This window comes from Streptomyces sp. NPDC007872, from assembly GCF_042868165.1.
In the GTDB taxonomy this organism is placed as follows: Bacteria; Actinomycetota; Actinomycetes; order Streptomycetales; family Streptomycetaceae; genus Streptomyces.
In genome coordinates this window covers 269,249-383,748 of sequence record NZ_JBIAEA010000001.1, presented here as the reverse complement: position 1 = coordinate 383,748, position 114,500 = coordinate 269,249, and the positions used below count along the sequence as shown (strand labels likewise).

General features: G+C 74.2%; 96 protein-coding genes and 1 pseudogene (1 of these 97 cut by a window edge). 42 read left to right on the top strand and 55 right to left on the bottom strand.

The window, feature by feature from the left end; all coding sequences use genetic code 11:
• Positions 1-50: 50 nt before the first annotated feature.
• From ACFYNX_RS01655 to ACFYNX_RS01635, 5 genes are all read right to left on the bottom strand, one after another.
• Positions 51-932, bottom strand: coding sequence for a DUF4394 domain-containing protein (locus ACFYNX_RS01655; RefSeq protein ID WP_388656490.1), 882 nt, complete (start codon positions 930-932; stop codon positions 51-53).
• Between the two features lie 295 nt (positions 933-1,227).
• Positions 1,228-1,887 (bottom strand): carbonic anhydrase, encoded by a 660-nt coding sequence (locus tag ACFYNX_RS01650; protein WP_388656487.1) that lies wholly within the window; start codon positions 1,885-1,887, stop codon positions 1,228-1,230.
• Between the two features lie 118 nt (positions 1,888-2,005).
• A complete protein-coding gene (locus tag ACFYNX_RS01645; protein WP_388656484.1) occupies positions 2,006-2,755 on the bottom strand; it encodes an anti-sigma factor domain-containing protein in 750 nt (249 codons plus the stop codon).
• The gene (gene sigK / locus ACFYNX_RS01640) at positions 2,752-3,318 is read right to left on the bottom strand and encodes an ECF RNA polymerase sigma factor SigK (RefSeq protein ID WP_365540613.1); all 567 of its coding nucleotides are present in this window, start codon (positions 3,316-3,318) and stop codon (positions 2,752-2,754) included. The genes ACFYNX_RS01645 and sigK overlap by 4 nt, the downstream gene beginning before the upstream one ends.
• A 155-nt stretch (positions 3,319-3,473) precedes the next feature.
• Positions 3,474-3,908 (bottom strand): ATP-binding protein, encoded by a 435-nt coding sequence (locus ACFYNX_RS01635; RefSeq protein WP_388656481.1) that lies wholly within the window; start codon positions 3,906-3,908, stop codon positions 3,474-3,476.
• Between the two features lie 290 nt (positions 3,909-4,198).
• On the opposite strand from ACFYNX_RS01635, the gene ACFYNX_RS01630 reads away from it, so the two are divergent.
• A complete protein-coding gene (locus ACFYNX_RS01630; RefSeq protein WP_388656478.1) occupies positions 4,199-4,576 on the top strand; it encodes a hypothetical protein in 378 nt (125 codons plus the stop codon).
• A gap of 90 nt (positions 4,577-4,666) precedes the next feature.
• Here the strand turns inward: ACFYNX_RS01630 and ACFYNX_RS01625 are convergent, their stop codons facing one another.
• Positions 4,667-6,154, bottom strand: coding sequence for a glutamate synthase subunit beta (locus ACFYNX_RS01625; protein ID WP_388656475.1), 1,488 nt, complete (start codon positions 6,152-6,154; stop codon positions 4,667-4,669).
• Between the two features lie 179 nt (positions 6,155-6,333).
• Here ACFYNX_RS01625 and ACFYNX_RS01620 point away from each other — a divergent pair, with 179 nt between their 5' ends.
• Genes ACFYNX_RS01620 through sbnA form a run of 5 tightly spaced genes read left to right on the top strand, consistent with a single transcriptional unit; the run spans position 6,334 to position 14,523 of the window.
• Positions 6,334-8,838 (top strand): Pls/PosA family non-ribosomal peptide synthetase, encoded by a 2,505-nt coding sequence (locus ACFYNX_RS01620; protein WP_388656472.1) that lies wholly within the window; start codon positions 6,334-6,336, stop codon positions 8,836-8,838.
• The gene (locus ACFYNX_RS01615) at positions 8,835-11,402 is read left to right on the top strand and encodes an amino acid adenylation domain-containing protein (RefSeq protein ID WP_388656470.1); all 2,568 of its coding nucleotides are present in this window, start codon (positions 8,835-8,837) and stop codon (positions 11,400-11,402) included. Before ACFYNX_RS01620 ends, ACFYNX_RS01615 begins: the two co-directional genes overlap by 4 nt.
• Positions 11,403-11,428: 26 nt before the next feature.
• On the top strand, positions 11,429-12,430 hold the full coding sequence (locus ACFYNX_RS01610) for a TauD/TfdA family dioxygenase (RefSeq protein WP_388656467.1): 1,002 nt from the start codon (positions 11,429-11,431) through the stop codon (positions 12,428-12,430).
• Positions 12,427-13,473, top strand: coding sequence for a 2,3-diaminopropionate biosynthesis protein SbnB (gene sbnB / locus ACFYNX_RS01605; protein WP_365540620.1), 1,047 nt, complete (start codon positions 12,427-12,429; stop codon positions 13,471-13,473). The genes ACFYNX_RS01610 and sbnB overlap by 4 nt, the downstream gene beginning before the upstream one ends.
• Positions 13,474-13,533: 60 nt before the next feature.
• Positions 13,534-14,523 (top strand): 2,3-diaminopropionate biosynthesis protein SbnA, encoded by a 990-nt coding sequence (gene sbnA / locus ACFYNX_RS01600; protein ID WP_388656464.1) that lies wholly within the window; start codon positions 13,534-13,536, stop codon positions 14,521-14,523.
• A 9-nt stretch (positions 14,524-14,532) separates the two neighbouring features.
• Here sbnA and ACFYNX_RS01595 read toward each other — a convergent pair whose 3' ends face one another.
• The 5 genes from ACFYNX_RS01595 to ACFYNX_RS01575 form a co-directional block, all read right to left on the bottom strand.
• Positions 14,533-15,354 (bottom strand): DUF1295 domain-containing protein, encoded by an 822-nt coding sequence (locus tag ACFYNX_RS01595; protein WP_388656461.1) that lies wholly within the window; start codon positions 15,352-15,354, stop codon positions 14,533-14,535.
• Complete coding sequence (locus ACFYNX_RS01590) at positions 15,351-16,637, bottom strand: class I SAM-dependent methyltransferase (RefSeq protein WP_388656458.1); 1,287 nt, start codon at positions 16,635-16,637, stop codon at positions 15,351-15,353. The genes ACFYNX_RS01595 and ACFYNX_RS01590 overlap by 4 nt, the downstream gene beginning before the upstream one ends.
• Positions 16,634-17,905, bottom strand: a complete 1,272-nt coding sequence (locus ACFYNX_RS01585; protein ID WP_388656455.1) for a class I SAM-dependent methyltransferase — start codon at positions 17,903-17,905, stop codon at positions 16,634-16,636. The genes ACFYNX_RS01590 and ACFYNX_RS01585 overlap by 4 nt, the downstream gene beginning before the upstream one ends.
• Positions 17,906-18,009: 104 nt before the next feature.
• A complete protein-coding gene (locus tag ACFYNX_RS01580) occupies positions 18,010-18,819 on the bottom strand; it encodes a DUF1365 domain-containing protein (RefSeq protein ID WP_388656453.1) in 810 nt (269 codons plus the stop codon).
• Positions 18,816-20,075, bottom strand: coding sequence for an NAD(P)/FAD-dependent oxidoreductase (locus ACFYNX_RS01575; RefSeq protein ID WP_388656450.1), 1,260 nt, complete (start codon positions 20,073-20,075; stop codon positions 18,816-18,818). The genes ACFYNX_RS01580 and ACFYNX_RS01575 overlap by 4 nt, the downstream gene beginning before the upstream one ends.
• Before the next feature lie 245 nt (positions 20,076-20,320).
• Between ACFYNX_RS01575 and ACFYNX_RS01570 the strand changes: the two genes are divergently transcribed.
• Together ACFYNX_RS01570 and ACFYNX_RS01565 are read left to right on the top strand one after the other, a co-directional pair.
• Positions 20,321-21,988, top strand: coding sequence for a sodium:solute symporter family protein (locus ACFYNX_RS01570; protein WP_388656448.1), 1,668 nt, complete (start codon positions 20,321-20,323; stop codon positions 21,986-21,988).
• Positions 21,989-22,032: 44 nt separating this feature from the next.
• Positions 22,033-22,320, top strand: coding sequence for a hypothetical protein (locus ACFYNX_RS01565; protein ID WP_365540628.1), 288 nt, complete (start codon positions 22,033-22,035; stop codon positions 22,318-22,320).
• Between the two features lie 37 nt (positions 22,321-22,357).
• On the opposite strand, the gene ACFYNX_RS01560 is transcribed toward ACFYNX_RS01565, so the two are convergent.
• The 4 genes from ACFYNX_RS01560 to ACFYNX_RS01545 form a co-directional block, all read right to left on the bottom strand.
• Entirely contained in the window at positions 22,358-22,972 is a 615-nt protein-coding gene (locus ACFYNX_RS01560; protein ID WP_388656445.1) for a TetR/AcrR family transcriptional regulator, read from the bottom strand.
• A gap of 160 nt (positions 22,973-23,132) precedes the next feature.
• Positions 23,133-24,728: a succinic semialdehyde dehydrogenase gene (locus ACFYNX_RS01555; RefSeq protein ID WP_388656442.1), complete on the bottom strand. Its 1,596-nt coding sequence runs from the start codon at positions 24,726-24,728 to the stop codon at positions 23,133-23,135.
• An 18-nt stretch (positions 24,729-24,746) separates the two neighbouring features.
• Positions 24,747-25,667, bottom strand: a complete 921-nt coding sequence (locus tag ACFYNX_RS01550) for an acetoacetate decarboxylase family protein (protein WP_388656440.1) — start codon at positions 25,665-25,667, stop codon at positions 24,747-24,749.
• A 96-nt stretch (positions 25,668-25,763) separates the two neighbouring features.
• Positions 25,764-27,017: an NADH:flavin oxidoreductase/NADH oxidase family protein gene (locus ACFYNX_RS01545; protein ID WP_388656437.1), complete on the bottom strand. Its 1,254-nt coding sequence runs from the start codon at positions 27,015-27,017 to the stop codon at positions 25,764-25,766.
• A gap of 213 nt (positions 27,018-27,230) precedes the next feature.
• Between ACFYNX_RS01545 and ACFYNX_RS01540 the strand changes: the two genes are divergently transcribed.
• The 6 genes from ACFYNX_RS01540 (at position 27,231) to ACFYNX_RS01515 (ending at position 35,416) form a co-directional block, all read left to right on the top strand.
• Entirely contained in the window at positions 27,231-28,286 is a 1,056-nt protein-coding gene (locus tag ACFYNX_RS01540; protein WP_365540633.1) for a DUF3533 domain-containing protein, read from the top strand.
• On the top strand, positions 28,283-28,996 hold the full coding sequence (locus ACFYNX_RS01535) for a type 1 glutamine amidotransferase domain-containing protein (protein WP_388656434.1): 714 nt from the start codon (positions 28,283-28,285) through the stop codon (positions 28,994-28,996). The genes ACFYNX_RS01540 and ACFYNX_RS01535 overlap by 4 nt, the downstream gene beginning before the upstream one ends.
• Before the next feature lie 185 nt (positions 28,997-29,181).
• Positions 29,182-30,150 carry an NAD(P)H-quinone oxidoreductase gene (locus ACFYNX_RS01530; protein WP_365540635.1) on the top strand — a complete coding sequence of 323 codons (969 nt, stop codon included), beginning with the start codon at positions 29,182-29,184 and terminating at the stop codon, positions 30,148-30,150.
• A gap of 453 nt (positions 30,151-30,603) precedes the next feature.
• Complete coding sequence (locus ACFYNX_RS01525) at positions 30,604-31,575, top strand: alpha/beta hydrolase (protein ID WP_388656431.1); 972 nt, start codon at positions 30,604-30,606, stop codon at positions 31,573-31,575.
• 56 nt (positions 31,576-31,631) lie between these two features.
• Complete coding sequence (locus ACFYNX_RS01520) at positions 31,632-32,810, top strand: cytochrome P450 (protein ID WP_388656428.1); 1,179 nt, start codon at positions 31,632-31,634, stop codon at positions 32,808-32,810.
• A gap of 626 nt (positions 32,811-33,436) precedes the next feature.
• Positions 33,437-35,416, top strand: coding sequence for an amino acid transporter (locus ACFYNX_RS01515; RefSeq protein ID WP_388656425.1), 1,980 nt, complete (start codon positions 33,437-33,439; stop codon positions 35,414-35,416).
• Between the two features lie 18 nt (positions 35,417-35,434).
• Here ACFYNX_RS01515 and ACFYNX_RS01510 read toward each other — a convergent pair.
• Positions 35,435-35,644: pseudogene (locus tag ACFYNX_RS01510) on the bottom strand (hypothetical protein); the annotation flags it as partial.
• A gap of 76 nt (positions 35,645-35,720) precedes the next feature.
• Positions 35,721-38,837, bottom strand: coding sequence for a LuxR C-terminal-related transcriptional regulator (locus tag ACFYNX_RS01505; protein WP_388656422.1), 3,117 nt, complete (start codon positions 38,835-38,837; stop codon positions 35,721-35,723).
• Positions 38,838-39,400: 563 nt separating this feature from the next.
• Between ACFYNX_RS01505 and ACFYNX_RS01500 the strand changes: the two genes are divergently transcribed.
• Positions 39,401-41,008, top strand: a complete 1,608-nt coding sequence (locus tag ACFYNX_RS01500) for a S8 family peptidase (RefSeq protein WP_388656419.1) — start codon at positions 39,401-39,403, stop codon at positions 41,006-41,008.
• A 121-nt stretch (positions 41,009-41,129) separates the two neighbouring features.
• Complete coding sequence (locus tag ACFYNX_RS01495) at positions 41,130-41,477, top strand: STAS domain-containing protein (RefSeq protein ID WP_388656416.1); 348 nt, start codon at positions 41,130-41,132, stop codon at positions 41,475-41,477.
• A gap of 42 nt (positions 41,478-41,519) precedes the next feature.
• Here ACFYNX_RS01495 and ACFYNX_RS01490 read toward each other — a convergent pair whose 3' ends face one another.
• From ACFYNX_RS01490 to ACFYNX_RS01450, 9 genes are all read right to left on the bottom strand, one after another.
• Positions 41,520-41,864, bottom strand: coding sequence for an STAS domain-containing protein (locus ACFYNX_RS01490; protein WP_388656414.1), 345 nt, complete (start codon positions 41,862-41,864; stop codon positions 41,520-41,522).
• Entirely contained in the window at positions 41,861-42,940 is a 1,080-nt protein-coding gene (locus ACFYNX_RS01485; protein WP_388656411.1) for a B12-binding domain-containing protein, read from the bottom strand. The genes ACFYNX_RS01490 and ACFYNX_RS01485 overlap by 4 nt, the downstream gene beginning before the upstream one ends.
• Positions 42,937-44,601, bottom strand: a complete 1,665-nt coding sequence (locus tag ACFYNX_RS01480; protein WP_388656408.1) for a PP2C family protein-serine/threonine phosphatase — start codon at positions 44,599-44,601, stop codon at positions 42,937-42,939. The genes ACFYNX_RS01485 and ACFYNX_RS01480 overlap by 4 nt, the downstream gene beginning before the upstream one ends.
• Before the next feature lie 121 nt (positions 44,602-44,722).
• Entirely contained in the window at positions 44,723-46,363 is a 1,641-nt protein-coding gene (locus ACFYNX_RS01475) for a SpoIIE family protein phosphatase (RefSeq protein ID WP_388656405.1), read from the bottom strand.
• Entirely contained in the window at positions 46,360-48,189 is a 1,830-nt protein-coding gene (locus ACFYNX_RS01470) for an ATP-binding protein (protein ID WP_388656402.1), read from the bottom strand. Before ACFYNX_RS01470 ends, ACFYNX_RS01475 begins: the two co-directional genes overlap by 4 nt.
• Positions 48,186-49,241: an ATP-binding protein gene (locus tag ACFYNX_RS01465; protein WP_388657794.1), complete on the bottom strand. Its 1,056-nt coding sequence runs from the start codon at positions 49,239-49,241 to the stop codon at positions 48,186-48,188. The genes ACFYNX_RS01470 and ACFYNX_RS01465 overlap by 4 nt, the downstream gene beginning before the upstream one ends.
• Entirely contained in the window at positions 49,238-49,660 is a 423-nt protein-coding gene (locus ACFYNX_RS01460) for an anti-sigma regulatory factor (protein ID WP_388656399.1), read from the bottom strand. Before ACFYNX_RS01460 ends, ACFYNX_RS01465 begins: the two co-directional genes overlap by 4 nt.
• Complete coding sequence (locus tag ACFYNX_RS01455; protein WP_062757357.1) at positions 49,657-50,034, bottom strand: STAS domain-containing protein; 378 nt, start codon at positions 50,032-50,034, stop codon at positions 49,657-49,659. Before ACFYNX_RS01455 ends, ACFYNX_RS01460 begins: the two co-directional genes overlap by 4 nt.
• Positions 50,031-50,876, bottom strand: a complete 846-nt coding sequence (locus ACFYNX_RS01450) for an STAS domain-containing protein (protein WP_365540655.1) — start codon at positions 50,874-50,876, stop codon at positions 50,031-50,033. The genes ACFYNX_RS01455 and ACFYNX_RS01450 overlap by 4 nt, the downstream gene beginning before the upstream one ends.
• A gap of 314 nt (positions 50,877-51,190) precedes the next feature.
• Here ACFYNX_RS01450 and ACFYNX_RS01445 point away from each other — a divergent pair, with 314 nt between their 5' ends.
• The 6 genes from ACFYNX_RS01445 (at position 51,191) to ACFYNX_RS01420 (ending at position 55,093) form a co-directional block, all read left to right on the top strand.
• Positions 51,191-52,081 (top strand): SDR family oxidoreductase, encoded by an 891-nt coding sequence (locus ACFYNX_RS01445; protein ID WP_388656396.1) that lies wholly within the window; start codon positions 51,191-51,193, stop codon positions 52,079-52,081.
• 110 nt (positions 52,082-52,191) lie between these two features.
• Positions 52,192-52,641 (top strand): hypothetical protein, encoded by a 450-nt coding sequence (locus ACFYNX_RS01440; RefSeq protein ID WP_388656393.1) that lies wholly within the window; start codon positions 52,192-52,194, stop codon positions 52,639-52,641.
• A 96-nt stretch (positions 52,642-52,737) separates the two neighbouring features.
• Complete coding sequence (locus ACFYNX_RS01435) at positions 52,738-53,085, top strand: VOC family protein (protein ID WP_388656390.1); 348 nt, start codon at positions 52,738-52,740, stop codon at positions 53,083-53,085.
• Positions 53,086-53,094: 9 nt separating this feature from the next.
• Positions 53,095-53,577: an MSMEG_6728 family protein gene (locus tag ACFYNX_RS01430; protein ID WP_365540661.1), complete on the top strand. Its 483-nt coding sequence runs from the start codon at positions 53,095-53,097 to the stop codon at positions 53,575-53,577.
• A gap of 50 nt (positions 53,578-53,627) precedes the next feature.
• Positions 53,628-54,803 carry a spore photoproduct lyase family protein gene (locus tag ACFYNX_RS01425; RefSeq protein ID WP_388656387.1) on the top strand — a complete coding sequence of 392 codons (1,176 nt, stop codon included), beginning with the start codon at positions 53,628-53,630 and terminating at the stop codon, positions 54,801-54,803.
• A gap of 83 nt (positions 54,804-54,886) precedes the next feature.
• Positions 54,887-55,093, top strand: a complete 207-nt coding sequence (locus tag ACFYNX_RS01420) for a hypothetical protein (protein ID WP_125664614.1) — start codon at positions 54,887-54,889, stop codon at positions 55,091-55,093.
• A gap of 94 nt (positions 55,094-55,187) precedes the next feature.
• Here the strand turns inward: ACFYNX_RS01420 and ACFYNX_RS01415 are convergent, their stop codons facing one another.
• The 3 genes from ACFYNX_RS01415 to ACFYNX_RS01405 all read right to left on the bottom strand — a co-directional run bounded on the left by ACFYNX_RS01415 (position 55,188) and on the right by ACFYNX_RS01405 (position 58,572).
• Positions 55,188-55,628 (bottom strand): ATP-binding protein, encoded by a 441-nt coding sequence (locus ACFYNX_RS01415; protein WP_365540665.1) that lies wholly within the window; start codon positions 55,626-55,628, stop codon positions 55,188-55,190.
• A gap of 135 nt (positions 55,629-55,763) precedes the next feature.
• A complete protein-coding gene (katG, locus tag ACFYNX_RS01410; protein ID WP_365540667.1) occupies positions 55,764-57,953 on the bottom strand; it encodes a catalase/peroxidase HPI in 2,190 nt (729 codons plus the stop codon).
• 256 nt (positions 57,954-58,209) lie between these two features.
• Positions 58,210-58,572, bottom strand: coding sequence for a DUF952 domain-containing protein (locus tag ACFYNX_RS01405; protein ID WP_125664608.1), 363 nt, complete (start codon positions 58,570-58,572; stop codon positions 58,210-58,212).
• Between the two features lie 186 nt (positions 58,573-58,758).
• Here ACFYNX_RS01405 and ACFYNX_RS01400 point away from each other — a divergent pair, with 186 nt between their 5' ends.
• Complete coding sequence (locus tag ACFYNX_RS01400; protein ID WP_365540671.1) at positions 58,759-59,058, top strand: DUF1876 domain-containing protein; 300 nt, start codon at positions 58,759-58,761, stop codon at positions 59,056-59,058.
• Positions 59,059-59,092: 34 nt separating this feature from the next.
• On the opposite strand, the gene ACFYNX_RS01395 is transcribed toward ACFYNX_RS01400, so the two are convergent.
• The 8 genes from ACFYNX_RS01395 to ACFYNX_RS01360 form a co-directional block, all read right to left on the bottom strand.
• On the bottom strand, positions 59,093-59,692 hold the full coding sequence (locus ACFYNX_RS01395; protein ID WP_388656382.1) for a CBS domain-containing protein: 600 nt from the start codon (positions 59,690-59,692) through the stop codon (positions 59,093-59,095).
• Between the two features lie 141 nt (positions 59,693-59,833).
• Positions 59,834-61,897 (bottom strand): discoidin domain-containing protein, encoded by a 2,064-nt coding sequence (locus ACFYNX_RS01390; protein WP_388656379.1) that lies wholly within the window; start codon positions 61,895-61,897, stop codon positions 59,834-59,836.
• A gap of 121 nt (positions 61,898-62,018) precedes the next feature.
• Positions 62,019-62,612, bottom strand: a complete 594-nt coding sequence (locus tag ACFYNX_RS01385; protein ID WP_388656376.1) for a TetR/AcrR family transcriptional regulator — start codon at positions 62,610-62,612, stop codon at positions 62,019-62,021.
• Positions 62,613-62,736: 124 nt separating this feature from the next.
• The gene (locus tag ACFYNX_RS01380) at positions 62,737-63,876 is read right to left on the bottom strand and encodes an LLM class flavin-dependent oxidoreductase (protein ID WP_388656373.1); all 1,140 of its coding nucleotides are present in this window, start codon (positions 63,874-63,876) and stop codon (positions 62,737-62,739) included.
• A 176-nt stretch (positions 63,877-64,052) separates the two neighbouring features.
• The gene (locus ACFYNX_RS01375) at positions 64,053-64,151 is read right to left on the bottom strand and encodes a putative leader peptide (protein ID WP_365540679.1); all 99 of its coding nucleotides are present in this window, start codon (positions 64,149-64,151) and stop codon (positions 64,053-64,055) included.
• Positions 64,152-64,216: 65 nt separating this feature from the next.
• Complete coding sequence (locus ACFYNX_RS01370) at positions 64,217-64,792, bottom strand: 3'-5' exonuclease (protein WP_365540680.1); 576 nt, start codon at positions 64,790-64,792, stop codon at positions 64,217-64,219.
• Positions 64,793-64,845: 53 nt separating this feature from the next.
• Positions 64,846-65,517 (bottom strand): GntR family transcriptional regulator, encoded by a 672-nt coding sequence (locus ACFYNX_RS01365; RefSeq protein ID WP_388656369.1) that lies wholly within the window; start codon positions 65,515-65,517, stop codon positions 64,846-64,848.
• A 111-nt stretch (positions 65,518-65,628) separates the two neighbouring features.
• Positions 65,629-66,834, bottom strand: coding sequence for a CaiB/BaiF CoA transferase family protein (locus ACFYNX_RS01360; RefSeq protein WP_388656366.1), 1,206 nt, complete (start codon positions 66,832-66,834; stop codon positions 65,629-65,631).
• Positions 66,835-67,032: 198 nt separating this feature from the next.
• Between ACFYNX_RS01360 and ACFYNX_RS01355 the strand changes: the two genes are divergently transcribed.
• The gene (locus ACFYNX_RS01355; RefSeq protein ID WP_381403347.1) at positions 67,033-68,214 is read left to right on the top strand and encodes an acyl-CoA dehydrogenase family protein; all 1,182 of its coding nucleotides are present in this window, start codon (positions 67,033-67,035) and stop codon (positions 68,212-68,214) included.
• A gap of 43 nt (positions 68,215-68,257) precedes the next feature.
• On the opposite strand, the gene ACFYNX_RS01350 is transcribed toward ACFYNX_RS01355, so the two are convergent.
• The gene (locus ACFYNX_RS01350) at positions 68,258-68,761 is read right to left on the bottom strand and encodes an FBP domain-containing protein (RefSeq protein WP_388656363.1); all 504 of its coding nucleotides are present in this window, start codon (positions 68,759-68,761) and stop codon (positions 68,258-68,260) included.
• 95 nt (positions 68,762-68,856) lie between these two features.
• On the bottom strand, positions 68,857-70,248 hold the full coding sequence (locus tag ACFYNX_RS01345) for a DUF6777 domain-containing protein (protein ID WP_388656360.1): 1,392 nt from the start codon (positions 70,246-70,248) through the stop codon (positions 68,857-68,859).
• 163 nt (positions 70,249-70,411) lie between these two features.
• On the opposite strand from ACFYNX_RS01345, the gene ACFYNX_RS01340 reads away from it, so the two are divergent.
• A complete protein-coding gene (locus ACFYNX_RS01340; protein WP_388656357.1) occupies positions 70,412-71,785 on the top strand; it encodes a streptophobe family protein in 1,374 nt (457 codons plus the stop codon).
• 12 nt (positions 71,786-71,797) lie between these two features.
• Here ACFYNX_RS01340 and ACFYNX_RS01335 read toward each other — a convergent pair whose 3' ends face one another.
• Genes ACFYNX_RS01335 through ACFYNX_RS01325 form a run of 3 tightly spaced genes read right to left on the bottom strand, consistent with a single transcriptional unit; the run spans position 71,798 to position 76,399 of the window.
• Positions 71,798-72,790 carry a serine/threonine-protein kinase gene (locus ACFYNX_RS01335; protein WP_125667818.1) on the bottom strand — a complete coding sequence of 331 codons (993 nt, stop codon included), beginning with the start codon at positions 72,788-72,790 and terminating at the stop codon, positions 71,798-71,800.
• Positions 72,790-73,659, bottom strand: coding sequence for a hypothetical protein (locus ACFYNX_RS01330; protein ID WP_388656354.1), 870 nt, complete (start codon positions 73,657-73,659; stop codon positions 72,790-72,792). Before ACFYNX_RS01330 ends, ACFYNX_RS01335 begins: the two co-directional genes overlap by 1 nt.
• A 4-nt stretch (positions 73,660-73,663) precedes the next feature.
• Positions 73,664-76,399, bottom strand: a complete 2,736-nt coding sequence (locus ACFYNX_RS01325; RefSeq protein ID WP_388656351.1) for an FHA domain-containing protein — start codon at positions 76,397-76,399, stop codon at positions 73,664-73,666.
• Between the two features lie 104 nt (positions 76,400-76,503).
• Between ACFYNX_RS01325 and ACFYNX_RS01320 the strand changes: the two genes are divergently transcribed.
• Positions 76,504-77,169, top strand: a complete 666-nt coding sequence (locus tag ACFYNX_RS01320) for a TetR/AcrR family transcriptional regulator (protein ID WP_388656348.1) — start codon at positions 76,504-76,506, stop codon at positions 77,167-77,169.
• Here ACFYNX_RS01320 and ACFYNX_RS01315 read toward each other — a convergent pair.
• Entirely contained in the window at positions 77,133-77,939 is an 807-nt protein-coding gene (locus ACFYNX_RS01315) for a class II aldolase/adducin family protein (RefSeq protein WP_388656345.1), read from the bottom strand. The two genes, ACFYNX_RS01320 and ACFYNX_RS01315, sit on opposite strands and share 37 nt — an antisense overlap.
• Positions 77,940-78,161: 222 nt before the next feature.
• Between ACFYNX_RS01315 and ACFYNX_RS01310 the strand changes: the two genes are divergently transcribed.
• Together ACFYNX_RS01310 and ACFYNX_RS01305 are read left to right on the top strand one after the other, a co-directional pair.
• Positions 78,162-78,815 (top strand): ThuA domain-containing protein, encoded by a 654-nt coding sequence (locus ACFYNX_RS01310; protein WP_388656342.1) that lies wholly within the window; start codon positions 78,162-78,164, stop codon positions 78,813-78,815.
• Between the two features lie 123 nt (positions 78,816-78,938).
• Complete coding sequence (locus ACFYNX_RS01305) at positions 78,939-80,336, top strand: NADP-dependent succinic semialdehyde dehydrogenase (protein ID WP_388656339.1); 1,398 nt, start codon at positions 78,939-78,941, stop codon at positions 80,334-80,336.
• 30 nt (positions 80,337-80,366) lie between these two features.
• On the opposite strand, the gene ACFYNX_RS01300 is transcribed toward ACFYNX_RS01305, so the two are convergent.
• Positions 80,367-82,451: a SpoIIE family protein phosphatase gene (locus tag ACFYNX_RS01300; protein WP_388656336.1), complete on the bottom strand. Its 2,085-nt coding sequence runs from the start codon at positions 82,449-82,451 to the stop codon at positions 80,367-80,369.
• Between the two features lie 152 nt (positions 82,452-82,603).
• Between ACFYNX_RS01300 and ACFYNX_RS01295 the strand changes: the two genes are divergently transcribed.
• Positions 82,604-85,969: a BTAD domain-containing putative transcriptional regulator gene (locus ACFYNX_RS01295; protein ID WP_388656334.1), complete on the top strand. Its 3,366-nt coding sequence runs from the start codon at positions 82,604-82,606 to the stop codon at positions 85,967-85,969.
• Positions 85,970-86,039: 70 nt separating this feature from the next.
• Here ACFYNX_RS01295 and ACFYNX_RS01290 read toward each other — a convergent pair whose 3' ends face one another.
• Positions 86,040-86,900 carry a siderophore-interacting protein gene (locus tag ACFYNX_RS01290; RefSeq protein ID WP_388656331.1) on the bottom strand — a complete coding sequence of 287 codons (861 nt, stop codon included), beginning with the start codon at positions 86,898-86,900 and terminating at the stop codon, positions 86,040-86,042.
• Positions 86,901-87,071: 171 nt separating this feature from the next.
• Between ACFYNX_RS01290 and ACFYNX_RS01285 the strand changes: the two genes are divergently transcribed.
• Positions 87,072-87,272 (top strand): hypothetical protein, encoded by a 201-nt coding sequence (locus tag ACFYNX_RS01285; RefSeq protein ID WP_125666842.1) that lies wholly within the window; start codon positions 87,072-87,074, stop codon positions 87,270-87,272.
• 163 nt (positions 87,273-87,435) lie between these two features.
• Here ACFYNX_RS01285 and ACFYNX_RS01280 read toward each other — a convergent pair whose 3' ends face one another.
• From ACFYNX_RS01280 to ACFYNX_RS01255, 6 genes are all read right to left on the bottom strand, one after another.
• Positions 87,436-88,767 (bottom strand): nicotinate phosphoribosyltransferase, encoded by a 1,332-nt coding sequence (locus ACFYNX_RS01280; protein ID WP_388656328.1) that lies wholly within the window; start codon positions 88,765-88,767, stop codon positions 87,436-87,438.
• A gap of 68 nt (positions 88,768-88,835) precedes the next feature.
• On the bottom strand, positions 88,836-89,411 hold the full coding sequence (locus ACFYNX_RS01275) for a rhodanese-like domain-containing protein (RefSeq protein WP_365545306.1): 576 nt from the start codon (positions 89,409-89,411) through the stop codon (positions 88,836-88,838).
• Between the two features lie 197 nt (positions 89,412-89,608).
• On the bottom strand, positions 89,609-90,352 hold the full coding sequence (locus tag ACFYNX_RS01270; RefSeq protein ID WP_388656325.1) for a sulfite exporter TauE/SafE family protein: 744 nt from the start codon (positions 90,350-90,352) through the stop codon (positions 89,609-89,611).
• Between the two features lie 146 nt (positions 90,353-90,498).
• A complete protein-coding gene (locus ACFYNX_RS01265) occupies positions 90,499-91,857 on the bottom strand; it encodes a rhodanese-like domain-containing protein (RefSeq protein ID WP_388656322.1) in 1,359 nt (452 codons plus the stop codon).
• 158 nt (positions 91,858-92,015) lie between these two features.
• A complete protein-coding gene (locus ACFYNX_RS01260; RefSeq protein ID WP_388656320.1) occupies positions 92,016-94,427 on the bottom strand; it encodes a phosphoketolase in 2,412 nt (803 codons plus the stop codon).
• Positions 94,428-94,695: 268 nt separating this feature from the next.
• On the bottom strand, positions 94,696-95,964 hold the full coding sequence (locus ACFYNX_RS01255) for an MFS transporter (RefSeq protein WP_388656318.1): 1,269 nt from the start codon (positions 95,962-95,964) through the stop codon (positions 94,696-94,698).
• Between the two features lie 122 nt (positions 95,965-96,086).
• Between ACFYNX_RS01255 and ACFYNX_RS01250 the strand changes: the two genes are divergently transcribed.
• The 7 genes from ACFYNX_RS01250 to ACFYNX_RS01220 all read left to right on the top strand — a co-directional run bounded on the left by ACFYNX_RS01250 (position 96,087) and on the right by ACFYNX_RS01220 (position 105,153).
• Positions 96,087-96,626 (top strand): CGNR zinc finger domain-containing protein, encoded by a 540-nt coding sequence (locus tag ACFYNX_RS01250; RefSeq protein ID WP_365545316.1) that lies wholly within the window; start codon positions 96,087-96,089, stop codon positions 96,624-96,626.
• 229 nt (positions 96,627-96,855) lie between these two features.
• Positions 96,856-97,770, top strand: coding sequence for an oxygenase MpaB family protein (locus ACFYNX_RS01245; protein ID WP_388656316.1), 915 nt, complete (start codon positions 96,856-96,858; stop codon positions 97,768-97,770).
• Positions 97,752-100,067, top strand: coding sequence for a tetratricopeptide repeat protein (locus tag ACFYNX_RS01240; protein ID WP_388656314.1), 2,316 nt, complete (start codon positions 97,752-97,754; stop codon positions 100,065-100,067). Before ACFYNX_RS01245 ends, ACFYNX_RS01240 begins: the two co-directional genes overlap by 19 nt.
• A 93-nt stretch (positions 100,068-100,160) precedes the next feature.
• Positions 100,161-101,744, top strand: a complete 1,584-nt coding sequence (locus tag ACFYNX_RS01235; RefSeq protein ID WP_388656311.1) for a phytoene desaturase family protein — start codon at positions 100,161-100,163, stop codon at positions 101,742-101,744.
• A 203-nt stretch (positions 101,745-101,947) separates the two neighbouring features.
• Positions 101,948-102,982: an L-threonine 3-dehydrogenase gene (tdh, locus tag ACFYNX_RS01230; protein ID WP_125658712.1), complete on the top strand. Its 1,035-nt coding sequence runs from the start codon at positions 101,948-101,950 to the stop codon at positions 102,980-102,982.
• Between the two features lie 3 nt (positions 102,983-102,985).
• Positions 102,986-104,185 (top strand): glycine C-acetyltransferase, encoded by a 1,200-nt coding sequence (locus tag ACFYNX_RS01225; protein WP_388656308.1) that lies wholly within the window; start codon positions 102,986-102,988, stop codon positions 104,183-104,185.
• Positions 104,186-104,250: 65 nt separating this feature from the next.
• A complete protein-coding gene (locus ACFYNX_RS01220; RefSeq protein WP_365545332.1) occupies positions 104,251-105,153 on the top strand; it encodes a LysR family transcriptional regulator in 903 nt (300 codons plus the stop codon).
• 19 nt (positions 105,154-105,172) lie between these two features.
• On the opposite strand, the gene ACFYNX_RS01215 is transcribed toward ACFYNX_RS01220, so the two are convergent.
• Positions 105,173-106,999 (bottom strand): serine hydrolase, encoded by a 1,827-nt coding sequence (locus tag ACFYNX_RS01215; protein WP_388656305.1) that lies wholly within the window; start codon positions 106,997-106,999, stop codon positions 105,173-105,175.
• Between the two features lie 143 nt (positions 107,000-107,142).
• On the opposite strand from ACFYNX_RS01215, the gene ACFYNX_RS01210 reads away from it, so the two are divergent.
• The 3 genes from ACFYNX_RS01210 to ACFYNX_RS01200 all read left to right on the top strand — a co-directional run bounded on the left by ACFYNX_RS01210 (position 107,143) and on the right by ACFYNX_RS01200 (position 110,623).
• On the top strand, positions 107,143-107,622 hold the full coding sequence (locus ACFYNX_RS01210) for a MarR family winged helix-turn-helix transcriptional regulator (RefSeq protein ID WP_388656303.1): 480 nt from the start codon (positions 107,143-107,145) through the stop codon (positions 107,620-107,622).
• A 42-nt stretch (positions 107,623-107,664) separates the two neighbouring features.
• Positions 107,665-108,762: a calcium:proton antiporter gene (locus tag ACFYNX_RS01205; protein WP_388656300.1), complete on the top strand. Its 1,098-nt coding sequence runs from the start codon at positions 107,665-107,667 to the stop codon at positions 108,760-108,762.
• 352 nt (positions 108,763-109,114) lie between these two features.
• On the top strand, positions 109,115-110,623 hold the full coding sequence (locus tag ACFYNX_RS01200; RefSeq protein WP_388656297.1) for a fatty acyl-CoA synthetase: 1,509 nt from the start codon (positions 109,115-109,117) through the stop codon (positions 110,621-110,623).
• Between the two features lie 15 nt (positions 110,624-110,638).
• On the opposite strand, the gene ACFYNX_RS01195 is transcribed toward ACFYNX_RS01200, so the two are convergent.
• On the bottom strand, positions 110,639-111,076 hold the full coding sequence (locus ACFYNX_RS01195; RefSeq protein ID WP_388657791.1) for a MarR family winged helix-turn-helix transcriptional regulator: 438 nt from the start codon (positions 111,074-111,076) through the stop codon (positions 110,639-110,641).
• Between the two features lie 90 nt (positions 111,077-111,166).
• Here ACFYNX_RS01195 and ACFYNX_RS01190 point away from each other — a divergent pair, with 90 nt between their 5' ends.
• A complete protein-coding gene (locus tag ACFYNX_RS01190; protein WP_388656294.1) occupies positions 111,167-112,012 on the top strand; it encodes an alpha/beta fold hydrolase in 846 nt (281 codons plus the stop codon).
• A gap of 125 nt (positions 112,013-112,137) precedes the next feature.
• On the opposite strand, the gene paaK is transcribed toward ACFYNX_RS01190, so the two are convergent.
• Positions 112,138-113,430 carry a phenylacetate--CoA ligase PaaK gene (paaK, locus tag ACFYNX_RS01185; RefSeq protein ID WP_388656291.1) on the bottom strand — a complete coding sequence of 431 codons (1,293 nt, stop codon included), beginning with the start codon at positions 113,428-113,430 and terminating at the stop codon, positions 112,138-112,140.
• A 191-nt stretch (positions 113,431-113,621) separates the two neighbouring features.
• Here paaK and ACFYNX_RS01180 point away from each other — a divergent pair, with 191 nt between their 5' ends.
• Positions 113,622-114,425 carry a GNAT family N-acetyltransferase gene (locus tag ACFYNX_RS01180; protein WP_388656288.1) on the top strand — a complete coding sequence of 268 codons (804 nt, stop codon included), beginning with the start codon at positions 113,622-113,624 and terminating at the stop codon, positions 114,423-114,425.
• 15 nt (positions 114,426-114,440) lie between these two features.
• On the opposite strand, the gene ACFYNX_RS01175 is transcribed toward ACFYNX_RS01180, so the two are convergent.
• Positions 114,441-114,500 carry the end of a pentapeptide repeat-containing protein gene (locus tag ACFYNX_RS01175; RefSeq protein WP_365545355.1) on the bottom strand. Its footprint extends 756 nt past the window's final position, so only the last 60 of its 816 coding nucleotides appear in the window; the start codon falls outside the window, past its right edge; it ends in the stop codon at positions 114,441-114,443.

The following is a 114,500-nucleotide window of genomic DNA, read 5'->3' as shown; positions in this document are numbered from 1 at the left end:
ACGCCCACGGCCGGCGGGTCCGGACGGCCCTCCGACCGTGGGCGCCGGCGTCAGCGCTGGTTGAGCGGGAGGGCGATGTCGACGACCTGGCGGGCCGTCGGGAAGGCGCCGACGAGGGTGGCCTTCCCGGTGAGGAGATCGACCGCGTAGAAGCGCTGCTTGTTGTCGGTGTTCAGGGCCGCGAAGCCGTGGTTGGTGCCGTCGGAGGCCTTGTAGTAGATGTCGAAACCGGCCGAGGGGCCGGCGTTGACGCCGAGACCGCCGGTGGGGGCGAGGGTGCCGGCGTTGGCCGGGGACTGCAGCGAGACGCGGTCGTTGGTGGTGTCGACGTCGAACAGCGTGGTCGCGGTCGCCGCGTCGAGGTCGTTGTTGGTGTAGGCGGCACCGGTGACGCCGAGCGCCGTCGAGGGCGGGGTGGTGGGGTTGGTGAGGGTGCCGTCGGCGGTGGTGGTCCTCGGGGCGGCCGGGTCGTCGATGTTGTGGCGCAGGTTCTGGCCGGTGTCGCTGATGACCCGCAGACGGTTGGCGGCCGGGTTGAAGTCGACGCCGAAGTGCTTGCCCTGGAGGGCGACGGTCAGTTGCGAGACCTTCACCGCCACGGCCTTGTCGTCGACGGTGTAGACGCCGCCCTTGTCCCCGACGCCGTACAGCTTGCCGTTCTGGACGCGGAAGTCGATCCCGACGATCCTGCCGTCGCCCTTCAGGCCGCTGACCTTGCCCAGCGACCAGGTGTCGGACGGGTCGTGGACGTCGAAGCCGACCAGGCGCTGGTCGGTGGCCAGGCCGACGCCGATCAGGTCGTGGTGCGCGGCCCGGTCGTTCGGCGCGAAGGGGCCGGCGTCCCCTGTCCGCGCCGAGGCGAGTACGGGGGACACCAGGGAGGCGGCCACCGCGGCGGCGGCCACGGCGGTGGTGACGACTCGAGTACGCACGAGAGGACTCCGATCGGTCGGCGGCCCGCCGCGTCGGTGCGGCGGGTCCGGGAAGCCTTCGGAGACCTGCCGCGCCAAGGATCGGTCCAGAACGGAACAAAGACCCTGATGGGCTACAAAGTTCCTTTCGGTGTGCCGCTGTCACCGGCGCGCCACCGCCGAGGGCGCCCGGAGCCGGGCCCCCGCCGCCCGGTCCGGAAAAGCACGAGCGCTCCTCCCGGAGGTGCGGAAGACACCTCCGGGAGGAGCGCGGCGCGTCGATCGGTGCCCGGTCCGGATCAGGCGGGCCGGAGGGTCAGGAGGCGGGGGCCTTCTCGCCGGTCGGGGCGGCCAGGTCGGCCGGGACCTCGACGCCCCGGCTGGTCACGACGCGGGCGTTGCCCTCGGCGAGCGCGTAACCGAGGCCGACGACGGCGATGTCGCCCGCCGCGACCTGGTCGGAGAGGAGACGGGAACGGTCGAGCAGCAGGTCCACCGTGTGGCGGATGTGCTCGTCGATCACGTCGCTGTCCGAGGTGAGACCGGCGGTACGCGCGGCCAGGATGCTCGGCGTGACGCGCTCCACCACGTCGCGGACGAAGCCGCCCGCCGCGAAACCGTCCTCGACCGCCGCGCGGGCGGCGGCGACGGCGCCGCACGAGTCGTGGCCGAGCACGACGACGAGGCGGGCGCCGAGGACGCTGGTCGCGTACTCGATGCTCCCCAGCACCTCGGAGCCGAGCACGTGGCCCGCGGTCCGCACCATGAACAGGTCCCCGAGGCCCTGGTCGAAGATGATCTCGGCGGCGAGCCGCGAATCGGAGCAGCCGAGGACGACGGCGAACGGATCTTGTCCCGGGGCCAGCTCCGCACGGCGGGCCGCGTCCTGGTTCGGGTGCTCGGGCGCGCCCGAGACGAAACGCTTGTTGCCCGCCAGGAGGGCGTCGAGAGCGACGGAAGGAGAAGTTCTAGGCATGGCATCACCTTATGACCTGGCGTCGGCGTACCGGCACGTACGGCGGGTGACATGTGCCCGGTTGCGCGGACGGGACGGGGAGGGAGCGGCGGGCGGGGCGTCGCCCGGCTCATGCGTCTCACGCGTCGAGGGGGACGATGCCCAGGGGTTCGGTGGTGGGCTGCTGCGAACCGCCCGCGGGTTCGACGGTGATGCCGACGGCGACGGCGTCGCCGAGGGGGCCTTCGAGCAGGCGGGTCGCCGCCTCCCCGGTGCCGGGGAGCAGCCCGGCGGGCCGCAGATCGCCCGCCGCGACGGCGTACCAGAGCTCGTAGACCCGGTCGGAGGCCAGGGCCGGCAGGCCACGGGCGGTGAACGCCGCCCGGTTCTGGTCGCGGGAGACGACGACGGCGACGGCCGTCCCGTCGTCCAGCCTCTCCGAGTGGAGGACGGCGTCGGAGGCGGTGAGGACGTCGGCGAAGGCCGAACCGTAGCCGCGTGCCCGCTCCTCCGCCCGGGCGACCCCGGCGCGGGCGTCCTCGGCCCGGGAGTGCTGCCACACGGCGATGCCGCCGAGGGCGACGGCCGCGGCGAGCGACGCGGCCAGGACCATGTCCAGCACGCGCCTGCGGGGCCGTGGCGGGCGGGAGACGTGCTCCTGGCGGACGGTTCCGATGCGTTCGAGGATCCGCCGCCTGAGTTCGGGGGAGGGGGCGGCGCTCTCCGCGGACGCGAGCAGGGTCGTCGCCCGCCGGAGCTCCTCCACCTCGCCGCGACAGGCGTCGCAGCCCGCGAGGTGGTTCTCGAAGGCGGCCTCCTCGGCCGGGGAGAGGGCGTGGAGGACGTACGCCCCGACGTCGTCGTGCAGGTTCTCGTCGGCAGGCGTCATGACGTGCCCTCCAGACAGGCGCGGAGCCTGCGCAGGCCCGCGCGCATCCTCGACTTCACCGTTCCCGCCGGGGTCGACAGGGACCGGGCCACCTCCAGGCAGGTGAGTCCCTCGTAGTAGGCCAGCACGAGCGGGACCCGGTGGACGGGGGCGAGCCCGCCGAGGCAGCGGTACACGCGCCGGTACTCGTCCCGGCCCTCGACGGTCTCGGCGACCTCGTCGAAGGAGCGCGGGGAGGACAGCATCGCGGCGCGCCGCTCCCGGTCCGCGCTCGCCTGCGCGGCGCGCACCCGGTCGACGGCCCGGCGGTGGGCGAGGGTGAGGACCCACGTCCTGGCCGTGCCCCGTTCGGACCGGTAGCGGTCTGCGGTGCGCCAGACCTCGATCATGACGTCCTGCGTCACCTCCTCGGCCTGCGCGGCGTCCCGCAGGATCCGGCGGGTCAGACCCAGGACCGAACCGACGAGGGCGTCGTACACGCCGGCGAACGCCTCTTGGTCCCCGTCGGCCGAGCGGGTCAGCAGCTCCTCCACCTTCGCATCGGGCTCGTGTGCCTGCGGCACGCGCTGCTCACCGTCCTCCGTGTCGGTCGGCCGCTGTGCTGACGACGTGCCCCCGGTGCACGGGCGCCGTCCTTGCCCGACTCTGCCCGTGATCCCGTGCGGACGCCGTACGGCAGGGGCAATCGGGTGAGGGGCCCGGCGCCGGGCGGGGAGGGTCACGGCGGTCCGTCCGGTCCGACCCCGCCGGAGTCCAGATCGAGCGCGACGTGCAGGGACTTGCCCCCGAGGGCGGGGACCACCTTGATCCGGCCGCCGAGCCCGCGGATGAGGGGGAAGCCGAAACCGCCCCGCTCGTCTCCGGGCCCCTCCCACGACGTCCAGGGAAGTTCCTCGCTCCGGTCGGCGACGGCGATGTCGAGCAGCGCTCCGCGTACCGTCAGCGTCAGTACGCAGGGGCCGCGCGCGTGGCGGACGGCGTTCGTGACCAGCTCGGAGACGACCAGCACGGCTTCCGCCGTCCGGACCGGCCTCGTCCGGGAGTCCTCCAGCCAGCGCTCGGTGACGTGACGGGCGGTCGCCGGTGCCTTCGGGTCGTAGGGGAGGGCGACGCTGTGGCGTGTCGTGCCGGGTGACGGCATCGTGGTGATCATGACTGCCCCCTGAAGGGGATCGAGCCGGTGGGCACGGATGTGTACGGGGGATTCGGAGCCGCGCGGCCGCCGGATGTCGCGTCCGGTGTTTCGGGAGCGGTTCGCCCGCCGCGGTCGGGAAATTCTCCGGCGTCCGCTTCGTCCACGGTGCCTTCGGCTCCGAACCCCCCGTGTCCTGCACAGCGGGAACGGCGACCGGGGGCAGCCGTCACAGGACGGCTGCCCCCGGGTACGTCCGCCGGTTCCCGTACGTGTGCGCCGATGAGATTCGTTCGAAGGAGGTGGATCCGATGACCGCGTCCACCCGACTCCGCCGTCTGACGGCGGGCGCCGCGGCGTCCGGCCTGCTGGCCGGCGGTGCCGCGCTCGGCCTGTCGGGCACGGCGGCAGCCGTCCCGGCACCCGCGTCCGTCGCCACCGGCGTGGTGACGGTCGACCACCACGACCGGTGCGAGTGGAAGAAGGGCCACTGGGAGAAGAAGTGGGTCAAGGACCACTGGGAGAAGAAGGCCGTCTCCCACAAGACCTGGCACCCGGGCCATCACGACGCGCACGGGAAGTGGGTCAAGGGCTACTGGAGCCACGAGCACTCCTCCAAGTGGGTCTATGTTCCCGGCCACTGGGACCACACCTGGGTGAAGGGACACTGGGACTGCAGGCACCGCTGACGCGGAGCCCGGAGGTGGGGCCGGGAGCACGACTCCCGGCCCCACCTCCTCGTGGGGCGCGGCCGGTGCCGGGCCCGCGCGCCCGCTCGGCTACGCCAGCGGCCCGTCCGCGGCCGTGATCGGAGCGGGCAGGTCGCTGGAGCCCATCAGGTAGCGGTCCGCCGCGGTCGCGGCGGACCGGCCCTCCGCCAGGGCCCAGACCACGAGGGACTGCCCGCGCCCGGCGTCGCCCGCCACGAAGACCCCCTCCGGGACCGGGTCCGCCGCCCGCGCCGCGAACCCGGCGGTGCGGGCGAAGTTGCCGCGGTCGTCGGGGACGAGCCCGAGGGCCGCCGTGAGAGGCGTGCCGTGCCGGGGGCCGCGGAACCCCAGGGCGAGCAGGACCAGTTGGGCGGGCAGCGTCCGCTCGGTTCCCGGTCGCGGCGCCCTGTCCGAGGGGTCCACCTCCGTGAGGCGCACCGCCTCGACGCGACCGGCGGCGTCGCGCTCGAACCGTACGGCCGCCGCGCAGAACACCCTCGGATCGTCGCCGTCCCGGTCACGGGCCTCCTCGTGGGCGTGCGAGACGCGGTGGATCCTCGGGTGGACCAGCGGCCACGGCTCGTCCTCCCGACGGGACGCGCCCGCCATCGGTTTGACGTCCACGTGCACGACGGACGCGGCGCCCTGGCGCAGGGCGGTGCCGAGGCAGTCCGTTCCCGTGTCACCCCCTCCGATGATCACCACGCGTCTGCCCTCGGCCGTCACGGACGGCCGCGCGCGGTCGCCCTCGGCCACCCGGTTCGCCGCCGTCAGGTACTCCATGGCCTGGTGGACGCCTCCCGACTCCCTTCCGGGTACGGCGAGTTCGCGCGGCTCCGTCGCTCCGACGGCCACGATCACCGCGTCGTGCGCGCTCCTCATCGCGGTCGCGTCCAGATCGGTACCGACGTCGACGCCGGTGCGGAACCGCGTGCCCTCCTCCCGCATCTGCGCGATCCGCCGGTCCAGGTGCCGCTTCTCCAGCTTGAAGGCGGGGATGCCGTAGCGCAGCAGCCCGCCGACGCGGTCGGACCGCTCGAAGACCGTGACGAGGTGACCGGCTCGGGTGAGCTGCTGCGCCGCCGCGAGGCCCGCCGGACCCGAGCCCACCACCGCCACCGACCGGCCCGTCAGCCGCTCCGGCGGATGGGCGCGGACGTGACCCCGGGCCCAGGCCTCGTCGGCGATGGCCTGCTCGACGTTCTTGATGGTCACCGGTTCCCCGCCGAGCGCCAGGACACAGGCGTCCTCGCAGGGCGCCGGACAGACGCGCCCGGTGAACTCGGGGAAGTTGTTGGTCGCGTGCAGCCGTTCCGACGCGGTGCGCCAGTCGTCGTGGGCCGCGTACACGTTCCACTCGGGGATGAGGTTGCCGAGCGGACAGCCCCCGTGGCAGAACGGGACGCCGCAGTCCATGCAGCGACGGGCCTGCCCGGAGACCAGCGGCAGCAGGGCCTGGCCCGCGTACACCTCGTGCCAATCGCCGAGGCGTTCCCCGGAAGGCCGCGCGGGCACGGGCCGGCGGGGTGTGGTGAGGAAGCCGAAGGGGTCGGTCATGCCGCCCTCCGCAACGCTGCTCAGGGGTCCGGCAGGGGTCCTCCCAGCGTACGTCCGCGGCGCGGCACCGTCCGGGACGGGAGAAGTCCGGAGTGATCTTCGTCGATCCGGGAGACGGCAACGAATCACCCGTACGACATCCGACGCGGCTGCCAGGTCCCGATCCGGGGAGTTCTCCCATGACACAGAAGTCGCTCGACGCCGAGCCTCGCGAGAGCACCGGCACGCAGGAGGCACTGGCCCGGCTGCTCGCGGACGTCGCCCATCTGGACGACGTGCCCCTCGACAGCCACTTCTTCGACGAGCTGGGTACGGACTCCCTGGTCATGGCGCACTTCTGCGCCCGGGTGAGGAAGCAGGGCGGCCTTCCCGACGTGTCGATGAGGGACGTCTACCGGCATCCGACGATCAGAAGCCTGAGCACGGTCCTCGACGGCGACGGACCGGCTCCCGCCGTCGCCGCAACGGTCGCCGCCCCCGAGACCCGCCCGCCCGGCCCCGAGCCCCCGCCGGAGCGCCGGCGCCAGGTGCTGTGCGGTGCGCTGCAACTGCTGTGCTTCGTCGGCTACGCCTTCCTCCTCGCCCTCGTCACCGCCCGCGGCTACGACTGGATCTCCACCGGCGCCGGCCTCTGGAACGACTACCTGAGGTCGGTCGTGTTCGGCGCCGTGGCCCTGCTGGTCCTGTGCACCCTGCCGGTCGCCGCGAAGTGGGTCCTCATCGGCCGCTGGAAGCAGCGGCAGATTCCGGTCTGGAGCCTCGCGTACGTCCGCTTCTGGCTGGTCAGGACACTGATACGGGCGAATCCGATGGTCCTGACCGTCGGCTCCCCGCTCTACGTCCTCTACCTCAGGGCCCTCGGCGCGCGGATCGGACGCGGAGTGACCGTCCTCTCCCGCAGCGTGCCCGTGTGCACCGACCTCCTGACGGTCGGCGACCGCACGGTCATCCGCAAGGACGTCCTGTTCGGCTGCTACCGCGCCCACGACGCCGCGATCGAGACGGGCACGGTCACCCTCGGGCGCGACGTGGTCGTCAGCGAGGCGACGGTCCTCGACATCGGCACGTCGATGGGCGACGGGGCACAGCTCGGCCACGCGTCCTCGCTCCACCGGGGCCAGCACGTGCCCGACGGCGAGCACTGGCACGGGTCACCGGGCCAGCCGACGGACGCGGACTTCCTGGCGGTGGCTCCGGCCCGCTGCGGAGCGGTACGGCGTGCGGGCCACGGCGCCGCCCAGGTCGTCATGGCGCTGCTGGTGTTCGCACCGCTCGCCGTGGGATGCCTGGACGTACTCCTCGCGAAGGCCCCGCAGGTCACGACGGCCCTGGAACCGGGGCCCGCCGCACTCGCCGACTGGGTCTTCTACGCCGACCTGATGCTGGTGACGGGCGTCGTCTTCTTCGGCGGCGTCCCGATCGCCCTGATCACGCTGGCCGTCGTTCCCCGTGTCCTCGGCCGGTTCGTGACCCCGGGCCGGGTCTACCCCCTGTACGGCGTCCACCACGCGGCACACCGGGCGGCCACCCTGCTGACCAACAGAAGGTTCATGACGCGCCTCTTCGGCGACAGCTCCGCCGTGGTGCACTACCTGCGCTGGATCGGCTACGACCTGTCCGCCGCGGAACAGACCGGCTCGAACTTCGGCACCGCGGTCAAGCACGAGAGCCCCGTGCTGAGCTCCGTGGGCCGGGGGACCATGGTCGCGGACGGGCTGTCGCTGATGAACGCCGACTACTCCAGTACGTCCTTCCGCGTGACCCGTACCACCATCGGAGCGCACAACTTCCTCGGCAACAGGATCGCCTACCCCTCCCGGGGCAGGACCGGCGACAACTGCCTCCTGGCGACCAAGGTCATGGTTCCCGTCGACGGCCCGCTCCGGCACGACGTGGGCCTGCTCGGATCACCGAGCTTCGAGATCCCCCGCTCGGTGGCGCGGGACGGCACCTTCGACGCCCTCGCGCAGGGCGAGGGCCTGCACCGCCGCCTGCTCGCCAAGAACCGGCACAACGCCGCCACCATGGCGTGGTTCCTGTTCACCGCCTGGCTCTACTTCTTCGCGGTCACCCTCCTCTACGCGGGAGCGGCCGACCTGTACGCCCAGTGGGGCGTCACGGCCATCGCCCTTGCCAACACCGCGCTGCTGCCGTTCACCGTCCTGTACTACGTGCTGATCGAACGCCTGGTCACGGCGGCGCACCCGCTCGGACCGCTCTTCTGCTCGATCTACGACATCCGCTTCTGGCGGCGCGAACGGTACTGGAAGGTGCCGTCGGAGACGTACCTGCAGGTCCTGAACGGCACCCCGTTCAAGCCCCTCGTGTGGCGACTGCTCGGCGTGCGGATCGGCGCGTCGGTGTTCGACGACGGCTGCAGCCTGACCGAGCGGACCATGGTCACCCTCGGGGACGGCTGCACCCTCAACGCGGGCAGCGTCGTCCAGTGCCACTCGCAGGAGGACGGCACCTTCAAGTCCGACACCAGCCGGATCGGCGCCGGCTCCACGCTCGGGGTCGGCGCCCTCGTCCACTACGGCGCCACGGTCGGCGACGGTGCCCACCTGGCGGCGGACTGCTTCCTGATGAAGGGCGAGACGGTCCCCGACCACGGGCGGTGGTCGGGGAACCCCGCACGACCGACCGCCCCGGAGCACGACACCCAGGGAGACGAACGGCGATGACGGAACGACCGACCGCGGACGCACCGCCCGCGCGCACCTCTGCCGACCACCCGCACACCCCCGCCGACCACCCGCACACCCCCGCCGACCACCCGCACACCTCCGCCGGTCACACGTTCACGACCGTGCCGAGGTGGGCCCCCGACCCGGTGCCCGGCACCGCGGAGCACACCGCGACGCCCCTCCCCGGCCGGACGGCCGACGCGCTGCGCGCCCGCGCCGCCGCGTCCGGGGTGCCGGTCGCCGCCGTCCTCCTGGCCGCCCACGCGAAGGTGCTCTCCGCGCTGTCCGCCGACGCCGAGGTCACGACCGGCTACCTGCCCCCGGGCGCGCACCGCCCGACGGCCTGCCGACTGACGGTCGGGCCCGGCACCTGGCGCCACCTCGTCGAGGAGGCCCACCGCGCGCTTCCGCTCCCGCCCCCCGCGGAGCGGCGGGACGTCGACGGGTTCCCCGGCACGCCGCCGGACGTCGTGTTCGACCCGTCCGGGAACGGACACGCGCCGGACGGTACGGCGCTGTGCGTGAGCATCCCCGAGGACGACCCGGGCGTCCTGCGCCTGCGCTACCGCACCGACGTGCTCGACGGCGCCGCAGCCGCCCGCATCGGCGGCTACCACCTCCGCGCGCTCGAACGGATCGCCACCGCCCCCGAAGAGCACCACGAACGCCGCACCCTGCTGTCCGCCGAGGAGATCCGGTTCCAGACCGAGGAACTCGCCGGTCCCTCCCGGCCGCTCCCGGACCGCCGCTTCCACGAACTGTTCGAGGAACGGGCGCGCGAGCGGCCCGATGCCGTCGCGGCCGAGCACCGCGGCACGCGCTGGACCTACCGCGAACTGAACGAACGGGCCAACCGCCTGGCCCGGGCCCTGCTCTCCGGGGGACTGGAGCCCGAGGACGTCGTCGCCGTGGTCACCGGCCGCACGCTGCACTGGATGGCGGCGGTGATCGCCGTCCTCAAGGCGGGCGGCGCCTACCTGCCCATCGACCCCACCTATCCGCCCGGGCGCATCGCCGCGATGCTCACCCGCTCGGACTGCGCCCTCGTGCTCACGGAGCCCGACGCCTCCCGGAACCTCGACCGGGCCCTCGAAACCCGGCCCGGCACGCGCACGCTGCTCGTCCCCGCCGTCGCCGGGAGCACCGCCCGCGCCGACGACCCCGCCGTCCCGGTGGCGGCGGACCAACTGGCCTACGTCTACTTCACCTCCGGATCCACCGGTGAACCCAAGGGCGCCCTGTGCGAACACGCCGGCATGCTCAACCACCTCCTGGCGAAGATCGAGGACCTCGGCATCGACGAGGGCCACGTCGTGGCGCAGACCGCGTCGCAGTGCTTCGACATCTCGCTGTGGCAGCTCCTCGCCGGGCCCCTGGCCGGCGGGCGGACGCTCCTCGTCGAGCAGGAGGCCGTCCTCGACGCCGACAGGTTCCTCGACACCGTCGCCGACGGCCGGGTCACGGTCCTCCAGGTCGTCCCGTCGTACCTCGACGTCCTGCTGTCCGCGCTGGAGCGCACGCCCCGCCGACCGGCCGACCTGCGTTGTGCGTCGGTCACCGGAGAAGCGCTGCACAAGGGCCTCGTCCGGCGCTGGTTCGCCGCGCTGCCCGGGGTCCCCCTGGTCAACGCCTACGGGCTGACGGAGACGTCGGACGACACCAACCACGAGGTGATGACGGGCGTGCCGGACGGCGACCGGATCCCCCTGGGCCGGCCCGTGGCCAACGTACGGGTCTACGTGGTCGACGACGACCTGGTGCCGGTTCCCCTCGGGGCCCCCGGAGCCGTCGTCTTCTCCGGGGTCTGCGTGGGTCGCGGCTACGTGAACGACCCCGAACGCACCCGGGACTCCTACCTCCCCGATCCGTACCACCCCGGGCAGCGCCTCTACCGCGGAGGGGACTTCGGTCGCTGGCTGCCGGGAGGGAAGCTCGAGTACCACGGACGTCGCGACGCCCAGGTGAAGGTCCGCGGGTTCCGCGTCGAGATCGGCGAGGTCGAGAGCGCCCTGCTGCGGCTTCCCGGAGTCCGCGACGGCGCCGTCGTCGTCACCGGCGAGGAGGACCACGCACGGCAGTTGGTGGCGTTCTGCACCGGCCGGCGGCCACTCGCGGAGGGCGCGCTTCTCCGGCGACTCGGCGAACTGCTGCCCGCCTACATGGTCCCGGCCGCCGTGCACTGGCGGCAGGCGCTGCCGCTCACCGCCAACGGCAAGGTCGACCGCCGGGCCCTCGGCGCCCTCGCCCGGAGCCCCGGCCGGTCCGACGACGGACACCGCCCGACCCGTACGCCGACCGAGCGGCGGCTCGCCACGGCCTGGGCGCACGTCCTCGGCGTCCCGGGCGAAGGCATCGGCCGGCAGGACGACTTCTTCGACCTGGGCGGCACCTCCCTGTCCGCCGTGCGCCTGGCCGTCGCCCTGGACCGTGCCGTCTCCCCGCGCGATCTGACCGCGCATCCCGTCCTGGCCGACCTGGCCGCCCTGATCGACGAAAGGGCCCGCCGGTCCCCGGCGGGCTCCGAGACCGCTCGCGCCGCCGCACTGCCGGCGACCTCGTGAACCACGCACCGATGGAGAGGAACGACATGCTGTCCGCACTGTTCCGCAAGCCGCAGACACCGGAACCCACGGCGATCCACGAAAGCGCGGCGCCCCCGAACCCGGCCGCCTGGCCCGACTCCTACCGCAAGGAGCTGCTCGACCGAGTCGCCGAGCACGGCGCGGTCCTCGTCGGCGGACTGGACCTGCGAGGCGCGGCCGACGCCGAGACGGTCGTCCGCAAGCTGACCGACCGGCCCGTGCGGGAGACGGAGGGCTTCGCACCCCGCGAGACGCGCGGCGAAGGCCTCTACTCGTCGGCCACCTGGCCCGCCAACCAACCGATGTGCATGCACCACGAACTGAGCTACGCGCGCCGCTGCCCCCGACTGCTGCTCTTCGCCTGCCTGGAACCGCCGACCGGCGGCGGAGCCACGGCGCTCGCGGACGCCGCCGCCGTCCTGGAGGCCCTTCCCGCCGACCTGGTCGAGCGCTTCGAGGAGGAGGGCTGGCTGCTCGAACGCTCCTACAACGGCGAGATCGGCGCCACCCTGCCCCAGGCGTTCGGCACCGAGGACCGCGGAGCCGTCGACGCGTACTGCCGGACCCACGACATCGAGACCGCCTGGCAGCCCGACGGGACGCTGCGCACGCGCCAGCGGCGCGCCGCGGTCGTACGGCACCCGGTCAGCGGCCTGCGCTGCTGGTTCAACCAGATCGCCTTCCTGAACGAGTGGACCATGGCCCCCGAGGTACGGGAGTTCCTGATCGAGGAGTACGGCCCGAACGGCCTGCCCTTCACCACGCGCTACGGCGGCGGCGACCCGGTGCCCCGGGACGTGGTCGAACGGATCAACGAGGCGTACGAGGGGGCGACGGTCCGCCGGCCGTGGCGGGCCGGCGACCTGATGATCGTCGACAACCTGCGCACCGCCCACGGCCGGGAGGCGTACACGGGGCCGCGGGACGTCCTGGTGGCCATGGCCGAACCGATCGACCCGGTCGATCCGCCGTCCCCGGACCGGCCGTCGAGGAGGACCGAGTCATGACCGCTTCCGTCGCCGCACCCGTGGTGCCGCCGTTCGCCGTGGTCCCCGGACGCCAGGTCAAGGAAGTCCTCCGGGGCCGGGAGAGCGCCGTGACGCGGGTCGTCGAGGACACCTACCGGCTGCACGCCGCCGGACACACCGTCAACCCGCCCTCCTCCTTTCTCCGGTTCACCGACCGGCCCGCGTCGCGCATCATCGCCCTCGCGGCCTCCCTCGGAGGGGACGAGACCCGAGTGGACGGCCTCAAGTGGATCGCGAGCTTCCCCGGGAACGTGAGGTCGGGCATCCCCAGGGCCTCGGCCGTGCTCATCCTCAACGACCCCGCCACCGGCTACCCCTTCGCCTGCATGGAGAGCTCGGTCATCAGCGCCGCCAGGACCGCCGCGTCCGCGGCGTCGGCGGCCGACCGGCTCAGCCAGGGCCGGCCGCGGCCCACCCGCGTCGGGTTCGTCGGCACCGGCCTGATCGCCCGTTACATCCACACCTACCTCGCCGGCACCGGCTGGACGTTCGAGCACACCGGCGTCCACGACCTGTCGGCGGACAGCGCGGCCGGCTTCCGGCTCTACCTGGAGCAGGCGGGGAACACCGGACCCGTCACCGTGCACCGCGACGCCGAGACGCTCATCCGCACCAGCGACCTGGTGGTCTTCGCGACCGTCGCCGGCCGGCCGCACGTCACCGAGGCCTCGTGGTTCGACCACAACCCCCTCGTGCTGCACATCTCGCTGCGCGACCTCGCGCCCCAGGTCCTGCTGTCCGCGACCAACATCGTCGACGACGTCGAGCACGTCCTCAGGGAGTCGACCTCACCCCACCTCACGCAGCAGTTGACCGGCAACCGGGACTTCCTCCACGGCACGCTCGAGGACGTCATGGCCGGACGCGTGACGCCACCGCCGGACCGCCCCGTGATCTTCTCGCCCTTCGGGCTCGGAGTCCTCGACCTGGCCGTCGGCAAGTACGTCTACGACGAGGTGGCCCGGTCCGGCCGACTGCTGCTCGTCGACAGTTTCTTCGACGAACTGAACCGCTACGGATGAGGCGGTCCCGTCCTGCCGGACCCTTCGGCCGGACTGTCCGACCACGAGAAGGAGAGCACCGTGACCGTCATATCCGTCCCGCAGGACTTCAACGAGGAGGACCTGTACGTCGACCTCGGGCCGACGACCGGACACCCCCTGTTCCTCAAGTGCGAGGGGTTCAACTTCGCCGGTTCCGTCAAGCTGAAGGCGGCGACCGAGATGGTGGAAGCCGCCGAACGGAGCGGGATCCTCACCGAGGACTCGATCCTCGTCGAGTCGTCCTCGGGCAACCTCGGCGTCGCGCTGAGCATGATCGCGGCCGGCAGGGGCTACCGCTTCCTCTGCGTCACCGACTCCCACTGCAACCTGACCACCCGCCTGATGATGGAGGCCCTGGGGAGCGACGTGCACGTCGTCTCCGACGAGGCGGGCAGCGGCAGCCTCCTCGGAGCGCGGCTCGCCCTCGTCCGCGCCCTGTGCGCCGACGACGACCGGTGCGTGTGGCTCAGCCAGTACACCAACGCGAACAACTGGAAGGCCCACTACCGCAGGACGGCGCCCGCCATCGCCCGCGCGTTCCCGCAGCTCGACACCCTCTTCGTCGGGGTCGGCACCACGGGGACCCTGATGGGCTGCGCGCGGTTCTTCCGCGCCTGGAACCCGTCCGTGCGCATCGTCGCCGTGGACAGCGTCGGCTCCGCCATCTTCGGCGGCACGCCCGGACGCCGCATGATCCCCGGCCTCGGCATGAGCATGAAGCCGCCGCTGCTCGACGAGGCGTACGTGGACGAGGCGGTGTCCGTCGAGGAGGCGGACACCGTGCGCACCTGCCGCATGCTCGCCCGGCGCGGCTTCCTCTTCGGAGGGTCCACCGGCACGGTCGTCAGCGGCGCGACCGGCTGGCTCGCCCGCCGCGGCACCCCGGGGGCCACCGCCGTCGCGATCGCCCCGGACCTCGGCGAGCGCTACCTCGACACGATCTACCAGTCCAACTGGGCACAGGCGCTGTACGGCGACGACGTCCTCGTGCCGGACAGCAGGACCGTCGACCGGGTGCCGCCGAGGTGAGGGGCACCGTCACCTCCTGTGCCGCGACGGGGTACGGCGCGGCGGCCTGGGCAGGAAACCGCTGGTCCGGGCGGCGTACGCGGCGTAGCCGGGGCGGTCGGCCATGCGCCTCTCCAGCAGGCGCTTGCCGCTGCCGACGGTCAGCAGCAGGGTCATGACGACGGGGGAGACGAGCCCGGCCAGGGCCGTCTGCCAGGTGGTGCAGGCCAGGAGGTACAGGCCCCACCAGACGAGGGCGTCACCGAAGTAGTTCGGATGCCGGGTCCACGCCCACAGCCCCCGGTCCATGACGCGCCCGCGGTGCGCGGGATCGGCCTTGAACCGGGCCAGTTGGCGGTCGCCGACGGCCTCGAAGACCAGCCCGGCCGCCCACACGGCCGCCGCGACGGCGTCGAGCGGGCCCAGCGGCGAGGGGCTGTGGACGGCGAGCTGGACCGGCAGCGAGACCAGCCAGACGAGGCCCGCCTGCAAGAGGTACACGGTCCGCAGCGCGTACCGGGTGCGGTTGCCCGGCGCCTTGTCGAGGAGCTCGGTGTAGCGCGGGTCCTCGCCGTGGCCCCGGGAGCGGTGGGCGATGTGCAGCGAGAGCCGCAGCCCCCAGACGACGGTGGCCGCGGTGACCAGCAGCCGCCGCCCGTCGTCGCCGTGCCCGTCGGACAGGACGAAGGCGACGACGGCGACGGCGCAGAAGGCGAGGCCCCAGGCGATGTCCACGATCCGGTGCAGGCCCCGGCGGACGGCGACGGCGAACGTGACGAGCAGGACCCCCACCGCCACGGCGGCCGTGGCGAGGAGGCAGGGGACGAGCGCGCCCCAGTCGGGCGGGTTCACGGCCGGCCGTCCGGGCCGTACCAGGCGGCGGGAGCGGACGGTACGCCCGCACCGCCCCCACGGGCGGGGCGGACGGCGAGGATCTGGTCGACGCCCATGCGCCGCTCCGAGAACGCGAGCGAGGCACCGGCCAGATAGAGGCGCCAGACGCGGCAGGTCGTCGTGCCGACGAGCGCCTCGAACCGGGGCCACTCGGATTCGAGCCGGTCGCGCCAGGCGTCGATGGTCCGCGTGTAGTGCTCGCGGACGGACTCGACGTGCCGGGCCTCGAAACCGGCGGACTCCAGCACGTCCACGGTCCTGCCGACCGGACGCATGTGCATGTCGGGGGCGATGTAGGTCTCGATGAACGGCCCCCCGCCCGGCGCGTTCGCGCCCCGGGACATCTGCTGGACGAACAGCCGCCCGCCGGGGCGCAGCGCGCCGTACAGCTTCGCCGCGAACTCCGGGTACTCGGCGTCGCCGACGTGCTCGCCCATCTCCACGGTGGACACCGCGTCGAAGCCCGTCGCGTCGATGTGGCGCCAGTGGCCGAACTCGGCGTCCACGAGGTCGGCCACGCCCTCGCGCACGCACCGGTCGGCCACGAAGTGCCGCTGGGCCCGGGAGAGGGTGACGGCGGTGACGCGGACCTTGTGCTCGCGGGCGGCGTGCACGGCGAGCGAGCCCCAGCCGCAGCCGACGTCGAGGAGCCGGTCCCCGGCGCGCAGGCCGAGCTTGCGGCAGATCAGCTCCAGCTTGTCCCGCTGGGCGTCGGCCAGACCGTAGGAGGGGTCGTCGGGACGGGTCCAGTAGCCGCACGAGTACGCCATGGACTCGTCGAGCAGCAGGGCGTAGAAGTCGTTGGAGAGGTCGTAGTGGTGGCTGATCGCGGCCCGGTCGCGGCCCGTGGTGTGCAGCCGTCCGCCCAGGCGCGCGCGGCCGTCGGGGCGGCGCGGCGGCGGCCCGGCCGCGCCCAGGCCCACGGCCAGGGCGCCGGCCGCCGCCAGACCGGCCGGACCCGGCCGGACGGTCCCCTGGTCGCGGACGGCGCGGCCGGCCCGGGACAGGGCCCGGGCGAGGTCCCCCTCGACGTCGAGTTCCCCGGTGACGTACGCCTCCGCCAGGCCCAGTTCGCCCGGCTGCCACAGCAGGCGGCGCAGGGCCGCGGGGGAGCGGAGCGAGACGAGGGGCGCGTCGGCGGGGCCGGCCGTGCTGCCGTCCCAGGCGCGCAGCCGTACCGGCGGCGGACCGGTGACGAAGTGGCCGAGCAGTTCGGCGAGACGGTCGGCGGCGGGCCTCATCGGGGGGTCCCTTCGGTCAGGAGGATCTGGCGGACGTCGAGGTAGCCGGAGCGGAAGCCGGCTTCCGAATAGGCGAGGTACAGCTCCCACATGCGCCGGAAGACGGTGTCGAAGCCGAGGGCGGCGACGTCGTCCCGCCGGGCGGTGAACCGCTCCCGCCACAGGCGCAGGGTCTCCGCGTAGTGCGGGCCGTAGCCGTTGTCGGCGACGGTCCGCAGCCCGGCGGCGGTGGAGTGCGCGTCGATGGCCTCGCGGGAGGGGATCAGGCCGCCGGGGAAGACGTACTTGCTGATCCACGTGTGGGTGGCGGCGGTGTGCAGCATCCGCAGGTGGCCCATGGTGATGGCCTGGAGGGCGACCCTGCCGCCGGGGGCGAGCGCGCCGCGCAGGGTCCGGAAGTAGGAGGCCCAGTACTCGGCCCCGACCGCCTCGATCATCTCGACGCTGACGACGGCGTCGTAGCGGCCCTCGACATCACGGTAGTCGCGTAGTTGGACGTCGACCCGGTCGGCCAGACCGGCCTCCCGCACGCGCGCGCGTGCGAGGTCGGCCTGCTCGGAGGAGAGGGTGAGGGTGGTGACCCGCGCGCCCCGGGCCGCCGCCCGCAGGGCGAGTTCGCCCCAGCCGGTGCCGATCTCCAGGAGCCGCGTGTCCGCGCCGACCCGGGCGAGGTCGAGGAGCCGGTCGATCTTGCGGTGCTGGGCGTCCGTCAGGGACGCGAAGCGGGCGGGGAAGGCGGGGAACAGCGCGGAGGAGTAGGTGAGGGACGGGTCGAGGAAGGTGGCGAACAGCTCGTTCGACAGGTCGTAGTGGCGGTGGACGTTCTCCCGCGCCCCGTCGGGGGTGTTGCGGTCGCCGCCCGGCCGGGAGGGCACCCACAGGGAGCGCAGTCGGTGCAGCGGGGCGGGCACCAGCTCGTCGACGTGCGCGGCGAGGCGGGCCAGGACCCCGGGCAGGTCGTCGCCGTCCCACTCCCCGGCCATGTAGGACTCGCCGAAGCCGATCAGGCCGGCGCTGCCGATCCTGCGGTAGAAGGCGTCCGGGTCGTGGAGCACGAGCCGGGGCGGGGACGGCACGGCGGGGTCCGCGGCCCCGTCGGGCGCGAGGAGCGACAGGTCCTTCAGCGCCTTGCGCACCAGGTACCGGGCGAGGGCCGTCCGGCCGGGCGCCGCCTTCGGAGGCCGGGCCACGTCCGGCCAGCGGTCGGCGTCGACGGCTTCGACGACGTCCACGGCCCGGGCGGCTCCGGCGGCTTCGACGCGGTCCACGGCTTCTTCGGTGTGGACGGCCGCGGCCGGACCGGGCTGGACCGGCACGGACGCGGCACGCCGGGGAGCCCGGGCGCGATCGGGGAAGGCCGGGGAGGGAGGATTCAAAACGACGTGTCCTTCTGGGTGGTGTGCGATGGGGTCGGTGCGTGGGCACGGGCGGTCGGCCGCCCGCACGGCGGGGAGGGCGGCCCGGCCCCGGGGCGGGGACGTACGGGCAGGCCGCGCAGCCACAGGCGGATGCCGTGGTGGCGGATCCCGGCCCACACGGCGCCGGTCGACCACGGCCTGCGCACCGCGCACCCGAGGAGGGCGGCGACGGTGGCGGGGCGCCGCCGGCCCCGTACGGTCGCGGTGAACGGGCGGCCGTCCCCGGTCCGCAACTGCACCGCCAGGCGCAGCTCCTCGCCGGGCGGCGGCAGGCGCATCCGGTAGCGGCCCTCGACGCCGAAGAACGGGGAGACGTAGAAGGTCTTGTCCGCCTCGGCGGTCCCCTCCCCGTCGGGCCGGAGCAGGTAGCAGTGCCGCTGCCCGTACGTGTTGTGGACCTCGGCCACCACGCAGACCGGGGCGCCGGTCGCGTCGTGGCACCAGTACACGCTCAGCGGGTTGAAGACGAAGCCGAACACGCGCGCGTGCGCGAGCATCACCACGCGTCCCCCGCCCAGGTCGACGCCGTGACCGGCCAGGTACGCGTCGAGGCCCGCCCGGATCGTCCCGGCACGGCCCGTGAAGTGGTCGCGGGCGTCGAACCGGGCCAGCGGCCGGACCGGGGCGGGCAGCACCGGCAGCGCGTCGAGGTCCACGCACCACAGGTACGTGCGGTGGCGGAAGGAGTGGCGCAGCGGTGCGGTCCGCGCGTGGGCGACCACGCACTCGTACAGCGCGGGCGCCGCCGGACCGGCGCCCGTCACCACCGCACGCCCAGGGACAGGGCGGCGAGCACCCCGGAGCGGCAGCCGTCCTCGTGGAACCCCCAGCCGTGCCACGCGCCCGCGTACGCCGTCACTCCGGTGTTCAGACCGGGGAGTTCCCGCTGCGCCGCGACCGAGGCGGGCGTGTGGACGGGGTGTTCGTACACCATGCGCTCCACCACCCGGTCCGCGGCGACGAGGTCGTCGCCGCCGAGGGTGACGACGTACTCGGCCCCGGCCGGCAGTTGTTGCAGGCGCCGCATGTCGTAGCTGATCCGCACCGGGTCGGTGGAGGGGTCGCACCCGGTCAGGCGGTAGTTCCAGGACGCCCGGGCGCGCGGCGAGCGGGGCAGGACGGAGGCGTCGGTGTGCAGCACGGTGGGGTTGCGGGAGTACGTGAAGGCGCCGAGCACCCGCCGTTCTTCGGGGGTCGCGTCGGCGAGCATCCGCAGCGCCTGGTCGGGGTGGGTGGCGATCACGACGGCGTCGTACGTCTCGGTGGCGCCGTCCCGGGTGGTGACCACCGCGCCGCCGCCGGTCCGCCGGACGGCCGCGACGGGACTGGCGGTGAGGACGCGCTGGACGCGCTTGGCGGCGGCGGCCACGTAGGCGGCCGAGCCGCCGGTGACGGTCCTCCACTGCGGGGACCCGGTGACGGACAGCAGGCCGTGGTGGTCGAGGAACGCGAAGAGGTACGCGGCCGGGTGGACGAGGGCCGTGCGGGCCGGGCAGGACCACACCGCCGACACCAGCGGGAGCGCGAAGTGGGCGACGAAGTAGGGGGAGAAGCCGTTGTCGCGCAGGAAGTCCCCGAACGTGACGTCCTCGTCTCCCTTCCGGGCCAGCAGGCGCCGGGCCGCGCGGTGGAAGGCGGGAACCTCGGCGAGCAGCCGCAGGTAGCGGCCGCGCAGGGCGGCGCGCGAGGCGAAGAGCCCGGCGGGCCCGCGGGCGCCCGCGTACTCCAGCGCGCAGCCGTCGCACCGCACCGACATGCTCATCTCGGTGTCCTGCGTGGCGACGCCCAGTTCGTCGAAGAGCCGCAGCAGGGTCGGGTAGGTGCGCTCGTTGTGGACGATGAAGCCGGAGTCCACGGACACCGGCCGGCCGCCGGGCCCGGCCAGTTCCCGGGTGTGGGCGTGGCCGCCGAGGCGTCCGTCCGCCTCGTACAGGGTGACCTCGCGCGCCGAGGAGAGGACGTAGGCGGCGGTCAGCCCCGCCACCCCGGCGCCGACCACTGCCACCTTGCGTTGCTCCACACGACTCTCCCGCCACCCGACACGCCGCGACCGCGGCACGATTCACCCGTACTTCGCAGCCGTCGGGCGGACGGATTGGAGAGAGGCGACACGGAAGTTTCCACGTCCCTTGGCATGCCTTTTGTCGGAAATCTCCCCCACGTTCGATCACGATCAATCAAAAATAAGCAAGGAGACCGTTCACTTCTTGTCGTTACGTGCGTAGGTTCGCGCCTGTTCCTTTCGGGCGACGAAGTGAGTACCCCATGCACCTGGCCGCGGAGCTGCGGCTCCCCACCAACTGGCTCGACTACTCGATCCTGGCGATCTACTTCGTCGTGGTCCTGGGCATCGGCTTCGCCGCCCGGGCGAGTGTGAGAACCAGCCTCGACTTCTTCCTCTCGGGCCGCTCGCTGCCGGCCTGGGTCACCGGGCTGGCGTTCGTCGCCGCCAACCTGGGAGCCACGGAGATCCTCGGCATGGCGGCGACCGGGGCCCAGTACGGCGTCGCCGTCGTCCACTGGTACTGGATCGGCGCCATCCCCGCCATGGTCTTCCTGGGCCTGGTGATGATGCCCTTCTACTACGGCTCCAAGGTCCGCTCGGTCCCCGAGTTCCTGCTCCAGCGCTTCGACCGGTCCGCGCACCTGCTGAGTTCGGTGCTCTTCGCCTTCGCCGCCATCCTCATCGCGGGCGTCAACCTCTACGCCCTGTCGATCGTCGTGGAGGCGCTCCTCGGCTGGCCCCAGTGGGTCTCCATCGTCGTCGCCGGGTTCTTCGTCCTGGCGTACATCACGGTCGGCGGCCTGTCCTCGGCGATCTACAACGAGGTCCTGCAGTTCTTCGTGATCCTCGCCGCCCTCGTACCGCTCACGATCCTCGGCCTCAAGCGGGTCGGCGGCTGGGACGGCCTGACCTCCTCCCTGGAGAAGAGCCACGGCGCCGACTTCCTGTCCGCCTGGGGCGGCACCGGCATCGGCGACCCCAACCCGCTCGGCGCCAACTGGCTGACCATCGTCCTCGGCCTCGGCTTCGTCCTCTCCTTCGGCTACTGGACCACCAACTTCGCCGAGGTGCAGCGGGCCCTGTCCGCCAAGAACCTGTCGGCGGCCCAGCGCACCCCGCTCATCGCCGCGTTCCCCAAGATCTTCATCGTCTTCGTGGTGATGATCCCCGGCCTGGTCGCCGCCACCCTGGTGTCGAAGATCGGCACGGAGGGCTCCGGCCTCACCTACAACGACGCCGTCCCGCTGCTCATGCAGGAGCTGCTGCCCAACGGCGTGCTCGGCATCGCCGTCACCGGCCTGCTCGCCGCCTTCATGGCGGGCATGGCCGCGAACGTGTCGTCGTTCAACACCGTGTTCACCGCCGACATCTGGGCCAAGTACGTGGTGAAGGGCCGCGAGGACGGCTACTACCTGCGCTTCGGACGCCTGGTGACCGCCCTCGGCGTCCTCGCCTCCATCGGCACCGCGTTCCTCGCCGCCAGCTTCTCCAACATCATGGGGTACCTCCAGACTCTGTTCTCCTTCTTCAACGTGCCGATGTTCGTCGTCTTCATCATCGGCATGTTCTGGAAGCGCGCCTCGGTCAAGTCCGGCTTCTGGGGCTTGGTCGCGGGCACGGTGGCCGCGATGGTCAACTACTTCGTCATCTACAAGCAGGGCGTCATCGGCATCCCCACCGACCAGGGCGCCAACTTCGTCTCGGCCCTCGTCGGCTTCGTCGCCGGCGCCGTGGTGATGGTCGTCGTCACGCTCTTCACGGCCCCCAAGCCCGAGGCCGAACTGGCCGGGTTGGTGTACGGGACGAGGTCCCCCGGCATGGACGAGGCGCCGTCCGAGGGCGACGACGCCTGGTACCGGCGCCCGGCCCTCCTCGGCTGGGGAGCGGTCGTCCTGGCCGCGCTCTGCTACCTGCCGTACTCCTTCTGACGACCTGACGACTACACGACTCGAACGACCGGAGGCACCTCACCATGTCCGAACCGCAGCGCGAAGTGTCCGAGTTGGAGGAGAAGTCCGCCACCGCCGCCCGGCTCTTCGACATCCGGCGCATCATCGGCGGCCTGTTCACCCTCTACGGCGTGATGGTGACCCTCGCGGGCGTCACCGCAGACGACGCCGACCTGGAGAAGGCCGTCGGCGTCAACATCAACCTCTGGACGGGCCTGGGCATGCTCGCCCTCGGCCTCTTCTTCCTCGTCTGGCTGAAGCTCCGGCCGACGGCACCGCCCGTTCCTCCCGCCGACCGTTCGGCCTCCTGACGAGCCGGGCCCGGGGGGCGCGCAGGGTGACGGCGGATCAGGCCGTCGCCCGCGCGGTCGCCGCCGTCCCGGACAGCGCCGGGGACGCGCCGAACAGGGCGTGGACGGCGGAGGTGACCTGGACGGCGACCACCTCGGGGGTGGAGGCGTCGAGCTTGCCGTCGAGGTGCAGGAAGGCCAGGCCGTGGACGAGGGCCCACACCGTGGTCGCCAGGGCGTCCGCGTCCACGCCGGGGAAGGTGGCGCGGACGATGCCGCGGACGTACTCGGAGATGGCGGCGGTCGCGGCGACCCGCTCCTCGCTGGTCGGGTCGCAGGGCTCGGCGAACATCGCCCGGAACAGGGCGGGGTGCTCCAGGGCGAACCGCACGTAGGCGACCGCCACCGCGGCGAGTTCGCCGGGCGTCGAGGGCGCGGGATGGGCCTCGGCCAGGTGCCCGGCGAGCTCGCGGTACCCCTCGGCGGCCACGGCGGAGACGAGCGCGTCGCGGTCGGCGTAGTGGCGGTAGGGGGCGGTGGCCGACACCCCGGCGCGCCGGGCGACCGCACGCAGCGAGAGGCCCGCGCTGCCGTCCTCCTCCAGGAGTTCGCGCGCGGCGCGCAGGCAGGCGGCGCGCAGGTCGCCGTGGTGGTACGTGCCGGTCTGGGGCATGGGTCGCACATCCTTCGCGTTCACGGCGTCCACACGTCCTCTCTCATGTGAACGCCGTATACATCGTAAGCGATCGAAAGGCAAGAGGGAACCGTCCCGACCGGCAGCCCGCGCCTGCCGCCGCTCCTCCGCGCGGACCCGCCGTACGCCCGCCGCCGCCTCAGCGGGCGCCGACCGCCTTCAGGACCTTGAGCGCCCCGGTCAGGAGGGCGGCCCAGGTCTCGAAGCCGACGCCCGACGGCGGAGTGAAGCCCTGGAGGCGCTGGTGGGCGACGGTCTGGGGTTCGGTGTACTTGAGGATGCCGTCGGCGCCGTGGCGGCGGCCGAGCCCGGAGTCGCCCATGCCGCCCATGGGGGCGTCGACGCTTCCCCAGGCGGCGGCGAAGGCCTCGTTGACGTTGACGGTCCCCGCGTGGACGCGGGCGGCGACGGCCCGGCCCCGGGCCCCGTCGCGCGACCAGACGCTGGCGTTGAGGCCGTAGGCCGTGGCGTTGGCCTGCGCGATCGCGTCGTCGACGTCGCGGAAGGAATACACGGAGACGACGGGGCCGAAGGTCTCGTGGGAGTGCAGCGTCATGTCGGGCGTGACGCCGGTGAGGACGGTCGGCTCGTAGAAGAGGGGGCCGAGGTCGGGGCGCGCCCTGCCACCGGCCAGGACGGTGGCGCCCTTGGCGACGGCGTCGTCGACGTGTTCGGTGACCGTCTTGAGCTGGGCGGGGGTGGTGAGGCTGCCGACATCGATGCTGTAGTCGTAGGCGGCGCCGAGCTTGAGCCTCTTCGTGCGGGCGGTGAAGGCGGCGACAAACCGGTCGCGGAGGGACTCGGCCACGTACAGGCGCTCGACGGAGACGCAGAGCTGCCCGGCGGAGGGGAAGCAGGCGGCCACGGCGCCGTCGGCGGCCTTGTCGACGTCGGCGTCGTCCAGGACGATCATCGGGTTCTTGCCGCCGAGTTCGAGGGAGGCGCCGATCAGGCGCTTGCCGGCGTCGCTCGCGATCTGGCGTCCGGTGGCGGTGGAGCCGGTGAACATCATGTAGTCGGCGTTGTCCATCAGCGCGCCGCCGATGGAACCGCCCCGGCCGATCACCATCTGCCACACGTCCTCGGGCAGCCCGGCCTCGTACATCAGCTCCATCGACCACAGCGCGGTCAGCGCGGTCTGGGTGTCGGGCTTCTGGACGACGGCGTTGCCGGCCATGAGGGCGGCGATGGTGTCACTGGCGGCCATGCTCAGCGGGTAGTTCCACGGCGAGACGACGGTGACCACGCCCTTGGGGTGGCGCAGCTCGGTAGTGCGGGTGAGCAGCGGGATCGCGCCCCTGCGCCGCTTGGGGCCCAGGTACTTGGCGGCGGTGCGCGCGTAGTAACGCGAGACGATGCCGATGTCGACGACTTCGAGGAACGCGTCGCGGCGGGTCTTGCCGTTCTCGGCCTGCATCAGGTCCAGGGCCTGGTCCTGACGGGCCAGGACCAGGTCGTGGTAGCGCAACAGGACTTTCTTGCGCTCCGCGATCGGCGTGGCGGCCCAGGCCTTCTGCGCGGTCCGGGCGCGGGCGAACGCGTCCTCGACGTCCCCGGGGGTGGAGACCGGGAGGTCGGCCAGCGGGATGCCGGTGTAGGGGGCGGTGGTGGTGACGCGCGCGGCGTTCGGCGCGGCCGAGACCCGGGCGGTCAGGCGCTGGAGGAAGGACGGGGTGATCGAGGCGGGAAGGGCCGGGCCGCGGGTGGTCGTCGGACCGGCGTGGGTGGTGGCCATGACGGGGCTCCTCTGCTCTTACTCGCCGCGGCTGTGGACCGAGGTGGGGACCGGCATGTGCAGGGCGGCCTGACCCTCGGTCATGACGTCGAACTGGACGGTCCGCTTCGGCCGGAGCGAGCGCAGGTCGTCGGACATGCGGCCCTGTCCGAGCTGGAGGGTGATGCCCTTGGCGCTGCGCGTCGTGCCGGCGTTCAGCACGTTGGTCTGGTTCAGCGTGGAGTGCCAGGCGCCGTCGATCGTCGTGTACGAGGTGAGCGAGCCGACCCGTTCACCGCTCGGGTGGGCCTTCTGGGCCGGCGTGTTCGCCAGGAGCGCCAGGTCGACGCCGCCGGAGTCGTCGGCCACGCGCGCGGTGGTGCGGTGGTGGTCGATGGAGACGTCGAGGCCGGTGACCCACTTGGGGAAGCCGTAGCCGTCGTGGCCCCGGACCTGCGCGATCTCCGAGTTCACCGGCAGGGACAGGACGTAGGAGTGCAGGTGCTCGTTCTTCAGGCCGGAGACGAGGTCGAAGAAGCCGAGTTTGCCGTGCCGGGCGGGCTTGACCGCGATGCCGACGGCGGCCTCGGTGTAGAAGTCGATGTCGCACACGTCGTAGCGGAAGAACATCACCGAGACCAGCCCGAGGCCGGGCGCGACCTCCAGCGGGGAGAGCTCCTCGGGCAGACGGGCGCGGATCGCGCGGGACGGCGCGAGCATCGTCAGCCGGGCGGACGACATCGCGTAGTAGAAGTTCGGGGTGAGCGTGGGGCCGATCGGGGAGTCGACCTCGGTCTTGGGGAGCTTCCGGAAGAAGTCCACCCCGCTGACGCGCGGGTCGCGGGCGATCGTGTCGAGGTCGGGGTTCATGCGGTACCGGTCGTACAGGCCGCCCTGGGGGACGGCGACCTCGCGGCCTCCGAGGTCGACCTTGACGGTGTCCTGCTGAGTTGCGGACATGGGGAGTTCCTCACTTCAATGTGAGCGGTGTATACATGACGGTAAGGCGTTATGTGTGCGGCGTCAACACTTCGGGACGGGGTGACGCCGTCCGGGTCACGCCCCTCGGGCCGCGCTTCGGGGTCCGGCCAGCCACGCACGGTAGCCGCGCAGGGCCTTGCGCTGCCTGCGCTGTTCGGAGATCAGGGCGATCGCCGGGTGGGTGCCGGGCCTGGGACGGCTGCCCCGGGCGAGGCGGCGCATCTGGTGGCGGACCTGGGCCATGCTCGCGGCGGAGGCGAGGGCCTTGTCGGACCAGGTCACCGGCCGCATCTGCCGGTCGGCCTCGCGGTCCTGGCGCCAGCGGTCGGGCAGGTCGGGGGTGACGGCGAGGGCGGTGCCCATGCCGACGACCGCCACACCGCCGGCGAGGACCTTCTCCGCGGTCGCGCGCCGGTTGATGCCGCCGGTGAGCATCAGGGGGAGCGGACTGGTCGTGACGAGGTCCTCGGCCAGGTCCAGGAAGTACGCCTCACGGGCCCGGGTGCGGTCGTCGGCGGAGCGGCCGGTCATCGCGGGACTCTCGTAGCTGCCCCCGGAGAGCTCGACCAGGTCGACGCCGAGGGGTTCGAGCATGGCGATGACCTGGCGCGCGTCGTCGGCGTCGAAGCCGCCGCGCTGGAAGTCGGCTGAGTTGAGCTTGACCGCGACCGCGAAGGACGGCGAGACGGCGGCCCGCACGGCGCGGACGATGTCGAGCAGCATCCGGGCCCGGTTCTCCAGGGACCCGCCCCACCGGTCGGTGCGCTCGTTGACCAGGGGGGAGAGGAACTGCGAGAGCAGGTAGCCGTGGGCGGCGTGGACCTCGACGCCGTCGAAGCCGACCTGTTCGGCGCGGCGCGCGGTCACCGCGTACCGCGCCACGGTCTCCTCGATCTGCCGCGGGGTCATGGCCGTCGGCTTGCCGAAGCGGCTGCTGTGCCTGCCCAGGCTGACGCCGATGTCGGACGGGCCCCACACGACGCCGGGCATGTCGGAGGCCACCTGGCGGCCGGGGTGGTTGATCTGCATCCATATCGCGCCCCCGCCGGACTTGCCGGCCTTCGCCCACTCGGCGAACGGCTCCAGGGGCGCGTGCTCGTCGAGTACGACACCGGCGGGCCCGGTCAGTGCCTCGGCGTGGACCATGACGTTGCCGGTGATCAGCAGTCCGGCGCCGCCGGCGGCCCAGCGCCGGTACAGCGTGAACAACCGCTCGTCGGGGAGCTGGCCGTCGCCGGCCATGTTCTCCTCCATGGCCGCCTTGGCGATCCGGTTCTCCAGCACCTGCCCGGAGCGCAGGGGCAGCGGTGAGAACAGCTCGCTGGTCATAGGGGATCCCTCTTCCGTCTCGATCGCACGGGATGTGTGCACCACTCACATTAGCGCGTCGATGTAATCGCCGTAAACATTCAAGGCTGTGGGGTACGTCGCAGCCGCGTGGTGCGTGTCCGACGTGGCGTGTCCGGGCGTGTCCGGGCGCGTCGACAGCCGTTCGGGTGCCCTCCGGCTGCGCGGGCTTCCGGTCCCCGGGAGCGTGGGGGCATGAGACAGAGCGCCTTGTCCGAGGTGAAGGACGCCGTCACTCCGAGGGCCACGCTGCTGGTGATCGGGGTGATCGTCCTGCAGTTGTTGTTCATCGCTTCCTATGTGGGAGCCCTCCACGAGCCCAAGCTGAAGGACGTGTCCTTCGGGGTGGTGGCGCCGCGGGCGGTGGCGGGGCAGACGGTGGCCCGCCTGGACGGGCTGCCAGGCTCCCCGCTGGACCCCCGGGCGCTGCCCGACGAGCGGACGGCCCGGCAGCAGATCCTCGACCGGGACCTCTACGGAGCGCTCGTGGTCGACCCGGCCGGCACCACCGACACGCTCCTGGTGGCCTCCGGCGGCGGCAAGGCGCTGTCCCTGGCCCTGGGGACGCTGATCACCGCCGTGGACAAGAGCCAGGGGCGGGCCGTCCGCACGGTCGACGTGGCCCCGGCCTCACCGCACGACTTCAACGGCCTGTCCTCGTTCTACCTGGTCATCGGCTGGTGCGTGGGCGCCTACCTGTGCGCGTCGATCCTGGCGATCAGCGCCGGCGCCCGGCCGGCCAACCCGATCCGCGCGGCCACCCGGCTGGGCACGATGACCCTGGTCGCGCTGGTCGGCGGGCTGGGCGGCGCGGTCATCGTGGGGCCGATCCTGGACGCCCTGCCGGGCAGCGTCTGGGCGCTGTGGGGACTCGGCGCCCTGCTCATCTTCGCCGTCGGCGCCGCCACCCTCGCCCTCCAGGGCCTCTTCGGCGTCATCGGGATCGGCCTGGCGATCCTGCTGGTGGTGATCGCGGGCAACCCGAGCGCGGGCGGTGCTTTCCCCGCCCCGATGCTCCCACCGTTCTGGCAGGCCATCGGCCCGGCCCTGCCGCCGGGCGCGGGCACCTGGGCGGCCCGCTCGATCTCGTACTTCCACGGCAACGACATGACCTCCTCGCTGCTCGTCCTGTCGGCCTGGGCGGTCGTCGGCGTCCTGATCACCCTGTTCGCGGCGGTGCTCCGGCAACGCCGCACGGCCGAGACCGGAACGCCGGCGAATCCGCTCCGCGGAGAAGGGGGCCCGTCGTGACCAGGGTCCTGTTCGTCGTGTCCGCGGCCGACCGGTGGACGTTGCGGGACGGGGAGGCGCATCCGTCCGGGTTCTGGGGCGAGGAACTGGCGGTGCCGCACAAGGTCTTCACCGGGGCGGGGTGGGAGACCGTGGTCGCGACGCCCGGCGGAAAGGCCCCGACCCTCGACCGGCTGAGCATGTCGAAGACGGCCGGGTGGCCGTGGAAGCTGCGTGAGGTGGCCGCGTATCTGAAGGCGATCCAGGGCGAGTTGCGCAGTCCCCGCTCGCTGGACGCGATCGACCCGGACGACTTCGACGTGGTGTTCTACCCGGGCGGGCACGGTCCGATGGAGGACCTGGCGGTCGACCCGGTCTCGGGCGCGCTGCTGACGCGGGTGCTCGCTTCGGGCAGGCCGCTGGCGCTGCTGTGTCACGCTCCGGCGGCGGCGTTCGCGGCGAAGAACCCGGACGGGTCGTGGCCGTTCGCCGGGTACCGGATGACGGGCCTGTCGAACCTGGAGGAGAAGTTCAACAGCTTCGGCCGCAAGGCGATCTGGCTCCTGGAGGACCGGCTGCGGGAGAGTGGCGCGGAGTACTCCAAGGCCCGCCTCCCGCTCAGGCCGTACGTGGTGGTCGACCGCAACCTGTACACGGGCCAGAACCCGCCGTCCTCCGAACGCCTCGCCGCACGCGTGGTCGCCGACGTCGAGGCGGCGGGAGCCCGCTAGAGGGCGTCGCAAGTGCCTTCGGTCTCCTGTCCGGCGGGGGAGCGGGCGCCTTCCGGGCGGCCTCAATGTTGACGCTGCACACTTCGAGACGTAATGTATGTAGCGTAAACATTCTGGCTCGCCGGGTCCTGCTCCCCAGGACCCCGCAGGAGCCCTTCGTCGCATTTCTCAGGAACGGAGTCGTCGTGAAGGCTGTGTCGATCAGGGAGCACGGTGGTCCCGAGGTCCTGGAGTGGACCGAGGCCGAAGACCCGAAGCCCGCCGCCGGCGAGGTCGTCGTCGACGTGGCGGCCAGTGCGCTGAACCGTGCGGACGTCATGCAGCGCATGGGGCTCTATCCCCTGCGGCCGGACTGGTCGCCGTACCCGGGCCTCGAGGTCTCCGGCCGCATCGCCGCCGTCGGCGAGGGCGTCACCGGATGGAGGGTGGGCGACGAGGTCTGCGCCCTGTTGACGGGGGGCGGTTACGCGCAGAAGGTCGCCGTTCCCGCCGGGCAGCTCCTCACGATCCCCGAGGGGGTCGGCCTGGTGGAGGCCGCGGGCCTTCCCGAGGTCACCGCCACGGTCTGGTCCAACCTCGTCATGACGGCCGGTCTGAAGGCGGGGGAGACCCTCCTCGTGCACGGCGGGCTCGGGGGCGTGGGCTCCGCGGCGATCCAGGTCGCCAAGGCCCTGGGTGCCCGTGTCGTCACCACGGTCGGCGGCCCGGAGAAGGTCGCGCGGGCGCGGGAGCTGGGCGCCGACGTGGCGATCGACCACCGCGCCGAGGACTTCACCGAGCACGGCCCCTACGACGTGATCCTCGACGTCGTCGGCGGCGACTACCTGGAGCGCAACGTCCGTTCCCTGGCGGCCGACGGACGGCTGGTCGTCATCGGCCTGCAGAACGGTCTGGAGGGGAAGCTCAACCTCGCCGAGATCGTGTTCAAGCGGGCCTCCGTGCACGGCACCACCCTGCGGACCCGCTCCAAGGAGGACAAGGCCGAGATCGTGGCCCAGGTCCAGGAGAACGTCTGGCCCATGATCGAGGACGGCACCGTGAAGCCGCTCGTCGACCGGACCGTCCCCATGGCCGACGCCGCCGAGGGCCACCGCCTCATGGAGGCCGGCGGCCACCTCGGCAAGATCCTCCTGGTGAACGACGAAAGCGCGTGACACCGGGCCGCCGGAGGCCTTTGCCGTGCGGAGCGCCGTAGGGAGGCTCCTCGCCTTCTCCGGGTGCGCGTCGGAAGTGCTCCGGTGACCGGAAAAGGGGAGGACGTTCCTGCCGGGCCGGCTACCCGACGGAAACGACCCGGCCCGGTCGACCGTCCGGGGCGAGGGTCACTTCGTGGACCGCGCCGCCCCCCGGTGGTCATGCGAATCCGGTCGGAAGCCGTCCACCCGGTCGTACGGAGCGTACGGACGCCTCGTCCGCGCGGATCCGATCGGGCGCGGACGGAGCGGGCTCCACCGGGTACGGGTCCTCCCGGGCCCCGTGGCCGGGTTGCGACGGGCTGAGCGGGCGCGAACGATGGAGGCGGGCACGGCGCCCGGGGCGGGGCCACAGCCGCGGCCGGCGAGGCCGTGTGAAACAGGGCACCCGTGTGCCCGTGACAGGGAGCGGACATGACCGACCTTCCTCCTCCGATCACCCCCTATCTGGAACCGGCCGCGAAGGAGCTGTGCGAGGCGACGGATCCGCATCCGCGGATCTACGAGGTCCCTCCGGAGAAGGGCCGTGACATCCTCCTCGGCCTCCAGAGCGACGAGAGCGTGCCCCGCCCCGAGGTCGACGAGGAGTGGGTCGACGTGGACGCGGGCGAGTGGGGCACGGTCCGCACCCGCGTCATCCGGCCCGCCGGGTCCACCGGGCCGCTGCCGGTGGTGTTCTACATCCACGGCGCGGGCTGGGTCTTCGGCGACGAGAAGACGCACGACCGGCTCTTCCGCGAGCTCACGGTCGGCGCCGGGGCGGCGGGCGTCTTCCCCGTCTACGACCGCGCGCCCGAGGCGAAGTACCCCACCCAGGTCGAGCAGAACTACGCCGTGGGGCAGTGGGTCCTGGAGCACGGCGCCGAACACGGCCTGGACACCTCCCGGATCGCCGTCACCGGCGAGTCCGTCGGCGGCTGCATGTCGGCGGTGTTCGCGCTGATGAACAAGGAGCGCGGCGGGATCGACCTCAAGGCGCAGGTCCTGCTCTACCCGGTGACGAACGCCGACTTCGACACCCCCTCCTACCTCCAGTTCGCCGAGGGCTACTACCTCACCCGCGACGGCATGAAGTGGTTCTGGGACCAGTACTCCGAACCCGGTCAGCGCACGGAGGTGTACGCCTCCCCGCTCCAGGCCTCCCTGGACCGGCTCAAGGGCCTGCCCACCACCCTGGTCATCACCGACGAGGCCGACGTCCTGCGCGACGAGGGCGAGCAGTACGCCAACAGGCTGCGCGAGGCCGGTGTGGACGTCACCTCCGTCCGCGTGGCCGGCATGGTCCACGACTTCCTGCTCCTGGACAGCCTGCGCGACACCCGCGCCGCCGACCTCGCCCGCAGGCTCGCTGTCGACGCCCTGCGCACGGCCCTCCACGACGGCTGAGACCACTTCGCGCCCGGGGGCTCGTTTCCGGCCACGGCGGGCGCTACCTTGCCGGGATGCAGGAGTGGGAGCGCTGGGAGCGACGGGTGCAGACGGCCGCGCACCCTGCGGTGTACCGGCTGGTGCGGCTGATCGCCGCCCGTGGCCCGGTCGTGCGGGTGCCGCGGGTGGGGGTGCTGGTCGGCGACGCCGGCCTCGCCCGGGAGGTGCTGACGGACACCGAGGGCTACACGAAGACGGGACCCGGCGCGGCGGCTGGGCTCTGGAGCCCGGTGCTCGGCTCGCGGACGCTGATCACCCTGGAGGGCGCCGAGCACGCGGCGCTGCGCAGGAGGCTCGGCGGGCTCTTCACGCCGGGCCGCGTGACGGCCGTCTGCGAACGGGTGCTGCGCGCCCCGCTCGAAGACCTGGAGCGACGGCTGTCGGCGGGCGAGGAGGTGGATCTGGTCCGGGTGGTCCGGGACGGGGCCGCCGAGGTGATCCGCGAGCTGGTCGGGCTCCCGGCGGGCGGGAGCGACTTCGCCGGGGCCGCCGCGGTGGTGTCGTCCGTGCGGCTGTGGCGGACGACGCTGACCGGACGCCAGGCGGAACGCGCCAGGACGGCGCTGGCCCGACTGAGCGAGGCGGCGGTGGCCGCCTACCGGGCCGGTGACGAGTCCACCGTGCCGGGACGCCTGCGCGCGCTGGGCCTTGACGAGGCCGAGGCGCGCGGCGCCGTCGGACTGTTCCTGCTGACCGGCACCGAGACGCTCGTCTCCTTCGTCCCCCGGCTGGTCGCACTGGCCCACGACACGGGCCGGGGGCCGGACCGGATCACCGACGCCCTGGTGGAGGAGGCGCTGAGGGTGACGTCGCCGACGCCGGTGATGCTGCGCAGCGCGGCCCGGTCGGGGCGCATCGGGGGCGTCCGGGTGGAGGCGGGGGAGCGGGTGGTGATCGCCACGCTGCTGTGCACCGGTGCGTACGGCCCGTTCTCGCCGGACCGGGACCCCGCCGAGACCGCCGGCCTGCGCCGGCTGTGGTTCGGGGCGGGCCCGCACTTCTGTCTGGGGATGCCGCTGGCCATGGCGGAGATACGCGCGGTGACCGGGGTCCTGCGCGCCTTCCCGGAACTGGTGATCACGGATCGCCGCCCGGCACGAGGGGTGCTGATCCCCGCCTACACGCGACTGTCGCTGCGCGCGACGGGCCGCGGCGCGGGCCCGCCCCGCCCCGGGGCGCGGACGGCCGCCTGACCCGGCGCCGAGGACCGGGTCCGGCGTTAAGAAAACGACAGGGATTCTTCCCTCGCGGGGCGTGGAGAAGGAGCCGCGAGAGCCCCCTGGCGCGGCTGATCTCCGGGGTTCCGGACACGGCGTACGGCGCCTCGCGCACGCGTCGGCCGGGGCCGGCACGTGCCCGATCGCGCCGAGGAACGCCTCCGTGTCCGCGCCGTCGCCGGGGGCCGGAGCGGGGCCGTCCGCCGCCGTGGTCGCGATCACCCCGCTCGGGAACACGCAACCCCTCGTCGGCCCAACACCGCTGGCAGGACGGCACATTGGGCGGGCGGGGACAGGCCGACGCCCCTGTGGAAGGCCCTCGCCAGGGGCCGTGGGCCGCCGTCGACACGGCCACCCGGACGGGCCTCGCGAGACCGGTCGGCACGTATCGTGCCACGGCGCGGCGCGGCTCTTCCGACGAGGCCTCGTCGATCTTCCGACAGGACCGCCGGCCGCTCCCCGGGGTGGCCGGAGGGCCGCGGCCGGCGCGTTGCGTGCCGGTCCGGGGCGGTGCCGACGGGCCGCATACTCGGTGATCGCGTCGCCGCGCGTGCGGTGGCGGCCGGGCCCCCGGGCAGGAGCGAGGGAAGTCGATGGGAGTCATGAAGGACGTGAGCGGGCCTGCCGTGCCCGAGGTGGTGGACAGCCCCGCGCTGCGACCGGTGCCGACCGGGCGCCTGGCGCGGTGGATGCTGCGCCACCAGGTGCAGCCCGTGGGACCCGCGGCGGAGGGACACGGCGAGCCGCACGCCTGGTGGAAGGTGATGTGCCTGACCGGGGTCGACTACTTCTCCAGCCTCGCCTACGTACCGGCCATCGCCGCCCTCGCCGCGGGGGCGGTCTCGCCCCTGGCGACCCTGCTGATCGTGGCGCTGACGCTGCTGGGCATGCTGCCGATGTACCGGCGGGTGGCCAAGGAGAGTCCGCACGGCGCCGGATCCGTGGCGATGCTGGAGGACCTGCTGCCGTTCTGGCGGGGCAAGCTGTTCGTCCTGGTCCTGCTCGGCTTCGTGGCCACCTCGTGGATCATCACGATCACCCTGTCGACCGCGGACGCCTCCGTCCACGTCGTGGAGAATCCCTTCTTCCCCAAGGCCCTGCACGGCCACGAGGTCGCCCTCACCGTGGTGCTGCTGCTGGTCCTCGGCGGCGTGTTCCTGCTCGGCTTCAGCGAGGCCGTCAGCGTCGCCATCCCCCTGGTCGCCGTCTTCCTGGTGCTGAACGCGGTCGTCATCGCCGTCGGCCTGGCGCACGTGTTCACCACGCCCGGCGCCCTCTCGGCGTGGACGGACGCGCTCGTCGGGGGCGGAACCGGCTTCGGCGACCTGATGGGACCGGCACTCCTGGCCTTCCCCCTGCTGGTCCTGGGCCTGTCCGGCTTCGAGACCGGGGTCAGCATGATGCCCCTGGTCTCCGCCGCGGGCGCCGACGACGAACAGCGGCTGCGCGCCCGCATCCGCAACACCCGTCTGCTGCTGACCACCGCCGCGCTCGTCATGAGCGTCTACCTGCTGGCCTCCAGCTTCGTCACCACCGTCCTCATCCCCCACGAGGAGTTCGAGCCCGGCGGCGCGGCGAACGGCCGGGCCCTGGCCTGGCTCGCGCACGAGCACGTCGGAGAGGCGTTCGGCACCGTCTACGACATCAGCACCATCCTCATCCTGTGGTTCGCGGGCGCCTCGGCCATGGCCGGACTGATCAACATCGTCCCCCGCTACCTCCCCGGCTACGGCATGGCCCCCGAATGGGGGCGCGCGGTACGCCCCGTGGTGCTCGTCTACACCGCCCTGTGCGTCCTCATCACCATCGCCTTCGACGCCGACGTCGACGCCCAGGCCGGCGCGTACGCCACCGGCATCCTGGCCATGATGGTCTCCGGCGCCTTCGCCGTCACCGTCTCCGTGGCCCGCTCCGGCCGCCGGGCGGTCGCCGCCGGTTTCGCGCTCCTCACCCTGGTCCTGCTGTACGCGCTGGTCTACAACATCGTCGACAAGCCCGACGGCATCACCATCTCCGGCTTCTTCATCGCCGGCATCGTCGCCGTCTCGCTGATCTCCCGCGTCTCGCGCACCACCGAACTGCGCGCCGACCGCCTCGTCTTCGACGACGTCGCCCGCCGCTTCCTCACCGACACCCTGGCCCACGACGACGCCATCAACATCATCGCCAACCGCCGCCAGGCCGGCGACGGCGCCGAGTACCGCGACAAGGAACGCGAACAGCGCGGCACCAACCCCGTCCCGGGCCGGGCCGACGTCCTGTTCCTGGAGATCGACGTGGTCGACCCCTCCGACTTCAGCGAGGTCCTCACCGTCCACGGCGTCGAGGTGGACGGGCACCGGATCCTGCGCGCCCAGGCCCCGGCGGCCCCCAACGCCATCGCCGCGATCCTCCTCGCCCTGCGCGACACCACCGGCGTCAAGCCCCACTGCTACTTCGCCTGGGCCGAGGGAAGCCCCCTGAAGCACATGTTCCGCTACTTCCTCCTGGGGCGCGGCGACACCGCCCCCGTCACCCGCGAGATCATCCGCCGCCACGAACCCGACCCCGACCGCCGCCCCGGCATCCACGTCGGCGGCTGACCCCGCCGCAAGCAAGGCTCACGTGTCCCGCAGGGGGAGACGTGAGGGCGGGGCATGCGCGGTCCCCGGGCGGGAGCCCCGGCCGTCGCCCAGGGCGCGGTCCAGGAGAGGCAGCAGGCGGTCCCAGTGGCGCTTCAGTCCGGAGGCGCTGAAAGCGCCGGTGTCGGACATGGTGAAGCCGTGGACGGTGCCGGGGTGGATCTCGGAGGCGTAGCCGACACCTGCGGCACCTCGCCGTGACACGGTGGACCAGCGGGCCGGGCGTCACCTCGGCCTGCCGGAACCGGACCTTCCGCCCCGCCCTTCAGTTCCGGCGCGGCTCCGTCCCGCCGTCCCCCCACCCCGCCAGGGCGATGTCGGTCCTGGACGCGGCGTTCAGCTTCCGCATGATGCGCGCCACGTGGTGCTCCACGGTCCGGGGGGAGAGGACCAGGCTCTCGGCGATGTCCCGGTTGGCCCGGCCCTGGACGACCAGCCGGGCCACCTCCTGCTCGCGCGGGGACAGTTGGTCGCCGTAGCCGAGACGGCCGCGGCGGTGGGTGGTGACGATGTCGTGGCGGCGCAGCAGCCGCCGGCAGCGGGCCACGTCCCAGCGGGCGTCGAGGCGCCGGTAGACCTCGACCACCTCCCGGACCTCGTCGGCCGCCGCCTCCCCCCGCAGACCGAGGAGACAGCGTCCGCGGGCCTCCGCCGCCCGGGCCGCGTCGAAGGGGCGGCCGAGCAGCCGCCACCGCGCCTCCGCGTCGGCCAGCAGCCCGACGGCCTCGTCCGGCCGGCCCCCGGCCTCGGCGAGCAGCGCCCGGCACACGGTCAGGGCGGCACGGGCGGCGGGCGCGTCGCCGCCGGCGATCCCGGCGGCGAAGTCGGCGACGACCCGGTGGGCCCGCGCGGTCTGCCCGCTGCCGTGCAGGGCCTCCACGGCGACGGGCAGCACCTCTCCCGCCCACACCCAGCCGCCGGTCCGTTCGAGCCGGTGCAGCACCTCCTCCACGGCCTCGCACGCCCGCCCCGGCCGTCCCGCCTCCAGATGGACGCGGGCCGTGGCGGCGGCGGAGGCGGTGAGGATGAGACCGGTGTCGTAACGGGTGGTGCGGGCGGCCTCGGCCAGGTCGTGGCGGGCCCGGGGGACGTCGCCCAGCACGTGCAGCGCGGTCAGCCCGCGGACCAGCATGGCCTCGGAGGTCAGGTCGGGTATCTCCCGATAGAGCCGGGCGGTGCGGTCGGCGGCCTCGTGCAGGCCCTGCCAGCGGCCCTCGTGCCAGGCGAGCACCAGCCGGGCGGTCTGGATCAGCCCCTCCAGGTAGGGGCTGCTGGACTCGGCGAGCCCGTCGGCGGCCCGGCCGAGGAACTCCCGGGCCCGCGCGCCGTATCCGAGGGCGCTGGAGGCGTGCGCCAGGTTGGTCCAGCCCCGGGCGTGGTGCGCGGTCTCCATCGCGGACCCGGCCGGACCGCGCAGCGCCTCGGCCGCGGTCCAGGCGCGCGGATCGCCGAGCAGCATCAGGGCGGTGGCACGGTTGGCGGCGACGGCGGCCCGGGCGACCGGGTCGACGACCCGGTCGGCGAGCGCCTCGCCGCGCTCCAGCCACTCCCGGTGGCGGTCGACGTGCCAGCCCTTGATGGAGGGGATGGCGGCGACGGCCATGGCGCGGGCGGCGGTCTGCGGGTCGGACGCCTCCAGGTCGGGGACGGCGCGGGCGACCTCGTTGAGGCTGTCGAGTGCCCCTCCGCTCTGGTTGCGCAGGACGACGCTCAGGTGCAGCCGGATCTCGCCGCGCAGTGGGGGCGGCGGGTCGTCCTCGTCGAGGACCCGGCGCACCGCGGCCACCACCGGCTCGCCGGCGCGGGCCAGTTGCGCGGTGCGGGCCAGTTTCACGGCGGTACGGATCCGGCCGCCGGCGCGCGGGTCCTCGGCGACGGCCCGGGTGTAGAGGCTGGTGGCGGTGGCGTAGTCGCCGGCGGCGGCCGCCCGGTCGGCGGCCGCGACGAGACAGCGCAGGCCCTCGCGCACCCGTCCGGCCGCCGCGTACAACCGGGCGAGGTCGGCCAGCGGCGCCGGTCCTCCGCCGCTCCGGCGCAGGGCCCGGGCGGCGCGCAGGCTCAACCGGGCGAGCAGCGGCCCGGAGAGGCGGTCCAGCGCGGCCCGGCGGTCCAGCGGGTGCCGGAAGACGGGGCACGGCCCGTCGGCCCGTAGCACGGACCGGCGTACGCACGCGTCCACGGCCGCCCCGGCCCGCTCGGGCGCGAGGTCCGCCACCTCGGCGAGCACGCCGACGGGCACCGCGAGACCGAGGACGGCCGCCGCCTCGACGATCCGCCGCGCGTCCCCGCCGAGCGGCGCGCACCGCCGGGCCAGCTCCCGCCGCACCCGAACGGGCACCCCGACCTCCCGCACGGCGGCACACACCGCCCCCACCACCTGCCCGTCCGGCCCCCTCGTCCCGTCGGACCGGGTCCCCGCCACCCGGCCGTCCGGCCCGGCCGACCAGCCGGCCCCGTCCGCCCGACGGCCCGGCACCTCGTCGACCCCGCCCGCACCGCCCCTCCGGCGGGGGCCGTCCTCCTCCCGCTCCCGCAGCAGTTCCCCGGCGCTCCGCAGCAGTTCCGCGGCGGCGCCCGGCAGGCCGCCGGTCAGTTCGTGGACGAGGGCGGTGAGTTCCTCCCGCTCGTCCGCCCGCCCCGGGCGGTGCGCGTCGAGCCATCGCCGTACGTACTCGCCCGTCTCCCCGGGCGTCCAGGGCCGGACGCCGATCTCCTCGACCCGCACCCCGTCCGGGACGCGGGCGCCGAGGACCGGCAGCCCGGCCGCCGCGTCCTCGGTGACGACGAGCCGCAGACCGGCCGGCGGCGCGCCCGTCAGGTGGTCGAGGAGCGCGAGGGTCGCGGGGTCCGCGTGGTGGACGTCCTCCACGACCAGCACGGCGTCCCCGACCGCCCCGAGGAGCGCCCCGATCGCCCGCGGCAGCAGCCCGCGCCGCACCTCCGGATCGTCCGCCGCGGCGGGCGGCGGCGGCAGCCGGTCGGCCAGTTCCGGTACGACCAGGCCGACGGCCCCGGTCACCGCCGGCAGCGCCCGGCCGGAGGGGCCGGGCCGGTACGGCAGCCCGGCCAGCGCGTCGGCGACCGGCCCGAGCGGCACCGTGTCCACCGCGTCGGGGCACGTTCCGCGCACCTGCGTCCACTCCGCGAACTCCGCCCCGCCGAGCACCTCGTCCACCAACCGGGACGTCCCCGTGCCCGCCCCTCCGCGTACGACGGTGAGGCCCGGCCCCGCCCGCAGCGCCCGCCGCAGCCGCCGCGCCTCCTCGGCCCGCCCGACGAATCCGGCCCCGCCGGCCGTCTCCCCGCCGTGTCCCGCACCGGGAGATCCCGTACCGGAAGACCCCGTACCGCAGGCCCCCGTACCGAAGGAACGTCTCTCCACGGCTCCGCCTCTCGCCGACCACTCGCCCGGAAGGCCTCCCGTACGACCGGGGCCGCCCGTTGGGCAGGTGGTCTACCCTCCGGACGGCCGCCGTCGCAATAGGGGTCCACCACCTACGGAATGCGGGCGGTCCCTCCCGCCCGCCCGCTCCCACTCTTTGGGTAGCGCTACGGATTGCGGGATTCCCCCCGCCCGGCCGAAGCTCTGGGCGGTCCGGCGACGCCGTTCCGCACCCCGCGGCCCCCAGCCTGCGGAGGTACGGGGACGGCCGCACCCCACGCGGTCGTCCGGCGTGGCCGGATCCGTGTCGCACGGGGTCGACTCCGTGCGACGCACCACCCCACACCCCACCGCCGTGGGCGCCGGCACCCGAAGGCGCCCGCACGGCCGCCCCGTCCGGGCGATTGTCATGATCCCGACAGGATCGTGTCCCGGCGATCCGGCGGCCGACCTCCGGACACGCGCCTCCCACCACCGACGGAGCGTGTCCGGAGCCCACCGGGGCGACGGGTGTCCCCCCTCCGGGCCCGAGCCGGGCCCGGACACCTCTCAAGGGAGAAACCATGGAGTTCGACGCTCGCGTCCTCCGGCGCCTGCTCGCCGTCGGCGCCAGTGCCGCCCTGCTCGCCGGGGCTGCCTCGACCGCCGGGGCCACGGCCGCCCCCGTACCGCCGGGCGGCGGCGAGGGCCGCATCGTCGGCGCGGACCGCCCCGGCGCGGTCGAAGGCTCCTACATCGTCACCTTCAAGGACTCGGTCGCCCGCGCCGACGTGCCCGCCTCCGCGAAGGCCCTGACCAAGCGCCACGCGGGCAGCCTGCGCTACACCTACACCGCCGCCCTGCGCGGCTTCGCGGCGAAGCTGACGGAGAGCGAGGCGAAGGAGCTGGCCGCCGACCCGTCGGTGGCCCGGGTGGAGGCCGACGCGGTGGCGTACGCCGTCGACACCCAGCCCAACCCGCCCTCCTGGGGCCTGGACCGCGTCGACCAGCGCGACCTGCCGGTCGACAAGAGCTACGCGTACTCCACCACCGCCTCCAACGTGAACGCGTACATCGTGGACACCGGCATCCGCATGAGCCACCGCGACTTCGGCGGCCGCGCGGTCAGCGGCTACGACTTCATCGACAACGACTCCAACGCCTCCGACTGCCAGGGCCACGGCACCCACGTCGCCGGCACCGTCGGCGGCGGCTCGTACGGCGTCGCCAAGGGCGTCAAGCTGATCGGCGTCCGGGTGCTGAACTGCCAGGGCACCTCCGGCGACACCTGGGCCCCGGTCCTCGCGGGCATCGACTGGGTCACCAAGAACGCGGCGAAGCCGGCCGTGGCCAACATGAGCATCGGCGGCGGCAAGACCCAGTCCGTCAACGACGCGGTGGCGGCCTCCATCGCCTCCGGCGTCACCTGGGTCGTGGCGGCGGGCAACAACAACGCCGACTCGTGTTCCTACTCGCCCTCCTCCACCCCGTCCGCCATCACGGTCGGCGCCACCAACAGCCGCGACGCCCGCGCCACCGGCTGGTCCAACGGCCAGGGCTCCAACTACGGCTCCTGCCTGGACATCTTCGCCCCCGGCGACAGCATCGTCTCCACGTCCAACTCCGGCGACACCGCCTCCCAGTCGATGAGCGGCACGTCCATGGCGTCCCCGCACGTCGCCGGCGCGGCCGCCCTGCTCCTGGCCGCCAACCCGACCTGGACCCCGGCCCAGGTCCGCGACAAGCTGGTCGCCGACGCCACCTCCGGCAAGGTCACCGACCCCCGCACCGGCTCCCCGAACAAGCTCCTCTACACCGGCACCGGCAGCACCACCCCGCCGCCCACCGGCAGCAAGTTCGAGAACACCGACGACGTCCAGATCCGTGACAACGCCACCGTCGAGTCGCCGGTCACCGTCTCCGGCGTCACCGGCAACGCCCCCGCGAACCTGGCCGTCACCGTCGACATCCGCCACACCTTCCGCGGCGACCTGAAGGTCGAACTGGTCGCCCCCGACGGCGGCGTGTTCGTCCTCAAGAACTACGACTCCTCCGACGGCGCCGACAACGTCCAGGGCACGTTCACGGTCAACGCCTCCGGCAAGACCGCCAACGGCACCTGGAAGCTCCGCGTCACCGACAACTGGGTCAACGACACCGGTTACGTCAACGCCTGGTCGCTCCAGTTCTGACCTCGCGCCTCCCCGCATCACCCCGCACCCCCCGGAGCAGAACCGCTCCGGGGGGTGCGGGCCGTCCCGCCGGACCGGGGGCGGCTGGCGCGGCGGCGTCCGCCGATGTGAGGATGACGCCATGTATGCGGTCCCCGAGGGAAAAGTGCACCTCACCCGGCACGAGCAGGTCTTCCTGATCACGATGCGCGGTGAGATGGATCATGACGACGCGGAAGACGTCGAGGCCGCCTGGGTGGCGGCCGGCGAGGCGGCCTCCCCGATGACGGCGGTGGACCTCTCCCGGGTGACGTTCGCCGACAGCATGCTCCTCAACGCCCTGCTCGACGCCCGGCGCCGCCACCTGGCGGACGGGCGCGAACTGGTGCTGATCGGGCCCCTCCACTCCGCGGTGCGGCGGCTCCTGGACGTCAGCGGGACCCTCGACCACTTCCGGATCGTCAGCACCGGCCCCTCCCCGGCGAGCTGAGGCCCGCGGTCCGCGGCAGGGGAGGGGCGCCGCCCGCGCCGGTCAGCCGGGCGGCGGACCGGTCAGGTGGTCCAGCACGTTGGTGATCTGGAGCATGCGCTCCAGGAAGTCCGGACGGTTGTCCAGGAACAGGGTGGCCCCGAGCGCACTGGCCCGGCGGTGGACGAGCAGCAGGGCGGACAGGCCCGAGGAGTCGATGTACGTCAGACCGCCGAAGTCGAGGCGTATGCCCCGGGGCGGCGGTCCGTCGCCCGTCAGGCTCCCGGTGACCGCCTCGACCAGCTCGTCGCAGGTGTCGTAGTCGAAGTCCCCGCTCACGCGCACGTACAGCGAGTCGGACTTCCGGACGAGGTCGAGGGCGAATTCGGTGGAGGTGAAGTCGTTCATGAGCGGGGGCCGGGGACGGAACGGGCGGCGTGCTCGGCCAGGGCCGCCGCTCCCCGCTCGATCGCGTGCGTCGCGCGGGGGAAGTCACGCAGTTGCCCGGCCAGGACGTCCAGGCCGGCCACGAGGGAACGGGTGGGGACGTGGCGGGCCCCGAGGACGTCGGCGGTCCAGGTGAGGAACGTGGTGAACAGCTCGGGGTCGTCCACGTAGAGGGCGGTGGCCAGGAACCCGACGATGTGCGCGATGTCCTCCGCCGTGCGCTCGCGCTCGAGGTCGTCGTAGGCGCGCATCGGGGGGAACCGGTCCTCCAGACCGGCCAGGGTCTGCCTGACCAGGCGGTGCCGGGCGCGGGCCACCATCGTGTACTCCTGGTCGGCCAGGTGCGGCAGGTCGTCCACCGCCTGCCGGCCGGCCGACGCGTCCGGCCTGGGCAGGCCCTCGTCCAGGACCGCGAGCGCGCCGCGCGCGTCGGGCGCCCACCGGTCGGCGCGCAGCGTGCGCGCGTACCGGCCGTCGGGGCCGAAGGCGCGCCCGCCCGTCAGGACCGGGACGCCCACGGCCTGGCAGGCGGTGATGGCGGCGTGGGCGGTCGGCAGGTGGGTCGGGATCGACCCGGACAGCAGGACGGCGTCGGGGTTGCTCTGGTGCAGATGGGCGACCAGGTGCGGGGTCGGGGTCTGCGCCCCCAGGTAGTCGACCCGCCACCCGTGCAGGGAGAGGACCTCCGCGACGAGGCGGGCGGGGAAGGCGTGCCACTCGCCGTCGACGCAACTGATCGTGACGCGGCCCCGTGAGGACATGGCGCGGCCGCGCGTGCGGCGGTGCGCCAGGGAGGCGACGATGCGCTCGTTGATGGCGGTGACGGCGTGCTCCTGTGCCACGGTGATGCGGTCGGCGGCCCATTCGACGCCGACCTTCGCCTGGACCGGCGCGAGCACGTCGAGGAGCAGGGTCTCCTCCGGCACGCCCGTGTCGAGTGCCTCGTGGACGACCGAGGCGGCGGCGGGCTCGTCGCCCTCCACCGCTGCCCTCCACAGCCGTTCCACCACCGTGTCCGTCGCGGTGGCCTGTCTCACGTGTTCCTCCCGCCGTACCGGCCGTACCCGTCGCCCGTGGTGAGCGACGAGGTCCTGGGGGCGGTGATCGCCACGACGGCCATGTCGTCGTGGCGCCCTTCGTGGAGCCATTGGGCGGCCAGCATCTGTATCCGCTCCACGACCGCCTCCGCCTGCATGCCCGCACACTCCGCCAGGGCCCTCTTCAGGCGTTCCGTGCCCAGGAACTCGTCCCCGAGGGGACCGCCCCGCGCCTCGACGATGCCGTCGGTGTAGAGCAGGCACGTCTCCCCGGGGGCGAGCACGGTCTCCACCGTACGGGCCTCGACGGTCGGCAGCGCGCCGACCAGGGTGCCGCGGGTGGCGATCTCCTCCACCGTGCCGTCGGCGCGGGCGAGGAGCGGCGGGAGGTGCCCGGCGCTGGTCAGGCGCAGCAGCGCCCGGCCGTCCCGGTGGTGCACGGAGACGAGGACGAGGGTGGCGAAGCGGGTGTGGTGCGAGGAGAGCAGTGCGCCGTTGAGCAGGTTCAGGACCCGCTGGTGGTCCTCGGCCAGGGGGAGCAGGGCGTGCAGGGTGTTGCGGATCTTGCCGGTCAGGACCGCCGCGTCCAGGCCCTTGCCCGCGACGTCGCCCAGGACGACGAGGGTCTCCCGGGAGGGGTCGGCGCCGGGGTGGACGTCGTAGAAGTCCCCGCCGACCCGTTCGTGGTCCTTCGAGGCGCGGTAGCCGCCGGCGTACTCCACCCCGTGGACGTGGTGCAGCGCCGGCGGCAGCAGTTCGCGCATCAGCGTGGCGGTGACGGCGGCCTGCTCGGTGTAGAGGCGGGCCGCGGACAGGGCGGCCCCGGCCCGCGCGGCGAACAGGCGCGCGAAGACCTCCTCGTTCTCGCTGAAGGCCCGTTCGGTGCTGGAGCGCAGCAGGATGAGAGCTCCGGCGGGCACCCCGTGGCCGGGGAGGGGCGTGACGATGACGGAACCGACCGGCGAGGCGAAGCCCTCGGGGACCACCCAGTCGGGGAGGTCGGCGGGGTCGATCCAGCGGGCCGGCACGGGCGGGAAGCCCTGCAGGGCCTCGGCGAGACCCGGTACGGCGGAGACGTCGACCTGCCGGACGGTCTGCGTGACGGGGCCGCCCCGGCGGGCGAAGGTCAGCGGGTGGCGCCGGCCCTGGGGCGGCGCCACGAGCACGGCGGCCTCGGCGAGGTGCTCCGCGGCCATCGAGGCGGCCATCTCCATGCAGCGCCCCACGTTCAGTGTGGACAGGAGCGAGCCGGAGACCTCGGCGAGGATCCCGGACCGTGTCCGTACGTCGGCCAGGGCCGTCTCGGCGAAGCGGCGATCGGTCTCGTCGACCAGCCACCAGACCACGTCGCCGTCGTCGCCGGTCGTGGGGTGCGCCTCCATGAGGCGGTCGCGGATGCGTCCGGTCAGCGGCCCGGACCCGGGGGCCGACAGTCCGTCACAGATGCGCCGGTGGGCGTCCGCCAGCCAGGACGGCACCCGTTCGTGCAGCCAGTCGCCGCTCGCGGCGTCGGGCAGGAGGAGCCGGGCGGCCTCGTTGATCCGTACGAGACCGCCGTGCCGGTCCACGACCAGTACGGGATAGGGGGCCTCGATCCACGAGGCGCCGACCTGGAGGCCGGCACCGGACGGACGGGCGGAGGAACCGCGGGGAGCAGACACAGAAGGAGGCACGCGGGCGCGCGCCTCACCACCTTCCTACAGGGACGACAGTTGTCCTGGGGCAACCGTCTCGTACCCGCCCCCGCCCTCGCAACCCGTGCCGCATATGCACATACAAGCCTCACAAAGTGAGGGAACGTGGCACACCGGTCATGCGCACCGCCATCAGCGCGATGTCGTCCTCCCCGTTGGGCGGGAACGCCTCCAGGAGCCCGTCGCAGATCTCCTCCACGTCCGCCGGGAGGCCGCCGAGGACGGACTCCATGCGTTCGAGGGAGAGCCCCAGGTGCTCGTGGCGGCGTTCGATCAGCCCGTCGGTGGTCATGACGAGGATCGAGCCGGGCGGGGCCTCCACCGCGGTGCTCACCGGGTGGGGGAGGCCTATGCCCAGGAGCGGCCCGTGCTCATCCAGCGAACGCACGTTCCCGTCGGGGGTGCGCAGCAGCGGCGGCAGGTGGCCGGCGTTGGCGATGTGCAGCAGACCGGTCGCCTCGTCGATGAAGACGATGCACAGGGTGAGGGTCAACCGCGCCCGGACGGCCGCCAGCAGGTGGTCGAGGCGCCCGAGGATGTCGTGGGGCGGGTGGCCCTCGATGGCGTAGGCGCGCAGGGCGTGCCGGACCTGCCCCATGAGCATGGCGGCGTCGAGGGAGTGCCCCGCGACGTCGCCGACGGCGAGCAGGAGGCCTCCCCGGGTGGGAAGGGCCTCGTAGAAGTCCCCGCCGATCTCCGCGTGGTCGCTGGCGGGCAGGTAGCGCACCGCGAGGTCGGCGAGGTGCGAGTCGGGCAGCGTCTCCGGCAGGAAGCTCCGCTGGAGGGTCAGCGCCAGGTCGTGCTCCTCGGTGTAGCTCCGCAGGGCCTCCAGGGCGAGGGCGCACGCCTGGGCCAGTTGGGTCAGGAGCTGCTCGTCGTCGGGGGTCGAGACCGCCTCCGCGGGGACCGCGAGGCACACCGGCTGCCGGCCGGGCTTGGCGCGCGTCACGGCCACGGCGATCCTGTCGCGGGGCGCGAACCCCTGCGGGAAACCGGGCCACTCGTGGGCGTGGACCGTGACCAGCCGCGCCCCGGTGCGGTCTCCGAACTCGTGGTACGGAGACAGGTCCCGGGCGTCGAGCCGCACGTCGACGACGTTGTCGGAGGAGGCCTGCCCGCCCGCGCCGCCGCCGGCCGCCGAGGCCGGCTCCCCGTGCGGGGAGATGATCGACGCCACGGCGGGCGCCCCCAGGACGATCGCCGCGCCCCGGGCGGCCGCACGGGCGACCCCGGCGGCGCTGTCCGCGCTGTAGAGGAGCAGGGTCGCCTCGTTCAGGTGCAGCAGGCGGTCCGCGAGGCGCTCGGCCCGGCGGCGCGCCCGCGCGTAGCGCAGGGTGGCCGTCACGGTGGCGAGGAGCTCGTCCGGGGCGATGGGCTCCGTCAGATAGGCGTCCGCCCCGCGGTTGAGTCCCTGGGTGCGGTCGTCGACGGTGATGGCGGACGCCGAGACGTGCAGGACGGGGAGGGCCGCCGTCGCGGGATCGGCCTTGATGCGCTCACAGACCTCGAAACCGGTCATGTCGGGCAGCCGCACGTCGATGACGGCCACCTCCGGCAGGGTCTCGGCGTCCTTGAGCAGCGCGAGCGCCCCGGTGCCGTCCTCCGCCTCCACGACGGTGTGGCCCGCGCGGGACAGCGTGGTCCTCAGGACGTAGCGGTTGGTCGGGTTGTCGTCCACGACCAGGACGCGCGCGGGCGAGTGGTCGGAAGGGGACGGGCCTGCGATCACGGCGTGGCTCCTGCGGACGTGTGCTGCTCACCGGCCTCCGCCGGAGGGGTGCGGTCGGGCCCGGCCGGGTCGAGGGCCAGGGCCAGGGAGATGCGTTCGGGCGTCAGGTGCGTCTTGCCCAGGACGGCCCGCGCGTGGGTGAGACGGGAGCGGTCCACATCACCGGGGTCGGTCGAGGTGAGGACCACGACCGGGATGTGCGCGGTCTCCGGGTCGCGGGCCAGGGCCTGGAGGAGCACGTACCCGTCGGGGGCCGGCATCGCCAGGTCGATCAGGACCGCGTCGGGCCGCTCCGCGCGGATGACGTCGACGGCCCGCGAGCTGACCGACACCTCCGTCACCTTCCGCGCGACCCGGTCCAGGACCGGCCGGAGCAGCTCGATGAACGTCCGGTCGTCGTCCACGACGACCAGCGACCCCGTCCGGACGCCGTCGGCCCCGGGCTGCGGCGCGTCCGGGGCGGTGAGGTCGTGACGGGCCGGGATCTCCACCCGCACCGCCGTCCCCGCGCCCGGTTCGCTGGTCAGCGTGAGGACGCCGCCCAGCAGGCTGGTCAGCCTGCGGGCGTAGGGCAGGCCCAGGCCGGTGCCCGGCTGCCCCCGCTGGTGGGTGCCCAGGACCTGGTAGAACTCCTCGAAGACGCGGTCCTGCTGGTCCTGGGGGATCCCGATGCCCGTGTCGGTGGTGGTGAAGACGAACCAGGGCCGTCCGGCCCGGTCCTCGACCGCGACCGCGAGGCGGACCTCGCCGGCCGTGGTGAACTTCAGGCCGTTGGACAGGACGTTGCGCAGGACGCGCGTGAGCATGACCTCGTCGGTGACGAGTTCCGGCACGTCCTCCACGTCGGGTATGTCGAGCCGCACCCCGTCGCGGGCCATGCTCCGCAGCGTGCCGCGCAACTGGTGCAGCAGGGTCCGCAGGTCGGTGGGGACCAGATGGGGTTCGAGGCGTCCCGACTCGGCCTTGGCCACGTCCAGGAGTTCCTCGACCAGGGCCAGGAGCGTGCTGCCGGAGCCGGCGATCAGGGACATCTGCTGGCGCTGCTCGTCGGTCAGCGGATCGGCGTCGGGCGCGAGCAGCAGGCGGGCCAGGGCGATGACCGAGTTGACCGGGGCCCGCAGCTCGTGGCTCACGTTGGCCCAGAAGCGGGTCTTGGCCTCGCTCGCCAGACGGAGCTGGCGGGACTTGTCCTCCAGCTCGGCGTAGAGGGCCACCACGCCGGTGTTCGTCTCCTCCAGCTCCGCGGACAGCTCGCTGTAGAGGGCCACCACCCCCTTGTTGGTCTCCTCCAGCTCGGCGTTCAGCCGCTGCAGCTCCTCCTGCTGGGCCCGCGACTCCTCCAGGGCCTGGAGGAGCTGGCGGTTCTGGGTCCGCAGCTCCTCGCCCATGCTGAGGTCTCCCGAGTCGTGGAGCGCCGTACGGGCGCGCTCCGCCCTCTCCCCGGGGAGCCCGGGGGAGGCGGGCAGCCGCTGCCCGACCGTCAACGCGTGCTCTCCGGACGACGCGGTGTAGCAGCAGTGGTCCAGGAGCCGCTCGGCGGCGTCGAGCGCGTCCCGGCCGGGGACACGGGGGCCGCTCCAGGTGAAACGGGCACGGAAGAGGGCGGCCTCCCGGAGGGAGCTCGCCACGTGCAGGTCCACGCGGAGCCCCGGGGCTCCCAGGAGATCACGTCCCACCTCGCTCAGTACCGTCACCACTCGCACCAGTTCGTGCCCCTCCAGGCCCAGGGCCCGGCACACCAACTGTCCGCGCCTGCGCAGTTCAAACCCGTCCCGTTCGACGGCCAGCGGAAGGACGCAGAGGCTGTCGGAGTGCGTCCGACTCATCCGCGGGCCGCCCGCGCGACGACGACGCCGGCGTCGTCGCGGCGCACCCCGGCCTGCCCGAGGAGCTGGGCCGCGACGAGGGCCGGCTGCCGGGCGAACAGGCCCGGGAGACCGGTCGGCGACCAGCGGTCGCTCAGGCCGTCGGAGTGCAGGACGAGGACCGCGCCGGGATCCAGGGCGGTCCGGAAGGTCCGCAGCGCGGGCATCTGGTGGCCCACGATCCCGGGGAGGGACAGCAGGGTGCTCCGCTTCTCGCCGCCGACGACGAAGGCGCTGATGTTGCCGACCCCGCAGTGCTCGACGGTCCCCCGGGAGAAGTCGGCCCGGGCGACCGTGACCGCCGCGCCCCGGCTGCCCCGCAGCTCGGTGTGGAGGACCCGGACGACGTCCTGGGGGCTCCCGTGGGGGCCCGTCCGGAAGGCGGCCCGGGCGCGCTCGCCGGCGAGCGCCGCCAGCGGGCCGTGACCCAGCCCGTCGCACATCATCACCGTGACCGCCCGCGCCCCGTCGGGGCCGTGCTCGGTGCGCGCGGCCCAGGTGTCCCCGCAGACCTCCTCGCCGCTGATCGGGCGGGTCAGACCGGCGACCTCGGGCTCGTCGGCCCCGGGGAGCGGACCGGGGCCGTCCCCCGACCAGAACCGCGCGAGCAGGGCCGTGCCCCGGCCGGGCAGGGAGTGGACGTCGAAGACGTCGGCGAACCGCGCGATCGCCCCCATGCCCACGCCCAGGGTGCCGCTGCCGGACACGCCGTCCGTGAGCGCGCTGCCCACGTCGGCCATGCCCGGGCCGCTGTCCAGGGAGAGGAGCTCGAGGGCGGCGCGGCCCCGGAGGGTGGTCACCCGCAGGGCCAGGGCGCCGTCCTGGACGTGCTTCTGCAGATTGGTGGCCGCCTCCGTCACGGCGATCTCGATCTCCGCCCCGCGGACCGGATCCATGCCGATGCGCCGGGCAAGGCGCGCCGCCTCCCGCCGGGCGGCCGCGGCCACGGCGACGTCGAGGCGCAGCCACACGACGTCCTCGGCCTCGATCTCGTAACCGGACACCGGGTTCACCGCGCCCACTTCAGCACCGTCACCGTCGTTCCGGCGCCGGGCGCCGAATCCAGCTCGAACTCGTCGACCAGGCGCCGCGCGCCGCTGAGGCCGAGACCCATCCCGCTGCCCGACGTCCAGCCGTCGGTCAGCGCCTGCTCGATGTCCGGGATGCCCGGGCCGGTGTCCGAGAAGCTCACCCAGACGCCGACGCGCGCCATGTCGCGGACGATGGCCGCACGCGCCGTGCCGCCCCCTCCGTAGATGAGGGTGTTGCGGCCCAGCTCACTGGCGGCCGTGACCAGCTTGGTCTGGTTGACCAGCGACAGGCCGGCCTGCTGGGCGAGGACGCGCACCGCCTGGCGGGCCTTGACGACGTCGCCGCTGGACCGGATCTCCACTTCCTCGCGGGAGGCCTCGTCGGCCGGGTACTCCTTCACGGGCGTGCCGGAGGTGTGTCCTGCGCCCGCCGCAGATAGCCCAGCCCGAGTTCCAGATTGAGCGCCGTGCGGACGCCGCCCAGCGACAGGCCGAGCTCCACCAGCGTCATGGCGACGGCCGGGCGCATGCCGACGACGACCGTCTCCGCGCCGAGGACGCGGGAGATGGCGGCCGTGGTGGCCAGCATGCGGCCGACGAACGAGTCGACGATCTCCAGGGCCGAGATGTCGATGACCACGCCCCGGGCACCGGTCGCGACGATCTGCTGGGAGAGGTCGTCCTGGAGGTCGAGCACCATCTGGTCCTCGAGGTCCACCTGGATCGAGACCAGGAGGATGTCGCCGATCTTCAGGACGGGTACGCGGTCGCTCACAGCAGGCCCGCCGGACGGGTCGCGGTGGCCTTGTCGATCTCCACGAGCGCGTGGCGCAGGGCGTCGGCCAGGGTCGCCTTCGTGGGGATGTCGCCGAACTCGATGCCCAGGGCGACGATGGTCTGCGCGATCTGCGGCCGGATGCCGGAGATGGTGCACTCCGCACCCATCATCCGCGCGGCGACCACGGTCTTGAAGAGGTGCTGCGCGACCTGGGTGTCGACGGCCGGCACACCGGTGATGTCGATGATCGCGTGCGCGGAGTTGGACTCCACGAGGGCCTGGAGCAGCTTCTCCATGACCACCTGGGTGCGCGCGGAGTCGAGCGTCCCGACGAGCGGCACGCCCACCACCCCGTCCCACAGCTTCACCACGGGGGTGGACAGCTCCAGGAGCTGCTGGGACTGCGCGGAGATGATCTCCTCGCGGGTCCGGGCGTACTCCTCCACCGTGAACAGGCCGAGGTCGTCCAGGAGGCGGGAGAACTGCAGGTAGGCGCGCACGTCCTCGACGGATCCGCCGAGGAAGGGCTCGAGCACCTCCTTGAGCGCGAAGACGCTCACGGCGGTCTCGGTCGGGGTGAACCCCTGCCGGGCCCGGGTCCGCGACAGCTCGACGAGGAGGCTGCGCACGACGCCGAACCGGTCGCCGCGGCCGGACAGACCGCCCTGCGAGACGGCCTCGGTGATCGCGTCGTAGAGCTCGCCCAGCTCCCGGCCGAGCTCCGCGGTGCTCACGCGCCCCCGCAACGAAGCTCCGACGGTCTGCTCCCACTGCGCCACCAGTTCCGACTGCCGCGTGGTCAGTAGTTCCAGCAACCGCTTCGAGTCCTCGTTGTCCATGGGCCTTCCCCTCACTTCTCCTGCCGTCCTGAATCCGTGCTGACCATACGTCACTGGCCTCCCGTGCCGTTCACGTGCCTCCCACCCTCCGTACGGACCGGGGGCGGCACGCCCACACCCCTGGCGACACCTGCCCCCGATTCCCGTTCCCACACCTGCGCCGAGATTTTCGCCACGTCCCGGATCCGTGGGACGGGGGTGGGGCAATCGGCGCAGCCGGGGCGGCGGCCCGCCGGGTCCGGTGGTGCCATGGACGGGTCCCCGTGACCGGCGGGGGAGGGCCGGGGAAGACCCGGCGCACCGCTTGGAGGAGCATGTCCCACCACAACCCCCTGCGGGGACGGACGGCGGTCGTGACGGGCGCGGCGCGCGGCCTGGGGGCCGGCCTCGCCAGGGAGCTGGCCGGCCGGGGCATGCGGATCGCCCTGCTCGGCCGGGAGAGCGAGACCCTGGAGAGGGTGGCGCGGGAGCTGCCCCCCGGGAGCCGCTGCTACGAGGTCGACGTCACGGACGACGACCTGATGGAGCGGACGGCCCGCCGGGTGACGCACGACATGGGGGAGCCCTCCGTCGTGATCGCCAACGCCGGCGTCGCCGAGGGCGGCCCGTTCACCGCCTCCGACCCCGGGACGTGGAACCGGGTCGTCGAGGTGAACCTCCTGGGCAGTGCCACCACGGCCAGGGTGTTCCTGCCCGCCCTGCTGGCCTCGCGGGGCTACTTCCTCCAGGTCGCCTCGACCGCGGCCTTCGGATCGGCCCCCATGATGAGCGCCTACTGCGCGTCGAAGGCCGGCGCCGAGTCGTTCGCCCAGTCGCTGCGCGCGGAGTGCGCCCACCGGGGCGTCGGCGTCGGCATCGCGTACCTGCACTGGACGGACACCGACATGGTGCGGGACGTGGACGCCCACGACGTCCTGCGGGAACTCCGCGCCCACATGCCGCGCCCCGCGCGCAAGGTGTACCCCGTGGAGAAGGTGGCCTCGTGGCTGGCCGAGGCGGTCCGCCGCCGTTCCGCCACCGTCTACGCGCCCCCGTGGCTGCGCCTCGTGCAGCCCGTCCGTCCCTTCCTCCCGCTGCTCGTCGCGTGGTCCTCGGCGAGGACCCTCCCCCGTCTGGAGGAAAGGGGCGCCCTGCGTCCCACCGGCCTGCTCGGGCCCGGTGGCCTCGCCGCCCGGGAGGGGCCGGAGCCCGGCGGCCACCGCTGACCGGGTGGTCCCGGCCGGACTCCGTGCCCCGGCCCGTCGCGTTGCCCCGGCCGGACCACCGGCGGTCCGGCCGGGTGTACTCCCGCCGGACCGGGGGCACAGAGTCCGGCATGAACCACGAGGAAGACCACCAGGAGCGGCGCCGCGTGCGGCCCGAGAACGTCAGCGACCTCACGGTGGAGGCGCTGGGCTCGCTCTCCAAGGCCCTGGAGACCACCGAGCGGGCCCGCGGCCACCTGTACTCCTTCCACCAGCTCACCGGCACCGCCGACCTGGAGCTGGACAGGGCGGTGGCGCTGCTCAGACGGGCCGGCCACGAGGAGTGGGCCGCCCTCGTCGAGCGGGAGGTCCTCGGCCGCAACGTCATTCCGGGCCACTGGACGTTCCAGGTGGTCGAGTCCTACGACCGGACGTACTACGAGCCGTTCAAGAAGGCCGAACGCGACGCCGTCGCCACCCTCGCCGAGGGCCGGGCCCACCTCTACGAGGCCGAGATGAAGGAACGGCGGCGCACGCACGGCCACCGGGACCACACCGCGACCCCCGAGGAGACGCGCTAGGGGGTGTCCGGAAAGTCCCGCCCGCCCGGCGCCTTCCCGCGCCGCCGGGCGCACGGCCCGGCGGCGCGGGAAAGGAGCCGGTCCTATCCTGGCGTCATGGCCGTCGATCTCTTCGCAGGCGTCCCCGTGGAGGACTACACGGCGGCGCTGAGCTGGTACGAGCGCCTGTTCGGTGCCCCGCCGGCGTTCCTCCCGAACGACACGGAGGCCGTCTGGGAGCTCGGGGAGCACCGCTACGTGTACATCGAGCAGCGGCCCGGACGGGCCGGCAACGCCCTGCACACGCTCTTCGTCGACGACCTCGACGCCCGGGTCGCCGGGATCACCGCGCGCGGACTGAGGCCCGTCGACCGCGAGACCTACGCGAACGGCGTGCGCAAGGTGACGTACGAGGACCGGGACGGGAACCAGATCGGCTTCGGGGGCGGGCCGGAGGACGGGTAGGGCCACTCCGTGCAGACCTTCCTCCCGTACGCCGGGTTCGCCGACTCGGCCGCCGCGCTCGACCCGCGGCGGCTGGGCAAGCAGCGCGTCGAGGCCCTCCAGGTCCTCCGGGGACTCACCGTCCCCGGATACGGCTGGCGCCGGCACCCCGCGGTGCGCATGTGGGCCGGATACGAGGAGGCCCTGGTGCGCTACGGCCTGGAGGTCTGCGGGGTCTGGACGGCCGAGGGGCGCTCCGACACCTGCGCCGCCACGCTGACGCGCGACTACCTCGCCCTGAACCCCGGGGAAGGGGTGAGGGACCAGGACGAACTCGCGGCGGCCGGCGAGCTGCCGCCCTGGCTCGGCGACCCCGCGTTCCACCGCAGCCACCGTTCCGCGCTGCTGCGCAAGGCCCCCGAGCTCTACCGCGACCTCTTCCCCGGAGTCCCCGACGACCTCCCCTACGTCTGGCCGTCGTCGGACCGGGGCGGCGGGCCCGACCCCTCCTGACCCCGCCGCGCACCCCCCCGGTGGGGCCCCGGCCCGTACACTGGGTGACCATGCGACGGCGTTCCGGAGGACCGGGGGACGGGGCCGAGGGCCTGTTCGACATGGGTGAGCTCATGGGCACCCCGGCGGAAGACGCGGGCGCCCGCGCCTTCCGCGACGGAGCCGAGGCGCGGAGGCTGCTCGACGTGGCGGAGATCCACGCCGAGCCCGCCGCCGCGGACTCCTGGCGGGGCCGGCAGATCATCGCCCGGTACCCGGACGCCCGGCTCGTCGAGACGGAGTCCCACTGGCGCGTCCCGCACCTGCACGGCAACGCCGGAAACGTGGAGCGCTGGGTGCGGACCAAGCGCGACACCCTGGTCCTCGGGGAGCGGAAGTCCTTCGGCGTCCGGCCCAACGGCCGCTCCGCCGACTGGATCGCCCCCGGCCTCTCCAACGGCTGCGCCATGGCCTGCGCGTACTGCTACGTCCCGCGCCGCAAGGGCTTCGCCAACCCCGTCACCGTCTTCACCAACGTGGACCGCGTCCTCGCCGCCCTGGGCCGGCACATCGCCGCCACCGGGCCCAAACGGGAGCCCAACCAGTGCGACGACCTGGCCTGGGTGTACGACATCGGGGAGAACGGCGACTGCTCGGTCGACGACCTGATCAGCGACAACACCGCCGATCTGGTCCGGGCCTTCCGCCGGTGGCCCACCGCCAAGGCGTCCTTCGCCACCAAGTTCGTCAACCCCGACCTGCTGCGGCTCGACCCGCGGGGCCGTACGCGGATCCGCTTCTCCGTGATGCCGCCGGACGACTCCAGGCTCCTCGACATCCGGACGAGCCCGGTCCCCGACCGCCTCGCGGCCGCGGCCGACTTCCTGGAGGCCGGGTACGAGGTGCACTTCAACCTCTCCCCGGTGGTGATCCGTCCCGGCTGGGAGCAGGGGTGGGACGAGCTGCTCCGCGCCATGGACGACGTGCTCCCCGGGAGCGTGAAGGCCCAGGCCGCGGCGGAGGTCATCATGCTCACGCACAACCAGGACCTGCACGAGGTCAACCTCGGCTGGCACCCCCGTGCCGAGGAGGTCCTGTGGCGCCCGGACCTCCAGCAGCCCAAACGCTCCGAGAACGGCGCCCGGAACGTGCGCTACCGCACGGGGACCAAGGCGTCCGCCGTCGAGGCCCTGCGCCGCCTGATCGACGCGCGCGCCCCGTGGCTGCGGGTGCGGTACGCCTTCTGACCGCGACCGGACAGGAGCGGACGGGGTATTTCGGGGCACACGTACGAGAACGGCCGACGGTCGGCCGGACAGGAGGCGCAGCCATGGCAGAGGCATCCCGACCCGGCCCGGCGGCGGACGAGGCCCGGGCGGCCCTGGAGGACGTGTCCGACCCCGCCGCGAAGGCCGTGGTCCTGGCCCTGCTCGCGGTCCGCGACGAGCTGAGGACCATGTCCGAGCGGGAGGCCCGTGTGGACGCGCGGCTGAAGCAGATGAACCAGTACCTCGGGGCCCTCGCCAACAAGCCCTGACCGGCAAGCCCTGACCGGCGCAGGACGGTCGGGCGAGCAGCACCCCACGGGGGCCGCCCGCCCGACCGTCCTGCCGGTCAGGGCCCTCGGCGGCCTACCGGCCGGTGCCGTCGGCGGCCGGGGCGTCGTCGTCGTCCAGGGGAAGGGTCGGCCGGAAGCACGCCGTGACCGTCTTGCCGTGCCGCTGGCAGCGCATGCTCCACTCGTCGGCGAGCGCCCGCACGATGTTCACGCCCCGCCCCGACAGCGCGCCCTCGTCCGCCTCGCGGGGACGGGGCAGCGTCGGGTCCTCGTCGTGGACGCTGATGTGGAGGCAGTCGCCGTCCCAGGTGAGCACGAGCTGCGCGTCGCTGTGCGCGTGGAGGTGGGCGTTGGTGAGCAGCTCGGAGACGGCCAGGACGACGGAGTCCACCGTCTCCGGCTCCCGGGCCGTCCACGGCAGGGCGGCGAGGTGCCGCCGTGTCCACTGCCGACCGGCCTGCACACCACCGGACACGGGGAACGAGTGCGCCCACCCCATCGCCTTGACCGTCACGCTCTTCACTCCTTCGAGGGCCGCCCACGTCGTCCGTACGGGACCCGGATACCCGGCAATCGCCCCGGCAGACACGGCGGGTCCCACGGCCCGGGCCCGTTCCGGCCGCCCGGGGGCCGGAACGGGCCGGTGGGCTCAGGCGAGGTCGAACCGGTCGAGGTTCATCACCTTGTCCCAGGCGGCCACGAAGTCGCGCACGAACTTCTCGCCCGCGTCCTGGGAGGCGTAGACCTCCGCGAGGGCGCGGAGCTGGGAGTGCGCGCCGAAGACGAGGTCCACGGGGGTGGCCGTCCACCTGAGCTCGCCCGTGGCGCGATCGCGGCCCTCGAAGACGTTCTCCTCCGTGGCCGACGTCTTCCACTCCGTGCCCATGTCGAGCAGGTTGACGAAGAAGTCGGTGGTCAGCGCCTCGGGCCGGTGGGTGAAGCGGCCGTGCGGGGCCCCCGCGAAGCCGGTGTCCAGGACCCGCATACCGCCGACGAGCGCCGTCATCTCGGGCGCGGTCAGCGTCAGCATGTTGGCACGGTCCAGGAGGAGGGTCTCCGGCGACAGCTTCTCGCCCGCCTGGAGGTAGTTGCGGAACCCGTCCGCCTTGGGTTCGAGCACGGCGAACGCCTCCACGTCCGTCTGCTCCTGCGAGGCGTCCGTGCGCCCCGGCGCGAACGGGACCGTGACGTCGTGTCCGGCGTTCCGCGCGGCCTGCTCGACGGCCGCGCAGCCGCCCAGGACGATCAGGTCGGCGAGCGAGATCCGCTTCCTCCCGCCCTGCGCGTCGTCGAACTCCCGCCGGATCTCCTCCAGGGCCTCCACGGTCCCGGTCACCTCGGGCAGCGCGTTGACCGCCCAGTCCTTCTGCGGGGCGAGCCGGATCCGGGCCCCGTTGGCCCCGCCGCGCTTGTCGGTGCCGCGGAAGCTCGCCGCCGACGCCCACGCGGTGGTGACGAGCCGGGGGAGGGACAGGCCCGAGTCGAGGATCTCGCGCTTGAGCGAGGCGACGTCCTCGTCCGAGACCAGCTCGTGGTCGACCGCGGGCACGGGGTCCTGCCAGAGCTGCGGCTCGGGGATCCAGGGCCCCAGGTAGCGCGAGAGGGGCCCCATGTCACGGTGCAGCAGCTTGTACCAGGCCTTGGCGAAGGCCTCCGCGAGCTGGTCCGGGTTCTCGTGGAAGCGCTTCGTGATCGGCCCGTAGACCGGGTCCACCTTCAGCGCGAGGTCCGTCGTCAGCATCATCGGGGCGTGCTTCTTCGACGGGTCGTGGGCGTCGGGCACGGTGTCCTTCGCCGACGGGTCCGTGGGCGTCCACTGCTTCGCGCCGGCCGGGCTCGTCGTCAGCTCCCACTCGTACCCGTACAGGTTGTCCAGGTAGCCGTTGTCCCACCTCGTCGGCCGGGAGGTCCAGGCGCCCTCCAGACCGCTGGTGAGCGCGTCGCCGCCCACGCCGGTGCCGTACGTGTTCCGCCAGCCGAGGGCCTGCTGCTCGAAGGGGGCGGCCTCGGGCTCCGGGCCGATGTACGAGGGGTCGACCGCGCCGTGGCACTTGCCGAACGTGTGGCCGCCGACGATGAGCGCCGCCGTCTCCTCGTCGTTCATCGCCATGCGGCCGAACGTCTCCCGGATGTCCCGGGCGGCGGCCAGCGGGTCGGGGTTCCCGTTGGGGCCCTCCGGATTGACGTAGATCAGGCCCATCTGCACGGCGCCGAACGGACCGGTGAGCTCCCGGTCGCCGCTGTAGCGCTCGTCCCCGAGCCAGGTGTCCTCGGGACCCCAGAAGATCTCCTCCGGCTCCCAGACGTCCTTCCGCCCGAAGGCGAAGCCGAACGTCTCGAACCCCATGGACTCCATGGCGCAGTTGCCGGCGAAGACGAGGAGGTCGGCCCAGGAGATCTTCCGGCCGTACTTCTGCTTGACCGGCCAGAGCAGCCTGCGTGCCTTGTCGAGGCTCGCGTTGTCCGGCCAACTGTTGAGGGGCGCGAAGCGCTGGGCGCCGGAGCCGCCGCCGCCCCGGCCGTCGGCGGTGCGGTACGTCCCGGCGGCGTGCCAGCTCATCCGGATGAAGAGCGGCCCGTAGTGGCCGTAGTCGGCGGGCCACCAGTCCTGCGAGGCCGTCATCACCTCGAAGACGTCCCGCTTCAGCGCGTCGAGGTCCAGGGTCGCGAACTCCGCCGCGTAGTCGAAGTCCTCGCCCATCGGGTTGGCCAGGGGCGAGTGCTGGTGGAGGACCTGGAGGTCCAGTTGGTTGGGCCACCAGTCCCGGTTGGTCCGGGGCCGGGTCGGCGCCGGGGTGGGGGCGGGGATCGCCGGGTTCTCGCTTTCGCTGCCGGACACGTCCGTCCTTCCTCCTGTGTCGGTGTTCTTGCGCCGAGCACCGCGACCCGCGCCCGTCACGCGCCGCGGCGCCGCCGGCCGGAACCGCCCGACCGGACCCACGGGGTGGGGGAGCTTGTGTCGGCGTCCGTATGCTCGCGCACACCGGCCGCGCGGCCGGGGGAACACGCAGGGCACCCGCGCTTTACACGTCATCACACCGGAGCGGTGGCCGTGGAGGGGCGGAGGGCGCCCGCCGGGAACCAGGACGTCCCCGTCACTCCCGCGGCGTCGTTCCCGTGGCCCGTCCGTCCCCGTCCCAGGTGATCTCCAGGACCCGTTCGACGGCCTCGCGGTCGAGCGGCCCGCACACGTGCGGGAAGAGGGTTCCGCCGGGGACCCCCGGCGGCGGGGCGGGGACGGCCGCCTCCCACTCCGTCCGGGCCGACAGCCGGCCCTCGTCGAGGACGAGCGCCAGGAGGGGCCTGGGGGAGGCGCGGTAGAAGGCGTTGACGACGGCGAGCGCGGTCGCCTCGTCGGGCGCGCAGTGGACGAAACCCTCCTCGGCCAGGGACGCGGGCGCGTAGGGCCGCTCCGGACGGGCGGACCATTCGGCGAGCGGGACGACGTGATAGATCATGCTCCGGTTATACCGGCCGGGGCGGGGCAGGCGGGGCGCCGGGACCGGTGGCAGGCGGGGAACGGAAGCCGGGGGACGAGAACCGTCCCCGCGCGCCCCCGCTCCCGCCGGTGGGATCCTGGAAACAACGGAAGGGGCCGCGCGCCGGCCCGTACGGCCACGGCCCGACGGCGCGAGGAGGCAGACATGACCCGCACTCTGGAGTGGAAGGTCGGTCTGGAGCTGGTCGAGGACGGCGGTACGACCCGGGCCGAGGCCCGGCTGAACACCGGGACCTCCACGCTCACGGGCCACGGCTCCGCCCACCGCAACCCGGCGGACACGGACGTGCCGGCGATCGGCGACGAGCTCGCCGCGAGCCGGGCGATGAAGGACCTGGCCGGCAAGCTGATGCGGGAGGCCGACCGCGAGATGGAGGCGGTGGGCGCCGGGACCGTGCCGCGGCACACCGGCCCCGGGTACGGCTGGCCGGAGGCGGTCTCCTGACGGACGACGCCCGCTACCGGGGGGGCGGGAGCCCTCAGGCCCCGCCCCCCTCCTCGTACGCCAGTCTGTCCACGACCTCCACCACCCCGTCCACCGTCTCGCACAGACGGACCAGGATCGGGCCGATTCCCGGCCGCTCCAGCGTGCCGCTCAGCGTCACCCGGCCCTCGTCGACGTCGATGTGCACGGCGGAGGGGGAGAGGCGCAGGATCCGGACGACCACGTCCTCGCGGATCTCCTCCTGGATGGAACGGTCCCGGCGCAGGAACAACTGGAGCAGGTCGCTCCGGCTCAGCACCCCGATCAGCCGCCCCTCCGCGTCCACGACCGGCAGCCGCTTCACCCGGTGCCGCTCCATCCGCCGGGCCGCCTCGACCGCCGTCCACGACGGCCGGGCCGTGACGACCGGGCTCGACATCATGGCCTCCGCCGTGCTCGGCCCGTCCTTCGCCGTGTGCCGCCGCAGCAGGTCGGCCTCGGAGACGACGCCCACCGGCCGGTTCTCGTCGTCCACCACCGGGACCGCGGTGATGCCGTACTCGTCGAGGAGCCGCGCGATCTCCTTGAACGGCGTCCCGCGCTGCACCGCGACCGCGGTGGGCGTCATCAGGTCCGCGACACTGCGGTGCCTCATCGTCCGTTCCGTCCCTTCTGCGTTCCGGATTCCATGATCCCGCACCGGGGGACCTCTCGGAACGAGGGGTGGGGGACGGAGGGCCGGCCGGACCGCCTTCCGGTCCGGCCGGCCCCACCCGTACGGGGGTCCTCGTGCCCCTCAGGACCGGTGGACCGCCACCTCGTGGAGCGAGTACCCCCACTTCGTGGCCCGTCGTTCGCCGTGCACCCGTACGTAACGGGCCGCCTGCGACGGGAACTCCGCCGTGTCGTACCCGCCGTCCCCGGCGGTCGTGGACCAGACCGTCCGCCAGTCCGTGCCGTTCTCCGACAGCTCGATCCGGTAGCCGCTCGCGTACGCGTGCTCCCAGTCGAGGACGACCCGCCCGACCGGGCGGACCGACTCGAGGTCCACCCGCAGCCACTGGTCGTCCGACCAGCCACTGGCCCAGCGGGTGCCCGTGTCGCCGTCGACGGCCCGGCCCGGCGCGTAGCTCGTGAACGGGTTCCACTCCGAGGAGCTGGCCGACGCGGGCGCACCCGCCGCCAGGTTCACCCCCGGCTCGTGCGCCTCGGTCGCCCGCCACGTCGTCAGGTACGACTCGGCGCCGCCCGCCAGTTCGTTCACGACGCCCTGCCCGCCGTCGGTCAGCCGGATCTGCTCGATCCAGTCGGGGACCATGCCGTTGTGCGCGGCGCCGTCGGTGTTGAGGTCCCAGACGCGCTGCCCGGTGACCTGGCGGTCGAGCACCGCGCCGCCGTCGACGCTGCGGAAGGGGTACGTCACGGCGTTCGGCGCGCCGGTGCCGACCGGGCCGGGCCAGCCGCCGACGCCGTTCATGTCGGTGCCGTAGCCGAGCCCGACCCCGTACTTCGCGCGGAGCGCGGCCTTCTGTCCCGCCTCGCCGACGAAGCCCTCCGCGCCGTGCATGTACTGGGCGACGAAACCGCCCAGGCGGTAGAGCCGTTCGGTCCAGTCGAGGTCCATCCAACTGTGGCTGGAGAGGACGCCCGGGTACTCCTCGGACTCCAGGACGTCCAGCGCCCGGCCCGCGGCCTTGACGCTCATGTGGTCGAGCTCCAGCATCATCCCGCGGTCGATCATGCCCCGCAGGGCGTACTCGCCGAGCCGGGTCAGGCCGCGGGTGTTGCACTTGGCGTCGGAGGCGTACGAGGGGACGCTCACCCCCGGCGGCAGCTTCGACGCCATCACCGGGGCCGCCGCCAGACCGATCGGGTTGTCGTGCTGGGGTCCCGCACACTTCTCGGTGGCCCAGAAGGTGCCGGTCGACAGGAACTGGCCGATGTTGACCGCCGTGCCGATGGCCCCCTCGTCGAAGCGGACGCCGCACAGCGCGTTGTCGAACTTGTGGCACAGGAACATGCTGCGCACCCCGAGGCCGTACAGCTCGTCGAGGCCGCGGTCGATGTCCGCCTTGTCGCACTGGGCCACGTCGAGGATCTGCTTGCAGCCGAACGGCTCCGAGGTCTCCACGCCGAGGACGACCGCGAGCTTGCCCTGCTCGACCACCGAGCGGGCCTGCGCGGCGTCGGTGACGATCCGGAACCAGCCCTTGCCGGGCCCGCCGTACATCCGGTCGACGTAGGCCTGGAGCTCGTACGTCCTGCGGGCCTGGAGCCGGATCGAGTCCATCTCGTCGCAGCTCCGGTCGCGGGGCAGGATCGAGCAGATCAGGCCGTTGGTCACCAGGTCGTCGACGAGGACGCGCTGTCCGCCGCGCCAGGCGCGCTCGACCCAGGCGTAGTAGTTCTGCTGGTGGGTGAGCGAGTCGTGGGCCGGCCAGTCCTCGAACGTGGGCCAGCCGACCGGGTCGTGGTGGCCGTCGGCGCCGCCCGTGATGTTCTCGAACAGCGCGCCGGAGCCGTCGGGGTAGTGCTCGGGGCAGTCCTTGAGCGCGTCGGCCGCTCCTGCCTCGGAGAACGTCCGGCCGCAGATGAGCCGCCCGCCGAAGCCCTCGTCGGACATCAGGTGGTTGTGCGCGTCGACGAACCCGCGCACCTTCCCCCGGGCGTCCGTGCCGGTGAACGGCGCGCCCGTGACGTTGATCTGCGAGTCGGCGGCGGGACGGGACACGGGCTCCCACCACGAGCCGCCCGCGGCCGCGGGGACCGGGGCGGAGCCGAAGAGGACGGCGGCCAGGGCGAGGACGAGCGCCAGGAGGGCGGATCCGCCGCCCCTCCCGCGCGAGAGGGTTCGGGTCATGGTCAGCGAGCCTCCGGTCGGTGGGGAAGTACCGGGCGTGCCGAGGATCGCGGTGCCGGAGGACCGAGTCAAGAGTCCGGGACGGATGACCTACTCGCGGCCGGGAGCGGGCGCGTACGCCTCAACCCTCCATCAGGGACACGAGTTGATCGGCCATCAGGTCGAGGTGGCCGTCCGCCGTGTGCTCGTCGCCGAGGACGAGGAACTGGAGGGTGAGGCCGTCGATCGCCGCCGCCAGGTACCGCGCGACCACCTCCACCGGCGTCTTCGGCGCGATCCCCCGCACCGCGGCCACCCGCTCGACCAGGTCGGCCGCCGACGCCACGTACTGCGCGTACTGGGCCCGCGCCAGGTGCTCGAACCCCGGCTCGCGCAGCGCGTACTGGGTCAGGTCGTACGTCAGCATGTGCTCGCGGGGGTGGGCGGTGACGTGGTCCCAGTACGTGCGGAGCGCGCCCCGGACGGTCTCGCGCAGGGTGGCACCCGGCTCCACCGCCGACATCACGCGCGCCACGTAGTTGTCGGTGATCGTCTCGATCGCGGCTTCGAGGAGCGCCTGCTTGGACGCGAAGCAGTAGTGGAAGACGCTCAGCGACACCCCCGCCTCGGCGCAGATCGACCGGGTGGTGGTCCTGGCGACCCCGTCCCTGGTCATCGCCCTGATCGCCGCCTCGACCAACTGCCTGCGCCGTTCGGCCGAAGACATCCGCGCCATGGTTCCTCCTCGCGTCCGGCGCCAGGGTAACCGCAGCCCCCGGCGCCGCGATCGGCCCGGCCCGCGCTTTGCACCGGGTCCCGGGCCGCCGCCCCCGCCGGGTCCCCGTCGTCTCCGCCGGGTCTCAGGCCGCCGCCCCCGCGCGGGCCGCCCCGTCCGCCGCAGCCTCCACGAGCGCCCGCAGCCGCGGCGCGACCTCCTCGCCGACCCGGTAGGCCTCTTCGAGGTGCGGGTAGCCGGACAGGACGAACTCGTCGATGCCGGCCCGCCCGTACTCGAAGAGCCGCCGCGCCACCTCGTCGTGCGAGCCGACCAGGGTCGTGCCCGCGCCCTCGCGGACGAGTCCGATGCCCGCCCACAGGTTGGGGGAGACGGTCAGGTTCTCGGCGGAACCGCCGTGCAGCGCGGTCATCCGGGCCTGCCCGGTCGAGTCCATCCGGGCGAACCGCTCCTGCGAGGCGCGGACCGCCTCCGGGTCGAACCCGGCCAGGATCCGGTCGGCCTCCCGCCAGGCCTCGGCGGCGGTGTCACGGGTGATGACGTGGAGGCGGATCCCGAAGCGCAAAGTGCGCCCGGCCCGCGCGGCCTTCTCCCGCACCCGGGCGACGCGCTCGGCGACGGCGGCCGGGGGCTCGCCCCACAGCAACTGCACCTCGGCGTGGCGGGCGGCGATCTCCTCGGCCTCCGGCGACGCGCCGCCGAAGTAGAGGGGCACGGGCGCCTCCACGGAAGGGTCGTGCAACCGGGCGTCCTCCACCCGGACGTGACGGCCCGCCAGGTCGACGGCGCCGCCGTCGAGCAGCGCCCGCACCACCTCCATGAGCTCGCCGGTCCTGACGTACCGCTCGCCCTTCGGCAGGTGGTCGCCGTACGCCCGCTGCTCGACCGGGTCGCCGCCGGTGACCACGTTCAGCGCGATCCGGTCGCCGAAGAGGCGCCGGAAGGTGTCGGCCTGCTGGGCGATCAGCGTCGGCTGGGCGAGACCGGCCCGGAACGCCACCAGGAAGCCGATCCGCTCCGTCACCGCCGCGACCGCCGGGGTCAGCACCCACGGGTCCACGCAGCCGAGCCCCACGGGCGTCAGCAGCTTGGCGAAACCGGCCTGTTCGGCCGCACGGGCGACCTGTGCCAGATAGCCGAGGTCGGCGCCGCGGCGGGTCGCGGCGGCGGTGCGGCCCTGGACGGCGGTGACCCCGCCGGGATCGCGGCCGTCACCGCCGGTGGGCAGGAACCAGTGCAGTACGGGGGCGGCGGAAGAGGACATGCGGGCGTACCTCGGAGGAAGTGCGGGCGGGGACGGACGTACGGGACGCCCGCCGGGCACGGGAAAGGCGGCCGGAGGAACGGGAGTCCGGGGCCCGGGGCGTCGAACGCGGCGGAACCGGCCGACGGGGGAGGTCCGCCGGGGGCGCGAAGGGAGCGAGGAGAGCCGGGAAGGGCTCAGCGACGGGCCGCGCGGCAACGGCGGTCGACCCGACACAGCATCCCCGCGACACGCAGAAGATCCACGTGGCGACGGGAGACGAGGGCGGGGTTCATGGGCGCATCCTCGCCGCGCGAACGCTCCGCTCACAAGTCTCGTCCGTCATGCGGACCGCCAGGTCTCAGTGGCCGGGACCCCGGTCCTCCGGCCAGGCGCCCCGGTCGGCGATCCGCAGCACCAGGGCGGCGATGTTCCACGCGTCGTCCTCGCCCCGGTGGTGGCGCCCCTCCAGGGGCAGCCCCGCGACCTCCAGGGCCTGCGCCATGCCGGGACGCCGGGCGAGCCCGTACGCCTCGGTGAAGACCGCCTTCGCGTTGGTGTGGCGCCGCCCGAAGGGGTACTGCGTGCCGGTGGCCCGGCACTGGTGGGTGAACTGCTTGCGGTCGTACTCGCCCCAGCTCGCCCAGGGCCGCCTCCCCGCCCCGTACGTGGTGGCGAGGAGCCGGCAGGCGGCGGCGAAGTCCAGACCCGTGTCGACCTCGGCCTGGGTGAGGCCGGTCAGTTCGGTGCAGAACGCGCTGACCCGCGAGCGGGCCGGACGCACCAGGATCCGGTGCCTGGAGACCCGCTCCCGCGCCTCCAGGTCGACCACGGTCAGCCCGATCTCGATGATCTCGCTCACCGCGCCGGGCGGGCGCTCGCCCTCCCAGCAGGTCGCCTCGACGTCGACGACGTTGACCAGGCCCCCGTGTTCCATGCGGACGAGCGTAGGGCGCGCCGCCACCAACGACACCCGGTTTTTCCGGGGGTTCAGTCCGCGTCCCGCCCCAGGACCTCGCGCAGGGCCGCCACCGCGTGCGCCCGGTGCTCGTCGAGCCAGCGGACGGCGGCCTCCTCGTCGCCGTGCCGGAGCGCGGAGATCACGGCCCGGTGCTCCCGCACGGCCAGCTTCCGGTGCGGGGCGTCCGCGTAGTACAGCGAGCGGTACGCGTCGGTGGCGTCCCACAGGGTCGCGATGAGACGTACCAGGCGCGGCATCCCGGACGCCTCGATCAGGGTGAAGTGGAAGAGCCGGTTCGCCGCCGCCATCGCGGGCACGTCCCCGTCGGCCGCGGCCCGCTCCACCTCGCGCTGGATCCCTTCGAGCGCGCCGACCGTGCCCTCCGGCATCCGCACCGCGGCCAGGCGGACCGCCTCCGTCTCCAGGAGCTCCCGGATCCGGTAGATCTCCTCCAGGTCGCCGAGCGAGAGCTCCGCGACGAAGTAGCCCCTGTGTATGTGATGGACCACCAGGCCCTCGGCCTCCAGGGCCTTGAGGGCCTCGCGCAGCGGCACCCGGCTCACCTCGAACCGCGCTGCGAGGGCGTCCTGGCGGATCTGGTCGCCCGGCTTCAGCTCCCCGGTGGTGATGGCGCGCCGCAGTTCCTCCAGGACGAACTGCTGGGCGGTCTGCGGCCGCCGCTTCTGCACCGCGCTGCTCATCCCCTGTGACCTTCCGTTCCTCGTGCCGCCGCTCCGGGGGAGCGCCCCGTCGGCGGACGGCTCCTCCGGCGGTGACCATCTTCCTACGGATCCCCCGGATCTTCCCCCGGGTCAGGGCGCGCCCGTGGTCCGTCCCTCCGCGCCGAGCACGGCGTCCGTGTGCTCGCCCAGGCGCGGGGGAGCGACCCGGTAGGAGGGCGGGGTGGCGCCGAGCCGGATCGGATGGGCGACCTGGCCGGGGCCGGCCGCGGACTCGGGGACGCGCGGGGCGAGCCCCAGTCGGTCGGCCAGGTCGAAGGCGGCCGCCAGGTCGTTGATGGGCCCGCAGGGCACGCCGGCCGCCGTCAGCTCCTCGCACCAGGCGTCGGCGGTACGGCTTTCGAGCGGCCCGGCGAGGGCCGCCGCCAACTCCTCCCGGTGGGCCACCCGGGCCGCGTTGGTCGCGAAGCGCCCGTCCCCGGCCAGCTCCGGCAGGCCGAGCCGCTCGCACAGCGTCCGGAACTGCCGGTCGTTGCCCACCGCCAGGACCAGCGGCCGGTCCTCCGCCTCGAACACCTCGTACGGGGTGATGCTCGGGTGCCGGTTCCCCATCGCGCGCGGCACGACCCCCGCCCCCAGGTACGCGGCGGCCTGGTTGGTGAGCGCGGAGAGCAGGGAGCCGAGCAGCGAGACCTCCACGCGCTGGCCCTCGCCGGTGCGCTCCCGGTGCCGGAGCGCGGCGAGCACGCCCATCCCCGCGTGCAGACCGGTGACGACGTCGACCAGGGCGACCCCCGTCTTCGTCCCCGGACCGTCCGGCTCGCCCGTCACGCTCATCAGACCGCCCATGGCCTGGACGAGCAGGTCGTACCCCGGGAGCCGGGCGCCCTCCGCGGTCCCGAAACCGGTCACCGAGCAGTAGACGAGCCCCGGGTTCGTCGCCCGCACGTCCTCGTGACCGAGGCCCAGCTTCTCCATCGTGCCGGGACGGAAGTTCTCCACCAGGACGTCCGCCCGGTCCACGATCGCGCGCGCCGCCGCCAGGTCCCCTGGATCCGTCAGATCGAGCGACACGGAGCGCTTGTTCCGGTTCACCCCGAGGAAGTACGTGGCCTCCCCGCCCGCGAACGGCGGCCCCCACGCGCGCGTGTCGTCGCCGGTCCCCGGCCGCTCGATCTTGATCACGTCCGCGCCCAGGTCGGCGAGGAGCATCGTCATGTACGGACCGGCGAGGACCCGGCCGAAGTCCGCGACGACGATCCCGGAGAGGGCTCCGGGCGCGGCGTCGGGCGGGGCGCCGGGCGCGGTGTCGGACGGGGCCGGCTGGTCTGCGCGCATTCCGCTCTCCTCGGGATCGGCGGCCGGACATCGGATCCAGTGCATCGGATCCCCTGCATCGGATTCGGATATTGGATCCAGTCCACCGGACCGTAGGGCCGGGGCGGCGGATTTTCAATACTGGATCCAATATCCGATGTCCGGCTACGCTTCGGCACGCCGAGTCGTCGCCAGTCGCCCACCGCCAGGAGGCCGTCCGTGAAGTCGTCGTCCACCCCCGTCCACCCCTTCGACCTGCTCGCCGTCGACGGACTCCTGACCGACGAGGAGCGCGAGATCCGGCGCACCGTGCGGGCCGTCGCCGACCGCGAGCTGCGGCCGCACGTCGCCGGCTGGTTCGAGAAGGGCGAGATCCCCGCCCGCGAGCTCGCCCGCACCCTCGGCGGGACCGGCGTGCTCGGCATGCACCTGGAGGGCTACGGCTGCGCGGGCACCAACTCCGTCGCGTACGGCCTGGCCTGTCTGGAGCTGGAGGCCGTCGACTCGGGACTGCGCTCCCTCGTCTCCGTGCAGGGCTCCCTCGCCATGTACGCGATCTGGAAGTACGGCTCGGAGGAGCAGAAGCAGCGGTGGCTGCCGAAGATGGCGGCGGGCGAGTACATCGGCTGCTTCGGCCTCACCGAGCCGGACGCCGGTTCGGACCCCGGCGCCATGCGGACCAACGCCAAGCGGGACGGCTCCGACTGGGTGCTCAACGGCACCAAGATGTGGATCACCAACGGCTCCGTCGCCGACGTGGCCGTCGTCTGGGCCCGCACCGAGGACGGCGTCCGCGGCTTCCTCGTCCCGGCCGGCACCCCCGGCTTCAGCGCCCCCGAGATCAGGATGAAGCTGTCGCTGCGGGCGAGCGTCACCAGCGAACTGGTCCTGGAGGACGTACGGCTCCCGGCCGACGCGATGCTGCCGGAGGCCCGCGGCCTCTCCGGCCCGCTCGGCTGCCTCAACGAGGCCCGCTTCGGCATCGTCTTCGGCGCGCTCGGCGCCGCCCGCGACTGCCTGGAGACGGCGATCTCCTACGCCCGGGACCGCACCGTCTTCGCCCGTTCCCTCGCCTCGTACCAGTTGACGCAGCAGAAGCTCGCGGACATGTCCGTCGAGCTCGGCAAGGGCATGCTCCTCGCCCTCCACCTGGGCCGCCTGAAGGACGCGGGCGCGCTCACCCCCGAACAGGTCAGCGTCGGCAAGCTGAACAACGTGCGCGAGGCGATCGCGATCGCCCGCGAGTGCCGCACGATCCTGGGCGCCAACGGCATCACCCTGGAGTACCCGGTCCTGCGCCACGCCAACAACCTGGAGTCGGTGCTCACCTACGAGGGCACGAGCGAGGTCCACTCCCTGGTCATCGGCAAGGCGCTCACCGGCGAGCAGGCGTTCCGCTGAGCCGTCCGCCGAGCCGTCCCGCCCGCCCGGCCGCGGCGGGCCCTCAGCCCGCCGTGACCCGCCGGACGAAGGCGTCGAGGTTGGCCGTCGTACGGGCGATCTGCTCGTCGAGGGTGAGGGACTCCTCCTGGCGCCGGCCGCGCAGCTTCGGCTGCCGCTTGCCCCGGACGTAGAGGGAGCAGGCGAGGTCGGCGCAGAGGTAGATCCCGACCGTGTTCCCGTCGCGGCCGCGGCTCCCGGCGAGCGGCGCCACGAGGAGCGTCACGCCCGAGGAGGCGTGCCCGGTCAGGCAGATCTGGCACATGCTCGACCTCACGGCGCTGGTCCGGCCGGCGGCCGGGACCCGCAGGGACACCCCGAGCGGCCCGTCCTCGTGCGGGACGACCAGGTGCGCGCGCAGCGGCGCGCCCGGGTCGACCCAGCCGAGGAAGTCCAGGTCGTCCCAGGGGAGCTCGGCGAAGTCGAGCGGCAGCTTGAGCCGGGACGCCTCGCCCTTGGTGCAGTTCACGAAGGACGAGCGGATCTGTTTGTCGGTCAGCGGTTCCACCCGGTGGACCGTACACGTGTCGTTCCGGACGGGCATCCGAATAAGGCGGCGCCCCACGGGGACGGCCCCGTGGGGCAGGCCTTCCTCCCCCCGGCCTAGGCCGAGGGGGCGGGAGCCGGGGCGGGAGGCGAAGCCGGGGAGCCCACCGAGCCGCTCGTGTTCGGGTCCGCCGGCGTGTCGGCCGGGCCGTCCGGTGCCGGACCCGAGTTCGGGGCCGAGGAGTCGGGCGGGGCCGGCGGCTCGGGCGGCGCCGAGGAGTCGGGTCGGGGCGAGTCCGGCCGGGGGGAGTCGGGCCGGGGCGAGGAGTCCGGCGGCGGGGACGAGTCCGGGGGCGCGGACGAGTCGGACGGCGTGTCCGGCGAGGACGTCGACGGGCCGGGGGAGGTGCCGTCGGAGGGGCAGGGCGACGCGCCCGGCGGACACGGTGCCGGGGACGTCGAGGTCGGCGGCGAGGTCGGCTCGTCCCGGTCGCCGGTGTCGCCGTGCTTCCGCGCGAACCAGCCGCCGTCCTCGGGGTCGTACACCACGAAGGTGTTCACGACCGCCGGGGCGGGCGCGACGGCGACCACCTGGTCGGCGTCGTAGCCCTGCCAGGGAGTGCCCGTCGTCCGGGGGTTCTTCTGCGGGACCGGTTCGGTGAGCGGGTTGCCGCAGGCGCAGCGCACTCGCGGCACGCCCCGGTCGTCGACCAGGACCGCCGTGCCGGACTGGAGGACCGCCTGGTACGCGGTGGCGGAGCCGTCCTTGAAGCCGTGGTTCGTCACCCGGGTGTCGGCCCGGAGCTGGAGCGGGGTGAGGGAGCGCAGGTAGCCGGGCACCTCGTTCGCCGAGACGCGCAGGACCGAGGCGAAGGCCGCGTTCTTCGCGGGCTCGCCGGAGAGGTAGCGCACCTGCCGCTCCACGTCGCAGCTCGCCACCGACTTCGTCCCGCCGTAGAGGCCGGGCGCGGCGCCCGAGACCCGGGGCGTGGCGGCTTCCGCGGAACCGGTGCGGGGCGGCAGCGAGGGCGGCGGGGCGGAGTCGGTGGAGCGGGCCGTCGACCGGGTGAACGGGTCCGGTCCGGTCGAGGAGGCGCTCTGCAGGAAGACCTCCCCGCCGCCGGCGTTCGTCGTGCCGCCGCCGTCGTCGCCGGAGCGACTGGTGAGCACGACGATCAGGGCGACGGCCGCCACGAGCACGGCGGTGATCGAGGCGACCTTCGGGACGGAACGCCACCACGGGCCGCCGCCCTTGCCGCCGTCACCGGGATAGCGGGACGAGCCCCCGCCGTCCGGGCCGCCACCGGAGCCGCCCGAACCGCCGGAACCCCCGGAGCCGCCGGAGGGCGGTCCGGTCGGCGGCGGGGGGCCGGCGGCGTTCGGGCGGGTGCTCGGGCCCGAGAGGGGGCCCGAGGGGGGACCTGTCGGGGGGACCGACGGCGGACCGGACGGAGGGCCGGACGGCGGGTGGGAAGTCACGTTTTTCCCTTTCTTCCGTTCCGGGCCCATTGTGTGCGCCGACCGGTGCCCGCCCGCAAGCGGAGGCACCCGATCCCGCGACACCCTGCGACCAGGCCCCGGCCCGGTCCCGTGACCACGACCCCGCGGCCCCGGCCCCACCCGGAGGCACGGGCGCTCCGTCCGCAAGCGCGTGCCCGTACCCGGTACTAGCGTGGTCACCGTGAGCAGCAGGCCCCCCACCTCCACGCGGCCCGCCGCGACCCCGACCGGGTCCTTCGCCCGGATCGCCCTCCAGGCCCTGGTGGCCGTGGTCGCCGGGTACCTCTCGATGGGCGTCGTCGCCGCACTCGGCCTCTGGGCCGCGGGCGCCGCCGACCTGCCCGGCGGCTTCCCCGCCGTCCTCGCCGCCGTCGTCGTCATGGCCTCGGGCGGCGAGGTCGAACTCTCCGGCGACGCCGGAGCCCTCGCCGGGACCCAGGCCCAATTGACCGCCATGCCCCTCACCGTCACCCTGGTGGGCGCACTGGTCACCGGCTACTGCTTCCTGCGCCCCCTGCGCCACCACGCGGTGACCGGCGCCCGCGAACTCCTGCTCCGCGCCGCGGCCGTCGTCGTCCTCTGGCTGATCGCCCTCGCGGGGATCTCCGCCCTCGCCCGCCACGACTTCCGGATCACCCTCGGCGGCCGGGAGACCGAGGACCCGCTCACGGACCTCTTCGGCGACCTCCTCGACTCCGTGAACCCGACCGTCGGCTTCCGCACCGCCCTCGGACCCACGCTCCTCCACGGCCTCCTGTGGATCCTCGGCGTGCTCCTCGTCGCCCTCCTCGTCTCCCGCAGGACCCCCCTGCCGTCCCGGCTCGTCCGCTACCAGGAACCCGTCCGGCCCGCCGCCCGCGCGATGCTCCTCCTGCTCCTCGCGTACGTGCTCGTGGGCCTGGTCGCCGGCCTCGTCGTCGCGGCGACCAGGGGCCACCCCGCCGACACCTTCGCGGTCCTCCTCCTCGGCCTGCCCAACATCACCTGGATCGCCCTCGGCGTGGGCATCGGCGGCTCCTGGGAGGGCAGGGCGGAAGGCCCCTTCGGGCTGCCCGTGCCGCAGGTCCTCGACGCCGTCCTGCGCGACGGGAGCGGTGACGCCTCGAAGCTCTCGACCATCGACCTGTCCTCGCTCGCCGCGCAGGACGGACGGGCCTGGTGGCTGCTCCCCGTCGCCGCCGTCCTGGTCCTCGCCGCCGCCTTCGCCGCCGCCGTGCGCTCTCCGGCCCGGACCCGGCCCTGGCAGCACTCCCTGCGCCTGGGCGTCGCCTTCGCGCTCGCCATGCTGGTCGCCGCCCCGGTCACCCTCGTCGAGGCCCGCTTCGGCCTCTCGGTCCTCGGCATCGGCGCACTCGACTCGCTCGGCGGGCAGGTGCTGCTGCGTCCGCACGTCTGGGCGATCGTCGGCCTCGCGCTCCTCTGGGGTCTGGTCCTCGGCCTCCTCGGCGGCCTCCTGGCCTCCCGGGTCCACCGGAAGGGCGAGGTGGAGCCGCCGGTCCACCGCGAGGACGGCGCCGGTCCGCCGGGGCCGCCGCCCGCCCCGTAACCTCCCGGCGGTCTACAGCTCCCGGAACACCGGCCGCGCCCACGCGGGCGGGGCGGGCGGCGGGCCGAGCGGGCGGGGCGCCCCGGCCACAGCCGGGCCCGCCTCTCCCGGGGCGCCCGACGCCAGGGCGGCGCGCAACTGGGTGACGAACTCCAGGCAGGTCCCGTACCGCTCCTCCGGCGTCTTCGCCAGCGCCTTCGCGAAGACCGCGTCCGCCGCCCCCGGGAGCTCCGGCCGCGCCTCGGAGACGGGCGGCGGCGGATCGTACTGCTGCGCCCACAGCACCGCCCAGTCGGTGTCCCGGCGGAACGGCGGCGCGCCCACCAGCGTCTCGAACACCACGCACGCCAGGCCGTACACGTCGCACCGGCCGTCGACCGGCTTCCCCGAGATCTGCTCGGGCGCCACGTAGTCCAGGGTGCCCACGAACTCGCCCACCGTCGTGAAGCCCGTCAGGGACAGGGACTTCTTGGTCAGGCCGAAGTCGGTCAGGTACACGTGCTCCGGATGGTCGCGGTCGGTCCCCTCGGCCACCAGGATGTTGCCGGGCTTCACGTCCCGGTGCACCAGGTCGTGCGCGTGCGCCGCGTCCAGGGCCGAGGCCACCTGCACGGCGATCCGGCCGGCCTTCGCCGGCGGCAGCGGCCCCTCGCGGTGCAGCAGGGCCACCAGGTCCTGTCCCGCGACGTACCGCATGGCGATGTAGAGCACGCCCTCCGTCTCGCCCGCCTCGAAGACCGGCACGATGTGCGGGTGGTCGATCGAGGCGGCGACCCGCGACTCGTGCGCGAAGCGCTTGCGGAAGGTGTCGTTGCGGGCCAGCTCGGGCGCCAGCAGCTTCAGCGCCACCGTGCGGTCGAGCCGCAGGTCCCGCGCCCGGTACACCACCGCCATGCCGCCGCGCCCGATCTCGCCCTCCAGGCGGTAGCCGGCGACCTCCTTGCCGACGAGCCCCGACGGCCGGCCCGCCGGAAGACCCGGGTCGGCGTGCGCCCCGCCGGCCATCAGCCCTCACCCGTCGGAGGCCGCCGCACGACGCGCGTCGGAGGTGGTGGCTCCACGGCTTCGGGCGGTTGCCCCACGACCCGGGTCGTGGGTGGTGGGTCCGCCGCTTCGGGCGGTTGCCCCACGACCTGGGTCGGAGGCGGCGGGTCCACGGCTTCGGGCGGCTGTTCCACGACCTGTGTCGGAGGCTGTTCCACCACCTGGGTCGGGGGCCGTTCCACCACCTGGGTCGGTGGTCGCTCCGCCACCCGCGTCGGATCGTGCCCGGCGGGCACCACCCGGGTGGGCTCGTGCCCGTCGTCCGCCGGCCTCTCCGCGGGCTCACCGCCCGGAGCTCCCCGGACGACGGGCGGGGAAGCGGTCACCGAGGGCGCGGCCCCCGCCGCGTACGTACTGAGGCCCGCGCCGTCGCCGTACACCCAGCGCTCGTGCTCCGCGTCGTACAGCCACACCGACTCGCCGTCGACGACCATGCCCACCCGCAGGCCGCGGGTCCGCAGCTTGAAGGCCTCGCCGTCGAGGCGGCCCGCGCCCAGCTCCTCGGCGGCCCGCCGGTAGCGGCCGAGGGCGTCCTCGGCGCGGGCGATCAGCGGGCGGGGGTCGGCGGTCCTGGTGAGGGGCCGGCCCGCCGCCGGCGGATCCTCGGGGACGCTGACGAGCAGCCGCGCGTCGACCCACGCCGTCCAGCCGTTGGAGCACCGGATCCGCCCCCAGTCCCCGCTCCGCTCCTCCAGCCTCACCGGCAGGAAGGCGTCCAGGGGCGCCGTGGGCAGCCCCGGATCGGGCGCCTCCCAGGCGGGCAGGCCGTCGCGCGGCACGACGTGCGTGGGCCGGAAGTCCGGCACGTACTCGGACACGGGGACGCTCACGGGCCTACCTCCGCATGACGACCGGCTCGTGGCGGCGCAGCAGCCGGGCCACGACCAGGCCGAGGACCAGACAGAGCACCACCATCATGCCCATGTCGAACAGCCAGGCCTCCGCCGTGTGCCGCATCAGCGGATCGGTGGTCTTGTCGCTCGGCGCCACCTTCCCGATGTCGATCGTCGCGCCCATCGCCGCGAACGCCCACCGCGAGGGGACGAGCCAGGCCAACTGCTCCAGGACGGGCGTGCCCCGCACGGTCAGGAGGGCCCCGCAGAAGACCACCTGCACGATGGCGAGGAGGACGAGCAGCGGCATGGTCACCTCCTCCTTGCGGACGAGGGCGGAGACGAACAGGCCGAGCATCATCGCCGTGAAGGAGAGCAGCGCGACGGCGAGGGTGATTTCCACCAGCGGGGGCATCAGGACCCCCTTGCCGCCGGGCACGTTCAGCGGCACCCCGATCAGGGCCACCAGGGTCAGGACGACCGCCTGCACGACCGTGATCAGGCCGAGGACCACCACCTTGGAGGTGAGGTACGCCGAGCGGGACAGGCCGACGGCTCTCTCGCGCCGGTAGATCGTGCGTTCCTTGACGAGTTCGCGCACGGCGTTGGCCGCGCCCGTGAGGACCCCGCCCACGCAGAGGATGAGCAGGACGTTCAGCGACGACTCGGGGTTGAGACGGCCCTCCGACAGGGCGCGGGCCATCGCCCCCATCACGAACGGCAGCGCCACCATGATGACGATGAAGGTGCGGTCGGCGGAGAGCGCCGCCGCGTAGCGGCGCACCAGGGTCCGCACCTGGGAGCCCCAGCTCTGCGCCTTGGGCGGCGGGGCCGGCACCTCGTCCGCGGGGGCGCTCCCGCCCGGGGGCAGGCCCGGGCCCGCCGTGGCGTCGGTGATGTACCGGCGCTGGAAGCGGGACGCGCGGTAGCCGCCGGCCCAGTCGCGCTCCCGTTCCCTCTCGAACGCCTCGAACGCCTCCGGCCACTCCGTGAAGCCGAAGAACCCGAGGGCCTCGGAGGGCGGGCCGTAGTAGGCGACCCGGCCGCCTGGCGCGAGCACGAGCAGCCGGTCGCAGACGTCCAGGCTGAGCACGCTGTGCGTCACCACGACGACCGTGCGCCCGTCGTCGGCGAGCCCGCGCAGCATGTGCATCACGGACCGGTCCATGCCGGGGTCGAGGCCGGAGGTGGGCTCGTCGAGGAAGAGGAGGGACGGCTTGGTGAGCAGCTCAAGGGCCACGCTCACCCGCTTGCGCTGGCCGCCGGAGAGACTGTGGATCGGCTGGTCCGCGCGCTCCACGAGGCCGAGCTCCCGGATCACCTCGTCCACCCGGGCCTGCCGTTCCGCCCGTTCGGTGTCCTCGGGGAACCGCAGCTCGGCGGCGTATCCGAGGGCCCGGCGGACGGTGAGCTGGAGGTGCAGGATGTCGTCCTGCGGGACGAGCCCGATGCGCTGGCGCAGCTCGGCGTAGTCCCGGTACAGGTCGCGGCCGTCGTAGAGCACCGTGCCCCGGTCGGCGGGGCGCTGGCCGGTCAGGGCGTTCAGGAGCGTGGACTTCCCGGCGCCGGACGGCCCGACGACCGCGAGCAGGCACTTCTCGCCCACCGGGAACGACACCTCGTCGAGGAGGGCCTTGTGCCCGTGGTCGACGGTGACGGCGAGCGACCGCACGTCGAGGGAGACCTCGCCGGTGTCGGTGAACTCGACGAGCTGCCCGCCGATCAGGCAGAACGCGCACCGGCCGATGCCGACGATGTCCTCCGGCGTCACCCGGGCGTCGGTGACGGGCCGTCCGTTGAGGAAGGTGCCGTTGTGGCTGTCCAGGTCGTGGATCCAGTAGGTGCCGTCGGGGTGGGCGCGCAGTTCGGCGTGGTGCCGGGAGACGACGAGGTCGGGGATGACCACGTCGTTGTCGGGGGCGCGGCCGATGCGGATGCCGTGGGCGGGCAGCGGCCGGACGGACGTCGGCTGCCGGAAGGTGCCGGTGGCGGCGGGGTGCGAGACGGAGGGCGGCCGGGGAGGACCGACCTCCCGCCCCGGCGCGGGCCCGGGGAAGGGCTCCTGTTCCGGTACGGGACCGGGTGCGGGCTCCGGCGCGGGCGCCCTCTCGGGCGCGGGCCTCGGCTCCCGTGCGGGCTCGGGGACGGGCTCCGGCTCCCGTACGGGTTCCTCCCGCAGACGCTCTTCCGGTCCGCGCTCTTCCGGTACGGCACGCTCTTCCGGTACGACGTGGCCTTCGGGCCCGCGCCCCGGTTCCGGCTCCGGGACGGCCTCCCGCTCCCGTACGGCCCCGGCGACCGGCTCCCGCTCCCGTACGGCCTCCGGGCCCGCCTCCCGCCCCCGTACGTGCTCGGGCTCGGGTTCCGGTGCGGCCGGTCCGGGCGGGGGCGGCGGCTGTGCCGGGCGGGCGCGGGCGCCGGGCGAGAGGACGGCGCGCGGGCCGTCCTCCGGGTGTCCGAACCGCACGACGGTGCCGGCGCCGACCTCCCGCGAACGGGCCACCTTCCGGCCGTCCGTGAAGGTGCCGTTCGTACTGTCCTCGTCGGTCAGGGTCCACCGGCCGGCGGAGGCGCTGAGCACCGCGTGGTGCCAGGACGCCCGGGCGTCCGAGAGGACGATGTCGCTGGCGGGGTCCCGTCCGATGCGGTAGACGCGGCTCGGATCCATGAGCGTCGCGTCCCCGTCGATCTCGAGGACCAGGTCGGGCGCCGCAGGCGCGGCTGGCCGCTGTCCCATGTAGGGAATTTTATCCGCCGGAGCTGATCCCCGCCCGGCCGGGAGGCGCCGGTAGGGTGGGCGTCCGCCGCGGGAAGCGGCCCGGACGAACTGGAGGAACCCCCGTGCCGAAAGGCGTCACCAAGCGGCGGCCCCGCACCCGCGCGGCGCTCCTGAGGGCCGCCCTGGAGACCTTCGCCGAGCACGGCTTCCACGCGACGACGATCGAGCAGATCTGCGAGCGCGCCGGGTACACGCGGGGCGCGTACTACTCGAACTTCGCGAGCAAGGAGGAGCTCTTCCTCGCCCTCTTCGACGAGCACAGCGACCGGACGGTGCGGCGGCTCGCCGCGTCGATCGACGCGCTGACGGCCGAGGAGTACACCCTGGCCCGGCTCGCGGAGCTGGCCTCCCGGGTGGAGCCGGACGAGCGGGACTGGTACCTGGTGACCACCGAGTTCACCCTGCACGCCATCCGGGACCCGCAGGCCGCCTGGGTGCTCGCGCGCCACGACGAGCGGCTGCGGGCGGAGATCGCCCGCGGCCTCGCGCTCGTCCTGCGCCGGGCCGGACGCGAACTGACCGTGGACGCCGACCGGTTCGCGCGCCTGCTCATCGCCCTGCGCGAGGGCGGCCTGGCGCAGAGCTACGTGGAGCCGGACGCGCTGCCGCCGGGCAGTCTGGAGCGCCAGTTCCTCCCCGCGTTCCTGGAGGCCTCGACGCGCGAACTGCCGGAACCGTCCGCATCCGGGGGTCAGTCGAAGAGGTCCGGGTCGGACGCGGTGACCTGATCCCACAGCGGGCGCGCCTGGAACCAGCCGGCCAGGTGCCCGCCGATCTGCCCGCGCGTGAGCAGCGCGGTCTCCCGGTCGATGGACTGAGGGGTGCCCGCGGCCATCGCGAGGAGCTGGGCCTGGCAGGAGCGCTCCATGGTGACGAACCACCAGACGGCCTCGGCGACGGAGTGCCCGACCGTGAGGAGCCCGTGGTTCTTGAGGATCACCGCCTTGTACGCGCCGAGGGCCTTGGCGACCCGCTCGCCCTCCTCGGTCTCGTTCACCACGCCCCGGTAGTCGTCGTAGATCCCGTGGTCCTCGAAGAACGCGCAGGCGTCCTGGGTGATCGGGTCGAGCGGGACGCCCAGGCTGGAGAAGGCCTTGCCGTACAGGGAGTGCGAGTGCGCGGCGGCGATCGCGTCGGGCCGGGCGGCGTGGACCCGCGAGTGGATGACGAAGGCGGCCCGGTTCACGGGGCGGCGCCCTTCGAGGACGACCCCCTCGTGGTCGACCAGGATCAGGTCGGAGGCCTTGATCTGGGTGAAGCTCATCCCGAACGGGTTGACCCAGAAGGCGTTCGGGTCGCCGGGGTCGCGGACGGTGATGTGCCCGGCGACCCCCTCGGAGAAGCCGAACCGCCCGAAGATCCGGAACCCGGCGGCCAGTTGCTCCTTGCGGTACCGCCGCTCCTCCTCGACGCTCTCGAAGGCGGGCGGCAGCGGCAGGACGGCCCCGTCGGGCAGCGGCCCGGCGGCGGCGGCGAGCGCGGGCGGCACGGTGCTCATGGCGGCTCCTCCGGGGAGACGGGGGCTGGGGGCGGACGGAAACGGCCCGGAACGGCGCGCCAAAAGATACAGAGATGCATCCGGTACGACAATGGATTCAGAACGCGTCTTGCGGGCCCAGCCTCCCGGTGGCTACGGTCGAGCCGCAGGGGGAAAGCGCTTTCCCCAACTCTCCCGACCCGGCCCTCCCGCTCCACCCCTCCCACCCCTGGAGCCCGCCACGTGCCCACCGCAGACGTCCTGATCTACACCCGCACCGCCGGGTACCGCCACGAGTCCATCCCCGACGGCGCCGCCGCGCTCACGGAGCTGGCGGGGGAGCTGGGGCGGACGGCCGAGACCACCGAGGACCCGGCCGCCTTCACGCCCGAACGGCTCGCCCGGTGCGCCGTCGTCGTCCTGCTCTCCACGACGGGGAACGTCCTGACGCCCGAGGGGCGCACCGCCTTCGAGGCCTATCTGCGGAGCGGCGGCGCCCTCCTCGCCGTACACGCGGCCGCCAACGCCGAGCCCGACTGGCCCTTCTACGGGGACCTGCTCGGCACCCGGTTCGACGGCCACCCCGAGGTCCAGCCCGGCACCGTCCTCGTGGACGCCGGGGACCACCCGGCGACCGCCCCGCTCCCGGCCCGCTGGGAACGGACGGACGAGTGGTACAACTTCACCTCCGCCCCCCGGGGGGTGCGGGTCCTGGCCCGGGCCGACGAGACCTCGTACCGAGGCGGCACCCACGGCGACGACCACCCGCTCGTCTGGTGCCGCGCGGTGGACCGGGGGCGCGTCCTCTTCACCGCCCTCGGGCACGCCCCGGAGGCGTACCGCGACCCGCTCTTCCGGTCCCACCTCGCCGGCGCCCTGACCTGGCTGACCGCCTGAACGGCCGGGCCGCCCGCCCGCCGCCCGCCCGGGTCACCCCGCCGTCCCGCCCCTGTTGCGCCGCGCCGCTCTTCACGGGAGGTTGGTGTCGGACGGGGGCCGACGCAGGAGGAGACAGAGGCCATGGGCATCGCCACCGTGAACCCCGCCACCGGCGAGACGCTGCGCACCTACGAGGCCCACGGGCCCGAGGAGGTCGAGCGCCGCGTCGCCGCCGCGCACGAGACGTTCCGCCAGTACCGCACCACCTCCTTCGCCGAACGCGCCCGCCTCCTGCGCGCCGCCGCGAGCCTCCTCGACGAGGACACCGAGGACATCGCGCGCACCATGACGATCGAGATGGGCAAGCCGATCGCCGCCGCCCGCGCGGAGGCCGCCAAGTGCGCCAAGGCCATGCGCTGGTACGCGCGCCACGCCGAGGAACTCCTCGCCGACGAGCACCCGGCGGAGAGCGACGTCCAGGACTCCGGCGCGGACACGGCCCGCGTCCACTACCGGCCCCTCGGCCCCGTCCTCGCCGTCATGCCGTGGAACTTCCCGCTCTGGCAGGTGGTCCGCTTTGCCGCGCCCGCCCTCATGGCGGGGAACACGGGCCTGCTCAAGCACGCCTCCAACGTGCCGCAGACCGCGCTCTACCTGGGTGACCTCTTCCGCCGCGCCGGATTCCCCGAGGGCTGCTTCCAGACCCTCCTCATCGGCTCCCGCGAGGTCGAGGGCGTCCTGCGCGACCCCCGCGTGGTGGCCGCCACCCTCACCGGCAGCGAACCGGCCGGCCGGGCCGTCGCCTCCGTCGCGGGCGACGAGATCAAGAAGACCGTCCTGGAGCTCGGCGGCAGCGACCCGTACATCGTGATGCCCTCCGCCGACGTCGTCGCGGCCGTGAAGACCGCCGTCACCGCCCGCGTGCAGAACAACGGGCAGTCGTGCATCGCCGCCAAGCGGTTCATCGTCCACCGGAACGTGTACGACGACTTCTCCGAGCGGTTCACCGCCGCCATGAACGCCCTCACCGTCGGCGACCCCCTCGACGAGTCCACCGACGTCGGCCCCCTCGCCACCGAGCAGGGCCGCTCCGACCTGGAGGAGCTCGTCGACGACGCCGTGGAGCGGGGCGCCACCGCCCTCTGCGGCGGACACCGGCCCGAGGCGGAGGAGCTGCGGAACGGCTGGTACTACCGGCCCACCGTCCTCACCGGCATCACCCCCGAGATGCGGATCCACCGCGAGGAGGCCTTCGGCCCCGTCGCCACCGTCTACCCGGTCGGGGACGTCGAGGAGGCCGTGGCCGTCGCCAACGACTCGCCGTTCGGCCTCAGTTCCAACGTCTGGACCCGCTCCCAGGAGGAGGTCGCCTTCTTCGTCCGCGACCTGGAGGCCGGCGGCGTCTTCGTCAACGGCATGACCGCCTCCCACCCCGCGCTCCCCTTCGGCGGGGTCAAGCGCTCCGGGTACGGGCGCGAGCTCGCCGGCCACGGCATCCGCGAGTTCTGCAACGCGACCACGGTCTGGCAGCGCGCCTGACCCCTCCCGGGCCCTCCTCCCGGCGAGGGCTCACCCGTCGCCGGGAGCGGTGTCGGCCGGCACCTGCGCCGGGCCGATCTCGCACCACACCGCCTTGCCCTCGCCGCGCGGCTCGACCCCCCACCGGGAGGCCAGCGCGTCCAGCAGGAGCAGCCCGCGCCCCGACGTGGCCGCCTCGCCCGGGGTGCGGCGCCGGGGCCAGGCGCTCGACCGGTCCTGCACCGACAGGCGCACCCGCCGCACCGGCTCGGGCAGCACCTCCAGGGTCAGCACCGCGCCCCCCTCCGTGTGCAGCAGCACGTTGACGAGCAGCTCGCCCGTCAACAGCTCGGCGTCGTCGGCCAGTTCCCGCATGCCCCAGTCGCGCAGCGCCTGCCCCACCGCCGCCCGCGCGTCCGACAGGCCCTGCGGATCGGCCTGGTGGATGTACTGGTGGATGCGCGGCGCCTTGGGCGTGCCCGGATCCGGGCTGCGCCGCAACACCAGCAGGGCCACGTCGTCGCCCGAACCCCACCGCTCCCACAAGCGGTCGGAGAGGTGGTCGGCGAGCGCCTCGGCCTGCGGCGGACCACTGGCGATCGCCCCGGCGAGCGCGGCCAGACCGGACGAGATGTCCGAGTCGGGCTGCTCGACGAGCCCGTCCGTGCAGAGCACGAGCGTCTCACCGGGCACCAGGTCGAGCCGCGTCTCCGGGAACTCCTCGTCCCCGAACACGGTCGCCAGGCCCAGCGGGAGCCCGCCCCGCAGCTTGGGCTGCCCCACCCGGCCGTCGTTGTGCCGGATCAGCGGGTCCAGGTGCCCGGCCCGCACCGCGCGCAGGGTGCCGCTCGCCAGGTCCACCTGTGCGTACGTGCAGGTCGCGAAGCGGTTCGTGTCCAGCTCGGCGAGGAAGCGGGAAGCACGGGCCAGCACCGTCGAAGGGGCGTGCCCCTCACCCGCGTACGCTCGCAGCGCGATCCGCAACTGGCCCATGATGGCGGCCGCGTGCGTGTCGTGGCCCTGGACGTCGCCCACGACGATCCCGACCCGGCTGCGCGGCAGCGGGATCACGTCGTACCAGTCGCCGCCGACCTGCCGTCCGCTCCACGCCGCGTGGTAGCGGACGGCGATCTCCCCGCCGGTGATCTCCGGGATCCGGCGCGGCAGCATCGCCGCCTGGAGCCCGGTCGCGAGCTCCCGCTCCTCGTCGAAGAGCATCGCCCGCTGGAGCGACTGGGCGACGATCGCCGCGAGCCCCAGGGCCAGGTTCCGCTCGTCGGGGTTGAACGAGGTGCGGCCCCGGTAGAACAGGGCCATCCCGCCCAGCGAGCGCGCCTGCGCCACCAGCGGCAGGTAGCAGGCGGCCCGGAAGTCGAGCCGGGGCAGGTAGGGGGCCAGCTCGGGGAAGTCCCGCCCCAGCGACGGGAAGGACGACGCGAACCGGGGCCGGCCGCTCAGCACCGCCTCGGCCAGCGGCAGCCGCCGGTCGAGCCGCCGGTCGCGCAGGCCGTCGAGCACGTCGAGGGACTCGCCGCTCAGCGCGATGATGTTCAGCGAGCCGTTCTCCACCAGCCCGAGCGCGAGGCCGTCCGCGCCGAGCCGCGCGAGCCCGCCCGGACCGGTCAGGGCCGCCGTCACGTCGTCCACGGTCACCGCGCGCGACAGCGCGTTCGTCGTCCGCTCGACGATGTTCGTCTGGACCTCGCGCCGCTTCTCCAGGTCCCGGACGAAGGCGAAGTGCATCACCTCGGCGGTCGTGTCCCGCACGACGCCGACGATCCGCCGGGCCCGCCCGTCCGGCGAACGCAGGATCCGCGCCTGCACGTGCGTCCAGTGGGGTGGTCCGTCGTCCTGCGGGATGGGGAAGTGCGCGGTGTACGAGGCCGCGCCGCTCTTGACGGCCTCGCGCACGACGCCCCGGAGCTTGACCCGCTCCTCGGGGGCCAGGCGCGCGACGAGCGACTCGGGGCGCCCGTCGAAGGCGTCCGGGGCCACGCCGAAGACCAGCAGCCCGGACTCGTCGGCATCGATGCTGCCCGTGTCGAGATCCCAGTCGAAGCTGCCGGTCCGGTTCATGGCGAGCCACTCGGCGGGCCCGATCTCGCCACTGCGCGTACGCGGGTCGTCATCGGTCATCCCCCCCATTGTCGAACCCGCACCCCGGCGACGCCATGGCGGTGACACGGCGTGGCGCGAGTTCGCCGAGAAGGGAGGGGACGGACCGGGGACGGGCGGGCCCCGCGGGGGGACGGGCGCGGCCCGGGTGACCGGCGGGGCAGAATGGGCCGGTGCAGCCGTCCTACCGCGTCCTCGGTCCGTGCCGGGCCCTCCGTACCGATGACGGGACGGAGGCCGTCCTGAGCGGCGGCAGGCTCCGGGCCCTGCTCGTCGCCCTCGCGGCGGCCGGCGGACGGGCGGTGGACCCGGGCGCGCTGATCGAGCAGGTCTGGGCCGACACCGACACCGACACCGACACCGACGCCGGCCCGGCCGACGGCCGGGGCCGCACGGCCGCGCTCCAGGCCCTCGTCGGCCGGCTGCGCCGGGCCCTGGGCCGGGAGGCCGTCGCCTCGGAGCCCGGCGGCTACCGCCTCGCCGCCGCCCGCGACGACGTCGACCTGTACCGCTTCGAACGGCTCGCGGCCGACGGGGCCGCCGCCCTGGCCGCCGGGGACGCCGGGCGGGCCGCCGCCCTGCTCGACGAGGCCCTCGGGCTCTGGTACGGCCCCGCCCTCGCCGACCTCCCGGGCCGGGACGCGGACCCCCTGGTCGTACGGGTCGAACAGCGGCACGCGCGGGCGCGCCGCGACCGGTTCGCCGCCGACCTGGCCCTGGGGCGGGCCGACGAGGTCCTCGCGCCGCTCGCCGCCCTCGCCGCCGGACAGCCCCTCGACGAACCGCTCCAGGCCCTGCGGATCCGCGCCCTGCGGGCGGCCGGGCGGCCCGCCGAGGCCCTGGTGGCGTACGAGGAGGTGCGCACGGCCCTCGCGGACCGGCTCGGCACGGATCCCGGGCCCGCACTGCGCGCCCTGCACGCCGAACTCCTGACGGACGACAGGCCCGCCGCCGACGGGCACCGGACGGCCGTCCGGACCGCCACCACCGAGTGCCGGACGGCCATCCGGCCCGTCATCACCGGGCACCGGACGGCCGCCCTGCCCGCCCGCCTGAACTCCTTCGTGGGCCGCGACGCCGAACTCGGGGACCTCGTCGCCTCCTGGGGCGACCGACGGCTCGTCACTCTCACCGGGCCCGGCGGCGTCGGCAAGACACGGCTCGCCCTGGAGGCCGCCGGGACGTACGACGGACCCGTCCACCTCGCCGAACTCGCCTCCGTACGCGACGGATCGACGGTCGGCGCCGCCGTCCTCAGCGCGCTCGGGGCCCGCGAGACACAGCTCTGGCAGCGCCCGAACGTCCCGGACACCGCCCCGAAGGACCGTTTCGCCGACCTCGTCGAGCACTGCGCCGGACGCCGGATGCTCCTGCTCCTGGACAACTGCGAGCACGTGGTCGACACGGCGGCCGCACTCGCGCAGGCGCTCCTGACGCGCTGCCCCGGAGTGACCGTGCTCGCGACGAGTCGGGAGCCGTTGGGGGTGCCGGGGGAGGTGGTGCGGCTGTTGGGTCCGTTGCCGGTGGGGATGGCGTTGCGGTTGTTGGGGGAGCGGGGGGCGGCGGCGCGGCCGGGGTTCGTGGTGGGGGAGGACCGGGAGGCGGCGGAGGAGGTGTGTCGTCGTCTGGACGGGTTGCCGTTGGCGATCGAGTTGGCGGCGGCGCGGTTGCGGGTGTTGTCGGTGCGGCAGATCGCGGAGCGTCTTGATGATCGTTTCCGGTTGTTGACGGCGGGGGCGCGGACGGTGTTGCCGCGGCAGCAGACGTTGCGGGCGGTGGTGGACTGGTCGTGGGATCTGCTGGAGGGTGCGGAGCGGGTGGTGTTGCGGCGGCTTGCGGTGTTCACGGGTGGGTGTGATCTGGGGGCGGCGGAGGTGGTGTGCGGGGGTGTGGAGGCCGGGGACGTGCTGGATGTGCTGGGTGCGTTGGTGGACAAGTCGTTGGTGGTGGCGTCGCCGGGTGGGGCGGGGATGCGTTACCGGCTGCTGGAGACGGTGGCGGAGTACGCGGGGGAGCGGCTGGTGGAGGCGGGGGAGCGGGCGGGGGTGGAGCGGCGGCACCTGACGTACTACCGGGAGCTGGCCCGGCGTACGGATCCGGAGCTGCGGGGGCCGGGGCAGGTCGCCGCCATCGCCCGCTTCGAGACCGAGCACGACAACCTGCGGGGCGCCCTGCGGACCGCCGTGGCGCTCGGCGACGAGCAGGAGGTGCTCTGCCTCGTCCACTGCCTCGGCTGGTTCTGGCAGTTGCGCAACCACCACGTCGACGCCCGGACCTGGGCCGTCGAGGCCGGGCGCCTCGGACCCGACCCGTTCCGGGAGCCCGTCCGGCGCGCGGAGCCGCTCGACGGGCGGTGCGCGGACGTGCCGCCGCCGTGGACCGGCGAACGCCTGTGGGAGGCCCGGCGCGGCGGCCGGCTGTACGCGCTCGCCACCGAGGGCGGCGCGGGCGCCACCGCCCTCGAACGCCCCGAGACCCGCGCCCGCCTCTCCGCCCTCGTCGCCGCGTACCGCCCCGGCCTGCCGCAGACCTGCCGGCAGCCGGGCACCATGTGGCACTTCGCCCGGCTGATGACCGGGGAACTCACCACCCTCGACGAGACCCTCACGGAGATCGTCGACGCCTGCCGCGACCGGGCACCCGGCTGGGACCTGGGCTTCGCCCTCCTCATGCGCGCCAAGCTCGCCGGGCGCGGCGCCGACGCCGACGGGGCGCTCGCCCTCTTCGAGGCCGCCGGGGACTCCTGGGGGACCGCGGAGTCCCTCGCCGCCCGGGGCGAGGCCTACGAACTGGACGGCAGGCTCGCCGAGGCCGCCGCCGACTTCGAACGGGCCACGGCCGCCGCCGCCCGCGTCGGCGCGCGCTCCCAGGTGCCGGTCTTCACCGCGCGCCTGGCCGCCGTGCGGCTCCGGCTCCGGCCGGAGGGCGACCCGGAGGCCGAACGGCTCCTGATCGAGGCCGCCGGCGCGGCGGGGGAGTGGGGCGCCGAAGCCGCCGGGGCCGCCCGGATGCTGCTCGTCCAGCACTACGCCCACACCGGGCGCACCGGCCTCGCCCGCACCCAGCTCACCCTTCTGGAGGGCGAGTTCGGGGAGGTCACCCCGGCGCTCTTCTGGGGCCTGGCCGGCGGGACGTGGGCGTGGCTCGACTGCGTGGACGGCGCGTACGACCGGGCCGTCGAACGCCTCGCCCGCGCCGTCGTGGACGTGGAGACCCTGGCCCACCTGGTCGCCCCGTACCTCGTCGTCGCCCAGTTCGGCACCGCGGCGTGGGCCCGGGGCGGGCGGGGCGGGCCGGGCGACGCCGAGGCCGGGGCGCGGTTCCTCGGCGCGTACGACGCCCACGCCGGGGCCGGCACCGGCGGCTTCCGGCCCTTCACCCCCGGGACGGAGGCCCTGATCCGCACCCGCGCGGAGGAGGTCCTGCGCGCGGCCCTCGCCCCGGAGGCGTACGCCCGTCACTACGAGGAGGGGGCCGCCCTGTCCCTCCGGGCCGCCGCCGACCTCGTACGACGGCCCTGGACGGCACCGGGCGCCTGAGCGTCGCCCGTACCGCCGGATGCGGCTCCGGGTGCCTGAGCGTCGCCCGTACGACCGGGGGCGTCCCCGATCAGCCGCCCGCGAGGCGCTCCTTCGCCTCCGCGAGGTCCTCCGGGGTGGGGGCGTCGTCCTGGGCGAGGCGGCGGCGCCAGTACCCGGTGAAGTGCACCGAGCGCCGGTCGACGCCCCGCTCCTCCACGAGGTGGCGCCGCAGCCCGCGCACCGCCGAGGCCTCGCCCGCCAGCCAGGCGTACGGGCGCCCCTCCGGCAGGTCGCCGGCCCGCACGGCGTCGACCGGGGAGTCGTCGTCGCGCAGGAAGCGCACGGTGAGGTCGCCGGGCGTCGGCAGGGGCTGCTCCTCGGCCGCGTCCGGGACCTGGACGTAGGCGACGGCCCGCCGCCCCGGCGGGAGCGCGGCGACGACCGTGGCCAGGGCGGGGAACGCGCAGGCGTCGGCGTAGAGGAGGGTCCAGTCGCCGGCGCCCGGATCGACGGGCACCGCGAACTCCTCCGACGGGCCGAACATGCCGAGCACGTCCCCGGGCCGCGCCGTCCGCGCCCAGCGCGTCGCGGGCCCCTCGTTCCCTCCGTCCCCTTCGTCCCCGTGGAGGAAGAAGTCGACGTCGACGGTTCCGGCGGCCGGGTCGTGCGCCCGGAGGGTGTAGCTCCGCATCCACGGACGCTCCGCCTCGGGGAGCGCCGCGTACGCCGCGTACCAGCGCATCGCGTCCCCGTCGGGTCCCGGGACCGGCAGGACCGGCTCCGGCTGTCCCGGCCGGGGGAAGAACAGCTTCACCTGCTGGTCGGGGCCGGCGAGCACGAACCCGTCGAGCGACGGGCCGCCCAGCGTCACCCGGACCGTGCGGGGCGTGATCCGGCGGACGGCGGTGACGTGCGGGCGCCGCAGGGGCAGGGCCAGGTACGGGGACATGGGTGGCTCCTCGTGGTCGTCGGGGCGGGGGACCCACCCTGCCGGGAGCCGCCGACAGGGGGCCGACACCGCGTCGACACGGGCCGGGACCGGACCCCCTCCGGCCCCGGATGCGCTCTCGCCGCCCGGCCACCAGAATGGCCAGTGCCGGACGAACACGTAGGAGGCGGCATGAACGCTGAGCCCGACAAGACGTCCCCGGGGGACTCCCCGACGCCCGACCGGCTGCTGCACGCCGGATCGGAGGGGGAGTTCACGGCGGAGGACCTGGTCCTCGCCTCCGGCCGTGACGTGACCCCGAAGAACCTCGCCTGGGCGGAACGCCGGATGGCGGAGAAGGGGCGCGCTTCCATGGACGAACTCCTGCCCTAGGTCCCTGGGTCGTGTCCCGTCGGCCCCGGCCCGGAGGGCGTGCGCCTCCGGCCCGGGGCCGACGCGCGTCCGGGCCGGGAGCCTCCAGTCGTAAGGCCCTTCAGCCCCCGGGTCCCTCGGCCATGGGGAAGAGGGCCCCGGGGCATGGTGTCCGGGGCGTCCGTCACCCCGGCGCCGTCCCCGCCCCGACCCTGTGTCGGACCAGGCTCGTCAGGACCGTCAGCCGGGTCGAGGCCGTGGGAACGGGAGGCACCGGCCGGTCGATGCGCCGGGCCTCCTCCGGCAGGGCGGCGAGGTCCCTCTCGAAGCGTTCGCGGGCGGCTGCCAAGGTGTCGGGCGGTTCCGTCCGGAGCCCTCCGCGCATCACGGTCCGCAGCAGCGGCTCGGTGCCCCCGGGGGGCTCCTCGTGGGCCAGGCCCACGACGTCGCGGAAACCGGGGCCGCGGAAGACCTGCTTGGGGCCCGGCGCCGTCGCCTTCGCCGGGGACAGCTTCATGACGGGCCGTCCGTCGTACTCGACCAGCTTGTACGCCATGTCCAGGTACGGCGCGTCGGCGGCCGTGCCGACCTTCGTGCCCACGGCGTACGCGTCGATCGGCGCCCCCTCCCGTACGAGCCGGTCGACGCCGTACTCGTCCAGGCCGCCGCTCGCGATGATCCGCACGTCCCCGAGGCCCGTCCCGTCGAGCACGGCACGGGCCCGGCGGGCCGGCGCGCCCAGGTCACCGCTGTCGAGGCGGATCCCGCAGCCGGGACCGAGCCGGAGGTCCGTGAGGACGCGCGCGGCCGTCGCGACACCGCGATCGGTGTCGTAGGTGTCGACGAGGAGGGTCACCGGACCGGGGTGGGTGCGGGCGAAGGCCCGGAACGCCTCCTCCTCGGAGCCGAAGGCCTCGATGTAGGAGTGGGCCATCGTGCCCGCGGCCGCGATGCCGTACCGGCGGGCGGCGGCGACGTTGCTGGTCCCCGCGAAGCCGACCAGGGCGCACAGCCGGGCGGCCTGCCCTCCCGCTTCGGGTCCGTGGGTCCGGCGCAGCGAGAAGTCCACCAAGGGATGCCCGGCGGCGGCGAGCACGCACCGCGCCGCCTTGGAGGCGACCGTCGTCTGGTGGCAGACGAGGGACAGCAGGTACGTCTCCACGAGCTGGGCCTGCGGCAGCGGTGCGGTGACCTCCAGGAGCGGCTCGCCCGCGAGGACGATCCGTCCCTCGGGCACGGCGCGGACCTCCCCGTCGAACGACAGGCCGTGGAGCGGTTCGAGGTCCCCGACGGGCCGCCGCAGCGTCTCGGCGAAGTCCTGGACGTCGGAGCGGCCCACCCGGAACCGGGAGAGGTAGTCCAGGGCCGGTTCGAGGCCGGCCGCCACGAGGAACCCGCGGCCCGGCGGCAGGTCGCGCGCGAAGAGGCTGAAGGTGGCCCGTGCCCGCATGTCCTCCCGCAGGTAGGAGAGGGCCGTCGTGACCTCGTACAGGTCGGTGGTCGTCACCTGGGACATGCTTCGAGCATGCGCGGCCGGCCGGCGGCGCGCACGGGGAGGCCGTGCCCCGGTCCCCGCCCCCGGTGTCAGCGGCCGCGCAGCGCGGCGAGGGTCGCTTCGAGGTCGGCGGGGCGGGGCCGGTTGCGGGGCAGCCTGCCGAGCACGACGGCCATGCCGCAGGTGTCGGTCACGGCCGAGAAGACGAGGCCGGCGGCGATGCCCGCGGAGAGGAGCTGGAAGGCCGGGTGGACGAGCAGGCCGAGGAGCAGTCCGAGGAGGACGACGGCGCCGGCGGTGAGGCGGACCTGCCGCTCCATGGCCCAGGAGGCGCGCGGGCCGCCCTCGGGGCGGTGCAGGTCGTGTCCGCCGGTGGCCCAGGCGCCGGTGCCGCCGGCGAGGGTGGCGGCGGTGACGCCGTGCCCGGCGAGGGTCCGGCAGGCGTTCTCCGAGCGGGCGCCGGAGGCGCAGACCACCAGGACCTCCCCACGGTCGGCGGCCCCGCGGATCTCGGACAGGGCGCTTTCGAGCCGGTCCAGGGGGACGTTGAGCGCGCCGGGGAGGTGGCCGCTCGCGAACTCGCCCGGGGTGCGCACGTCGATCACGGTCAGCTCGTGCAGGCGGGCGCGTGCCTCGTCGGTGCCGAGGGCGGTGGGCGTGGTCATGGCGGATGTGGTCCTTGTCCGTGTCTGTCGACGGGGCCCGCGCGGGGCGGGAACATTTTACCCCTGGGGGTATTGCGGGAGTGTTGCCGGAATGTGTGGGGGTGGCTGGTCGTGGTGGTCGGCCGTGGCCGGGGCGGGGGGCCCGGGGCGTACGCCGTCCTGGGCGACGGGCGGCGGCGCCCCGCCGGAAGCGCGCCTCAGCGGACGGCGTCGACGAGCATGAGGCCCGCCACCGCCAGGAGCGCGCACGCGAAGGCCTTCCGCAGCGCGTCTCCGGTGACCCGGGCGGCGAGCCGCCTGCCGTCCCACGCGCCGAGGACGGCGGCGGCCGCGAAGGGGCCGGTCAGCTCCCAGCGCAGGTCTCCGCCGCTCCCCCCGCGCGCGGCGAGCGCGGCCAGGGAGTTGACGGCGATGACGAGCAGGCTCGTGCCGACCGCCTGCCGCATCCGCAGGCCCAGGACCCCCGTCAGTACGGGAACGGCGAGGAAGCCGCCGCCCACGCCGAGGAGGCCCGTCACCGTGCCGAGCCCGGCCCCCGCCCCGGCCGCCCTGACGGCGCGGACGCCGGTCGCCGGCCGGGCGTCCGGAGGGCGCAGCATCCGCAGCGCCGCCAGCGCGGCGACGGCCGCGAACGCGACGGTGAGCACGGACCCGGGGAGGCGCGCCGCGGCGGCTCCGGCCAGGAAGGCCGGGACCACGCCCGCCGCCGCGAACGGCGCGCCCGTCCGCCAGACGACGTGGCCGTCGCGGACGTGGGCGGGCAGGGCGCCGACCGTGGTGACCGTGACGATGACCAGGCCGGCCGTGGCGGCGGCGGCCGGGGTGAAGCCGAGCAGGTGGATCAGGGCGGGGGCGGCCAGGACGCCTCCTCCTCCGCCGAGGGCGCCGAGCGCCAGACCGACGACCGCTCCGGCGGTCAGGGCGAGGACCAGCGCGCTCACGCGGTCGTGCCGGGGGACATCATGGGGGTGGCTCTCTCTGTTGCCGCCGGGAGGGGCCCCACGGGGCGGGGCCCGGCGCAGGGGTGGGCCGTGCCCCGGCGGGCGGGCAGGCGTACGTACGGATACGGGCGGGCGTGGAGCCCGGTTCAGCCGGTGACGACGGTCAGTCCGGCCTCGGTGGCGGCGTCGAAGCCGTCGTCCACGGCGACCACCTCGCGGCCGGCCGCGTCGAGGAGGGAGGCGGCGACGGCGGCGCGCACGCCGCCGGCGCAGTGCACCCAGACCGTCCCGTCGGGCACCTCGCCGATGCGGTGGTGCAGTGCGTGGACCGGGATGTGGACGGAGCCCTCGATCCACCCGCCCGCGCGTTCCGACGCGCGGCGCACGTCCAGGACGACGATCCCGTCCGTACCCCGCCCGGCCAGGCCGGCGAACGTGGAGCGGGCGAACGACGCCGGCCGTTCCCCCGCGCGCAGCCACCGCTCCGGCCCGCCGAGGGCGGCGGCCGCCGGGCGGTCGATCCCCACCCGCACCAGTTCGCGCTGGGCGGCGGCGAGTCGTTCGGCGGTCTCGGCGAGGAGGGTGACGGGTTTGCCCCAGGGGATGGTCCAGGCCAGGTAGGTGGCGAGCTTGCCGTCCGCCTCGTAGTTGAACGAGCCGGCCACGTGCCCCTTGGCGAACGCGACCCGGTTGCGCAGGTCCACGACCCACTCCCCGGCCGCGAGCCGCGCGGCGATCTCGTCCGGGTCGGCGGGCGCGGGCGGGGTGAGGTCCACCGGCGCGGGACCGGCCGCGTTCACCGGGCCCGTGTGCGCGTAGTAGGCGGGGACGTCCTCCAGGCCCGTGAGCAGGTCGGTCACGAAGGCGTCCACGTCCGTGGTGAGGGCCGGGTTGGCGGCCTTCTCCTTGCCGATCGTGGTGGCGTCGCCGCCCGCCGGGGCGGAGGAGCAGAAGCTGCCGAATCCGTGGGTGGGCAGGACGGCGGTCTCGTCGGGCAGGGTCCGGGCGAGGCGGCGGGCGGAGGCGTGCTGGGCGCGGGCCAGCTCCTCGGTCAGGCGCGGCTCGACGAGGTCGGGGCGGCCGACGGTGCCGATGAGGAGGGAGCCGCCGGTGAACGCGGCCACGGGCCGGCCGGCCTCGCTCAGGACGTACGCGGTGTGGTGCGGGGTGTGGCCCGGGGTCGCGACGGCCGTCAGGGTCAGGCCGGCGTCGACGTCAACGGTGTCGCCGTCCGCGACGGGGACGCGGGCGAACGAGACGCGGGCGGCGGCCGGGACCAGGTAGGCGGCGCCGGTGAGCCGGGCCAGTTCCGGGCCGCCGGTGACGTAGTCGTTGTGGAGGTGCGTCTCCACCACGTGGGATATGCGTATGCCGCGTCGGGCGGCGGCCGCGAGGACCCGGTCGACGTCGCGGGGCGGATCCACCGCCACCGCCGTCCGCTCGCCACCGGCCACGTAGCCGCGGTTGCCGAGGCCCTCCACGTCGATGGTGTCGACAAAGAACACGTGCCGTTCCCTTCGCTGGAAAATTACCCCCCGGGGTATATGGTCCACCTTAACAGGCTTACCCCGGGGGGTATGTTCCCGGCTGTGTCAGACCGGTCCGTGCCGCGTCGGGCCGGTCCGTGCCGCGGACACGCACCCGCCCCCACCGGGAGCGTCCGTCACAGGACGCTCTCGTCCTGGTCGTCGGCCGTGGTCCAGGTCCAGTCGGCCACCTCGGGCATGTCGATGCCGTGCTCCCGGATCCAGGAGTGGTGGCGGGTACGGGCGTCCGCCATGGCCTGCCGCACCCCCACGGCCCGTACGCCCAGGCCGGGCACGCGGTCGATCACGTCCATCACCAGGCGGTAGCGGTCGAGGTCGTTGCGCACGACCATGTCGAAGGGGGTCGTGGTGGTGCCCATCTCCTTGTAGCCCCGCACGTGCAGGTTCGCGTGCCCGGCCCGGCGGTAGGCCAGCCGGTGCACCAGCCAGGGGTAGCCGTGGTAGCCGAAGATCACCGGCCGGTCCGTGGTGAACAGCGCGTCGTACTCCCCGTCGGTCATCCCGTGCGGGTGCTCCTCGTGGGGCATGAGCCGCGTCATGTCGACCACGTTCACCACCCGGACCGCCAGGTCGGGCAGGTGGCGCCGCAGCAGGCCCGCCGCCGCGAGGATCTCCTGGGTGGGCACGTCGCCCGCGCAGGCGAGGACCACGTCCGGCTCGCGCGTGCCGTCCTCGGTGCCCGCCCACTCCCACACCCCGGCGCCCCGGGCGCAGTGGGCGCGGGCCTCGTCCAGGGAGAGCCAGTCGAAGCAGGGCTGCTTGCCGGCGACGATCACGTTGACGTAGTCCCGGCTGCGCAGCGCGTGGTCGGCGACGGACAGCAGGGTGTTGGCGTCCGGCGGCAGGTAGACGCGGACGACCTCGGGGCTCTTGTTGAGCACGTGGTCCACGAAGCCCGGGTCCTGGTGCGAGAAGCCGTTGTGGTCCTGCCGCCACACGTGTGAGGTCAGCAGGTAGTTGAGGGAGGCGATCGGGGCCCGCCACGGCAGCCGGCGCGAGGTCCGCAGCCACTTGATGTGCTGGTTGACCATGGAGTCGACGATGTGGACGAACGCCTCGTAGCAGGAGAACAGCCCGTGGCGGCCGGTGAGCAGATATCCCTCCAGCCAGCCCTGGCAGGTGTGCTCGGAGAGGATCTCCATGACGCGCCCGTGCCGGTCGAGGTGCTCGTCGGTCTTCAGGAGCGGTTCCTGCCAGGCCTTGCCGCTGGCCCCGTACACCGCCTGGAGCCGGTTCGACGCGGTCTCGTCGGGGCCGACGAGCCGGAAGTCGCGCCGGTCGGCGGTGGCGGCCATGACGGCTTCGAGGAGGTCCCCGAGGACGCCGGTCGGCTCGTGCCGGGTGGCGCCCGGCTCCTCCACCGGCACGGCGAAGCGCTCCAGGGGCGGCACGGGCAGGTCCCGCCGCAGCAGGCCGCCGTTGGCGTACGGGGTGGCGCCGAGCCGGCGCTCCCCCTCCGGCACGCAGGCGAGCACCTGCTCGGACGGCGTGCCGTCGTCGCCGAACAGCTCCTCGGGCCGGTACGAGCGCAGCCACGCCTCCAGTTGTCCGCGGTGCTCCGCGTTCTCCCGCACGCCCGGCAGGGGTACCTGGTGGGAGCGCCAGGTGCCCTCGACGGGCAGCCCGTCGACCTCCGCGGGGCCGGTCCAGCCCTTCGGCGTGCGCAGGACGATCACCGGCCACCTCGGCCGCTCGCCCGGCTTGCCGTCGCGGGCCTTCCGCTGGACGTCCCGGATGCGGTCGAGCGCGGTGTCCATCGCCGCTGCCATCGCCCGGTGGATCCGGCGCGGGTCGTCGCCGCTCACGTGCAGCGGTTCGTGGCCGTAGCCGCGCAGCAGCTCGTCGAGCTCCGCCTCGGGGAGCCGGGCGAGCACGGTGGGGTTCGCGATCTTGTAGCCGTTGAGGTGCAGGATCGGCAGGACGGCCCCGTCGTGGACGGGGTCGAGGAACTTGTTCGCGTGCCAGGACGCGGCGAGCGGCCCCGTCTCCGCCTCGCCGTCCCCGATGACGCAGGCCACCAGGAGGTCCGGGTTGTCGAGGGCGGCGCCGTACGCGTGGGACAGGGAGTAGCCCAGCTCGCCGCCCTCGTGGATCGAGCCGGGGGTCTCGGGCGCCACGTGGCTCGGCACCCCGCCGGGGAAGGAGAACTGCCGGAACAGCCGGGCCATGCCCTCCTCGTCCCGGCTCACGTCCGGGTAGACCTCGCTGTAGCTGCCCTCCAGCCAGGAGTTCGCGACCACGGCCGGTCCGCCGTGGCCGGGTCCCCACACGCACAGGGCGTCGAGGCCGCGGTTCCGGATCACCCGGTTGAGGTGGGTGTGCACGAGGTTCAGCCCCGGGGACGTGCCCCAGTGTCCGAGCAGCCGGGGCTTGATGTGCTCCGGTTCCAGGGGTTTGCGCAGCAGCGGGTTGTCCATCAGGTAGATCTGTCCGACGGCGAGGTAGTTGGCCGCCCGCCAGTGGGCGTCGAGCGCGTCGATCTCCTCGTCGGTCGGGGACGCGCCGTTCGAGCGCCTGTTCATGCGCATGTCTCCTCCGTCGTCTGCCTCGTGTGGGCCGTGTGCCCGTACGGCCTCGTACGGCCCCGTGTGCGCGGACGCGGTCGCCCGGCCGACCGGCCCCGGTGTCCTCCGGGGGCGTCTGCCCCGCGCGCCGCCCCGGACACGCCCCGCTCCGGGCGCGCACGTCCCATGGTGGTGCGCGATCCGCCCGGAGGGGGCGTGACACAGGGCGGTGCGCCCGCAAGAGGGGCCGGACGGGTCAGGGGAACCGGACGGGCCGGGGCTCCCGGGCCTCTCAGCGGGCGCGGAAGGCCCGCAGGGCGGAAGGGGTGACGTGCCTGAGGAACGGCACCGGGGTCACCGCGACGGCCACCGCGAAGACGCCGAAGGCGAGCCGCGTGCCGCCCCACTCGGCCAGGAGCCCGACCAGGGCCGCGCCCAGCGGCATGGCGCCGAAGCTGAAGAGCCGGGCCGCCGCGCTGTAGCGGCCGAGCATCTCGTCGGGGACGACGCGCTGGGTGAGGGTGCGGGCGTTGACCGTCCAGAGCGTGCCGCCCATGCCGCCGAGGAAGGCCCCGGCCGCCACGGCCCGGATGTCGGTGGTCAGGGCGGGCAGGGCCACCATCAGGGCGGTGCCGACCAGATCGGCGAACATCGCCCAGCGCGCGCCGAGCAGCCGGTTCACCCGGGTGACGACCGCCGCGCCCACCAGCCCGCCGACGCCGAGGGCGCTGAGCACGATGCCGTACTCCCGGGGGCCGAGCGCCATGTCCCGCTGGGCGTAGAGCGGCATGAGCGCCAGCCAGGCGCCCCAGACGGCGGCGAGCACGGCGACGATCAGCGACAGCGTGCGCAGCACCCGGTCCCGCCACAGGAAGCGCATCCCCTCGGCGATCCGGGCGTTGACCGGGACGGCCACCGCGTCCGGGGCGGGCGCGGGGGCCCGGAAACGGCCCACCAGGAGGAACAGGGAGAGGGCGGCGAGGGCGTACGCGACGCTCGTCGCCCCCAGGGCGAAGCCCGTCCCGGCGGCCAGCAGCAGCCCGCCGACGAAGGGACCGGCGAACTCCTGGCCGACGGTCTCGGCCCCCACCATCCAGGCGTTGGCGCCCTCACGCCGCTCCGCCGGCACCGCGGCCGGGACCAGGGCGGAGGCGGCGGTCGAGGCGAGGACGTCGGCGACGCCGAGGACCGCCCCGGCGCCCAGGAGCACCCCGAGGGTGAGGCCGCCGCCCGCGGCGGAGGCGGTGAGCAGGACCGTCGCCGCCAGCCGCGCTCCGTTCGCGCCCCAGAGGAGCAGCCGCCGGTCGAAGCGGTCGACGAGCACGCCGACGTGCAGGGCCACGAGCAGCCAGGGCAGCGTGAGGGTCAGCGAGACGGCGGTGACCTCGGCGGGGGAGCCGGTGAGCCGGGCGGCGAGCACCGGGAGGGCCATCTTCACCACCCCGTCGGCGAGGTTGGTGACGGCGGTGAAGCCGACCAGGACCGGGGTGTTGCGGCGGCGGGGGTCGGCCCGGCCGGGGCTCTCGCCGGTCTTCGTCGCTCCGGGCGGCGCTGTGAGCATGATTCTCCCCTAACCATCTAACCCTTTAGCCGGTGAAGCCACTCTGGCGTACGGCCGCCCGGTCCGCAACCGTCTAAACGTTTGACCGGTAGGATGGGGGGAGGTTCGCGGAAGGAGTCGTCATGCTGGAGCCGCCCGCCCCGGCCGTCCTCGTGGAGGCCTTCGCCAACACGGTCGACGTGGAGGAGGGGAGCGACGAGATCGCCACCCCGGCCGGGCTCGCCGACTGGCTGGAGGGGCGCGGCCTGCTCGACGTGCCCGGTACGGTCCCCGACGGGATCCACCGCGACTACCTGGCCCTGCGCGCCGGCCTCCGCGAGGAGCTGGGGGTCCATGTCGGCGACGCCCCCGACCCCGCCCTGCTCGCCGAGGCGGACCGGGTCCTCGCCGCGCACCCGGTGCGGATCACGGCCCACGGCGTCCTGACCCCCTCGGCCGGACTGCCCCCGCAGCGCGAACCGCTGGCACGGATCGCCATCGCCTGGAGCGAACTGGTCGCGACCGGGGACGCCGCCCGGCTCAAGCGCTGCGCCGAGCACACCTGCGGATGGGCCTTCTGGGACGTGTCGAAGAACCGGAGCCGCCGCTGGTGCTCCATGCGGGTGTGCGGGAACCGCAACAAGTCCCGGGCCTACGCGTCCCGGCAGCGGCGGGCGACCTGAGACGCGGCTCCTCCGCGGGAACGGGCCCGAGGCTCCGGCGTACGGGAACGGCGTGAGGCCCTGGCATACGGGAACGGTCCCGACACCCGGTCATACGGGAACGGCTCCAAGGCTCCGCCGTACGGGAACGACGCGAGGCCCTGGCATACGGGAGCAGCCCCGACGCCCGGTCGTACGGGAACGGTCCCGACCGGCTTCCCCGCCCCCGTTCCGGCGTAGCCTGAACGCCATGACGCAGGAAGCCGACCCCGGGCTCTTCGGGCCCCGCTCCGTGACCTGGCAGCTCCACAGCGACCCGGTGATGTGGATCGCCGGAGTCCGGGCCCTCTGGCTCCAGGCGCTGCACCCCGTCGCCGTTCGCGGCGTCATGATCAACAGCAGCTTCCGGCAGGACCCCTGGGGCCGCCTGATGCGGACGGCGAACTTCGTCGGGACCCTCAGCTACGGCACCACCGCCGCGGCGGAGGAGGCCGGCGCCCGCGTCCGCCGGATCCACCGGCGGCTCGGCGTGGACGACCCCGAACTGCTGCTCTGGGTCCACTGCGCCGAGACCGACTCGTACCTCTCCGTCGCCCGCCGCTCAGGGATCCCGCTCACCGACGCCGCGGCCGACCGCTACGTCGGCGAACACCGCGCCTCGGCCCGGCTCGTGGGCCTCAACCCGGACGCCGTCCCGGCGTCCACCGCCGAACTCGCCGCCTACTTCGAGGCGGTGCGCCCCCGGCTCGCCGCCGGGCCCGACGCCCGGACCGTCGAGGACTTCCTGCGCCGCCCGCCCGTCGGACCCGCCCTGGTACCGGCGCGCGAGGTGATCTGGCGGCGCGTCACGGCACTCGCGTACGACACCCTGCCCCCGTACGCCCACGCCCTCTACGGACGGCCCGCCCCGCCGCCCGAAACCGTCACCCGCCGGCTCGTCGCCACCGCCAACCTCCTGCGCTGCGTCCCCTCCGGCCTGCGCTGGAGGCTGCCGCCCCGGCACGTCCTGCGGGCCGTGGCACGGCTCGGCCCGGAGACGCGCCCCGACCCTTGCGCGTACCCCACCCCGTACCCCTTGTCCGACCCGGCGGCCATACTGGACACACCGGAAAGGGCGCACGGAATCGACGGGGGCGGCGGCACGCGATGGGGGACTCCAGACTGATCCAGGGCCGGTACCGCCTGCACGAGGTCATCGGCCGCGGCGGCATGGGCGAGGTGTGGCGCGCCACCGACGAGGCGCTCGGCCGCCGCGTCGCCGTGAAGTGCCTCAAACCCCTCGGTCCGCAGCAGGACCCCCACGCCCGCGACGTGGTGCGCGAGCGCTTCCGGCGCGAGGCCCGGGTGGCCGCCGCGCTCCAGCACCGCGGCATCACCGTCGTGCACGACTTCGGCGAGTACGAGGGCGTGCTCTTCCTCGTCATGGAGCTCCTGGAGGGCCGCAACCTCAGCCAGCTCCTCGTGGCCAACGCCCAGAACCCGCTGCCCGTCCAGGACCTCGTCGAGATCACCGACCAGGTCGCCGACGCCCTCGCGTACACGCACCACCAGGGCATCGTGCACCGCGACCTGAAGCCCGCGAACATCATGCGGCTGCGGGACGGCACGGTGAAGATCTGCGACTTCGGAATAGCGCGACTCGGCGCCGACATGGGCCTCACCTCCAAGCTCACCGGGACCGGCATCGCCATGGGGACGCCCCACTACATGTCCCCGGAGCAGATCGGCGGCGGCGAGGTCGACCACCGCAGCGACCTCTACTCGCTGGGGTGCGTGCTGTACGAACTCGCCACCGGCGCCCCGCCCTTCGACCTCGGCGACTCCTGGGCGATCCTCATCGGGCACCGGGACACGGTGCCGCGCCCGCCGCGCGCCCACCGGGCCGAGCTGCCCGACTACTTCGACCGCCTCGTCGTCGACCTGCTCGCCAAGGTCCCCGAGGAGCGGCCGGCCGACGCGGGCGACCTGCGCCGTCGGATCGTCTCGGGCCGCGCGGGCCCGTCCCCGTTCGGGCCGCTGCCCGGCGTGCCCGCACAGCCGCCCCTTCCGCCGACCCGGCCCGTGCCGGACGGCACCGGGCCCGGCCCCGGTCCCGCCGCGCCCGCGCCCGCGTGGGCGCGGGGGATGGCCGGCGGGCACCGCCCGGCCGCCGCGTCCGGCGATGGCCCGCGTCCGGCCGCCCACGACCCCGCCGCGGCCGTCCTCACCACCGAGTGGACCACCGCCGCACCCGCCACCTCGGCGCCCGCACCCGCCACCGCCGCGCCCGCCACCCCGGCGCCCGCGCCCGCCACCACCGCGTTCGCCCCGGCCGCGCCCCCCGCCGAACTGGTCGCGGTGCTCGCCGGCCGGTACCGGGCCGGAATGGGCCTCGGCAGGCTCGGCCGCTGGGACGAGGCCGAGGCGGTGCACCGCTCCGTCGCCGAGGACCGCTCGCGGGTCCTCGGCCCCGACCACCCCGACACCCTCGCCAGCCACTACGAGGTCGGCTTCGCCCTCGCCCGCCTCGACCGCCCCGCCGACGCCCTGCACGCCTTCGACCGGGTCGCCCGCGCCCGCGCCCGCGTCCTCGGCGAGGACCACCCCGACACGCTCGCGGCGCGGCAGGAGCGGGCGTACGCGCTCGGCCGCCTCGGCCGGCACCCCGAGGCGTACGAGCTGTACGTCGAGGTGCTCGCCGCCCGCGAGCGCACCGTCGGCCCCGACCACCCCGACACCCTGCGCTGCCGCCACAACCTGGCGTTCACCCTCGGCCGCCTCGGTCGCCTGGAGGAGGCGCACCGCACGGCGCACGAGGTCGCGGAGGCGCGGGCCCGGCTGCTCGGCCCCGCCCATCCCGACACGCTGGCGACCCGCCAGGAGGTCGCCCACGTCCTCGGGCGCCTGGGGCGCGGCGAGGAGGCGCTCGCCCAGTACCGGGCGGTCGCCGAGGCGCGCGCCTCGGCCCTCGGCGCCGACCACCCGGAGACCCTCGCCGCCCGCTACGAGACCGGCGTCTTCCTCGGGCGGCTCGGACAGGCCGCGGACGCCCTGGACGTCTGCCGCGACCTCGTCGCCGCCCGCACCCGCGCCCAGGGCGCCGACGGGCCCGAGACCCTGCGCGCCCGCCACGCCCTCGCCGTCAACCTCGGCCGGCTCGGGCGCTGGGAGGAGGCGCTCGCGGAGTCCCGGGCCGTCCACGCCGACCGGGAGCGCGTCCTGGGCGCCGACCACCCGGACACCCTCCTCAGCCGCCGCGAGACCGCCGTCGCCCTCGGCCGGCTCGACCGCTGGGAAGAGGCCCTGGACACCCACCGCGCCGTCGCCGCCGCCCGCACCCGGCTCCTCGGCCCCGCCCACCCCGACACCGTCGCCGCCCTGGAGGACGGGGCCCACTGCCTCGAACGGCTCGGCCGGCCGGCCGAGGCCGCCGCCCTCCTCCTCGGAGCGGCCACACCACCCCGGGGAGCGGCCCCGGCCTGACCCGCCGGGTGGGAGCCGCCTCCCACGGGAGGTGCCGCCCCCGGCCCCGCCCCCGCCCCCTTCCCCGCCCCCGCCCGCGTGTGAGCATGAGCCATGACCGCCCCCGCCCCGCTTCCGGGAGTCCCCGCACCCGCCCCCTCGTACGACGCCGTGGTCGTCGGGGGCGGGCACAACGGGCTCGTCGCCGCCGCCTACCTGGCCCGCGCCGGGCGGACCGTCCTCGTCCTGGAACGCCTCGGTTCCACGGGCGGGGCGGCCGTCTCCACCCGCCCGTTCGCCGGGGTGGACGCACGCCTCTCCCGGTACTCGTACCTCGTCTCGCTCCTCCCGGAGAAGATCGTCCGGGACCTCGGCCTGAGGTTCGAGGTGCGGAAGCGGTCCGTCTCCTCGTACACCCCGAAGGGCGACGGCGGCCTCCTCGTCGGCGGCGGTCCCGAGCGCACCCGCGCCTCCTTCGCCGCCCTGACCGGCTCCGACCGCGAGTACGAGGCCTGGCGGGCGTTCTACGCCCGCACCGGCCGGGCCGCCCGCCGGATCTTCCCCACCCTCACCGAACCGCTCCCCGGCCGCGCCGAGCTGCGCGCCCGCGTCGACGACGCCGACACCTGGCGGATGCTCTTCGAGGAGCCCCTCGGCATCGCGGTGGAGAAGGACTTCGCCGACGACCTGGTCCGCGGCGTCGTCCTCACCGACGCCCTCATCGGCACCTTCGCCGACGCCCACGACCCCACCCTCCTCCAGAACCGCTGCTTCCTCTACCACGTCATCGGCGGCGGCACCGGCGACTGGGACGTGCCCGTGGGCGGGATGGGCGCGCTCACCGACGCCCTCGCGGACGCGGCCCGCGCCGCCGGAGCCCAGTTGCGCACCGGCCACGAGGTCACCCGGATCGAGACCGACGGCCGCCGCGCCGAGGTCACGTACCGCACGGCCGACGGCGAGGGGACCGTCGAGGCCGGCCACGTCCTCGTCAACGCCTCCCCGCGCGACCTGGCCGCGCTCCTCGGCGACCCGCCCCCGCCCGCCCCCGAGGGCGCCCAGCTCAAGGTCAACATGCTGCTCACCCGGCTGCCGAGGCTCCGGGACCGCTCCGTCGACCCCCGCGAGGCCTTCGCCGGCACCTTCCACATCGCCGAGGGGTACGGGCAGTTGGCCACCGCCCACGCCGAGGCGGCCGCCGGGCGCCTGCCCACCGCCCCGCCCTCCGAGATCTACTGCCACTCCCTCACCGACCCGACGATCCTCGGCCCGGACCTCGCCGCCCGGGGGTACCAGACCCTCACCCTCTTCGGACTGCACGCCCCCGCCCGGCTGTTCGCCGCCGACAACGACGGCGCCCGCGCCGCGCTCCTCGCGGCCACCCTCGCCCAGCTCGACGCCCACCTGGACGAGCCGATCACCGACTGCCTCGCCCCCGACGCCGACGGGCGGCCCTGCATCGAGGCGAAGACCCCGCTCGACCTCGAACGCGACCTGCGGCTGCCCGGCGGCCACATCTTCCACCGCGACCTCTCCTTCCCCTACGCGGACGAGCCGGCCCACGGAGAGGACAGCGGCCGCTGGGGCGTCGGGACCCGCCACGCCAACCTGCTCCTCTGCGGCGCGGGAGCGGTCCGGGGCGGGGGAGTGAGCGGCATCCCCGGCCACAACGCGGCGATGAGCGTCCTGGGGCGGTGACGCCCCCCGAGGGGTGAGCGCCGTGCCCGCGTGTTGACGCCGGGCCGTCCCCGCCCGGGGTGTGAAGCTGATCTGCGAGCGCGCTTAAGAAATCCTCGATGGACCGGGGCCGCGCGTACGGGAGATTCTCTTCCAGGGATCTTGGGCGCACAGCCCTGCCCTCACCCCCGCATCACAGGACACGCACGTCGGGAGCCGTTGCATTGAAGGCACTGGTCAAGCTGAAGGCGGAGCCGGGACTCTGGCTCACGGACGTGCCCGAGCCGGAGACCGGCCCCGGAGACGTCCTCATCAAGGTCAAGCGGACCGGCATCTGCGGCACCGACCTGCACATCCGCTCCTGGGACGGCTGGGCGCAGAAGACGATCGCCACCCCGCTGACGCTCGGCCACGAGTTCGTCGGCGAGGTCGTCCACACCGGCCGTGACGTCGCCGACATCGCCGTCGGCGACCTGGTCAGCGGCGAGGGCCACCTCGTCTGCGGCAAGTGCCGCAACTGCCTGGCCGGCCGCCGCCACCTCTGCCGCGCCACCGTCGGCCTCGGCGTCGGCCGCGACGGCGCCTTCGCGGAGTACGTCGTGCTGCCCGCCTCCAACGTGTGGGTGCACCGCGTCCCCGTCGACCTCGACGTCGCCGCGATCTTCGACCCCTTCGGCAACGCCGTCCACACCGCGCTCTCCTTCCCGCTCGTCGGCGAGGACGTCCTGGTCACCGGCGCGGGACCGATCGGCATCATGGCCGCCGCCGTCGCCAAGCACGCCGGCGCCCGCAACGTCGTCATCACCGACGTCAGCGAGGAGCGCCTCGACCTCGCCCGCAAGACGGGCGTCACCCTCGCCCTGAACGTCGCCGAGCGGACCATCGCGGACGGCCAGCGCACCCTCGGGCTCAAGGAGGGCTTCGACGTCGGCCTGGAGATGTCCGGCAACCCGCACGCGATGCGCGACATGGTCGCCAACATGACCCACGGCGGCAAGATCGCCATGCTGGGCCTGCCCAGCGAGGACTTCGCCGTCGACTGGGCCAAGATCGTCACCTCCATGATCACGGTCAAGGGCATCTACGGCCGCGAGATGTTCGAGACCTGGTACGCGATGTCGGTGCTCCTGGAGGGCGGCCTCGACCTCGCCCCCGTGATCACCGGCCGGTACGCGTACACCGACTTCGAGGCCGCCTTCGACGACGCGGCCTCCGGCAAGAGCGGCAAGATCATCCTCGACTGGACTGCGGGAGCCTGACCCATGTTCGATTCCGTTCGCGACGACATCCGTGCCACCCTCGAAGAGATCGAGCAGGCCGGGCTCCACAAGCCCGAGCGCGTCATCGGCACTCCCCAGTCGGCCACCGTCGAGGTGACCGCCGGCGGCCGCCCCGGCGAGGTGCTCAACTTCTGCGCCAACAACTACCTGGGCCTGGCCGACCACCCCGAGGTGGTCGCCGCCGCCCACGAGGCCCTGGACCGCTGGGGCTACGGCATGGCGTCCGTCCGCTTCATCTGCGGTACGCAGGAGGTGCACAAGGAGCTGGAGGCGCGCCTGTCCTCCTTCCTGGGCCAGGAGGACACGATCCTCTACTCCTCCTGCTTCGACGCCAACGGCGGCGTCTTCGAGACGATCCTCGGCCCCGAGGACGCCGTCATCTCCGACGCCCTCAACCACGCCTCGATCATCGACGGCATCCGCCTCTCCAAGGCCCGCCGCTTCCGCTACGCCAACCGCGACATGGCCGACCTCGAGCAGCGCCTCAAGGAGGCGACCGAGGGCGGCGCCCGGCGCAAGCTGATCGTCACCGACGGCGTCTTCTCGATGGACGGCTACGTCGCCCCCCTCGACGAGATCTGCGACCTGGCCGAGCGCCACGACGCCATGGTCATGGTCGACGACTCGCACGCCGTCGGCTTCGTCGGCCCCGGCGGGCGCGGCACCCCCGAGCTGCACGGCGTCATGGACCGCGTCGACATCATCACCGGCACCCTCGGCAAGGCCCTCGGCGGCGCCTCCGGCGGCTACGTCGCCGCCCGCGCCGAGATCGTCGCCCTGCTGCGCCAGCGCTCCCGCCCGTACCTCTTCTCCAACACCCTCGCCCCGGTCATCGCCGCCGCCTCCCTCAAGGTCCTCGACCTCCTGGAGTCCGCCGGCGACCTGCGCGACCGCCTGAGGGCCAACACGGCGCTCTTCCGCTCCCGCATGACCGAGGAGGGCTTCGATGTCCTCCCCGGCGACCACGCCATCGCCCCCGTCATGATCGGGGACGCCGCCGTCGCCGGCCGGATGGCCGAGCTGCTCCTGGAGCGCGGCGTGTACGTGATCGGCTTCTCGTACCCGGTCGTGCCGCAGGGCCGGGCCCGCATCCGCGTCCAGCTCTCGGCCGCCCACTCCACGGAGGACGTGAACCGGGCCGTGGACGCGTTCGTCGCGGCCCGCGCCGCCCTGACCGGCTGAGACCCGGTCCCGGACCCCGGCCCCAGGGGTCCGGAGCAGGCCCTCCGGCCTGCGAGACTGGGGACATGATCGAAGCGCGGCGGTTGCACATCCTCCGTGCGGTGGCCGACCACCGCACGGTCACGGCGGCGGCCGCCGCGCTCTACCTCACCCCCTCCGCCGTCTCCCAGCAGCTCGCCGCCCTGGAGCAGGAGACCGGCCACCGTCTGGTCGAGCGGAGCGCCCGGGGCGCCCGCCTCACCCCGGCCGGCGAGATCCTGCTCCAGCACGCCAACGCCGTCCTGGCCCAACTGGAGCGCGCCGAGGCCGAGCTCGCCGCCTACGGCTCCGGCGAGGCCGGCACGGTCACGGTCGCCGCCTTCGCCACCGGCATCGGCCTCGTGGTCGCCCCCGCCCTCACGGCGCTCGCCCGCACCGCGCCCGGCATCCGGGTCCGGGTGCGGGACGCCGAGGGCGACGAGAGCCTGCTCATGGTCCTGGACCGGCAGGTGGACGTGGCCGTCGCCGTCGAGTACCGGGGCGCGCCGGGCGAGGACGACGACCGGCTCACCCGCGTCCCGCTCTACGCCGAGCCCTTCGACGCGGTCCTGCCGGCCGGCCACCCCCTGGCGGCCGGCGACCGGGTCGCGCTCGCCGCCCTCGCCAAGGACGACTGGATCGGGCAGTCCACCGGCAACCCCTGCCACGACGTCACCGTCCTGGCCTGCGAGTACGCCGGCTTCGCCCCCCGTTTCGCGCACGTCTCCGACGACTTCCGCGCCGTCGTCGCCCTCGCCTCCGCCTCCGCCGGAGTCGCCCTCGTGCCCCGCTCGGCGCTGCGCGGGACGGACCTCACGGGCGTCGAGATCCGCCCCGTGGACGGGGTCGCCCCCACCCGCCGGGTCTTCGCCGCGGTACGGCGCGGAGCCGAGGAACACCCCCTGATCAGCCCGCTCCTGACGGAGCTGCGCACGGCGGCGGCCGACTGAGGACCCCGGACCGGGCCGGTCAGTCCCGGGACGCCGTCCAGCCCACCGCCTCGATCCGCGCGCCGTCCGCCGGCCGGGCCTCGTCGAACAGCGGCCGCCCGGCGGCGTCGAGGACCCGCAGCCCGTCCACGTACACCCCGCGTCCGACGTACCGCGCGTCCGTCGCGTACCGCCACCGCAGTCGTACGGGGGCGGAGTCCCGGGCCGCCCCCGGCACCTCGGCCGCCAGCCGGTGCCAGACCCGCCCGGACCAGCCGCCCACCGCCCCCGCCGGGTGCGGCGACGGCTCCTCTCCGGGGCGCGCGGTGACGAACGGCACCGCCTCCCAGGTCGCCCCGCCGTCGCGGGAGGCCTCCAGGAAGACGGCGTCCGCGTCCGGTTCGGTGTCCCACCACAGCGCGCACTCCAGGCGCGCGGCACCGGGCACCGGGGGCAGGGCGAGGGTGGCGGTGGCGCCGCTCGCCATTCCCGAGAACCAGGCCGTACGCCCCCGGGCGGGCCGTACGGGCACGGCCCTGGCCAGGCGGTTCGCGGTGGCGACGCGCGGCGCGGAGCCGGAGCGCCAGGAACGCACCGGGTGCACGGAGTTGCCGAGGACGATCAGGAACGAGTCGGTCGTCGGGTCCAGGACGAGGCTGGTGCCGGTGAAACCGGTGTGCCCGGCCGTGCGGGGCGTGGCCATCGCCCCCATGTACCAGTGCTGGTGGAGCTCGAAGCCGAGCCCGTGGGCGTCGCCGGGGAAGGCGGTGTTGAAGTCGGTGAACATCAGCTCCACGGAGGCGGGGGAGAGGATGCGGGCCCGGCCGTACGCCCCGCCGTTGAGCAGGGCGCGGGCGAGGACCGCCAGGTCCCAGGCGCGCGAGAAGACCCCGGCGTGCCCGGCGACCCCGCCGAGCGCGTGGGCGTTCTCGTCGTGGACCTCGCCCCACACCATGCCCCGGTCCAGTCCCGACCAGGGCGGCCGGGCGTCCTCGGTGGCGGCGATGTCCGGCCGCCAGGAGGCCGGGGGGTTGAAGCGCGTGCGGCGCATCCCGAGCGGAGCGGTGATCTCGTCGTGGAGCAGGACGTCCAGACCGCGACCGGTGATCTCCTCCAGGACCAGTTGCAGCGAGATCAGGTTGAGGTCGGAGTAGAGGTACGCGGACCCCGGCGGGTTCGCGAGCCGCTCCTCCCAGAGCAGCCGCAGCTTCCCCTCCCGCGTCGGCTCCCGGTAGAGCGGGATCCAGGACCGGAACCCCGAGGTGTGGGTGAGGAGCTGGCGCACCGTCACGTCCCGTTTCCCGCCGCCGCCGAACTCCGGCAGGTACGCCTTGACCCTCGCCTCCAGGTCGAGGGCCCCGCGCTCGATCTGCTGCACCGCCAGGATCGAGGTGAACAGCTTGGAGACCGAGGCCAGGTCGAAGACGGTGTCCTCGGTCGTCGGCCGCTGCCGCTCCGGCGGCAGTTCGACGCCGGTGTCGGTCTTCTCGTCGTACGCCGCGTAGCGCACGGCCGAGCCGATCGCCCGGTGCAGGGCCACGGTCCCGCCGCGCCCGGCGAGCAGGACCGCGCCCGCGTACCAGGGGTGCGCGGGGGAGGGGGCGAGGAACGCCTCGGCCTCCGTCACCAACCGGTCGAGGTGCGGCGCGAGCAGCCCGGCCCGCGCGGCCGGACCGCGCCGCAGGGTGGTCCGCCGCGCGACGGCCCCGGTCCCGCTCCCGGGCCCGCCTCCCGATCCGCTCCCGGATCCCGCCGCGAGGCCGGCGCCCGGCGCCGCACCGATCACCACCGCTCCTCCGAGGGCCAGCAGCCCGCCGCCGAACGCGCGCCGGGTCGAACGTCCTTGCCTCGCCGCATCCTCCGTCATGCCCACTGTCATCCCACCGCCGCCCACCGCCAAACGGATCCTCCCGGACCGAACGGCCCTTCCGGTAGCATCGGCCGTAAAGATCTCTTTGCTTTCAAAGCAAAATAAAGAGTGTGAAACCGAAACGAAGGGGGAAGCGCGCGATGCAGAACGCCCACGAGGAGGACGAGGACCCCGAACCGGATCTGGACGAGGCCGTGCGCACGCTGCTGCTGCTGATGCCCCGGACGGTCGCACGGGTCAAGCGCCTCAGGATCCCCGAGGACCTGCGGTCGCTCACCCTCGCGCCCCGCCACCTCTCCCTCCTCGCCCACCTCCTCTTCGACGGACCGCTGAGCGTCAACGAGCTCGCCGCCCATCTGGAGGTGGCCCCCACGACCGCCAGCCTGATGGTGGGGGACCTGGCGAAGAAGGGCGTCCTGGAGCGGGTCGAGGACCCGGCCGACCGCAGGCGCAAGATCGTGTCCATCTCCGAGCACCACCGGGCCGCCATCGACGGCTGGCTCGGACGCGGCGCCGACGCCTGGCGCGCGGCCCTGGCTCCGCTCGACGCGAGGGAGCGGCGGATGTTCATCGAGACGCTCGCCGCGTACGAGCGCGGCCTCGCCGAACCCCTGGAATGAACGAAATCGGGCGAAAGCCCCCTTTATGGCAGGATGCGGATCATGAGTTCGAGCACGGCGGCAATGACACGTCAGTGGACCACCTGGGGACCAGTGGTGGCGGCGATCGCCCTGGGCGCGGCCTGGGGGCGTGACCTCCCCGGCTTCGTCGTGGGGCTCATCGCCCTCTGCCTCCTCACGGCGGTCCTCGCGGCGGTCCACCACGCCGAGGTCATCGCCCACCGCGTCGGCGAACCCTTCGGCTCGCTCGTCCTCGCCGTGGCCGTCACCGTCATCGAAGTCGGGCTCATCGTCACCCTGATGGCCGGAGGCGGCGAGAAGACCTCGACCTACGCCCGCGACACCGTCTTCGCCGCCGTCATGATCACCTGCAACGGCATCGTCGGCCTCTCCCTCCTCGTCGGCGCGCTCCGCAACCGCGTCGCCGTCTTCAACGCCGAGGGCTCCGGCGGCGCGCTCGCCATCGTCTGCACCCTCGCCACGATGACGCTGGTCCTGCCGACCTTCACCACGAGCCACCCCGGCCCCGAGTTCTCCGGCGCCCAGCTCATCTTCGCCGCCGTCGCCTCCCTCTGCCTGTACGGCGTCTTCGTCGGCGTCCAGACGGTCCGGCACCGCGACTACTTCCTCCCGGTGCCGCGCCCCGGCCACGACTCCGAGGACGAGCACGCCGCCCCGCCGGACAGCCGTGAGGCCTGGACCAGCCTCGGCCTGCTGCTCCTCGCCCTCGTCGCCGTCGTCGGCAACGCCAAGCTGGTCTCGCCCACCATCGAGGACGGCGTCGAGTCGGCCGGTCTGCCCAAGGCGGTCGTCGGCGTCGTCATCGCCCTGATGGTGCTGCTCCCCGAGACCCTCGCCGCCGTCCGCGCGGCCCGCCGGGACAGGATGCAGACCAGCCTCAACCTCGCCTACGGCTCCGCGATCGCCAGCATCGGCCTGACCGTCCCGGCGATCGCGCTCGCCTCGATCTGGCTGTCCGGGCCCCTGGTGCTCGGCCTGGGCCCCCTCCACATGGTCCTGCTCGCCCTCACCGGCGTGGTGAGTGCCCTGACCGTGGTGCCCGGACGGGCCACGCTCCTCCAGGGCGGCGTCCACCTCTCGATCTTCGCCGCCTTCGTGTTCATGTCGTTCAGTCCCTGACGGCCCCTCGGACCGGTCCGCCGCTCAGTCCCGGACGACCACCACCCGCAGCGCCGGCGAGCGCAGGATGTCCTTCTCGCGGAACCGGGAGGTCACCCGGCGCTCGCCGGCGTACAGCCGCGTCCGATCGAGGCGGTGACGACGGCCAGGGCCGCCCCGGCGAGCGCCAGGTGCTTCAGTCGGGTGCGGAGGTGCAAGGTGCCTCCCGGTGACGGTGGAGCACTGCGGATCGAACCATGCACCCAGCCGGGCGCCCCCTTGTCAACATCCCGTGCGGCGTGCCGGTGCGGGTCGTCTCCGGCGCGGCGCACGGTACTTGACCTCCCGTGAGGCGGACACGGAGGATCGCGCCATGAGCCGACTCCCCAGCCGCACCGTCGACGGCGTCCTGCGCGCGAGCGCCCGGCGCGTCCCCGACCGGACCGCCCTGCGGTACGCCGACCGGAGCTGGACGTACGCGGAGCTGGACGCGGCCGTCTCCACCGCCGCCGCCGTCCTGCGGGAGCCCCATCACGGCATCGGGTTGCCGGAGTACGCCCGGGTCGCCACCTACGGCCACAACTCCGACGCCTACCTCATCGCGTTCCTGGCGTGCGCCCGGGCCGGCCTGGTCCACGTGCCGGTCAACCACCACCTGACCGGCGACGACCTCGCGTACGTCCTGGAGCAGTCGGACAGCTCGCTCGTCCTCGCCGACCCCGCCCTCGCGGACCGGATCCCGGACGGCTTCCCCGTCAAGCCGCTGCGGGACGCGCCCGGTTCGCTGCTCGACGCGCTCGCCGAGCCGGAGGCGCACGACACCGACCGCGACGCCCGCGACCTCGCCCAGTTGCTCTACACCTCGGGCACCACCGCCCGGCCCAAGGGCGCGATGATGACCCATCTCGCCCTGGCCCACGAGTACGCGAGCGCCGTCGAGGCCCTCGACCTGCGCGAGGACGACCGGCCCGTGCACGCGCTGCCGCTCTACCACTCGGCGCAGATGCACGTCTTCCTGCTGCCCTACCTCGCCGTCGGCGCCGAGAACACCCTCGTCGACGGACCCGACCCGGCCGTCCTGTTCGACCTGGTCGAGGCGGGCCGCGCCGACAGCCTGTTCGCCCCGCCGACGGTCTGGGTCGGCCTCGCCAACCATCCGGAGTTCGCCACCCGCGACCTCTCCGCGCTCCGCAAGGCCTATTACGGGGCCTCCGTCATGCCCGTGCCCGTCCTGGAGCGCCTGCGCGCCCGGCTGCCCGGGCTGCGGTTCTACAACTGCTTCGGCCAGTCCGAGATCGGCCCGCTCGCCACCGTCCTCGGCCCCGACGAGCACGAGGGCCGCATGGAATCCTGCGGCCGGCCCGTTCGCCACGTCCAGGCCCGGGTCGTCGACGAGAACGGCGACGACGTCCCCGACGGCACCCCCGGCGAGATCGTCTACCGCTCGCCCCAGTTGTGCGAGGGCTACTGGAACAAGCCCGAGGAGACCAGGGCGGCCTTCAGGAACGGCTGGTTCCACTCGGGCGACCTCGCGGTCCGCGACGCCGAGGGCTACTACACGATCGTCGACCGCGTGAAGGACGTCATCAACTCCGGCGGCGTCCTGGTCGCCTCCCGCCAGGTCGAGGACGCCCTCTACACCCACCCCGGAGTCGCCGAGGCGGCCGTGATCGGCCTCCCCGACGAGCGCTGGATCGAGGCGGTCACCGCCGTGGTCGTCCCGCGCGGCGGGGTCACCGAGACCGAACTCCTCGCCCACGCCCGCGAGAAGCTCCCCCACTTCAAGGCCCCCAAGCGCGTCCACTTCCTCCCCGAACTGCCCCGCAACGCGAGCGGCAAGATCCTCAAGCGCGAACTGAGGGACCGGTTCGCGCAGGTCTAGGGAGGGAGCCTCCTCTCAGGGGGTGTCTGCCGGGTGCCCGGTGGACGCGAGGACCGAGGTCAGGAAGCGGCGCACGGTCTCCAGTTCGTCCGGCTCGAACCCCTCCGCGACCGCCACCACCCCGCCGATGACCGGTCCGAAGAAGGACCACCCCAGCTCCACGGCCTTCTCCTCCACCCGCAGGAGGACGCGCCGCCGGTCCTCCGTGTCCCGCTCCCGCCGGACGAGCCCCAGCCGTTCGAGCCGGTCCACCAGGGCGGTGGTGCCGGCGGAGTTCAGCCGCAGCCGCTCGCCGAGCCGTCCGGGCGTGACCCGGGTGCCGTCCCGTGCCGCGTCCAGCAGGTGGACCAACGCCCGCACGTCGGTGGGATGCAGCCCCTCGCGCGCGGCGAACTCGGCGCCCAGCAGGTCGAATGCGACGGTGACCGCCCGCAGCAGGTGCACCAGCCGCATCGCCGGACCTCGGTCGTCCACCCGTGCTCCTCCGCGCCTCGAACCCTTGCGTACCCTCTCGCTGAACGAGATTATCGCTCAGCGAGAGGAATGGGTATGCCTCCGTCCGCCCACGAACGCGCCTTCGGTCTCGCCTACGACGAACTCCGCGCCCGCTGGCCCGGGTCCACCGAGGAACGGGACGTCGACACCCCGTACGGGCCGACCCGCGTCCACGTCCACGGCCCGGTGGACGGCCCCCCGCTGGTGCTGCTGCCCGGCGGCTCCGCCACCGGCCTGGTCTGGTTCGCCAACGCACGGGCCCTCGGCGCGCGGTACCGGGTCCACGCGGTCGACCTCCTCGGCGACGCCGGCCGCACCGAACGCCGGGGCAGGCCCCTGAAGGGCGCCGACGACCTGACGGCCTGGCTGGACGCGCTCCTGGACGGCCTCGGCCTCACCCGCGCGCACCTGTGCGGCCACTCGTACGGCGCCTGGCTGGCCACCCGGTACGCGCTGCACGCGCCGGAGCGGGTCGACCGCCTCGCCCTCGTCGACCCCACCCAGGTCTTCGCCGGCTTCCGCCCCGGCTACCTGCTGCGCGCGCTGCCCGTCCTGATCCGCCCGAGCGAGGCCCGCGCCCGCGCCTTCCTGGCCTGGGAGACGGCGGGCACCCGTCCGGACGAGGCCTGGCAGCGGCTCTACGCCCTCGCCTCCGCCACCCCCGGACGCAAGCTCGTCGCCGGTGGCCGGCCCCGGGTCGCCGACCTGCGCGCGCCCCTCCTGGTGCTGCTCGCGGAGCGCAGCCGCACCCACCGCGCCGCCGAGGTCGCCGACCGGGTCCGGCGCACGCTCCCGGAGGCCGAGGTGGTCCTGCTCCCGGGCGCCACCCACCACTCCCTGCCGCTCACCGCACCGGAGCGGCTCGACGAACGGCTGCTCGCCTTCCTGGGCTGACGGCACTGTCCGCCGGGCGGCCCGGCCCCACCGGACGGCCCGGCCCCACCGGACGGGCGGAGGACCTGATCCGCCGGACAGGCCCTGTGCGGACCCCCACGGGTCCACGATCCGCCGGACAGGCCCTACGCGGACTCCCGCAGGTCCACGATCCGCCGGATCTTGCCCACCGAGCGCTCCAGCGTCTCGGGGTCGACCACCTCGACCCCGACCGAGACCCCGATCCCGTCCTTGACCGCCGCCGCGATCGTCCGGGCCGCCTCCGCCCGCTGCTCTGCCGTCGCGCCCGCCCGGGCCTCGGCCCGTACGGTCAGGGCGTCGAGCCTGCCCTCCCGGGTCAGGCGCAACTGGAAGTGCGGCGCCACCGCCGGGGTGCGCAGGACGATCTCCTCGATCTGGGTGGGGAAGAGGTTCACACCGCGCAGGATGATCATGTCGTCGCTGCGCCCGGTGACCTTCTCCATCCGCCGGAAGACCCGCGCCGTCCCCGGCAGCAGCCGGGTCAGGTCCCGGGTCCGGTAGCGGATCACCGGCATGGCCTCCTTGGTGAGCGAGGTGAAGACCAGCTCCCCCTCCTCCCCGTCGGGCAGCACCTCGCCCGTGAACGGGTCCACGACCTCCGGGTAGAAGTGGTCCTCCCAGACGTGCAGGCCGTCCTTGGTCTCCACGCACTCCTGCGCCACGCCCGGCCCCATGACCTCCGACAGGCCGTAGATGTCGACCGCGTCGATCGCGAACCGCTCCTCGATCTCCTTGCGCATCTCCTCCGTCCACGGCTCGGCCCCGAAGACGCCCACCTCCATGGAGGTCGACCGCGGATCCACGCCCTGCCGCTCGAACTCGTCGAGCAGGGTCAGCATGTACGAGGGGGTCACCATGATCACCTCGGGCCGGAAGTCCTGGATCAGCCGCACCTGCCGGGCCGTCATGCCGCCCGAGGCGGGGATCACCGTGCAGCCGAGCCGCTCCGCGCCGTAGTGGGCGCCGAGCCCGCCGGTGAACAGGCCGTAGCCGTACGCCACGTGGACCTTGTGCCCGGGGCGCACACCGGCGGCGCGCAGGGAGCGCGCCACCACGTCCGCCCAGACCTCCAGGTCGCCGTCGGTGTAGCCGACGACGGTGGGCCGACCGGTGGTGCCGCTGGAGGCGTGGATCCGCCGGATCCGCGACGGGTCGACGGCGAACATCCCGAAGGGGTAGTGGTCGCGCAGGTCCGACTTGGCGGTGAAGGGGAAACGGGCCAGGTCCGCGAGCGTACGGCAGTCGTCCGGGGCCACCCCGGCCGCGTCGAAGGAACGGCGGTGGAAGTCCACGTTCTCGTACGCGTGCCGCAGGGTCGCGCGCAGCCGCTCCAACTGGAGCGCCGCCAGCTCCTCCCGGCCGAGCCGCTCGCCGCCGTCCAGCAGTTCTTCCGTCATGCGTCGCTCCTCCACGCTCCGCGCAACACCCTCGAAGCAACCTACCGATCATTCGGTAGCTTCGCTCGGGCCAGTAAAACCGGAGGTACGGGGGGCTTGGCAAGGGGTCGGCGAGAGGAAGGCGGGGCCGCCCCGCTCCCGCCCGTCAAAACCCGTTGCCGCTCCCCGGCCCGGGTGCTGGAGTGACCGCCATGGAACCCCCGCACCCGCGCGCGCCGCGCGGCCCCCGTGACCTGCTCGCCCTGTACGACCGCCAGGTGCGCCGCGAGGCCCGCCCCGAAGGCCCCGGCTGCCGCGTCGAGCACGTCGGGGGCGTCGTCCGCGCCACCGGTCCCGCGCACGCGTGGAACGGCGTCCTCTGGTCGGGCCTCGACGGCCCCGGCGCCGACGCCGCCGTCGCCGCGCAGATCGACCACTACCGGGCCGCGGGCCTGTCCTTCGAATGGAAGCTGTACGGGCATGACGCCCCCGCCGGCCTCGGCGACCGGCTCCGCGCGGCGGGCTTCACCGCCGGGGAGTCCGAGACCCTGATGGCCGCCGAGGCCGCCGCCCTGCCCCGGGACGTCCCGCTCCCCGGGGGCGTCGAACTCCGCGCCGTCACCGACGAGGCGGGCGTACGCCAGGTGGTCGAGGTCCACGCGCGCGCCTTCGGCACCGACAGCGCCTCCCTCGGCCGTCAGCTCCTCGACCGGCTCGCGACCGACCCCGGCGGCGTCGCCGCCGTGGTCGCCCTCGCCCACGGCGAACCCGTCAGCGCGGCCCGCCTCGAACTCCACCCCGGCACCGACTTCGCCGGCCTCTGGGGCGGCGGCACCGTCGAGGGCTGGCGCGGCCGGGGCCTCTACCGCGCCCTCGTCTCCCACCGCGCCCGCATCGCCGCCGACCGGGGCCACCGCTACGTCCAGGTCGACGCGGCGCCCACGAGCCGCCCGATCCTGCGCCGCCTCGGCTTCCTCGAACTGGCGACCACGACCCCGTACGCGTACGAGGTCTGATCGGGGCGCCGCTCCTCAGGCGGTCCAGTGCGCGGGCCGCTCGAAGCCCTCCGGGAGGCGGGTGGCGGCGTTCCC

Bases quoted from the DNA above. Each gene is read 5' to 3' on its own strand.
- ACFYNX_RS01650 (WP_388656487.1), bottom strand. From the start codon at position 1,887: ATGCCTAGAACTTCTCCTTCCGTCGCTCTCGACGCCCTCCTGGCGGGC.
- ACFYNX_RS01645 (WP_388656484.1), bottom strand. From the start codon at position 2,755: ATGACGCCTGCCGACGAGAACCTGCACGACGACGTCGGGGCGTACGTC.
- ACFYNX_RS01635 (WP_388656481.1), bottom strand. From the start codon at position 3,908: ATGATCACCACGATGCCGTCACCCGGCACGACACGCCACAGCGTCGCC.
- ACFYNX_RS01630 (WP_388656478.1), top strand. From the start codon at position 4,199: ATGACCGCGTCCACCCGACTCCGCCGTCTGACGGCGGGCGCCGCGGCG.
- ACFYNX_RS01625 (WP_388656475.1), bottom strand. From the start codon at position 6,154: ATGACCGACCCCTTCGGCTTCCTCACCACACCCCGCCGGCCCGTGCCC.
- ACFYNX_RS01620 (WP_388656472.1), top strand. From the start codon at position 6,334: ATGACACAGAAGTCGCTCGACGCCGAGCCTCGCGAGAGCACCGGCACG.
- ACFYNX_RS01615 (WP_388656470.1), top strand. From the start codon at position 8,835: ATGACGGAACGACCGACCGCGGACGCACCGCCCGCGCGCACCTCTGCC.
- ACFYNX_RS01610 (WP_388656467.1), top strand. From the start codon at position 11,429: ATGCTGTCCGCACTGTTCCGCAAGCCGCAGACACCGGAACCCACGGCG.
- sbnB (WP_365540620.1), top strand. From the start codon at position 12,427: ATGACCGCTTCCGTCGCCGCACCCGTGGTGCCGCCGTTCGCCGTGGTC.
- ACFYNX_RS01590 (WP_388656458.1), bottom strand. From the start codon at position 16,637: ATGAGGCCCGCCGCCGACCGTCTCGCCGAACTGCTCGGCCACTTCGTC.
- ACFYNX_RS01570 (WP_388656448.1), top strand. From the start codon at position 20,321: ATGCACCTGGCCGCGGAGCTGCGGCTCCCCACCAACTGGCTCGACTAC.
- ACFYNX_RS01565 (WP_365540628.1), top strand. From the start codon at position 22,033: ATGTCCGAACCGCAGCGCGAAGTGTCCGAGTTGGAGGAGAAGTCCGCC.
- ACFYNX_RS01560 (WP_388656445.1), bottom strand. From the start codon at position 22,972: ATGCCCCAGACCGGCACGTACCACCACGGCGACCTGCGCGCCGCCTGC.
- ACFYNX_RS01555 (WP_388656442.1), bottom strand. From the start codon at position 24,728: ATGGCCACCACCCACGCCGGTCCGACGACCACCCGCGGCCCGGCCCTT.
- ACFYNX_RS01550 (WP_388656440.1), bottom strand. From the start codon at position 25,667: ATGTCCGCAACTCAGCAGGACACCGTCAAGGTCGACCTCGGAGGCCGC.
- ACFYNX_RS01545 (WP_388656437.1), bottom strand. From the start codon at position 27,017: ATGACCAGCGAGCTGTTCTCACCGCTGCCCCTGCGCTCCGGGCAGGTG.
- ACFYNX_RS01540 (WP_365540633.1), top strand. From the start codon at position 27,231: ATGAGACAGAGCGCCTTGTCCGAGGTGAAGGACGCCGTCACTCCGAGG.
- ACFYNX_RS01525 (WP_388656431.1), top strand. From the start codon at position 30,604: ATGACCGACCTTCCTCCTCCGATCACCCCCTATCTGGAACCGGCCGCG.
- ACFYNX_RS01520 (WP_388656428.1), top strand. From the start codon at position 31,632: ATGCAGGAGTGGGAGCGCTGGGAGCGACGGGTGCAGACGGCCGCGCAC.
- ACFYNX_RS01515 (WP_388656425.1), top strand. From the start codon at position 33,437: ATGAAGGACGTGAGCGGGCCTGCCGTGCCCGAGGTGGTGGACAGCCCC.
- ACFYNX_RS01500 (WP_388656419.1), top strand. From the start codon at position 39,401: ATGGAGTTCGACGCTCGCGTCCTCCGGCGCCTGCTCGCCGTCGGCGCC.
- ACFYNX_RS01495 (WP_388656416.1), top strand. From the start codon at position 41,130: ATGTATGCGGTCCCCGAGGGAAAAGTGCACCTCACCCGGCACGAGCAG.
- ACFYNX_RS01490 (WP_388656414.1), bottom strand. From the start codon at position 41,864: ATGAACGACTTCACCTCCACCGAATTCGCCCTCGACCTCGTCCGGAAG.
- ACFYNX_RS01470 (WP_388656402.1), bottom strand. From the start codon at position 48,189: ATGAGTCGGACGCACTCCGACAGCCTCTGCGTCCTTCCGCTGGCCGTC.
- ACFYNX_RS01450 (WP_365540655.1), bottom strand. From the start codon at position 50,876: ATGGACAACGAGGACTCGAAGCGGTTGCTGGAACTACTGACCACGCGG.
- ACFYNX_RS01445 (WP_388656396.1), top strand. From the start codon at position 51,191: ATGTCCCACCACAACCCCCTGCGGGGACGGACGGCGGTCGTGACGGGC.
- ACFYNX_RS01440 (WP_388656393.1), top strand. From the start codon at position 52,192: ATGAACCACGAGGAAGACCACCAGGAGCGGCGCCGCGTGCGGCCCGAG.
- ACFYNX_RS01435 (WP_388656390.1), top strand. From the start codon at position 52,738: ATGGCCGTCGATCTCTTCGCAGGCGTCCCCGTGGAGGACTACACGGCG.
- ACFYNX_RS01425 (WP_388656387.1), top strand. From the start codon at position 53,628: ATGCGACGGCGTTCCGGAGGACCGGGGGACGGGGCCGAGGGCCTGTTC.
- ACFYNX_RS01420 (WP_125664614.1), top strand. From the start codon at position 54,887: ATGGCAGAGGCATCCCGACCCGGCCCGGCGGCGGACGAGGCCCGGGCG.
- ACFYNX_RS01405 (WP_125664608.1), bottom strand. From the start codon at position 58,572: ATGATCTATCACGTCGTCCCGCTCGCCGAATGGTCCGCCCGTCCGGAG.
- ACFYNX_RS01400 (WP_365540671.1), top strand. From the start codon at position 58,759: ATGACCCGCACTCTGGAGTGGAAGGTCGGTCTGGAGCTGGTCGAGGAC.
- ACFYNX_RS01395 (WP_388656382.1), bottom strand. From the start codon at position 59,692: ATGAGGCACCGCAGTGTCGCGGACCTGATGACGCCCACCGCGGTCGCG.
- ACFYNX_RS01390 (WP_388656379.1), bottom strand. From the start codon at position 61,897: ATGACCCGAACCCTCTCGCGCGGGAGGGGCGGCGGATCCGCCCTCCTG.
- ACFYNX_RS01385 (WP_388656376.1), bottom strand. From the start codon at position 62,612: ATGGCGCGGATGTCTTCGGCCGAACGGCGCAGGCAGTTGGTCGAGGCG.
- ACFYNX_RS01380 (WP_388656373.1), bottom strand. From the start codon at position 63,876: ATGTCCTCTTCCGCCGCCCCCGTACTGCACTGGTTCCTGCCCACCGGC.
- ACFYNX_RS01375 (WP_365540679.1), bottom strand. From the start codon at position 64,151: ATGAACCCCGCCCTCGTCTCCCGTCGCCACGTGGATCTTCTGCGTGTC.
- ACFYNX_RS01370 (WP_365540680.1), bottom strand. From the start codon at position 64,792: ATGGAACACGGGGGCCTGGTCAACGTCGTCGACGTCGAGGCGACCTGC.
- ACFYNX_RS01365 (WP_388656369.1), bottom strand. From the start codon at position 65,517: ATGAGCAGCGCGGTGCAGAAGCGGCGGCCGCAGACCGCCCAGCAGTTC.
- ACFYNX_RS01360 (WP_388656366.1), bottom strand. From the start codon at position 66,834: ATGCGCGCAGACCAGCCGGCCCCGTCCGACACCGCGCCCGGCGCCCCG.
- ACFYNX_RS01345 (WP_388656360.1), bottom strand. From the start codon at position 70,248: ATGGGCCCGGAACGGAAGAAAGGGAAAAACGTGACTTCCCACCCGCCG.
- ACFYNX_RS01335 (WP_125667818.1), bottom strand. From the start codon at position 72,790: ATGGCCGGCGGGGCGCACGCCGACCCGGGTCTTCCGGCGGGCCGGCCG.
- ACFYNX_RS01325 (WP_388656351.1), bottom strand. From the start codon at position 76,399: ATGGGACAGCGGCCAGCCGCGCCTGCGGCGCCCGACCTGGTCCTCGAG.
- ACFYNX_RS01315 (WP_388656345.1), bottom strand. From the start codon at position 77,939: ATGAGCACCGTGCCGCCCGCGCTCGCCGCCGCCGCCGGGCCGCTGCCC.
- ACFYNX_RS01305 (WP_388656339.1), top strand. From the start codon at position 78,939: ATGGGCATCGCCACCGTGAACCCCGCCACCGGCGAGACGCTGCGCACC.
- ACFYNX_RS01300 (WP_388656336.1), bottom strand. From the start codon at position 82,451: ATGACCGATGACGACCCGCGTACGCGCAGTGGCGAGATCGGGCCCGCC.
- ACFYNX_RS01290 (WP_388656331.1), bottom strand. From the start codon at position 86,900: ATGTCCCCGTACCTGGCCCTGCCCCTGCGGCGCCCGCACGTCACCGCC.
- ACFYNX_RS01285 (WP_125666842.1), top strand. From the start codon at position 87,072: ATGAACGCTGAGCCCGACAAGACGTCCCCGGGGGACTCCCCGACGCCC.
- ACFYNX_RS01280 (WP_388656328.1), bottom strand. From the start codon at position 88,767: ATGTCCCAGGTGACGACCACCGACCTGTACGAGGTCACGACGGCCCTC.
- ACFYNX_RS01275 (WP_365545306.1), bottom strand. From the start codon at position 89,411: ATGACCACGCCCACCGCCCTCGGCACCGACGAGGCACGCGCCCGCCTG.
- ACFYNX_RS01260 (WP_388656320.1), bottom strand. From the start codon at position 94,427: ATGCGCATGAACAGGCGCTCGAACGGCGCGTCCCCGACCGACGAGGAG.
- ACFYNX_RS01255 (WP_388656318.1), bottom strand. From the start codon at position 95,964: ATGCTCACAGCGCCGCCCGGAGCGACGAAGACCGGCGAGAGCCCCGGC.
- ACFYNX_RS01250 (WP_365545316.1), top strand. From the start codon at position 96,087: ATGCTGGAGCCGCCCGCCCCGGCCGTCCTCGTGGAGGCCTTCGCCAAC.
- ACFYNX_RS01245 (WP_388656316.1), top strand. From the start codon at position 96,856: ATGACGCAGGAAGCCGACCCCGGGCTCTTCGGGCCCCGCTCCGTGACC.
- ACFYNX_RS01240 (WP_388656314.1), top strand. From the start codon at position 97,752: ATGGGGGACTCCAGACTGATCCAGGGCCGGTACCGCCTGCACGAGGTC.
- ACFYNX_RS01235 (WP_388656311.1), top strand. From the start codon at position 100,161: ATGACCGCCCCCGCCCCGCTTCCGGGAGTCCCCGCACCCGCCCCCTCG.
- ACFYNX_RS01225 (WP_388656308.1), top strand. From the start codon at position 102,986: ATGTTCGATTCCGTTCGCGACGACATCCGTGCCACCCTCGAAGAGATC.
- ACFYNX_RS01220 (WP_365545332.1), top strand. From the start codon at position 104,251: ATGATCGAAGCGCGGCGGTTGCACATCCTCCGTGCGGTGGCCGACCAC.
- ACFYNX_RS01215 (WP_388656305.1), bottom strand. From the start codon at position 106,999: ATGACGGAGGATGCGGCGAGGCAAGGACGTTCGACCCGGCGCGCGTTC.
- ACFYNX_RS01210 (WP_388656303.1), top strand. From the start codon at position 107,143: ATGCAGAACGCCCACGAGGAGGACGAGGACCCCGAACCGGATCTGGAC.
- ACFYNX_RS01205 (WP_388656300.1), top strand. From the start codon at position 107,665: ATGAGTTCGAGCACGGCGGCAATGACACGTCAGTGGACCACCTGGGGA.
- ACFYNX_RS01200 (WP_388656297.1), top strand. From the start codon at position 109,115: ATGAGCCGACTCCCCAGCCGCACCGTCGACGGCGTCCTGCGCGCGAGC.
- ACFYNX_RS01195 (WP_388657791.1), bottom strand. From the start codon at position 111,076: ATGCGGCTGGTGCACCTGCTGCGGGCGGTCACCGTCGCATTCGACCTG.
- ACFYNX_RS01190 (WP_388656294.1), top strand. From the start codon at position 111,167: ATGGGTATGCCTCCGTCCGCCCACGAACGCGCCTTCGGTCTCGCCTAC.
- paaK (WP_388656291.1), bottom strand. From the start codon at position 113,430: ATGACGGAAGAACTGCTGGACGGCGGCGAGCGGCTCGGCCGGGAGGAG.
- ACFYNX_RS01180 (WP_388656288.1), top strand. From the start codon at position 113,622: ATGGAACCCCCGCACCCGCGCGCGCCGCGCGGCCCCCGTGACCTGCTC.